We start from the raw sequence: 112226 nt of genomic DNA, 5'->3' as shown, positions 1-112226 counted from the left end.
GCGTACAAGGCGTCGAACAACGCGAAGACGTGGGCGATCGTGTCCGCGGTGCTGGGCGTGATCGTCGGCGTCATCTACTTCTTCGTCACTGTGGCGGCCCAGAACAGCACCTGATCATGACCTTCGAACGGCGGCCTGCCCGGCGAGTGCCGGGCAGGCCGATCTCTGAGCAGTCGGACGGCACCCGCGCCCGGACACCGGTCGCGACCGCCGTCCGGCTGCTCCAGCCCGGCGGCGTGCTGCTTCTCGCCGTCGCCGCCGTCTCCCTTGTCGCGGTCGTCGATCCGAACGAAGAAGGGCACTACCCGACCTGCCCATTCCTCTCGCTGACCGGGTTCCAGTGCCCGGGGTGCGGATCGATGCGTACTGTCCACGCGCTGGCGCACGGCCGGATCCAAGAGGCATTCGCCTTGAACGTCCTGACCGTGGTGATGCTGCCGCTCCTCGCGTACTTCTGGCTCAGGTGGACGCGGGCCCGCACCCTTGATCGGCCCGCACGCACGAAGGCGGGTCACCCGGCTCTGATCTGGCTCCTGTTCGGGGTGATCGTCGCCTTCTGGGTAGTCAGAAACCTCCCGTTCGGCGCGTTCCTGGCCGCATAACACGTGCGCCGAGGCCCCCACACGTCACGAACGCCCACCACCGGTGGCCTCTGAAAGCCACCCGGGGGGGTTGATCGTCTTCGCCGAGCAACAGACCCACGACAACCCGGGTGCCCCTCGGAGACCGCTGGAGATCTGCCGAAGCTCGGCGTCCCATGCCTGGCCACCCCCGCCCGAATGGGCCCCCCGCACGCCGCACTCATCGGCCAGCACAGCCCGCGCCGCCCTCCCACCGATGACCACCGTCGGCACCCAACACACACTCGGGGACGCCCCCTCACCACGCGAAACCATCCGCAGCCCATCGGACCCACGGCCTGCGCGCCACTGATCGAGGCGCATTGGGCGGGCAGGGCAGCATGACCGCGCCGCCGCACCACGTCAGGAGCGGAGCGCCACCAGGAGATCAACCACGTAGGTCTCTTCCACCTCTTGGTGAGGGAAGATCCTGCGCAGCCGCTCACGCTCATCGACGAAGAACGCATGGCGAGCGGCATCGTCAAGGACGAGGAATGCCGAGCGGCTGCCGATGTTGGCGAGATGCACGTCCAACGAGACGGTTCGGCTCCAGCGCATCTGACGGCGCGCTACGTGCAGACCCGTCAGACCCGCCAACCGGATGGCATCGCTGTCCGAAGAGCGCACCGCAGACCTCGGCTTTCGGCGCAACTCACCGGCCATCGCCTCACCCGGCTCCACCGCGATCACATCGGCACCCCGCTCCCGCAGAAGCACGCTGGCGATTCCGGTACCCGCGCCGACATCGGCGACCCGGGCCCCCGCCAGACGACAGCCTGCGAACTCCTCGATGGAGTCAAAGAGCGCGGCTGGATAAGAGGGCCGACTCGCCGCGTATTCAACCGCGGCTATATCAAACGACTGGGCACGAGGTCCGGACACCCCTCATCACCGCCTCCGTGCGCCAAACATACGACCACCCCGCTGATCGTCTGTTCACAGCAGGGACAGCGGGTCAGGTGGGTGGGCGCTTCCCGACGTGGGCGTGGAAGGCCTCTACGTGGTCGGGGGTGCCGCGTAGGGCGGTGTGGGTGGGTTGTGCAGCGCCGGTGAGAGTGCCCAGGCCGGTGGTCGGATGCCACGAACGGTTATCGCTGGATTGATCAGATACAGGCGATGGACCAGGTCCCGAAAGTCTTCGCTGACGCTCCCAGAAGCGGGGTTACGGTGCCTGCGACGTGGATCGGGAAGGTAGGTCATCGCCTGCCACATCCGGAGCCCTCCGCCATCCCAGCGGACCCGCGCGAAGCCGAATCCCCCGCGGGCGGCCGCGGAAACTCTGATCTCATAGATGCGCCGCACATCAACAACGGTGCGCCGCCCCAGGCTGGTGATGGTCAGCCCACCATCGCCCGTCAGCACCACCTTCTGCGTGAGGAGAATGTTCGAGATGAGGACTGTCACAACGGTGACGACGGGGAGGGCCACGTAGGACGGGATCCCTGCCTGCACACCCCACCAATACAGCGGAGACAGGGCCGACACCACCAAAAGCGCGGTGATCAAACGGATTCCCATCGGCAGATGTGACCGATAGTGCAGAGAAGTCCTGTGCGCGTCGTCGCTCTGCGCCATCGGCTCCGGCTCCACCGTGTTCGTTTATCACCCCGACCTTCAGTGTCACATTTCAGAATCCCTTCGCCAACAGGCATGGTGATCGGAGGCGACCCGGCGGGACGTCCAAGCTGATCTGCGACGCAGCCCGCTGGTCACTTCTTGAGGTGGGTCAGGTGGGGTCGGTGAAGGTGGGTGGGCGCTTTTCGAAGTAGGCGTGGACGGCCTCCACCTGGTTGGGGGTGCCGCGTAGGGCGCCCAGTGTGCGGGACTCTTCGAGGTACTGGCCCGCCAGGTCCACGTCGGCGGCGCGGTTGAGGAGGCGTTTGGCGCCGCGGACGGCGTCGGGGTTGTTTCCGGCGATCTCGCGGGCTAGCTCGGTCGCGGCGGTGTGCGGGTCGTCGGCGGCGCGGGTGGCCAGGCCGATCCGCGCGGCCTCCTCGCCGGAGATCATCCGGCCGGTGAAGGTGAGCTCCTTCGCGACGTCCTCGCCGACGAGGCGGATCAGCGCGGCGGTGCCGGTCATGTCGGGCACCAGGCCCCAGCGGATCTCCAGGACCGACAGCTTCGCGTCCGGGGCGACGATCCGGATGTCGGCGCCGAGCGCGATCTGCAGGCCGCCGCCGAGGGCGTGCCCGTGGACGGCGGCGATGACGGGCTGCGGCAGCTCCCGCCAGACGTGGGCGGCCTGCTGGCCGAGGTTCGTGATGCGGCCCGGTTCGCGTGCCGTGATGTCCTGCGCCAGCCGTCTGAACCGTTCGCTGCCGCCGTCGGCGGCGCCGTCGCCGGCCATGGCGGCGAAGTTGGCGAAGTCCAGCCCCGCGCTGAAGGCGCGGCCTTCGCCCGAGAGGACGACGGCGCGCACGGACGGGTCGGCGGCGAGGGCGTCGCCGGTCTGGGCGAGCGCGTCGAACGTGGCCATGTCGAGGGCGTTGAGCTTGTCGGGCCGGTTGAGCCGCACGTCGGCGACTCCCTCATGGACGTTCACGGTGACGCGGTCTGTCATGCGGGACTCCTCATCCTCGGACTCTCTCCGGGGACGATTCCATGTTGGCGCCCCGCCAGTCGAGGGCGGGGTCAGGTCACGGGCACGATCCGGGCGCCGGTGAGCCGGCCGTCATGGACGTCGAGGAGGCCGAGGGTGCCGTGCGGCTGGCGGCGCCGGTCGGTGGGCGACCCCGGGTTGAAGATGCGTAGGCCGTCGCCGGTCTCGTCCAGCGGGATGTGGGAGTGGCCGAAGACGACCAGGTCGGCGTCCGGGAACCAGCGCCGCATCCGGGCCGTGCGGCCGCGGGCCTGGCCGCTGTCGTGGACCATCGCGACGGCGAGGCCGTCCAGGTCGAGTTCGAGGCGTTCGGGGGCGCCCCACGCGGCGACGTCCGGGCCGTCGTTGTTGCCGAGGACGGCGTGGACGGGAGCGTACTCGGCCAGTTCGTCGAGGACGGACGCGGTGCACACGTCTCCGGCGTGCAGGATCACGTCCGCCTCCCGCAGATGCTCCGCCACCCTCGGCGGGCACGACTTCCAGCGCCGCGGTGCATGGGTGTCGGAGATGGCCACCGCTCTCACGCCTCCCATTGTCCCGCACGCAGCGATGTTCCCTGGATGCCGGCCCGCCATGACGGGTGCCGGGGGCGCCAGTCGAGGCGGCGGCGGGCGCGGCTGTTGTCGGCGCCGCGCAGCCCGTTCATGAACGCCGCGCCCCAGGAGCCGGTGGTGAGACGGGCGAGGGCGGCGGGGACGCGCCTGGGGACGGGGGCGTCCAGCAGGGCGGCGTAGGCGGGGAGGAACTCGTGCATGGTGACCGGTGTGTCGTCCACGACGTTGAGGACGCCGGTGACGTCCTTGTCGAGTGCGGCGACGACCGCTGTGGCGGCGTCGTCGGCGTGGGTGAACGAGAGGGTGGAGTGCCCGCCGCCCACGAGGGGGACCTTTCGCGCGCGGACCCGGGCGGCGAAGGACCCGTCCGGCGCGTAGGCGGATCCGGGTCCGTAGAGATGGCCGTACCGCAGGACGAGTCCGCCGGCCTCGTCGGTGAGCCGTTCGAGTTCGAGGAGGGCGTGCAGCACGGGCGCGAACCGCCTGGGCGTGCGGTGGGTCCAGAGTGGTGCGTCCTCGTCGGCCAGGCCGGTACCTGGTTGGTAGGCGTAGGCGAGGCTCTGCGTGAGGACGCGGCTTGCGCCGACCCGTTGTGCGGCCTGATAGAGGGTGTGGGCGGCCTGGGCTGGGAAGTCGCGCTCCGTGGCGGTCAAGAGGTTGACGACGGCCTCCGGCGCCGCCTCTGTCACGGCGCGGGCGGGCGGGTGCGCCGGGCAGGTCACTTCATGCCCGACGGCCTCCAGCAGCGGGACGAGCCTGCGTCCGACGACGCCGGTCGACCCTACGACGAGAACACGCATGCCGGCTCCCTGGTCCGTCCCGGCGGTGGCCGCCGGGAATCGACGGTTACGGGAACAGGACGGGCCAGGTGCTCGCGGTGTGACGTTCTAGGGGGAAGCCGGGTGATTAAGCCACGCCGGATTCCGGACACGAGTGGGAAACAACTGTAAGCGCGGTGTCATTACGCGGCACTGACCAGCGGAGTTAGTCTCGGAGTTCCTCGCGTTCGTCCAGAAGGATTCCGGCCGTACGCCCCCGGTCGTTCCGACACGGCGACCCAGCACCGCGAGGGCACAGTGAGGGCGGCCGGGCCCCGAGGTGGATGACCACTCCCTTGCACCGGCCTTGGGGACCGGCCGCCGCTCCGCGTGCGCTACGAGGTCAGGTAGAGCTTGCGGTCGAAGACGCCGGATCCGGGCGTGCTCTCACCGCGGGCGATGGCGGAGCCGGTGCCGCTGCCGTTGGACGGACACAGCGAGCTGCTTCCCGATTGCCGCACGAGCGTGATGTTGTCAGAACGGCCCTGGGCGTCGTCCTGGTCGGGCAGCGGGCGGTTCGGGTTGTCGCGGTTGTAGACGTCGAAGACGAGCCCTTCGGTGTCACCCGTGCGGAATCCGTAATAGCAGGTGACCGTGAATCCGAGGATCTGTCCCTCGATCTTGAACCGCAGGTCGCCGTTGATGGACAGCGTTCCGTCCCGGCCGCCGGCGACGGGGTCGTAGGCGACCTGGCCGCTGTTGTCGGGCAGGTCGCCGAGGTCGAGATCGGTCGGCGGGGAGCTGAGGCCGTTGGACGTCCGGCACGCGCCGATCGACGCGGCGGTCAGCTCCCCGGCGCCGCTGGGGACGACGGTGCCCTGCAGTGTCGCGCTCTCGCACGAGCCGGTCACCTTCGAGCCCAGGAAGTCGACGGAGAAGTCGAGCGTCCCGACGGTGGAGACCTGCCAGTTGCCGGTGTAGGGCGCTCCGGTGGCGTTCTCCTCACGGATCGTGGTGGTGGCGGCGGACGCGGCGGGGACGGCCAGCGCGAGCGCGGCGGACGCGGCGGCCAAGGGCGCGGCCAGCCTGACGGGAGCCTTCACGGGGGTGCCTCCTCGGGAAAGGGGATTGGATTTTTTCTACCCGAGTGGCCACGGAAATCAAGACCCGGTCAGCAGGATTATTCCAATTTATCGCGATCCGCTAAAACGCCGGGGCCGACCACTAAGCAAAGCGTGAAATCGCCTGCCGAAATTGCACGTCCCGTGCGTAGATATTGGAAGGCGCGCGGCCGGGACGGGAGGTACGGACGGAACCCGGCCGCGCGCCTGGTCGGATCAGCGGAACACGGGCGTCATCGCGTACACGCGGTTGGGCTTGTTGTAGCCGAAGAAGACGCGGGTGCCCCGCCCGGCGGGCGCGACGGCCAGGCCTTCGCTCTCCCCGGTCAGCGGGATCGTGATCGCGTCCAGGATCGTCCCGGCCCGGTCCAGCACGGTGATGGTGTTGTTGGTGTAGTAGAGGACCTTGTCCCCGGCCATCTCCAGGCCCTGCGGGACGCCCTGGTAGCCGAGGTCGAAGGTCGAGCGGACGTTGCCCTTGAGGTCGGTGAACGCGAACACGAACGGGCCCTGGTCGCCCGGTCCGGCGTGCACGAGCAGGCCGTCCCGCCGGTTGTCGACCGCGGCGAGGCCGGAGTTGCCGAGGGAGGCGAAGTCGATGGTGCGGACGATCTTCGGCTCGCCGCGCCAGTCCACGACGTTGACCTTCGTCGGGTTCGTGCCGCCGCCGGTGGCGACGTAGAGGAGGCCGTCCCGGTCGCGGACGCTGATCTCGGCGGCGTGCCCGACGGCGAGCGGCGCGCTCTCCTTGATCGTGTTGCCGTCGCGGTCGTACTCGCGGATGACGCCGTTGCCGCCGCCCACGTCGAAGCCGACGTAGAAGCTGCCGCGGGCGTAGGCAAGGCCCTGCATGTTGTCGGTGTGGGGGACGTTGAAGAGCAGGTCGAAGGTGTAGGACGGGCCGGCGGCCGCGGCGGGGCGGGCCCCGGCCAGCAGGGCGGCTCCGGCGAGCGTGGCGGCGCCCGCGTAGCCGAGGACTCCGCGGCGGGTGAGAGCGACCTCGCCGAGTCCGGGTGTGCGCATTCGTGCCTCCTCGTGGGTGGGGGTTTCGCGGGGCTCTAGGGGCGGGCGGACCGGGCGGCCTGCCGTACCTCGGGGTTGGCGCAGTGCAGGAGGGGCTCGCCGCGCAGGTGGCGGCCGACGTCCTCGGCGATGATGCGGGCCGCGTTGGCGGCGGTCTGCTTGCTGGCCCCGGCCAGGTGCGGCGTCACGATGATGTTCGGGGTGGTCAGCAGCCGCGACCCGGCCGGGATGGGCTCCTCGGGGAAGACGTCGAAGGCGGCGGCGAACAGGTGCCCGGACTCGGCGGCGTCGCACACCGCCTCGTAGTCCAGCAGCGATCCGCGGGCGCAGTTGACGATGATCGAGCCGGGCGGCATCGCCGCGATCTGCGCGGCGCCGATCATCCCGGTGGTCTGCGGGGTGGCGCGGGCGTGCAGCGAGACGATCTGCGCCCGCGCCAGCAGCTCGTCCAGCGTCACCTGCTCGGCGATGCCGGACAGGTCGCCGAGGTCGTCCAGATACGGGTCGTGGACGAGGACGCGGGCGCCGAGCGCGGCGAGCATCCGGGCGACGCGGCGGCCGACGGCGCCGCAGCCGACGAGGCCGGCCGTGCTGCCGCGGATCTCGACGCCGACGTCGTCGTAGCGGTAGTAGTCGCCGCGCCACTGCCCGGCCAGCAGGTCGGCGTGCGTCTGGGGGATGCGGCGCACCGCGGCGAGGATCAGGCCGAGGGTGTGCTCGGCGGTGGCGTCGGCGTTGCGTCCGGGCGCGAAGCAGACGGCGACGCCGTGCTCGGTGGCGGCCTCCAGGTTGGCGTTGACGGGCCCGCCGCGGCTGATGCCGAACAGCCGCAGGCCGGGCGAGGCCTCCAGGATGCGGCGGGTCAGCGGCGCCATCTGGGTGACGCAGACCTCGACGCCGCGCAGGGCCTCGATGAGCTGCTCCTCGGTCCCGGACGCCTCGTCCACCTCGGCGACGCGTCCGAACGGCTCGACCGGCCACGGCAGCGTGACCTCCGAGAACTCCAGGCCGCCGGGCGCCTCGGCGCGCAGCGCCTCGATGAGCAGCTCGTTGCGGACGAAAAGGTCACCGGCCGCGAGCACGCGGGTACTCATTCATCGCTCCAGTGGGGTGTTGAACTCCAGGAGGGCGGCCTCGCCGTCCCGGAGCCGTATCTCGGTCAGTGCGCAGTTGCCCAGCGACGGGAACCGCCGCCGGTAGTCCTTGAGCGGCACCCCCAGCAGCCGGCAGAGCGCCAGCCGGATCGCCGTGGAATGCGCGACGACGAGGACGCGTCCGCCGGGCGTCCGGCCGGCGATGTCGTCCAGGCAGCCGGTGAAGCGGCGCGCGGCGGCGTCGGGGTCCTCGCCGCCGGGCAGGTGGGCGGCGACGGGGTCGTCCAGGAACGCGCGCAGCTCGGCGGGGAACTTGCGCTCCATCTCGGCGCGGGTGAGGCCCTCGCCCTGGCCGAAGTCCAGCTCGCGCAGCCGTTCGTCGACGTGGAGCCGCGCGCCGACCGCCTCGGCGGACCGTGCGGCCGTGCGCCGGGCGCGGGTCAGGTCCGAGCACCACACCGCATCTGGCCGCGCGCCCGCCGCCCACGCGGCGAGCCGTCTGGCCTGCTCCAGGCCGCGCGGGGTCAGCGCGACGTCGCTGGTCCCGGCGTACCGGTTCTCGGCGTGCCATTCGGTCTCCCCGTGCCGGACGAGGACGAGGCGCGTCATCGGGATGTCCTCTCGCGTGCGTGCCCGGCGGTCTCGGCGGGCAGCCAGCCGCGCCGTTCGAGCTCGTCCACCAGCCGCAGGTAGGGGGCGTCGAACACGCCGGCCCTGTCCGGGCGCGGGTCGATGACGGTCCGGACGGCGACCATCCGCCCGGCCGCCTCCGCGATGTCGCGGCCGGGCGCGGCGGCGAGGACGGCGGCGCCGAGCGCGGGCTCGGCCTGCCGGGGCAGCACGACCGGGCGCCCGAGGATGTCGGCGCGCAGCTGGCACCAGTAGTCGCTGCGCGCCGCGCCGCCCGTCAGCGTCAGGTCGCCGCCGGTGGGGGCGCCGAGCAGGTCGAGGTGGTCGAAGCAGAGCCGCTCCAGGTAGCCGACGCCCTGCAGGACGGCGGCGAAGTCGTCGGCCTCGTCGCCCGTCCCGCCGAGCCGGAACCCGCGGGCGTCGGGGGCGAGGAACGGGAACCGCTCCCCCACCGGGACGAGCGGGTAGGCGAGCGCCGTCGCCGGCTCGTGGGCGGCGGCGCGGCGGTCCAGGTCGGCCAGGTCGCGGCCGGGGAACTCGCGGGCGATCGCGCCGGCGCCGGTGCTGGACGCGCCGCCGGGCAGCCACCGCCCGTCCGGTGCCTTGTGGGAGTAGACCACGCCGAACGGGTCGTGGACGAGGTCGTCGGTGACGCCCTTGAGGACGAGCGTCGTCCCGAGGACCGAGTTCCAGGACCCGGCGGTGAGCCGTCCCGTGCCGAGCTGCGCGGCGCACCCGTCGGTGGCCCCCGCGATGACCGGGGTGCCCTCCGGGAGGCTGGTGGCCTCGGCGGCGGGGCCGCAGACCGTCCCGAGAGGCGTTCCGGAGCGTTCCAGCGGCGGGAGCAGGTCGGCGGGGACGCCCAGGGCGTCGAACACGTCCCCCGGCCACGCCTCGGCGATGAGGTCGGCGCCCGTCTTCAGCGCGCTGCTGAGGTCCGCGGCCACCGGGTGGCCGGTCAGCCGCCGGTTGACGAAGTCGGTCTGGTGGGCGAGCCGGGCTCCGCCGCGCGGGTGATCGTCCAGGAGCCAGAGCAGCTTCGGCAAAGCCCAGGCGGGCTGCATGCGCTGGTAGCCGAGCCTCCGCCACACCTCGCCGCCGGCGTCGTCGACCCGCGGCACGTATCCGGCGGCGCGCGTGTCGTCGTACATCAGCGCCGGGGTGAGGGGGCGTCCGCCGGTGTCGGTGAGGAGGATCGTCCCGGACGTGCCGTCGACGGCGACGCCCTGGACCGCCGCGGGCGGGACGTCCCGCAGGGCCTGCCGGCACGCGGCGGCCACGGCGGTCCACCAGTCCTCGGGGTCCTGCTCGTGACGGGGGCCGTCGCGGCGCCCGGTCAGCGGGCGGCTCCCGGAGCCGGCCACCGTCCCGGACTCGGTGACGGCCAGCGCACGCACCCCCTGCGTCCCCAGGTCGACGCCGACCCACACGGCCTCCGCGCCGGGCACGGTGCTCACAGGCCCGCGTCCTCCGGTCGGGCGACCTCTTTCTCCGGGCCGGTGCGCGCGCGGGCGGCGGCGAGGGTGGGCCAGGCGGGGGCCGTCGCGGTGCGGACGGCCAGGAAGTCCTCGTACGCCTGCGCGTAGTGGGCGGCGCGGGCGGCGTCCGGCGTGTAGGTGTCGCCGGGGCGGATGTGGGCGTCGGCAGCCTCGCGGGCGTCGCGGGCCCGGCCGGTCGCGAGGAGCCCGACGATGAAGGCGCCGCGGGCACCGCACTCCTCGTCGGCGGACCGGACGACCGGGACGCCCGTGACGTCGGCCAGCATCTCCAGCCAGATCGGGCTCGCCGAGCCGCCGCCGCTCACCCGCAGCTCGGTCGGCAGGGTCTCGGCCGCGGTCAGGCAGTCGCGGACGACCAGGCTCAGCCCCTCCAGGACGGCGCGGGCCATGTGCTCCCGCCCGTGGAGCACGGTGAGGCCGTGGAAGGCGCCGCGGGCCTGCGGGTCGAGGAACGGTGCGCGCTCCCCGGCGGGCGACAGGTACGGCAGGAAGACCAGGCCGTCCGCGCCCGGCGGGACCCGCGCCGCCAGCTCGGCGAGGTCGGACGGGGCTCCGAGGCCGAGGATCCGGCAGGCCCAGTCGACGACCTGCCCGCCGGCAAGCGTCGGGAAGGCCCGCAGGTAGCGGCCGGGCAGGCCCATCGCGACGGTGAGCCCGGACGGTTCGCCGGCGAGCCGGGGCCCGTCCACGACCATCTCCGTGCACAGCGTCGTGCCGAGGATCGTGCAGGCCTGGCCGGTGTCGACGGCGCCGGCGCCGATCGCGGTGGACGCGATGTCGTAGGGGGCGAGGACGACGGGGACGCCGGCCGGCAGCCCGAGCTCGGCCGCGGCGTCCGGCGCGAGCGGGGCGGTGCGCCGGTCGTCGCCGCGCAGGCCGGGCAGCAGGCGCCGGGCCCATTCCATCCCGTACAGGCGCAGCAGGTCGTCGCTGTAGCGGAGCGCCGCGATGTCGATGAACGGCGCGGACGCGTCCGAGCCGTCCACCGCGATCTCCCCGGTGAGGCGGGAGAAGATCCAGCCGCCGCAGGTCAGCGACGCCGCCGAGCGGGCGAGCCGGTCGGGGTCGTGCTCGCTCAACCAGGTCAGGATCGCGTTCGGCAGGCCGGCGAAGTGCAGCGAGCCGTTCACCCGGAACGCCTCCTCCAGCACCCCGGAGGCCGCCCAGCGCTCGACGGTCGCGGCGGCGCGGCCGTCGTTCCACAGGATCGCCGGGCCGGTGGGGGCGCCGTCGCCGTCCACCAGCCAGCTCCCGTCGCCCTGCGCGGTGAGCGCGAGCAGGTCGGCGCCGGTGCCGGTCCGGGCGAGGACCTCGCGGACCGCGTCCGCGACGGCCCGCCAGACCTCCGCCATGTCCTGCTCGGCATACCCCGGCGCGGGACCGGTCACCGCGGTGGGCCGCCTCGCGACGGCGAGCTCGGCGCCGTCCTCGGCGTACCCCACCGCCTTGATCATCGTGGTCCCGGCGTCGACGCAGACGACCGTCATCGGCTCCCCCGTCCGTTGCGTAGTGATCCCATCGTGCGGTCAGGCGCGCCCGTGCGTGGCGCGCGACCTGCGGGCCACCGAGTCCAGCGCCACGGCCAGCAGCAGGACGGCGCCGGTGACCATGAAGCGGTAGGACGAGTCGAGGTTCAGCAGCGTCAGCCCGCTGGAGATCGACTGGATGACCAGGATGCCGAGCAGCGCCGCGAACGCGTTGCCGCGCCCGCCGAACAGGCTCGTCCCGCCGATGACCGCCGCCGCGATCGCGTTCAGGTTGACGTCCCCGCCGCCGCTGCTCTGGTTGGCCGCCGCCAGCCGCGCCGCCGCGAGGATGCCGCCGATCGCGGCGAGCACGGTGCACATGACGAACGCCGAGGTGTAGATCGTCTTCACGTTGATGCCCGCGCGGCGGGCCGCCTCGACGTTGCCGCCGACCGCGTACATCGACTTGCCGTACCTCGTCCTGGACAGGGCGTAGTGCGTCACCAGCACCAGCGCCAGGAACAGGACGAACATCCACCCGACCCCGCGGTCCCGGTTCAGGTACCAGACCGCCACGCCGAGTCCGGCCAGCAGCACCGCCGCGCGGAGGATCAGCGTCCGCTCGGACGTCGCCGGCAGTCCCGCCCTGCGCCGCTGCGCGGCCCGGTTGTGGCCGGTCAGGTAGAGCGCGGCCGCCGCCACGACGACCAGCGTGTAGGCCAGCCACGGCGGGAGGAAGTCGAGCTGCGCGAACGTCACCATCCGCGAGTCGAACGGCAGGTTGATCGACCCCTTGGGGCCGAGGATCCACAGCTGCAGGCCGAGCCAGCCGAGCAGCCCGGCCAGGGTGATCACGAAGCTGGGGACGCCGAGCCGGTTGAACACCTGCGCGTAGAACCAGCCGAGCGCGACGGCCAGCGCCACCGCGGCGAGGATCGCCAGCCAGGACGGCCAGCCGTGGTCGACGAACAGCACCGCGACCACCGCGGCGCTGAGCCCGCTGATCGACCCTACGGACAGGTCGATCTGCCCGACCAGCAGCATGAACACCACGCCGAGCGCGATCACGCCGACCGGCACGCACTCCAGCGCCAGGTTGACGAGGTTGGCGCTGGACAGGAAGACCGGGTTGAGGATCTGCATCACGGTCCAGATCACGACCAGCCCCGCGACGACCGGCGCCACACCGAGGTCGCCGCCGCGCACCCGGTCGGCCATCGCCGCCACCGCGCCCCGCACGCCCCGGTCCCCGGACACGTCCGGCGGGCCGCTCTTCGTCTCCGGCGGCGCCAGGAGGTCACTCATCACCGGCTCCCTTCCTCACCCTGCCCGGCAAAGCCCGCTCCCGCTCCTCCGGACCGACGTCCCCGGTCTCCGCGTCCGCCCCCTCGCTCTCCCCCTGGACGGCTGCGCCTGCTTGCGGCGTCGTGTCTCCTTCGGGCGACGTGTCTTCCAGGGGTGCCGGGTCGTCGTCGCTCGCGTCGCCGGCTCTCGTGTCAGAGTCGGCCTTGCCGGCGCGGCGGCTGACCACGTTGTCCGTGGCGCCGGTGATGGCGGCGACCAGCTCCTCGGCCGACGTCGTCCGGGCGTCGAACACGCCGTTGTTGCGGCCGAGGCGGAGCACGGCGACGGTGTCGGCGACGGCCGTCACGTCCGCCATGTTGTGGCTGATCATGATGACGCCGTGCCCGCGCTCCCTGAGCCGCTCGATCAGGTTGAGCACCTCGGCGGTCTGCGCGACGCCGAGGGCGGCGGTCGGCTCGTCCAGGATGATGACCTTCGGGTCGCCGAGCAGCGAGCGGGCGATCGCCACCGTCTGGCGCTGGCCGCCGGACAGCGCCGCGACCGGTACCTCCACCGAGGGGATCTTCGCCGAGAGCTGGGTCAGCAGCTCCCGGGAGCGGACCTCCATCGCGACGTCGTCCAGGCGCAGCGCCCGCAGCTCGCGGCCGAGGAACAGGTTCTCGATCACATTGAGGTTCTCGCAGAGCGCGAGGTCCTGGAAGACGGTCGCGATCCCGAGCTGCTGGGCGGCGGCCGGGGTCGGGATGGCCACCTCCCTGGACTCGAAGGTGATCGTCCCCGCGTCCGGTGGGTGGACGCCGGACAGGACCTTCACGAGGGTGGACTTCCCGGCCCCGTTGTCGCCGACGAGGGCGACGACCTCGCCGGCGGCGACGTCGAGGTCGACGCCGGTGAGCGCGGCGACCGCACCGAACGACTTGCTCACGCCGCGCAGCGACAGCAGGGTGCCCGCCGCGCCGGCCGGTGGAGTGGGCGATGGTGACATGACGAACCTTCGGGAGATCGCTACTGGAGGCCGAGCTTCGCGCAGGCCGCCGCGTACTCGGCGGTGCAGACCTTGTCGGTCTTGAGGGCGCCGTCCGGGCCGAGCAGGACCTTGCCGACGTTGTCCTTGGTGACGACCGTCGGGGTGAACAGCTCCGACGGGGTGCCGAACAGCGTCGTGTTGCCCTTCGGCGTCTGGCCCTGGACGAACGCGTGGGCGGCGTTGGCCGCGGCCTCCGCGACGATCCTGATCGGCTTGGAGATGGTGTTGTACTGGTCGCCGGCGATGATCCGCTGCGCGGCGGCCAGCTCGGCGTCGTTGCCGGTGACCGGCGGGACGTCCACGCCGGCGGCCTTGAACGCGGCGATCGCGCCGCCGCCCGTGCCGTCGTTCGCCGCGACGACGCCGGCGATCTGCCCGCGGTACTTGCTGATCTGGCCGCTGACCCACGCCTGGGCCTTCGCGGGCTCCCAGCCGGGGGTGTCGTACTCGGCGAGCAGCTTGAACCCGCTCGGGTCGACGGCGCTGTGGATGCCCTTCTTGATGAGGTTGGCGGCGGCGTCCGTCGGGGAGCCGTTGACCTCCAGGAGCCCGCCCTCGGCCTTCTCCTTCTTCAGGTGGTCGACGAGCGACCGGCCGATCAGCGCGCCGATCTTCTCGTTGTCGAACGAGACGTAGTAGTCGGCCTTGGCCGCCGGGATGGGGCGGTCGTAGGCGATCACCTTGACGTCGCGGGACTGCGCCATCCGGACGATCGACGCCGCCGCGGCGGAGTCGACCGGGTCGATGACGATCACCTTGGCGCCCTGGGCGAGCACCGAGCTCGCCTGCTGCTGCTGCTTGGACGCGTCGGCGCCGGCGTTCTGGTACAGCACCGTGCAGCCGCCGCACAGCTCCTTGGTCTTCGCCTTGAACAGGGGGGCGTCGTACAGCTCGTAGCGGGTCGAGGCGATGTCCGGCATGAGGAACGCGATCTTGGCGTTCTTCGCGTCGCCGCCGCCGGATCCCGGGCTCTTGGACGAGCATGCCGCCATCGGTGCGAGCACGGCGAGCGCCGCGGCCGTCGCGGCCGCCGTCCTGAGCGAGTGCTTCTTCACTGAGTTCTCCTCGGTGTACGCCCGTGAAGAAGGGCGGGGGAGCCGATACGGCGGCCGTGTGACCGGGGCCACCGGCCGTCGCGGTGAGAACGTAACACTAGAAACGTTAGAACTGTCAACACTCGGGCGTTAAGTAACTTGGTCTGGTGTGTTAGTTCTAACGCCCGGTCAGCGGCGCGAGCGGGCGGCGACCGCGTACTCCACCTGGCGGTTCGCGAGGTCCCCGAGCGCGGCGGGCGAGGCGCCGTCGTCCACGATCACGCGGTCGAAGGCGGAGAGCGGAGCCACCCTGTGCAGCGCGGTGCGGCCCAGTTTCGTGTGGTCCACCAGCAGGACGCTGCGCACGGCGCTGCGCAGCATGGCCCGCTTCACCCCGACGACCCGCTGCTCCCGGTGGCAGACGTCGCCGCCCGACACCGCCGACGCCGACACGAAGCACAGGTCGGCCCGCAGGGACTCGATCATCTCCACGCAGGAGACGCCCATGAACGAGTTGTGCAGGGGGTCGTGGTCGCCGCCGAGCGCGATCAGCTTGATGCCCTCCGCCGCGGACAGCAGGTTGAGCCCGTCGAGGAAGTTCGTGACGATCGTCAGCGGGGCGAGGTCGCGCAGCCGCCGGCCGACGGCCAGGGCCGTCGTGGAGTCGTCGAGCATGACCGCCATGCCGGGCTCGACCAGCTCCACCGCCGCGGCGGCGATGGCCTCCTTCTCCTCGCGCATCGACCGGGCCCGGTAGGCGACGCCGCTCTCGAAGACCCCCGACCGCAGGGCGGTGACCCCGCCGCGGTACTTGCGGACGACGCCCTGCCGTTCCAGCTCGTCCAGGTCACGGTGGATCGTCATGAGGCTGACGCCGAAGCGCTCGGCGAACTCCGCCGCCGTCCCCGAGCCCCGGGCGAGCACCGCCTCGGCGATCGCGTCCCGCCGCTCGGCGGGCGCCGGCCGATGCCGGTCGCTCATGCCCCGCTCCTCCGTCCGGACGGCGCTCGCGCAACGCCGGGACAGAAAGTTAACATCACGAATGTTAAGACCTCAACTCCCCGGGTCATCCCGGGCCGGTCACCGGTAAAGGTGGTCGCGGTCGTGCGGGGCGTCCCAGTCCGCCCGGTACGGCTCCACCTCGATGCGCCGCGGGCCGTCGTTGAGGAAGGGCGGCTTGTCCGCGTGGAAGGCCGAGAAGTCGGTCGTGTCGCGGAAGGCGGGCCGCTGGTAGAGGTCGCGGGCGTAGCCCCACAGGTTCGGGAAGTCGGTCAGCCCACGCTCGCTGATCCGGCCGAGAGGGTTGTAGAGCAGGTCGAAGCGCGCCAGCGTCACCCACAGGCGGACGTCCGATTCGGTGATCGTGCCCCCGTGCAGGAAGCGGCGGGAGTCGAGCCGCTCCTCCAGCAGTTCCAGCGCCGCGATGAGCCCTTCGCGGGCGTCCTCGTAGGCGGCCTGGGTCGTGGCCCCGGCGACCTTGTAGGTCCCGTCGTTGACGTACTCGTAGATGTAGGCGTTCAGGTAGTCGATCTCGGGGCGGAGGTCGGGCGGGTAGGGCCGTACCGACGGGTCGGCCCACTCGGCGAACGCCGTGCCGAGGTCGATCGTGATGTCGGGGAAGTTGTTGCTGACGATCCGGCCCGTCTCGCGGTCCCACAGGACGGGCACCGACAGGTGGCCCGGGTAGCCGGGGGCGGTCGCCTCGTACGCCTGCTGCAGGAACGCGAAGCCGTTGACCGGGTCGGCGCCGCGCCGCTCGCGGAACGCCCAGCCGCGTGCGTCCCGTTCGTCGTCGACGTAGGAGAGGGAGACGACGTCGTCCAGTCCCGTGAGGGTTCGGACGATGGCGGTGCGCTGCGCCCAGGGGCAGACCCAAGCCACGTACAGGTGGTAGCGGCCGGGTTCGGCGCGGAACCCGCTCGACCCGTCGGCCGTGATGCGGCCCTGGAAGGGGTAGCGCGGCCGCTTCCAGCCGTTCTTCACGTCCACCCGCCCCGGCCCGTAGGGACCGTAGGCGCCGATGTCGGCGGGGCTCGCGTAGGCGGGCCCGGTCTTCGGCGTGGTCATGCCGTCCCCCCTCGGATTGTTCACCTTCAAAGTAGGAAAACTAACTTTTGACGTCAACCTGGTGGCGGGACGGGGAGTGCGCGTGATCCAGTCGGCCTGGTCACGCGTGCCGAGCCGAGGGACGACGACCGCCCGCTGCTCTACCAGCGCGGGCTCTTCGGCCGCTTCCTCCCCCACTCCTGAGACGTCACGACGCCGAGGCCCGCGCCCGGGAGCCGGGCCGGGCTCGGCGGGCGGGCCGTCAGCGGGCGGCGAGGAAGCCGGTGACCTGCGGGGCGATCCGGGCGATCCAGGCGCCGACCACCGCGCCGGCGTCCGGGATCTGCGACTCAAGCAGGGCCAGGCCCGGGGTCGGGACGTGCGCGCCCAACTCGACCAGGAGCGGACGCAGATGTGTCTCCACCGCGAGGGAGTGCTTGGCGTCACCCATGACCAGCAGCGGCAGGGCGGACGTGGACGCGAGCGAGCCCGCGCCGAACCGGTCGAGGAACACCTTGAGCAGCCCGGTGTAGGTGGCCTTGTAGGTCGGGCTCGCCACGACCAGCACGTCCGCGCCGCCGACGGTGTCCACCGCGTCCCGCACCTCGGGCGGCGGGTCGGCGCTGAGCAGGCCGGGCGCCAGGGCCGACAGGTCGACGGTCTGCGCCTCGCCCGCCTTCTCGATCCGCTCCTGCACGGCCCGCACGGCCGTGTGCGCCACGCCGAGCGTCCGGGACCCGGGCCGCGGGTTGCCCACCAGCGCGACGACGCTCAACGGCCCGCGCCCCCGGTGGTCGGGAGGCCCGCCGCGCGCCACGCCTTGTACCCGCCGACGACGTCGGTCGCGCGGGTCAGGCCGAGGTCGTGCAGGGACGCGGCGGCGAGGCTGGAGGTGTAGCCCTCCGAGCAGAGCACGATGACGCGCAGGTCGTGGCCGGTGGCCTCCGGCAGCCTGGCGTTCGAGGACGGGTCGAACCGCCACTCCAGGACGTTGCGCTCGACGATCAGCGCGCCGGGCACCTCGCCCTCGTCGGCGCGCTGGGCCGCCGGGCGGATGTCGACGAGGACCGCCCCGTCGCGCGCCTCGGCGTGGGCCTGGTCGGGGTGGATGCGCTCCAGCCTGCCGCGGGCTTCGGCAAGGATCTCATCGATGGTGCGAGCCATGGGATCCAGGATGGCAGGCCATTTCATATGAAGCCAATCGGGAATCTGCGCTAACCCGCCAGCTGGGCCTCGGCCGCGGCGAGGACCTCCTGGATCCGCAGGCCGTGCGCGGCGTCCAGCAGCGGCTTCGGGCCGCCGCGGACCGCCGCCGCGAACTCCGACACCATCGTCGCGAACGCGTCGTCGCCGAGCTGCGACCAGTCGAGCTGCGCGTGCCCGTTGCGTCCGTACACCTCCACGCGGGCGGGCGGCAGCTCCCCGTGCCCCGCCATCGACACCGACGCCTGGCTGACCGCGCCGCCCTCGTGCTCCAGCGTCAGCCCGAGCCAGCCGAGGGGGTCGCCGTGCGCGCGGACGCCGGCGACCCGGCCGAGCGAGGCGTCCAGCAGGTCGACGATGTGCGGGCCGAGGTCGAGCAGCGCGCCCTTCTCCAGCCGCCACGGGGTGGCGAAGGGCCCGCCGCTCAGCACGGAGGAGACGAACGACCCGTAGCCGCCGAACGGCTCCAGCTCCGCGGCGCGGGCGAGGAAGGCGCGGGCGGCGCGCGAGTAGCGCAGCGTGAAGACCATCTGGGAGACGACGCCCGCCTCGGCGATCGCGCCGGCGACGCGGCGGGCGCCGTCCAGGTCCATGGCGAGGGGCTTCTCCAGCAGGACGGCCTTGCCCGCCTGGGCCGCCCGGGCGGCGAGGCCGGCCTGGACGTCCGGCGGGACGGAGAACGCGACGGCCTCGCAGGCGTCGAACAGGTCCTCGATCCGCGCGAACGAGGGCGCGCCGTGCTTTCCGGCCAGCTCGGCCGACGCCTCCGGCCGCCGCGCCCACACGCCCGCGAGGCGGGTGGACGGCCCCGCCGCCAGCGCGGGTGCGTGCACCATCCCGGCCCAGGGCCCCGCCCCGACCAGCCCCACCGCCACAGAATCGCTCATGGGCCCAAACCTAGACGATCTACCCGGCGGCCAGTTCCCGGAAGAAGGCCCGGACGTCGGACACGAGCAGGTCCGGCTGCTCCAGCGCGGCGAAGTGGCCGCCGCGCTCGAACTCCGTCCAGCGGACGATCTTGTCGGTCCGCTCGGCCAGCGCACGGACGGGCAGCGCGGCCTCGTGTGGGAAGACGGCCACCGCGGTCGGGACGGGCGAGGCCCCCTTGCCGCCCCAGGTGCGGGACGCCTCGTAGTAGAGCTGCGCCGAGGAGCCCGCCGTGTTGGTCAGCCAGTAGAGGGTGACGTTGGTCAGCAGCGCGTCGCGATCGACGCCGTCCTCGGTCCATTCGGCGAACTTCTCGGCGATCCACGCGAGCTGCCCGGCCGGGGAGTCGGCGAGGCCGTAGGCGAGGGTCTGCGGGCGGGTCGACTGGATCGCCATGTATCCGCCCATGTCGGACGTGAAGCGCTCCAGCCCCGCGAGCCGCTCCCGGTCCGCCTCGTCCAGCCCCTCCGGCGAGCCGAACGTGAGCAGGAAGTTGACGTGCACGCCGATCAGCCGCTCGGGCGCCACGTGGCCGAGCTCGCGGGAGATCCCCGACCCGTAGTCGCCGCCCTGGGCGCCGTAGCGGTCGTAGCCGAGGCGCTCCATCAGCACCGCCCACGCCTCGGCGATGCGGTGCAGGTCCCAGCCGGTGGCGGCGAGCGGCGAGGAGAACCCGAAGCCCGGGATCGAGGGGATGACGAGGTGGAACGCGTCCGCGGGGTCGCCGCCGTGGGCGCGCGGGTCGGTCAGCGGGCCGATGACGTCGAGGAACTCCACGACCGAGCCCGGCCAGCCGTGCGTGAGGATCAGCGGCGTCGCGTCCGGCTCGGGCGAGCGGACGTGCAGGAAGTGGATCCGCTGGCCGTCGATCTCGGTGACGAACTGGGGGTGCTCGTTGAGCCGCGCCTCGTGGACGCGCCAGTCGTAGCCGCCGGCCCAGTGGTCGGCCAGCTCGCGGAGCCGGTCCTCGGGGACGCCGCGCTCGGCGCCGGTGCCGGGCAACTGGCCGGGCAGCCGGGTCCGGGCCAGCCGGTCGCGCAGGTCGTCCAGGTCGGACTGCGGGATGTCGATGCGGAAGGGGCGGATGTCTTCGCTCATGACCCCAGCCTTCCGCCCATTGCGGCAAGATCCTTGCAGCGATTGGGGAGAGAATCGGGACATGCTCGAAGCATCCGCCCGCTTGCTCCGCCTGCTGTCGCTGCTGCAGACCCGCGCGGACTGGACGGGCGCCGAACTCGCCGAGCGGCTGCAGGTCAGCGTCCGGACCGTCCGCTACGACATCGGCAAGCTGCGCGACCTCGGATATCCGGTGCACGCGGTGCCCGGGGCGGCCGGCGGCTACCGGCTCGGCGCGGGCGCCGCGCTGCCGCCGCTGCTGCTGGACGACGAGGAGGCCGTGGCCGTGGCGGTCAGCCTGCGCACCGCCGCCGGCGGCACCGTCACCGGGATCGAGGAGACGAGCGTGCGGGCGCTCGCCAAGCTGGAGCAGGTCCTGCCGTCCCGGCTGCGGCGCCGCGTCGGCGCGCTGCACGACTACACGACGCGGCTGACGCCGGGCGGTCCGACCGTCTCGGCCGACGTCCTCGCCGCGGTCGCCGCGGCCTGCCGCGACCACCGGCGGCTGCGGTTCGGCTACCGGAAGCACGACGGGAGCGAGACCGTCCGCGACGTCGAGCCGTACCGGCTCGTCCACACCGGCCGCCGCTGGTACCTGACCGCGTGGGACGTCGCCCGGGACGGCTGGCGGACGTTCCGCGTCGACCGGCTCGTTCCCCGGACCCCCGAGGGCCCGCGGTTCACCCCGCGCGAGCCGCCTCCCGAGGACCTGGTGCCGCGCGGGGTGGACGCCGCGCTGGCGCACCACCAGGCCCGCGTCACCGTGCACGCGCCGGCCGCGGAGATCTCGGCCCGGGTGCCGGCCTCCGTCCTCGTCGAGCCGCTGGACGGCGGGCGCTGCGTGGTCCACGCGAGCGGCGACACCCCGCACCGGCTCGCGCTCAACGTCCTGATGCTCGACGCCGGGTTCGAGGTGGACGGCCCGCCCGAGCTGCTGGACGCGCTGGAACTGCTCGCCGGACGCTGCCGGGAGGGCGTCAGCAGCCGCCGTGCGTGATCATCCAGTCGTCCAGGAAGGTCTGGACGTGGTGCTCGTACAGCCCGCCGTCCGTCAGGTACTCGCGGGCGTCCTCGTAGTCTTCGCCGCAGGTCGCGTTGCCCGCCTCGATCGCCCAGTCGTCCGGCGCCGTGATCCCGTCCGCGGCGATCATGGCCAGGAAGGCCTCGTCCGCGCCGGCGGTCGCGGGCGGTTCCGCGGGCGGCTGCGGCCGCAGGGTCCTGTCCTCGGTGATCGTGACGGTCGGGCGCGGAGCGGTCGGCCTCTGCTCCTGCGTGGGCGTGTTCGCCGGCGCCGAGGTGCCGGGATCGGCGACCCGGCCGGCGTCGCGGGAGTCGTCCGGGTTCAGCCTGAAGTACGCGACGGTACCGGCGACCACCAGGATCGCCGCCGTCAGCGCCGCTGCCGCCACGAGCATGATCTGCCTCATGTCGTCCCCCTGAAGGGCGGCCGCGAGGGAGGTTCAGGAACGGGTCTCACCCGTCCCTCGCGCCAGGCGGGGCCCACCTTCCAGCGTGGGCGTGACGGCGCCGTCACGGAAAGGGACGATGGTCCTGACCTGGGGCGTTCCGGTGTCCCGGGAGTGCGGGACACCTCCGGTGATCAGCCGAGCTGGACGCCGAAGAACAGCGCGGCGAGGGCGCCCAGCGCCCCGAGCGCCCCCCACACGGCCAGCCCCGCCTTGGACGTGGCGCGGGTGTGCAGGAAGGCGGCCACCCCGGACAGCAGCACGAACACCAGCTTCACCTCCAGGGTCCGCTGCGCGGGGCCCCCGATGTCGCCCGAGGTGATGTTCCAGACGCCGGTGAGGACGAGCACCGCGAACGCGGGCCAGGCGACCGCGTTGAAGCGGCGGGCCGCGACCTTGGTGACGCCCTCGTAGCCGCGCAGCGCGGGCACGAGGGCGCCCAGCGTGATCTGCCCGCCGACCCAGATCGTCGCGGCGAGCACATGCAGGAAGATCCGTACGTCGGCGGTGGTGACGGCGAGCACGAGGGGCCTCCGAGGGCGTACCGGGCGGTGATCGGTGTCGGTCGCTCCGGACGTTACCGCGCTCCCCCGCGCCCTCCTGCAGAACCCCCCGGGTCCGGTGGCGGGCTCCTGCCTGGCGTCGCAGGCCGATGACCTACCGTTGTCACCGTGACCGACCATCGTGAGCAGGGGGAGCTGGCGGGCGCGCTCCGGCGGGCCGGGGTGAGCGGGGTGGACGATTCCGCGCTCGCGCGCTCGATGTACGCGTCGGACGCCTCGCTGTACCGCGTGCCGCCGCAGGTCGTGGTGACGCCCCGGGAGGCGGGCGAGCTGCCGGCCGTGCTGGAGGTGTGCCGGGACGCCGGGGTGCCGCTGACCATGCGGGGCGGCGGGACGTCCATCGCGGGCAACGCGGTCGGTCCCGGCGTCGTCGTCGACGTGAGCCGGCACCTGAACCGGGTGCTGGAGATCGACCCGGAGGCGGGGACGGCGCTGGTCGAGCCCGGGATCGTGCAGGCGCGGCTGCACGAGGTGGCGGCGGGGCACGGGCTGCGGTTCGGGCCCGACCCGTCCACCCGGACGCGGGCCACCCTCGGCGGGATGATCGGCAACAACGCGTGCGGGTCGCGGGCGCTCGGGTACGGGCGGACGAGCGACAACGTGCTCGGGCTCGACGTGGTCACAGGTTCCGGGGAGCGGCTGCGCCTCGGGGACGTGCCGGGCGCGACGACCGGCGGCGCGCTCCTCGACCGGCTGCGGGAACTGGCCGGTGAGAACCTCGCGCTGATCCGGACGGAGTTCGGGCGGTTGGGCCGCCAGGTCTCCGGCTACTCGCTGGAGCACCTCCTGCCGGAGAAGGGGTTCGACGTCGCGCGGGCCCTGGTCGGCACCGAGGGGACGCTGGCGCTGACCATGGCGGCGCGGCTGCGGATGGTGCGCGAGCCCGCGTGCCGGCTGCTGGTGGTGCTGGGGTACGGGTCGATGGCCGAGGCCGCCGACGCCGTCCCGGCGATCCTCCCGCACGGGCCGGTGGCGTGCGAGGGGCTGGACTCGCGGATCACGATCGTGGTCCGCGAGCGGCGCGGCCCGGACGCGGTGCCGCCGCTGCCGGCCGGCTCCGGGTGGCTGCTCGTCGAGCTGGCCGGGCCCGAGCCGGGGGCGCTGCGCGCCACCGCGGGCAAGGTCGTCGCCGAGTCCGGCTGCACCGGTTCGATGCTGGTCGAGGACATGGCGCTGGCCGACGCGCTGTGGCGCATCCGCGAGGACGGCTCCGGGCTCGTCGCGCGCACGCCCGAGGGCGAGCAGGCGCACGCCGGGTGGGAGGACGCGGCCGTCCCGCCCGAGCGGCTCGGCGCCTACCTGCGGGAGTTCGAGACGCTGCTCGGCGAGCACGACCTGTTCGGCGTCCCGTACGGGCACTTCGGCGACGGCTGCATCCATGTCCGGATCGACTTCCCGTTCGGGCGCGCGGACGGGAGGCGGGTGTTCCGCGACTTCCTGAACGAGGCGGCCGCGCTGGCGGCCCGGCACGGCGGCACCATGTCCGGCGAGCACGGCGACGGGCGGGCGCGCAGCGAGCTGCTGCCGCACATGTACTCGCCGGAGGCGCTCGCGCTGTGCGCCGAGGTCAAGGACATCTTCGACCCCGGAGGGGTGCTGAACCCGGGCATCGTGGTGCGACCGGCTCCCGTGGACGCCGACGTGCGCGCCGTCCAGCTCATCCCGCTCGACCGAGGCCTCGGTCTCGCCTACCGGGACGACCGCGGCGACCTGTCCCGGGCCGTGCACCGGTGCACGGGCGTGGGCAAGTGCCGCGCCGACAACACCGGTGCGGGCGGGGTGATGTGCCCGTCCTACCTCGCGACCCGGGAGGAGAAGGACTCCACGCGCGGCCGGGCCAGGGTCCTGCAGGAGGTCGTCAGCGGAAAGCTCGGCCCGGACGGCTGGAGGTCCGAGGCCCTGCACGACGTCCTGGACCTGTGCCTGTCGTGCAAGGGCTGCGCGTCCGACTGCCCGACCGGGATCGACATGGCGTCCTACAAGGCCGAGGCGCTGCACCAGCGCTACAAGGGCAGGATCCGGCCGCGCGCCCACTACGCCCTCGGGTGGCTTCCGCGCTGGACGCGGCTCGCGGCCAAGGCGCCCGCGGCGATCCGGGCGATGAACGCGGCGATGCGGTCGCGAGCCCTGAGACCGCTGGTCGCGTGGGGCGCCGGGATCGACCGGCGGCGGACGCTGCCGGCGTTCGCGCCGGTGACCTTCCGGCGTTGGTTCGCGTCCCACCGCAGCCCGGAGGGCCGCAACGGCGACGTCGTGCTGTTCGTGGACAGCTTCACCGACGCGTTCTCCCCCGACGTGGGGCGGGCGACCGTGCGGGTCCTGGAGCACGCCGGCTACCGCGTCAAAGTGACGGAGCGGCCCGTCTGCTGCGGGATCACGTGGATCTCGACCGGCCAGCTCGACGGGGCGCGGGCGCAGGCCCGCCGCACGGTCCGGGCGCTGCTCCCCCATGTGCGGCGGGGCGCGAAGGTCGTCGGGATGGAGCCGTCCTGCACCGGCGTGCTGCGGTCCGACGCCGAGGAGCTGCTGCACGGCGTGGACGCCGCGGCGGCGCGCGAGGTGGCCGCCGCGACCCGCACCCTGGCCGAGCTGCTCGCCGAGACCCCCGGCTGGACCCCGCCCGACCTGTCCGGCGTCACCGGGATCGCGCAGCCGCACTGCCACCACCACGCCGTCATGGGCTGGACGAAGGACGCCGCGCTGCTGAGGGAGGCGGGCGCGGACGTCGCCCGGCTCGGCGACTGCTGCGGCCTCGCCGGGAACTTCGGCGTCGAGAAGGGCCACCACGACGTGTCGGTCGCGATCGCCGAGCACCGGCTGCTCCCGGCCGTCCGCAAGACCGGGACGGGCGAGGTGGTGCTCGCCGACGGGTTCAGCTGCCGGACGCAGCTGAGCGAGCTCGCGGACCGCGGCGGGGAGCACCTGGCGCAGCTGCTGGCCCGGCACCTGCCGGACTAGCCGCCGAGGGTGCGCGACAGGGTGAGCGCGGCGGTGTGGACGGCCGGCGCGACCGCCGCGAGCCGCATCGTGGCCGACCAGCCGGACACCGACAGGGCGCCGAGGGCGAGGCCGTCGGCGCCGAGGACGGGGCTCGCCGCGCACACGATCCCCGCGCCGGACTCCTCCCGGTCGTAGGCGACGCGCTCGCGCCGGATCCGCTCCAGCTCCCTGGCGAGCAGGCCCGGCGCGGTGACGCTGCGCTCGCTGGTCTTGACCAGCCCGGACTCCAGCACGCCCTGCACCGCCTCCGGCGGGGAGAACGCCAGGATCGCCTTGCCGACCCCGGTGACGTGCGCGGGCAGCCTGCCGCCGATCTGGGACGGGAGCCGCGGCCCGCCGGAGGAGCCGAGGATCTCCACGTACACCACCTCGCCGCCCTCCAGCACCGCCAGGTGGACGGTCTGCCGCGTCGCCTCCCGCAGGTCCGACATGTAGGGGAGGGCGGCGTCCCGCAGCACCCGCTGGCGCGGCACCCGCTGCCCGATCTCGAACAGCTTCAGCCCGAGCCGCACCCGCGTGCCCTGCCGCTCCAGCAGCCCGGCCTCGACCAGGTCGACGGCGATGCGGTGCGCTGTCGACCGCGGCAGGCCGCTGCGGCGGGCGAGCTCGGCGGAACCGAGCGCGTCGTCGTCCGGGCGGAACGCGGTGAGAACCGCGACGGCACGGCGCAGGAAGCTCCCGTCCGGCGGCATGGAAGAAGTGTCTCACCACACGGGACGGACGCGTTGCCCGCGGTGCCGCGGCCGGGAGAGGCTCGCCATGCCCAGACGACACCTGCCCGCGCAAGGAAAGGACCGCCCATGGACCCGGGTTCCGTGGAGAAGGCCGCGGCCGCGCTGCTCGACGCGTACGCCACCGGCACTCCCATCGCGCCGCTGACGAAGGACCATCCGGACATGTCGGTGGCCGACGCCTACGCGGTCCAGCTCGCCCAGGTCGACGCGTGGACCGCCCGCGGCGCCCGGATCAAGGGCCACAAGGTCGGGCTGACCTCGGCCGCGATGCAGCGCCAGATGGGCGTCGACCAGCCGGACTTCGGCGTGCTGCTGGACACGATGTTCCTGCCGGAGAGCGGCCCGATCGACACCGGCCGGTTCCTGCAGCCGCGGATCGAGCCGGAGGTCGCGTTCGTGCTCGGCCGCCCGCTTTCCGGGCCCGGCGCGACCGCGGCGGACGCCGTCGCGGCCGTCGAGTACGTGCTCCCGGCGCTGGAGGTCATCGACTCCCGCATCGCGGACTGGAAGATCACCCTGCCGGACACGATCGCGGACAACGCCTCCAGCGGCGGCGTCGTGCTCGGCACCCGCCCGGTCCGGCTGGACGACCAGGACCTGTCGCTCATGGGCTGCCTGCTGCGCCGCGACGGCGACCTGATCGACACCGGCGCGGGCGGCGCGGTGCTGGGCTCGCCGATCAACGCGCTGGTGTGGCTGGCGAACGTCCTCGGCGAGCGCGGCGCGTCGCTGGAGGCGGGCCACGTCGTGCTGCCCGGCTCGATCACCGCCGCCGTCCCGGTCGCCCCCGGCGAGACGCTGACGGCCACGTTCGCCGGGCTCGGGTCCGTGACCGCTCAATTTGGAGGGGAGGAAGCATGAGCAAGTTGACCGCGGCGATCGTCGGGCCCGGGAACATCGGCACCGACCTGCTGGTCAAGCTGGAGCGCAGCGAGCTGATCGACGTCCACTCGATGGTCGGGGTGATCCCCGAGTCGGACGGGCTCGAACGGGCCCGCAAGATGGGCGTCCCGGCGTCGGCGGAGGGGGTGGACTGGCTGCTGAAGCAGCCGGAGCTCCCCGACATCGTCTTCGAGGCGACCTCGGCGAAGGCGCACCTGGCGAACGCCCCGCGCTACGAGGAGGCGGGGATCACGGCGATCGACCTGACGCCGGCCGCGGCGGGCCCGCTGGTGTGCCCGCCGGTGAACCTGGACTCGCTGTCGGACGCCCCCAACCTCAACATGATCACGTGCGGGGGGCAGGCGACGATCCCGATCGTGCACGCGGTGTCGTCGGTCGTCCCGGTGTCGTACGCGGAGATCGTCGCGTCCATCGCGTCCCGCTCGGCCGGGCCCGGCACGCGCGCGAACATCGACGAGTTCACCGAGACCACGGCCCGCGCGATCGAGCAGATCGGCGGCGCCGGGCGGGGCAAGGCGATCATCATCCTGAACCCGGTCGACCCGCCGATGATCATGCGGGACACGGTGTTCTGCGCGATCCCGCCGGACGCCGACACCGGGGCGGTCGCGGAGTCGATCGAGAAGATGGTCGCGGAGGTCGCGACCTACGTCCCCGGCTACACGCTGCGGGCCGAGCCGCAGTTCGACGAGCCCCGCGAGATCTGGAACGGGATGGCCCGCGTCGCGGTGTTCCTGGAGGTGCGCGGCAACGGCGACTACCTGCCGCCCTGGGCCGGGAACCTCGACATCATGACCGCGGCGGCGGCCCGGGTCGGCGAGCAGCTTGCGCGCAGAAAGGCCACCTCATGAGTGCAGAGAAGATCAGGATCACCGACTCGACGCTGCGGGACGGCAGCCACGCGATGGCGCACCGCTTCACCGAGGCGCAGGTCCGCGGCGTCGTGCACGCCCTCGACTCCGCCGGGGTGGAGGTCATCGAGGTCACCCACGGCGACGGCCTCGGCGGCTCGTCGTTCAACTACGGCTTCTCGCTGGAGGACGACGTCAAGCTCGTCGCCGCGGCCGTGGACGAGGCGACCCGCGCGAAGATCGCCGTCCTGCTGCTGCCGGGCTGCGGCACCGTGAACGACCTGCGGATGGCGCACGACGCGGGCGCGTCCGTCGCCCGGATCGCGACGCACTGCACCGAGGCGGACGTGTCGCTGCAGCACTTCGCCGCCGCCCGCGACCTCGGCATGGAGACCGTCGGGTTCCTCATGCTGTCGCACCGGATCGGCCCCGAGGAGCTGGCGAAGCAGGCGCGGATCATGGTGGACGGCGGCGCGCAGTGCGTCTACGTCGTCGACTCCGCCGGCGCCCTGGTCCTCGGCGAGGCGCAGGAGCGGATCAGCGCGCTGGTCAAGGAGATCGGGCCCGAGGCGCAGGTGGGGTTCCACGGCCACCAGAACCTGTCGCTCGGCGTCGCGAACTCCGTCCTGGCGCAGCAGAACGGCGCCCGGCAGATCGACGGGGCGCTGTGCGCGCTCGGCGCGGGGGCGGGCAACTCCCCCACCGAGGTGCTGGTCGCGACGTTCGAGCGGCTCGGCGTCCCGACCGGCGTGGACGTGCAGGGCGCGATGGCGGCGGCCGACGACGTGGTGAAGCCGTTCCTGGACCGGCTGCCGTTCGCCGACCGCGGCGCGATCACCCAGGGGTACGCGGGCGTGTACTCCAGCTTCCTGCTGCACGCCGAGCGCGCCGCCGAGCGGTACGGCGTCCCGGCGCACGAGATCCTGCAGAAGGTCGGCGAGGCCGGGTACGTGGGCGGCCAGGAGGACATGATCATCGACGTGGCCCTCCAGCTCGCCGCCGAGCGGGAGCGGGCGTCCTGACGGCCGGGGGCCCGCCCGGGCGGGCCCCCGGGAGGCCGCGGCCTTGGTGATCTTTGCAGCATGCAAGCGTTGGGATAGCTTGAACGGTATGACCCCCGAGGACCATCGCGCGTCGACTCCTCGCGGGCGGGCGCGCCGCGACCAGCTCGTGCGGATCGGCCTCGATCTGCTCGCCGAGGGCGGATGGCCCGCGATCACGGCCCGGGCCGTCGCGGACCGGGCCCGCATCCGGCCGGGCCTGCTGCACCACTACTTCAACGGGCTGCCGGGCCTGCACGTCGCGGTCGCGCAGCGGGCCAGCGAGATGATCATCGATCCGGTGGTGGACGCGCTGGTCGACGCGCCGGACACCGAGGCGGCGCTGAAGGCCCTGCGCGACCTGGTCCCGCGCATGATCGCCGGGGAGCGCAACCTCCGGCTCGCCGCCGAGCTGCTCGTCCGGGCGCTGCGCGACCCGCGGATGGGCGCCGAGCGGCGGGACTGGTCGCGGGCCGTCCGCGGCCGGATCGCGGCCCGCCTGGAGCACCTGTGCCCGGCCTGGCCCGCCGAGCGCCGCGAGGGCACCGCGATGCTCTTCACCGCCATGCTGGACGGCCTGATGCTGCAGCTGATCCTCGACCCGGACCTGCCCGCCGGTCCCGCCCTGCACGCGACCGAGGCCCTCGTCGCCGGCCCCTGACCCGTCAGCGCGGGCAGGACGGCACGATCGCCACGGCGCAGCGGGCGTCCCTGAGCATCCGCGAGCTGGTCGATCCCAGCCCGCCGGTGGCGGTGGCCCGGTCGCCCAGCACGAGCAGCCCGGCGTCCTCGGCCGCGCTCCGCAGCGCCTCGCCGGGCCGCTCCAGCAGCAGCGAGACCTCGATGTCGAGCTTCGGGTACCGCTCCCGCCACGGCTTAACGGCCTCCTCCAGCTCGGCCGCGCGGGTCTTCTCCAGCAGTTCCCTGTCGGTGAACAGCGACAGCTCGTACTCGTCGACCGCCGCGGGCTCCCAGCAGCCGTAGACGACGTGCACGTCCCAGTCGCGCATGGCCGCCTCGCCCATGGCGAACCCCAGCGCCGCGTCGCACCAGGCCGAGCCGTCGGCGCCCGCGACCACGCGGCGCGGGCCCGTCCCGTCCCGGACGACGATCACCGGCCGGTCGGCGTGCGCGGGCAGCTCCAGCGCCGTCGCGCCCTCGTCCAGCCGCTCGTGCGCCCCGATCACCACCACGTCGGCCCTGCCGGACGCCTGCAGCAGCGCCCGGTGCACCGGGCCCCGCATGAGGAGCGTGTGCACCGTCCCGGGCGCGCCCAGGTCCTTCGCCTTCCGCACGCCCTGCTCCAGCAGGTTCTGCCCCGCCCGCTTCATGACCGCCTCGACCTGCGGGTCCTCGTGCCCTTCGGGATAGGGCCAGTGCCAGGAGTGGCACAGGACCAGCTCCAGGCCTCGCAGCCGCGCCTCCTCGACCGCCCAGCGCAGCGCCCCGTCGTTCTCCGCCGTCCCGTCATAACCGAAAAGGACGTGCGTCCCCCGGATCCTCGCTAAGCGCTCCATATGACTGCCCTCCTCCGGCCAGTCTGCGCGCACTTCGCGCGGACCAGAAGAGGCGTTGGTCCCTGGCCGCGTTCCTGACCGCTTTCCCGAGCGATTACTGTCACGGGGAAGGAGGAGGCGATGAGAAGGTTGGGACGGATCCGGCGCCGGCTCGGCTTCGACCGCAACGATCTGCGGCGCACCGTGGACCGCCGCCAGCGGGCGGCCGGCGCGGCGTCGGCGGCGCTGTTCGTCGTCCTGGCCCCGCCCACGTCGGCAAGCCTGGCGGCCGACGCCTACCAGAGCGGGGTCCGGGCCGAGCACCACCATCTCCGCCGCGTCACCGCGCAGATCATCCACACTGCGCCCGGCGGCGGGGCGGGCGTGCGCCACACCTACGCCGAGCTGGCGTGGACGGCTCCGGACGGCGTCCCGCGCACCACCGTCGTCCCGGCCGACAAGTCCGTCCGGCCCGGCATGGGGCACCGCATCTGGGTGGACGCCGACGGCAACCCGATCCGCCGCCCCCAGACCCACGCCACCACGGTCACCACCACGGCCGTCGCCGGTGCCATGGCGGCCGTCGCGGTCGGTCTCCCGCTGCTCTCCCTGTACCTGCTGGTCAGGCGCGGATGCGACCGCCGCCGCTACGTCCTCTGGGACGAGAGCTGGAGCGCCCTGCACCGCCGGAAAACCACCTGAACCCCGCGTTACGACGCGTAGGTTCAGGTTGGGGCCGCGTGCCCGGCGGTCAGTCGGTGCCGAACTCCATGGCGGCGCGGTCGAGGACCTCGGCGTCGCCGGAGTCCTGGCCGCGGGAGGCGATCGCCTGGGCGCCGCCCGCGTCCATGGCGCCGATGAGGCCGGTGGACGCGGCCTGCGCGGCGCCGATCAGGGCCGGGTGCGAGCTGCCGACCATGCCGAGCCCGGCGTACTGCTCCAGCTTGGCGCGGGAGTCGGCGATGTCGAGGTTGCGCATGGTCAGCTGGCCGATCCTGTCGACGGGGCCGAACGCGGAGTCCTCGGTCCGCTCCATGGAGAGCTTGTCCGGGTGGTAGCTGAACGCGGGCCCGGACGTGTCGAGGATGGAGTAGTCCTCGCCCCGGCGCAGCCGCAGCGTCACCTCGCCGGTGACGGCCGTCCCGACCCAGCGCTGCAGCGACTCGCGGAGCATGAGGGCCTGCGGGTCGAGCCAGCGGCCCTCGTACATGAGCCGGCCCAGCCGCCGCCCCTCGGCGTGGTAGGTGGCGAGGGTGTCCTCGTTGTGGATCGCGTTCACGAGCCGCTCGTAGGCCGCGTGCAGCAGCGCCATGCCGGGCGCCTCGTAGATGCCGCGGCTCTTGGCCTCGATGACGCGGTTCTCGATCTGGTCGGACATGCCCATGCCGTGCCGGCCGCCGATGGCGTTGGCCTCCAGCACCAGGTCGACCGCGGTCCCGAACTCCTTGCCGTTGATCGTGACCGGCCGGCCCTGCTCGAAGCCGATGGTGACGTCCTCGGCGGCGATCTCCACGGCCGGGTCCCAGAACCGCACGCCCATGATCGGCTCGACGATCTCGATGCCGGCGTCGAGGTGCTCCAGCGCCTTCGCCTCGTGGGTCGCGCCCCAGATGTTCGCGTCGGTGGAGTAGGCCTTCTCCGTGCTGTCGCGGTAGGGCAGGCCGTGGGCCTGCAGCCACTCCGACATCTCCGTCCGGCCGCCGAGCTCGCTGACGAAGTCGGCGTCCAGCCACGGCTTGTAGATCTGCAGGGCCGGGTTGGCCAGCAGCCCGTAGCGGTAGAACCGCTCGATGTCGTTGCCCTTGAAGGTGGACCCGTCGCCCCAGATCTGGACGTCGTCCTCCAGCATCGCGCGGACCAGCAGCGTGCCGGTGACCGCCCGCCCGAGCGGCGTGGTGTTGAAGTAGCTGCGCCCGGCGGACCGGATGTGGAACGCGCCGCACGCCAGCGCCGCGAGCCCCTCCTCGACGAGGGCGGCCCGGCAGTCGACCAGGCGCGCGACCTCCGCGCCGTAGGTGGCGGCGCGTCCGGGCACCGAGGCGATGTCGGGCTCGTCGTACTGCCCGATGTCGGCGGTGTAGGCGCACGGCACGGCGCCCTTGTCGCGCATCCACGCGACCGCCACCGACGTGTCGAGGCCGCCGGAGAAGGCGATCCCGACGCGCTCGCCGACGGGCAGGGAGGTCAGCACTTTCGACATGAGTAGAAGTATGCACCCTCCTGCATGAACATGCAAAGCCCTTCGGGCGTGACGACGGCCACGCTGGTCACCGCCGGGAGGCCGGTACGGTTCCGGGCATGACGATCGTCCGGTCCCTGGTCCTGTTCGTGCTCGCGGCAGTAGCCGAGATCGGCGGGGCGTGGATGGTCTGGCAGGGCGTCCGCGAGCACCGGGGCGGCTGGTGGATCGGCGCGGGCCTCGTCGCCCTCGGCCTCTACGGGTTCGCCGCCACGTTCCAGCCGGACGCCCACTTCGGCCGGGTGCTGGCCGCGTACGGCGGCGTGTTCGTGGCGGGCTCCCTCATCTGGGCCGTGGTCATGGACGGTTTCCGCCCCGACCGCTGGGACATCGCCGGGGCCGCCATCTGCCTTCTCGGCGTCGTGACCATCATGTACGCGCCCCGCTCGTGACTCCTGCCGTCGGCGCGCGGCCGGCGTCCTCGAACAGGGACGCCGCGCGCTCGGCGCTGGCCAGGGCCCGGCGGCCGGTGCTGAGGAGCGCCAGGAGCAGGATGCCGGCGCCGACGGCGAGCACCAGCCACCACACGGCGTGCTCCGCGTCGGTGAAGGACGTCCCGCCGCGGGCCGGGGACGAGGCGACGAGCGTCCCGGCGAGGGCGACGCCCAGGGTGGTGCCGGTCTGGCGGCCGGCGGAGGCCAGCGACGCCGCGACCCCGGCCATGGAGCGCGGCATCCCGGACACGGCCGTGTTGGTGATCGGCGGGTTGACGGTGCCCAGGAAGACGCCGAACAGCAGATAGATCGCGAGGACGGCCGGGAGCGGGGTGTCCGGGCCGAGCCAGAAGGACGCGCCGCCGCCCAGCGCCAGGGCCGTTCCGGCGATCATCAGCGGCAGGCGGGGGCCGCGGGCGCCGATCATCCGGCCGGTGGCCGGGGACAGCACCACGACCAGTGCCCCCACGGGCAGCAGGCACAGCCCGGCCGCGAGCGCCGACATGCCGCGCACGTCCTGCAGGTACTGGGTGGTCACGAAGAGGAACGCGCTGAAACCGCAGAGGGCACCGAGCGCCATCAGGATCGCCGAATTGAACGGCACGCTGCGGAACAGGCGCGGTTCCAGCAACGGGTCGGCGCGGCGGGGCTCGTACGCGAGGAGCCCCAGCAGCCCGGCCGCGGCGACGACGAGCAGGCCGAGGATGATCGGGGACGTCCAGCCCAGCGTGCGGGACTCGATGATCGCGTAAACGCCGCTTCCCAGGACCAGGACCACCAGGGTCTGCCCCACCGGGTCGAACCGGCGCGCTCTCGCGGCGCGGGACTCCGGCACGAACAGCGCGGTGCACGCGAGCGCGGCGGCCACGACCGGCACGTTGATCCAGAAGATGGCGCGCCAGCCGAGGCCGTCGACGAGGCCGCCGCCGAGGATCGGGCCCAGCGCCAGCGACAGGCCGGTCACCGACCCGAAGACGCCGATCGCCCTCGCCCGCTCCCCCGGTTCCGGGAAGGTGTTCGCGACGATCGCCATCGCCACCGGGTTGAGCATCGTCCCGCCGACGGCCTGGAGGGCGCGCGCGCCGATCAGCCAGCCGATGTTCGGCGCCAGCCCGCACAGCAGCGAGCCGAGACCGAACGCGGCCAGGCCGATCTGGAAGACGCGCCGGCGTCCGGCCCGGTCGGCGGTGGATCCGGCCAGGACGAGGAAGCCGGACAGCACCAGGGTGTACGCGTCGACCGTCCATTGCAGGCCGGACACGGAGGTGTGCAGGTCATGGCGGATCGCCGGCAGCGCGACGTTGACGATGGAGATGTCCATGACGACGACGAACACGCTGGCGCAGCAGATGGCGAGCACCAGGCCGCGCCGCGCCGCGGGCACCGGGAGCGTTGGGTCACTCATGGCACCGGACGCTAGGATTTAGAGTGTGCTCGAAGTCAACACGCCGGTGGGCGAGGCGGGCGTGACGATCGCGGAGGCGGCGCGGCGCACCGGCGTCAGCGTCCACACCCTGCGCTACTACGAGCGCGCGGGGCTGGTCGTCACCCCGGTCGACCGCACGGCCACCGGACGGCGCCGCTACCACCAGCTCGACCTCGACTGGATCAAGATCTGCGCCAGGCTGCGCGCCACCGGGATGCCCATCAAGAGCATCCGCCGCTACGCCGAGCTCGTCTCCGCCGGACGCGGCAACGAGGAGGAGCGGCTCGCCCTGCTGGAGTCCCACCGCGCGGACGTGACCGCGAAGCTCGCCGAGATCGAGGAGAACCTCGAGCTCATCGACCACAAGATCGACGTCTACCGGGGCCGGCTCGAGGCCGGGGACGCCGACCGCCTGTGGGCCCCCACCCGCGAGACCGGCGCCGGCGCGTAACTCCGCCCGCGTTCACCAGCGACTTCACCGCCGGTACGGGAGACGACGGTTCCACCCGGGGTCGAGGGTCCCGCCGGCTGGTGGCACAGGGCTTGAGGCAAGATCCACCCCTGGTGCGCACCGGCGGGCTCACTGCCTATACGGTCAGCCATTGAGGCGGCTCGTACTCGTCCCCGCCGGGACGTTCGGAGAAGAGAGAAGGCTGAACCGTCCGCGCCCCGATCATGCCCCCCGAGGGGCGACGCACCGGTCGTGACAGCGACGTCCGCCGACCGCGCCGCAAGCGGCCATGGCTGGTGGGCGAGTTGGCGATCGTCTACGTGCTGCTCGAGGTCTACGGCCAAGTCCGGAAGCTGGCCCACACAAGATATGACGCGGCGCTCGCCCACGGTCGCGGCATCCTTCACCTGGAAGACCACCTCGGCCTGGACTTCGAACTTCGTGCCAATCTGTGGGTGACGCGGCATCATGATCTGTCGCAGGTGAGCGTCTGGATCTACCAGCACATGCACACCGGCCTCACCATGTGGGTCCTGCTGCTCTGCTACCTCACCGGACCGGGTGTCTACAGGCCCGCGCGCAACGCCCTCGTCCTGATCAACCTGGTCGGGCTGGCGGTGTTCTTCGCCTTGCCGGTGATGCCGCCGCGCCTGCTTCCGGGCGAGGGGTTCGTCGACTCGGTGGCCCATGCCGGGTTCGGCACCACCCACAGCCCCCCGCTGCCCGCCGACCAGTACGCGGCCATGCCCTCCCTGCACCTGGCGTGGGCCGTGTGGGTCGCGGTGGTGATCCTGGCGCTGCTGCGGCCTTTCCGCGTGCGATGGGTCGCCGTCCTGCATCCGATCACCACGGCCGTCGTCGTGGTCCTGACCGCCAACCACTATGTCCTGGACGTCGTGGCCGGGGTGGCGGTGGCCATGGCGGCGCTGTCGGCGACCGGACTGGTCTGGGCGGGCCACGGGACTCTGTACGCCGGTGGCCAGCTGATCCGCCGCACGCGGCCCCTCCCAGACTCGGACGCCGGCTCCGCCGGAGACGGAGCTTCGCACGTACCGGACGTCGAGGACTTCACCGAGGCCGAAGCGGCGGGAAGCGGCGGCCAGAGTTCCCCGTGAACGGCTGCCGGTCACGTCGGCCCCCCGCGTAGGGCGGCAGACAGTTCCGACTCCCTCTGCAATGTCCGGAAAACCACCGGGTTTCGCCCTAGAATCGGGCGATCATCCGCGCAGGGAGGTCCGTCTGTGAGCGGTGAACACCATCCGGAATGGGTGATCGACCCCGAAACACCCAGCGTTGCCCGGATGTACGACTACTACCTCGGCGGGAAGGACAACTTCGCCGCCGACCGCAAGGCCGCGGACCAGGTCGTGGCGGCCATGCCGAACGTCCTGGAGTTCACCCGCGCCAACCGCAGGCTGCTGTCGCGGGCCGTCACGATGATGGCCGCGGAGGGCATCCGGCAGTTCATCGACATCGGCTCGGGGCTGCCGACGCAGGAGAACGTGCACGAGGTGGCCCAGCGCGCCGCCCCCGACTCCCGCGTCGTCTACGTCGACAACGACCCGATCGTCCTCACGCACGCCCGCGCGCTGCTGGCCGACAATCCGCTCACCACGGTCATCCAGGCCGACCTGCGCGAACCCGAGGACATCCTCGACCATCCCGTGGTCAAGGAACGGATCGACTTCGGCCGGCCGGTGGGCCTGCTGATGCTGGCCATCCTGCATTTCGTCCGGGACGAGGAGCGTCCGGCCGGCATCGTGGCGAGGCTCCGCGCGCCGCTGGCCCCCGGCAGCTACCTGGCCATCTCCCACGGCCACCGGGGCGCGATCACCCGGGACGTCGAGGACCAGGTCCGGTCCGCCTACGGCAGGACGGGGGCGGGGGACATCGTCCCGCGCACCATCGACGAGGTCGCGGCGTTCTTCGAGGGCACCGAGCTGGTCGGGCCCGGGCTGGTCCAGGTGGCCGACTGGCGGCCGGACGCCGCTCCGCTCACGTCCGACCTCTCCAAGCCCGGCTTCCTCGCCGGCGTCGGCCGCGTGGCCTGACCCACCACACCCGCAGAGACACCTCCTTCCCGAACAGAGGACGCGTCGAGCAGGGCATCGGCATGCGCTCATTTTAGTCTCGTATGATACTGTCTCAATTGAGACTATTACACGGTGGGCGGCCGTGCGAGACGATCAGGAGAGCTGTTCATGCCCGAGCCGACCCCGCGGCGCGCGCCCGAGATCCCCGCGCCGCACACGCACCGCCGCACCGCGACCGCTCCCCCGGCGACCGGGCCCTGGTCCGGCGAGCCGGTCATGGCCGCGGCCGGCGTGGTCAAGACCTACGGCGCCGGCGACGGCGCGGTGACCGCGCTGCGCGGGGTGTCGGCGGCGTTCACCCGGGGGCGGTTCACCGCGATCATGGGGCCGTCCGGGTCCGGGAAGTCGACGTTCCTGCACTGCCTCGCCGGCCTGGACACGGTGACCTCCGGCACCGTCGCCCTCGGCGAGGTCGACCTCACCGCCCTGTCGCGGACCCGGCTCACCGAGCTGCGCCGCGAGCGGCTCGGGTTCGTGTTCCAGTCGTTCAACCTGCTGCCGATGCTGACGGCGGAGGAGAACATCCGGCTCACCGGCCGGCTCGGGAACCGCCGCGCCGACCGGGCCTGGTTCGACACCATCGTGGACGCCCTCGGGCTGCGCGAGCGGCTGTCGCACCGCCCCAGCGAGCTGTCGGGCGGCCAGCAGCAGCGGGTCGCCGTCGCACGCGCACTGCTGACCCGCCCCGAAGTGCTGTTCGCCGACGAGCCCACCGGCAACCTCGACTCCCGCTCCGGCGCCGAGGTGCTCGGATTCCTGCGCCGCGCCGTCGACGCCTACCGGCAGACGGTGATCATGGTGACGCACGACCCCGGCGCCGCCGCCCACGCCGACCGGGTGCTGTTCCTCGCCGACGGGACGATCGTCGACGAGCTGACGGCGCCCACCATCGACGCCGTCCATGCCCGCATGCGCCGGATGGAGGGCTGACGCCATGGGGAACCCCTTGTGGCTCATCGCGCGCCGCTCCTTCGCCGAGGGCTGGACCCGCCTCACCGCCACCCTTCTCGCGGCGCTGGGCTCCGTCGCGCTCATCGCGGGCTCGCTCCAGTTCGCGCTCCGCGCCCAGGACGCGGTGGCGGGCAGTGACGCGAGCGAGTACTCCCGCGCGGACGTGCTCGTCCAAGGCGGGACGGTGGACCCCGGCGACCCGGCCGCGGTGCCCGACGGCCGGATCCGCCTGGACCGGGTCGCGTCCCGGCCCGGGGTCGCGGCGGCCGCAGGGGACGCCGCGGTGGAGGTGACGGCCGCACGCGCCGACGGCCGGACGGTCACGGCGTCGGCCGAGGGCCGGACGCTGCTGCGCCCCTGGGTGCACGACTCCCGGCTGAACCCCTACCGGCTGGAGGCCGGGCGGGCGCCCGCGGCGGACGGTGAGGTGGCGGTCGTCCAGTACATGTCACGCGCCGGGAAGGTGCGCGTCGGCGACTCGCTGACGCTGACACTCCCGCGCCAGACGCGCCGGGTGCGGGTCTCCGGGGTGGTCAGCGTGCAGGGCCGCGAGGCCGTGGCCGCCGGGAACCTGGTACTCGCGCCGTCCGAGACCGTGCGCCGTGCCGCCCTGCTGCCCGCGGGCACCTGGCAGAGCGTCTGGGTGAAGGCCGCCCCGGGCGTGCCCGCCGACCGGCTGCGCGACGAGCTGGCCCGGGACCTGGGCGGCGCGGCCACCGTCCGGACCGCGGCGTCGGTGCGGGACGCGCAGACCTCTGCGGCGGCGGGCGAGGGCGCCTCGGTCGCCGGCGTCATCGGCATGCTCTCCTCAGTGGCGATGTTCGTCGGCCTGTTCGTGGTGGCCAACACGTTCGGCACGCTCGTCCGGCAGCGGACCTGGCGGCTCGCGCTCCTCGGGGCGATCGGCGCGACCCCGCGGCAGATCAAGCGGCTCATCCGCCTGGAGGCGCTGGTGCTGGGAGCGATCGCCGCGGTGGGCGGGACGGCCGCGGGCGGGCCGCTGTCCGGGCTCATCACCCGGCTGTTCGCGCGGGACGGCTTCGACGTCTCCGCCGCCGCCCCCCGGGTCGACTGGGTCTCGCTGGGCGTCCCGGCGGCGGCCGGGATCCTGGTCACCCAGCTCGCCGCCTGGCGGGCGGCACGGCGCGCCGCGGGCATCTCACCCGTGCAGGCGCTGCGCAGCACCGTCACCGAATCCCGGGAGCGCCGCTGGCCGCGCGTCCTGGGCGCCCTCGTGATCTTCCTCGGGGCGGGATTCTGGTACATGGTCGGGATCGCGGTCCGGGCGAGCGATCCCCCGGGCCAGGACCGCACCTTCGGGATCTCACTCATGATCGTCTTCGGCACGTTGCTGACCGTGACCGGGCTGGCCGTCCTCACCCCGTTCTTCGTCGGCCCTCTGGGCGGCCTCGTGGGCCGCGTCGGGACGCTGGTCGGCGGGGAGACCGGACGGCTGGCGCACACCACCATCACCCGCAGCCCGCGCCGGGTGTCCTCGGCGGCCTCGTCGCTGATGCTGGGCGTCGCGCTGGTCGCCTCGGTGGCGCTGGTGACGCTGTCGGTGAACGACCGGTTCCGGGAGGCGGGACGTCAGGTCATGGCGGCCGACCACGCGATCACCGCGACGGCCCGGACCGCCGAGGGCGGACCCGCCCCGGTGGCCCGGGACGTGGCTGACCTGGTGGCGGGCACGCCCGGGGTGTCGCGGTCGGTCGCCATCACCCAGACCGAGGTCACGCTGGTGTCGCCTGCGGACCGTCCCGATCCGGAGGACGAGTTCGAGCCGTTCCGATTCCTTGTCACCGGCGCCGAGCAGGCCGGGCTGCGGGACGTCCTGCGGCTCGGCGGCCGGCCGCCCGCCCTGCGTACCGGCGAGATCGCGCTGTCGTCGACCGTCCTGAAAGAGCAAGGCCTGCGGCGCGGACAGCGGATCGTCGTGCGGGGCGCCCAGGGCCGGGTCGCGCTCACGGTGGCGGACGCGTACCACGACCCGTCCCACCTGTTCGCCGAGCAGGCGCTCGTGGCGCCCGCCACGATGGACCGGCTCGACGTCAACGCCGCGACCCAGGCGGTCCTGGTGCGAGGCGGCGCCCAGCAGGAATTGACCCGGGCCGTGGCCGGGGCTCCCGGCGTACAGGTCCTCGACCGCGACGCCTACGTGGACGCGGCGTCGGACTCGCTCACCCGGCCGCTGCGGGCCACGTACACCTTCATCGGCATGGCGCTGCTGCTGGCGCTGTTCGGCATGGCGACCACGGTGTCGATGAGCGTCACCGAACGCACCCGCGAGTTCGGGCTGCTCGGCGCCGTGGGCGCCACCGCGAGGCAGATCCGCTCGATCGTCCGCTGGGAGGCGGCCACGGTGGTCGTCCTCGGCACGATCCTCGGCCTCGGCATCGCGATGGGAACGCTGGCGCTGCTGCACGTGGCGACCGGCAGCTCGTACCTGCGCCCGGACCCGCCATGGTGGCTGTTCCCGGCAGTAGCGGCGGGCGCCGCAGTAGCGGCCTTGCTGACCTCGTCACTACCCGCCCGCCGAGCCGCAGCCGTCCCCGTGCTGGAGGCCGCCAAGGCGGAGTGAACCCCTGACACACGAAACCCCCGGCCCGTGGACGTCGATCGGGCCGGGGGTCTGCCCCACCGGGTTCAGGCCGGGTCGAGGGAGCCGCTCTTCACCCGCGCCGCGAACGCCTCCCACGCAGACGGCCCGAACACCAACTTCGGCCCGTCCGGGTCCTTAGAGTCCCGCACCGCCACGGCAGCCTTCCAGTCCGCCACCTCAACGCACTGCCCACCGGTGTTGTCGCTCTTGCTGCTCTTCCGCCAGTCCGTCCCGGGCACAGGCACTATCGGCGCGACCTCCACACATTGGGCTCCGGTGTCATCGCTATGACTGCTCTTACGCCAGCGTGCGGGCACCCAGGCAATCTCGATCCACTGCCCACCAGTGCCGCCAGTGTGGCGGCTCTTGTGCCACTCCATCGCGGACACGCCTTGCGTGTTCACAGGCCCTCCAAGATCGTATGGAGCACATTCAGGGAGTCATCTGCGGACATCGCCGCACCCCTGATCAAATCGAAACGTACCCCATACTTCCGGACAGCATCGGGGTGATCGACGAGTTGTACACCCACATGGCTCCCCACGCTCACGATATCCGCATCGTCCTGGAAACTCATGATCGTGAATGGGCCTGGCAGCCCGGCGTAGGCCCCCTTGGAGGCAGGGACGATCTGCAGGGTGACGTGATGCTCGTCCGCCAGAGCGATCAAATGCTCAATCTGCCCTCTCATGACCTGAGGGCTTCCGATGGGTCGACGGACAGCACCCTCGTCGAAGATCGCAACGATGTTCGGTGGAACCTTCTGTTCCAGGATTAACTGACGCTCGATCCGAGTCTCAACGAGCCGCTCCACCGTTTCGGACGCTTTGTCTGATTTGATCACTTCGTATGCGTACTCCGGGGTCTGAAACAGTCCAGTGACGACCATGTTCTCGAAGACATGCATCCCTACGGCCTCTCGCTCCCGTGCGATGAAGTCAGGGAAGCCCGGAGGCAAGACGGCGAGCCGACCAAAGTCCCGGATCCACTCCCAGATGCGGCAGAAAGTCCCATTCGTCTCGAAGTAGGTGTCGCACGCCCTGGCGAAGTCGTCAGACGGCGCCGAATTGCCCGATTCGACCTGCCCGATCCATTGAGGCGTGAAGCCAAGCCTCTCGGCGAACTGGGGCCGGGACAAGTTGGACGCTTCACGATAAGCCCGAAGTTCCGTGCCGAAGTACTCGGCAGGCGAGGACGGGACGCCGGGGTCAGCGGGGCGACGGGGCATGGGGGGCCTCCATTCGAAAGTGATGCGGATTTCGAACCGCACGCGGGGCGGTTTCTTTCTCCGGGCTTCTCGCTCTTCCAGAAGATAACGCGATCACAGGAAGATGTGGGGCGGCAACAGAGAGAAGTCGCACTGAAAGTCGAACGATCATGGACACGTCCCGCAACGCTCCCGACCAGGCATTGGCTCGACTCCGGGAGGACTTCTGGGGTCACCGGATCTGGCGAGCGACACGCCACGACGGCCGACTTGGAGACTGGGTCGCCACTCTGCATGACCCAGAGGCCGGTATAGATCCGACCGTTGTACGCAACACCGCAGAGGAACTACGTAGGGCACTCACCATCGAACGCAGTCGCGCAACCAATCGCTCCACGCCCGAACCCAGTAAGTGGGTGCGCTGGTAATGGAATGGGTCCAACCGAAGAAACTGAACGCCGCCCCAACTTCCTGTACTACGGTCCACCTTGACCGACTTGCACAGGAAGTCATCCGGCAAGGCTGGAAGGCCGTCCCGCGCTACGACGCCCCCCACCCCCTGCTCCGCGTCTTCGATCCGGCCGTGCCGGATTTCGGGGAGAGCATCACCCTCGTCCTCGGCACGACACCCGACATGTGGTGGTACCGATCGAGCACGGGCGAGAACCTGGCCCCGCACACCAAGCCCGCCCAGGCGGCCGAGCGGATAACGCGGATCCTCATCCCCTTCGTGACGGCCGCACTCGCCGCCCGCACCCACCACCGGGCACCGTCCAGCACCACAGCGCCCACTCCTCCATCAGATCCGGACCCGTCCCGCGCCCGAACGACCGCCGACCTCCACACACGCTTCGGCGTCATCTCCTGGTGGGGCACCCACACCAAGGAATGGTGGGCGCTCCTCCCCGGCGGGACGCAATGGAGACTCCTCAACGCCCCCACCCCGGAGGCCCTCACCCAAGCCATCCTCCACACCCACCCACCCCGCTAACACCCCAAGCCGCCGCGCAGCGGAAGGTTCCTCCCGTCCCTCCCGCCGCGCGGTTTCGCCTGGTAAGCGCGGACGCCCAGCCGGAACGACTCATCCTGGACGGGCAGCAGCGGTTGACGTCCCTCTTCCAGGCGCTGATGCTGGGCCGCCCTGTGAAGACCCAGGACGTGCGGAAACGTCCGATATCCGGGTGGTTCTACATCGACATACCGGCGGCGTGGATCCCAACACGGACCGGGAGGAAACCATCCGCTTCCTTCCGGCGGACAGGATGGTCCGCAATTTCCGGGGCGAGATTCTCGAAGACTACTCCGCCGTGGAGCTGGAGTACCGTGCGCAGCTGTTCCCACTGGCCAAGGTCTTCGATCCCGACGACTGGTCCATGGGCTTCCAGGAACACTGGGATTACGACCGGAACAAGGTCAAGCTATGGCACGCCTTCCGGAAGGAGGTCGTCCGCAAGTTCGACACCTACCAGCTCCCCGTGATCGAGCTCGGAAAGGAGACTCCGCGGCAGGCCGTCTGTCAAGTTTTCGAGAAGGTCAACACGGGCGGCGTCACGCTCACCGTCTTCGAACTGCTGACGGCCACGTTCGCAGCCGACGAGTTCGACCTGCGTAAGGACTGGGAAGAGTGCCGGGCGGCCTGGGCCGGACCCGAATACCGGATCCTGCCCGTTGGGCGCACCACGGGTTGCGGCGGGCGCGGCGGCGGCGCCCGGCGGCGTCGTCCCCCTCCGCTCCCACACGGTCGCGCCGTCGGAGGCTCGCATCACCCTGACGTCCGGCCACTCACGGCCGTCGTCGCGCTCGGAGGGAAGGCCTGGACGAGGGCGCGTTCGGCATTAGGGGTCGGGCGAGCGGTGCCCTCGTCCGCCAGGGCGAAGTCTTCCAGGCATCGGTCCGGCTGGGCGGCCGTATCAGCCATGGCATGAGCGCCAGCGCGGCCCAGATCCGCGCGGGCCGGCCCATGCTGATCACGCAGCCGAGGCTAGGGACGGCCGCCACTCCTCGCAAGCCGCCGGAACCGGCTCACGAGTCGAGGGGCGATCCGTCACGCGTTGGGAGGCAGGTCGGTTCCGGCGCCGCGGTGGCGCATCGCCACCAGGTCGGCGCGGGCACGTTCGCGGTGTTCGGGGAGCGTGGTCGTGTCCGTTCCCTCCACCTCGAAGCCGGCGTCCGCGATCATGTCCAGGTCGGCCTTGCCCGCTTGGCCTTCGCTCGTCAAATAGTCGCCGAGGAAGATCGAGTTGACGACGTGCAGGGCGAGCGGTTGCAGCGTCCGCAGATGGATCTCCCGCCCTCCGGCGAGACGGACCTCCACGTCCGGGCAGACGAACCGCACCATCGCCAGGATGCGCAGGCACCGCTGCGGGGTCAGGGCCCACTCCCTGGCCATCGGCGTCCCCTCGAACGGGATCAGGAAGTTCACCGGCACCGAGTCCACGTCCAGCTCGCGCAGCGCGGACACTACGTCCACCAGGTCCGCGTCGCTTTCGCCCATTCCCGCGATCAGGCCGGAGCAGGCCGACATGTCTGCCTCCTTGGACTTTTGGACGGTCGCGACGCGGTCGGTGAACTCGTGCGTCGTGCAGATGTCCCCGTACACGGCCTCGGCGGTGTTGAGGTTGTGGTTGTAGGCGTGGGCGCCGGCCTCCCGCAGCCGCGCCGCCTGCCCGTCGGACAGCAGCCCGAGACAGGCGCAGATCTCCACGTTCGCGTTCTGCTCCTTGATCGCCGCGATCGTCTCGGCGACCCGTTCCACGTCCCGGCCGGTCGGGCCACGCCCGCTCGCCACCAGGCACACCCGTTTGGCGCCGCCCGCCACACCCGCCTCGGCGGCCGCGGCCGCCTCATCCGGCTTCAGCCAGGTATAGGTCAGAACGTCTGCCTTCGACCCCAACCGCTGCGAGCAGTACGAGCAATCCTCGGGACACAGCCCCGACTTCAGATTGACCAGATAGTTCAGCTTGACCCGGCGCCCGAACCAGTGCCGGCGTACCTTCCCGGCGGCGGCCACCACGTCGAGCAGGTCGTCATCGCGGGTCGCGAGTACCGCGAGCGCCTCGTCCCGAGTCGGCGGCTCACGCCGCAGCCCCTTGTCGACCAGAGTGTCCAGCAGATCCATGGCGTCGATCCTCGCCCGGTGCGGAGGCCCGAGCCAAGGCACGTACCCCACAAGGCGAACCGGTCAAGATATGTCCATAACGACAGGGCGTCCGTCAGAAGTCGTGGGTGGGAAGCACGCCCTTCAGAGGCTCCGGGATGGAGAGGTCTTCGCCGAGGACGACCGAAGCGATGTGGGTGTAGTCGTCACCGCGCGGCTCGGAGAAGATCGTGGCCTTCCCGTCCAGCCGGTCGATCAGCAGATAGAGCGGGATGTCGGCGGCGGCGTAACCGCGACGTTTGGGGCCGCGATCGCGCTCAGCGCCCTTGCGGTCACCAGCACGGCCGGACGTCACCTCCAGGACCATCGCTACCCCGTCTGGTTTGCTGTGCCACTCGCGTCCCGCGAAGGCGCCCTTGGGAGCGGCGACGCCATCGGGGACGTACTCCCCTTCCGGGCTGATCAACGTCAGGTTCCGGTGCAGCCGCAGCCCATGGGCCTCTCGAACCCAGTCGTCAACGGCTACGACGATGGTCTCGTGCTGTCCGTCTGGGGTCGGAGACACGATGATTTCTCCATCTATGAGCTCAGCGCGGAAGCCCGGCATCACGTCGAGTGCAGCAAACGCTTCGCGCAAGTCGTCACGGACATGTGACGGCTCTTCGGGCATTGCCGTCATCGAAATGCTCCTGCTAGTTCCATCGGCAGTCCCGCTTGCTCTGGAAGGTGGCGATACTCAGAAACCTAACACCAGCTGGGTTCATCTGCGCCGCTCGTGCTGGTCGGCGCCACATGGAGTCGCTCGCGTGCGGCGCTCTGGGGGGTTTGTCGGGGTGGGTCAGGGTTTGAGGGCTACGCCGCCGTAGGCGCCGGCCTGGGAGGGGGCCAGCGCGGCGTCCTTCGGGTTGCCGTCGGGGCGCCATTCGGTGACGGGGACGACGCCCGGGTCGACCAGGTTCCAGCCGGTGAAGAACTCCTCGACCCGGTCGCGGGAGCGGACGGTCAGGTTCACGCCGGACGCGGTGTAGGTGCTCACCACGGCGCGGGACTCCTCCGGGTTCTCCACCAGGTCGGCGGTCGCGTGGGAGAAGATCATCACGCTGCCGGGCGGCAGGACCCCCTTGTAGCGCTCCAGGATCTCGCCCGGCCCGTCCTCGTCGGGGACGAAGTGCAGCAGCGCGACCGTGAGCAGCGCGACGGGTCGCGTGAAGTCGATGAGCTCGACCGTCTCGGGCGCGGACAGGATGCGCTCGTGGTCGCGGAAGTCGGCGTCCAGGTAGGCGGTGCGGCCCTCGGGGGTGCCGGCGAGCAGCGCGCGGGCGTGCGTCAGGACGATCGGGTCGTTGTCGACGTAGACGACGCGCGAGTCGGGGGCGACCGCCTGGGCGACCTCGTGGGTGTTGTCGGAGGCCGGGATCCCGGTGCCGATGTCCAGGTACTGGCGGATGCCGAGGTCGGCGGCGAAGCGCACGGCGCGGCCGAGGAAACGGCGGTTGGCCTGAGCGGCCACGGCGATATCGGGGAAGATTTCGAGCGCCTTCGCGGCCGCTTCCCGGTCGGCCGCGAAATTGTCCTTGCCGCCCAGGTAGAAGTCGTACATGCGCGCCGAATGGGGGACGTCGGTCCGCAGGTCCGAGGACGGTGCGTGATCGCCCTGCCACTCCGACGAAACCATTGGTGACTCCCCAGGGTCCGGCATTTTCTCGTTACGGCTCTCCCGTCGGTAACTTTGATCCTATCCGGGCCCGGGGGTCGTCACGGCTGTTTCAGGAGTCGCGTTCCTTCAGCAGGGCCTTGTGAATTTTGCCGACGGGGGTGAGGGGAACCTCCGCGGTGATGACGAACTGGCGGGGGACCTTGTAGTCGGCCAGCCGGTCCCGGCAGTAGGCGGTCAGTTCGTCCTCGGTGGGCGGACCGTTTTCGGGGCTGGGGACGATGTAGAAGCGCCCCACCTCGCCGAGCACGTCGTCGGGGACGCCGATGCCCGCGGCCATCGCCACCTTGGGATGGGTGGTCAGGACGTTCTCGATCTCGACCGGGTAGACGTTGAAGCCGCCCTGGATGTACATCTCCTTCTTGCGGCCGCGCAGGACCAGGTGGCCGTCCGGTTCCATCTCGACCATGTCGCCGGTGGCCAGCCAGCCGTCCGGGGAGAAGACCTCGGCGGTCTCGGACGGCATGTCCCAGTAGCCCGCGGCGACGCACCCGCCACGGACTTGGAGCTCGCCCGTCCGGCCGGGCGGCAGGACGTCGCCGCCGGGGCCGACGACCCGGGCCTCGAAGTCGCCGATGATCGCGCCGAGGGTCCGGGAGACCGTCTCGGGGTCGTCGTCCATCGGCGACAGCACGCACGCGCCGGAGGACTCCGAGAGGCCGTACAGACCGTAGAGCGGTGCCCCCGGGAAGGCCTGGCGGATGGCGTCGGACAGCGCGGGCTCCACGTTGGAGCCGCCCGCCACGCACATGCGCACGGACGAGACGTCGTGGTCGGCGAAGTCGGGACGGCCGAGCATCAGCACGTACATGGTCGGGACGGCGCCGAGGTACGTCACCCGGTGCCGCTCGATGGCGCGCAGCGCCGCGTCCGGGGAGAACGCCGGGAGCAGGGCGACCGAGCCGCCGCTGACCAGGGCGGTCATGACGGTGCAGGTGATGCCGCCGACATGGTTGAGCGGAAGGTGCCCCAGCAGGACGTCGTCCTCGGTCATCCCGGAGTGGTCGGCCTGCGCGTGCGCGGACGCCAGGATGCTGCGGTGGGTGATGACCGCGCCCTTGGGCCGGCCCGTCGTCCCCGAGGTGTAGAGGATCATGAGCGGGTCGTCGGGACGCACCGCGCCGGCGGCCGAGGCGAGCGCCGCCGGGTCGCCGGAGGACGCCGTCAGCTCGTCGAAGCCGGCGCCGAAGTGCACGGCCGGGATCTTCGCCGACTCGTAGAAGGCGGCGAAGTCGAAGTCGGGCACCGAGTCGAGGCTGATGACCAGCCGGGCACCGCTCTGCCCCAGCATGTAGGACAGCTCCCGCTCGCGGTAGCGGACGTTGAGCGGGACGACGATCGCGCCGATGCGGGCCGCGCCGAAGAAGGCCGCGAGCCACTGCGGGGTGTTCGGGCCCAGCAGTCCGATCCTGTCGCCGCGCGAGATGCCGCGGGCGAGCAGCCCCGCCGCGACCCGTCCGGCCATCGCATCGAACTCGGCGAACGTGATGGTGCCGTCCCCGTCGCGCAGGAACGCCCTGTCCCGTGCCGCGGCGTGCTCAAGCGTCGCTCCGACCGTCTCTGCCCGCATGTCTCCCTCTCTCGTCACGATCGCTGGTCATGGGAGCGGGGTGCACACACCTCAGGGCTTGCGGCCGACGCCGGCGTAGAACCAGATCGGCAGGGCCTCTTCCAGAGTGACCTTGCGGTCGGGACGCCACAGCGGCGCCCACACCAGTCCGGGGTCGACGAGCTCGAAGTCGCCGAACAGGGCCGTCACCTGGTCGCGGTCACGGGGCGTCCCCGGCGCGTTGGTCTTCCTGTACACCTCGACCACCTTGGCGACGATGTCCGGGACCCCGTCGGCGGAGGCGTGGGTGATGGCCATGTGGCTGCCCGGGGCGAGCGCGTCGCGCAGCGCGGCCATGATGCCGGGCGGGTCGTCCTCGTCGCCGATGAAGTGGAGCGTCGCGATCGTCAGCAGCCCGACCGGCTTGGAGAAGTCGAGCAGCCGCGTGATCTCCGGATTCTCCAGGATCTCGCGCGGGCGGCGGATGTCGGCCTGGACCATCCGCGTTCCCGGCGAGTCGGCGAGGATCGCCCGGCCGTGCGCGACGACCTGGCCGTCGTAGTCGGCGTAGGCCACGCGGGCGGCGGGGTTCACCGACTGGGCGATCTGGTGGACGTTCTGCTGGGTGGGCAGCCCGGTGCCGATGTCGAGGAACTGGTCGATGCCCTGCTCGGCCATGTACCGGACGGCGCGGCCCATGAACGCCCGGTTCTCCTTGATCAGGGTGATCAGGGTGGGGTCGGCGGCCTTCGCCTCCTCGGCGCGGAGGCGGTCGGCCTCGTAGTGGTCCTTGCCGCCGAGGTAATAGTCGTACATCCGGGCGATGTTCGGGACGGTCGGGTTGAATCCGCCTGGCCGGAACCCTTCGCCTGCCACCGTGTCTCCTCACCGGCCGCTCATGATCTTCGATCCCACTTTACGGTGCCCGGACCGTCCCTCGAACCGTTCCAAGCGGCCGGGCCGATCACGATCCGGTTCGCGGCGGCCGGCTCGTCCCGGTTGCCCGGCCCGGGTTGGCGGGCAGCCCGTCGAACCGCGCCGGGCGGAGGCGCCGGTAGGCGTCCAGCACGGGGGCGAGTTCGGCCGGCGTTGCTCCGTGCAGGATCACGCTGTCGGCGCCCGCGTCGAACTGGCCGAGCACGCGGGCGGCGCACTTCTCGGGCGTGCCCGTGGCGGACGCGGCGAGCCACTCTCCGGGTAGGAGCTCCGCGACATGCCGCAGCTGCTCGGTGGTGCCGATCGCGTCGAAGGCGCCCGGGTAGCCGGAGACGAGGTCGTCGGCGCGGAACCGGGCCAGCACCGCCGGGTCCCACCCGTTGACCCTGACCAGCAGGTCGCCGTAGCCCTGGAGGTAGGTGGCGAGGCGGCCGACGAGCTTGCGCAGCCGCAGATCCTCGTCCAGGTGGTCGCCGACCGTGGCGAGCACCGACCAGATCCGGACCGACGCCGGGTCTCGCCCGGCCTCGTCCGCGCCGCGCCGGACCGCGGCGACGGCCTTGGCGAGCGTCGCGTCGGTGAAGAAGGTGTGCAGGACGACGCCGTCGGCGACACGCCCGGCGAACTCCAGCGTCCGCTCCCCCATCGCGGTCAGGATGACCGGGACGTCCTCGTCGAACGCAGGATCCTGGCTGAGGTAGGGGAAGGTCCCGGCGGGCCCGTCGTGGCCGGCGACCGCTTCGCCGTGCCACAGGCGGCGCAGGATCCCGATGACGTCCTCGAGCTGCGCGGAGGTCACCCGGGGCAGTCCCATGACGTCGAAGAGGGCGTCGAAACCGCGGCCGAGGCCGAGTGCGAACCGTCCCCCGGACATCCGGTGCATGGTGGTCCCGAAGGTCGCCGTCAGCAGCGGGTGGCGGGTGTTCGGGTTCGTCGCCGCGGTCGCGATCCCGATCCGCTCGCTGACGGCCGCGGCGGCCCCCGACAGCGCGGCCGCCTCCTTGGTGGTGAAGCGCTCGGACAGGAAGACCGCCCCGAGCCCCAGCCGCTCGCCCTCGGCGACCTCGGCGAGGAGGTCACGGGGACTGTCCGCGTGCCCGGCGAGCCCGTAGAAGCCGAGCTCGGGAAGATCGCTCATGAGGCGGACCTTAGTCTGGACAGGTGTCCACATCAAGGGAGGGGGTCGGGGACGGCGTTCGCGCCGGCGCCGTGCCGCCCGCGCGGGCGCAGCTCAGGGCGACGACGGGCAGCAGCGTGACGAGCCCGAAGGTGACGAGCCGGATGCCGTAGTCGTTGACGACGGCGCCGATCACGCATGTGGTCAGCACCGCCGCGAGGGTGGGGCGCAGCGCCGGCCATTCGCGCAGGGCGGCGTGCGACCAGGCGGGGGCGAACCGCTCGGGCCGCGCCACCGCCATGACCAGGAGCGCGAGAACGAGCGCGGTCCCCCACGCCACCGGGCCGCCCGCCAGCGAGCCCAGCGCGTAACCGGCCTTGCGCTCGACGAGCTGCCAGGCCTGCCCGTCGAGCACCTCCTGGACGAAGCGCCCGGCGTGCGTCCGCGACGCCGGCGGGCGCAGCCAGTCGGCCACGCCCACGGCCGCGACCACGGCGACCGCCGCCGACCCGACGGCCGCCAGCCGCACCGGTGTCAGCCGCACCCCGGCGATCGTGAACGCCAGCACCGCGACCCCCGGGATCAGGGCCAGGCCCCCTCCCACGTCGGCGCCCCAGGCGGGCCAGGTGTCGACGGCGACCGCGACGGTTCCGATGGCCGCCACCGCCGCGGTCGCCGCCGGCCGCCGCCCGCGGGCGGTCAGCTCGGCCGCGGCCGCCCCGGCCAGCACCAGCGCGGCGACGGAGAAGACGGCGAAGGTGGAGTTGCCGAACCCGTAGTACCGGCCGCCGTACAGCGCGGACGGGCCGAACGGGCTCGCGCGGTGCAGCAGGGTGCCGGTGGCCGCGTCCACGACCAGCACGCTGAAGGTCAGCAGGCTGACCGCCAGTGGCGCGTGCCAGAGCGGGCGCGCGGGCAGCAGCGCGACCGGCACGACCGCCACCGCGACGGTGACGGCCAAGGCGCCCCACAGCGTGACGTCCGGGAACGGGCTGTGCCACCACCGCGTCAGCGACACCAGGTACATCGAGACCGGGATCACCGAGAGGACGAGGGTCGCGCCGGCGAAGGCCCGCCTTCCTCTCCCCGACGATCGGCGCCGCACGATCGCGGCGGCGAACAGCACGAGCTGCGATCCCGCCACGATGACCAGGAGCAGCCCCGCCCAGCGGCGCAGCGTCTGGTCGGTCGTGGTCACGGCGCCCAGCTCGTGCACGGTCTTCGTCGCGTTGGTGGGACGCGTCCGGCCGAGGGAGATCGGCGCTCCGCTGAACTCCGCGGGCTCGGGCGCGCCCGCCGCGTCCACCAGGGTGCTCGGGACGTCCAGCAGCCGCACCACCCCGCCCCAGCGGGTCGAGGTGACCGTCAGCAGCGCGGGATCGGGCCGGGACGTCGTCACCGGGCCGCGGACCATGCTCACCGCGAGGTGGGGCGTCCCGCCCGGCGGCTCGGTGACGCCCTGGACCAGCACCGTGACCTCGCCGCCGAGGCGCCGCAGGACCTCGCCCGCGAACGCGTCGATCCTCGCCAGCGAGGCGAGCCGCCCGGATCCCGACTCCACGACCTGGCCGCCGTCGATCACCGTGACCGGGCAGCGGAGCGCGGCGTCGTCGACGGTGGCGCGGTAGCGCGCGACCGTTCCGTCCGGGCGCGCGAGGGCGATCGCGGCACCGGGGCCGACGGCGGTCTCGCACCCCTCGTGCTCCGCCAGCGCCCGGCCGAGCACCCCGGGGAGCGGTGAGAACTCCGACCGGCGCTGGGCGTCGACGAGCCGGTCCCACCGCGTCACCCGCGCCCCGCGGCCGGTGTCCCGCACCGCCGGGAGCGGGACGCACTCCCCCGCGCCGGTGCGCGGGCCCACGGCGGCCTGCCCCGCCGACAGCGAGAGCCAGCCGTCGGACGCGCACGCGGACCCGCCGGTGGTGCGCACGGTCGCCGCGCCTGCCGCCGTGCCGCCGGTGAGCAGCCGCCACAGGTGCGGCGTCTGGTCGGCGCGGATGTCCCCCCACGCCAGCCCGGCGACACCGATGACCACCACCGGCGCGCGGACCGGCCGGGCGTCCGCCCCCGAGCGGCCCATGATCTGCACCGCCGCCGATCCGATGACCAGGCAGACGAGCACGGCCGCCCACCCCACCGGGATCGCGCCGCGCCTCCCCGCCCCATCGATCATGTAAGCCAGGGTCCAGCGATACGCCCCGGCAGGCAACCGGATGCCCCGGACCGGGACCGGCTCAGGCGTCCAGCCCGGCCCCGGCGCGGGTACCCCCTAGCCCCACAGGTAGGTCTGTTGCGCCAGGTAGTCGAGATGTTCGCGGTCGGCATCCCTGCGGAGCAGGGCGAGCGGAACGCTGAGGGGCACCTGCCCCTGCCGGTAGCGTTCGATGGCGTTCAGGACGTCATGCCGGCGCGTGTCGTCGAGCCGGCCGCTCAGCAGCCCGAAGGCGTGCTGGAGGGCGTTGGTGTGACGGCCCCGGGTCGGGCGGACGGCCAGCGCCGCGTCGAACGTGCGGCGGTAGGCGGCCTCCACCTCGCCGCGGGGCCGGGTGCCCGCCTGCGCGACGATCCGCCCCAGCTCCCGGTAGGCGGACGGCTCGTGGGCGAGCACCTGCAGCTTGTGGCGGCTGTGGAAGTCGACGAGGTCGCGCGGGCGCCAGCCGGACTCGAAGAACGCGCGGAGCCGGGCGGTGGCGGCGGTCTCCGGGGTCACAGCAGCTCCCTCATCCGGTGGAGCCCGCGGGCCGTGCGGGCCTTGACGGTCCCGAGCGGGACGGACAGCCGGTCGGCGATCTCGCGCTGCGTGAGCTGCCCGAAGTGGGCCAGCACAATCGCCTGCCGCTGCAGGGCGGGCAGGGCGGCCAGCGCCTTCCGGACGTCGCACGCGGCGTCCACCGCGGCGGTGGCGTCGGGCTCGCCCACGTCCTCCAGCGGCACCCACCGGCGGTGGTGGCGCGCCTCGGCGCGCAGCTGGTCGATGGCACGCTTGCGGGCGATGGCCAGCACCCAGGGCTCCAGCTCGCGAGCGGGGTCGAACCGGCGGCGCGATCTCCAGAGCTCCAGGAAGACGAGCTGGACCACGTCGTCGACGGCATGTCCCGGAACCAGCCGCAGGACGTGCCGCCGGACCAGCGGAGCGAGCGTGGTGTAGCACTCGTCCAGGGCCGTCTCGTCGCCCTGCGCGAGTCGCGTTCCCAGTGTCATGCCCTCGCCCCTGCCCGGGGAAATCGCGTCAAAACTTATTCATAGTTGATATTCCGGACAGAAGCCACCTCGGTACCGCAAAGAGGGCGGAAACGTTCGCGCAGGTCAGGACGGGTCGAACGCGGACCTGATCTCGGCCACGGCCGCGGGAAGGCGCGTCACCGGGCGGACACCGGGCGGGAGGCGGTCCCGCGCCCAGCCCGGGCCGCCCGCCAGCAGGCGGGCCGCGGGGCGGGAGCCGGGCAGCCCGTCCAGCCAGCCGGGATCGCCGGTCGCGGCCGTCTGCGACCACACGAGTACCGCACCCGGCCCGGTGCGCCGGATCGCGGCGGCCAGCGCGCGCTCCGGCACCCGCGCCCCCAGCAGGCGCACGCCGACGCCCTCCTGGGCGAGCGCGGCGGCCAGCGCGTGCACCGGCAGGCTGTGCTGCTCCTCCGGGGCGCACGCCAGCACCACGGGACGGACGTTGAGCGGCTCCGCGGGCGCAGGCACCTCCGCCAGGCAGGTGAGCAACACGGTCGAGAGCAGGTGCTCGACCTCGACGCAGTCGCCGGTGGCCTCGTGCTTGCGCCCGATCCCGGTCAGCACCGGGACGATCAGGCCGTCCCAGGCCCCCGCGACCGCGTCCCGGGCGATCGCCGCCCGGACGAGCCGGGTCATCGCCGGGACGTCCAGCGCCATCGCCGCCCGCGCGAGGCCCCGGGCCTCGGCGGTGTCCGCGCCGGCGGGCACCTCGCCGAGCGGCACCCGGCGGCCGCCGGCGCCGTGCGCATGCGGCCGGAGCGGCGCGCCGGGCGGGCCGTCCAGCGCGGCCCGCGCCGCCTCCCCCGGCGGCGCGCCCGCGAGGATGAGCCGCTGCATCGCCTCCAGCCGCGCCAGATCGGCGACCGTGTAGCGGCGGTGGCCTCCCGCGCTGCGCCCGCTCGGGCCGATCCCGTACCTGCGGTCCCAGGTGCGCAGGGTGGCGGCGGCCACGCCCAGGCGCCGCGCCACCGCGCCCACGCCGAGTCCCGCCGCCGGTTCCATCGAGCCACCCCGCGTTCCGGTCTCCCGTGTCGCTCCGACCGCACAGCGTACGGTCCACCAGGCCTTCGCCGGAACCGCTCCCGCCGGTTGCACCGCGGCGCCGGGCGCGCAACCGGTCCGGGGCGTCCGTCCGAAGACCCTGTGATGGACACCTCGATCATGCTGTTCACCCGGGACCTCAGGGTCCGCGACAACCCCGCCCTGGCCGCGGCGTGCCGGGCCCGCCGGGTCGTTCCGCTCTTCGTCTTCGACGACGGGATCCTCGGCGGGAGGTTCGCCCCGCCCAACCGCGTCCGGTTCTTCCTGGAGAGCCTCGCCGACCTGCGGGAATCGCTCCGGGAACTGGGCGGCGACCTGGTGCTGCGGCGCGGCGACCCGGTGGCGGAGGTCGCGCGCCTGGCCAGGGACGCCGGAGCGGACGCGCTGTTCCTGGCCGACGAGCGGTCCGCATACGCGGAGCGGCGCCTCGCCCGCCTCCGCGAACTCGGCCTGGAGGTCTCCGCGTGCCCCGGCATCACGGTCGTCCCGCCCGGGGACCTCACCCCCGCGAGCGGCGATCACTACCGGGTGTTCACGCCGTACTGGCGTGCCTGGGAGGCGGCCCGCACGCGTCCGCTCGCCGACGCGCCCGAGGCGATCGACCTGCCGCCCGGCCTGGATCCCGGCCCGCTGCCCGATCCGGCCGACCTGGCCGCCGGCTCACCGTCGCCCTGCCTGGCGCCCGGCGGTGAGCGGGCGGGGCGCGCCCGCATGGAGGCATGGCTGCGCGAGGACGCCGGTTCCTACGGGCACGTCCACGACGACCTCGCCGCCGACCGCACGTCCCGGCTCAGCCCGTACATCAAGTTCGGCTGCGTCTCGCCGCGGGAACTGGCGCGGGCCGGCCCCGACGGGTTCCGGCGCCAGCTCGCCTGGCGCGACTTCCACCACCAGGTCGCCGCCGCGTTCCCCGCGCTCGCCAGGGACGACTACCGGCCGCGTGAAGGCCGCTGGAACCGGGACGAGGACGCCCTGGCCGCCTGGCGCGACGGCAGGACCGGCGTCCCGATCGTCGACGCGGGCATGCGGCAGCTCGCCCGCGAGGGCTACATGCACAACCGCGCCCGCCTCATCACGGCGTCGTTCCTGACCCGCGACCTCGGCATCGACTGGCGGCAGGGCCTGCGCCACTTCAACGACCTGCTCCTCGACGGCGACATCGCCGACAACGCCGGGAACTGGCAGTGGGTGGCGGGAACCGGCAACAGCACCAGGCCCGACCGCGTCATGGACCCGCTCCGGCAGGCGTCCCGCTTCGACCCGGGCGGCGACTACGTCCGCCGTTACGTGCCGGAGCTCGCCGGCGTCGAGGGCCCCCGCGTCCACCGCCCCTGGAGGCTGGCGGACGACCGGAGGCGCGCTCTGGACTACCCGTCCCCCGTCATCGCCCTGAAGTGATCGTCCGACCGGAGGAGGCTCATGGACACCAGCGGCACGCACGGGCGGCTGTGCCTGGTCACCGGGGCCAGCGGCTACATCGGAGGCCGGCTGGTGCCCGAACTGCTGGACGCCGGCCACAGGGTGCGGTGCATGGCCCGCTCCGCCCGGCGGCTGCGCGACCACCCCTGGGCGGACCGGGTGGAGATCGCGGAGGCCGACGCCACCGATCCCGCCGCGACCCGCCGCGCTTTGGAGGGCGTGGACGTCGCCTACTACCTCATCCACGCCATCGGCGGGCAAGGGGGCTTCGCCGAGAACGACCGCCGCGCGGCCCGCACGTTCGCCGGCGCCGCGCGGGAGGCCGGCGTCGGCCGGCTCGTCTACCTCGGCGGCATGGATCCCGAGGAGGAGCTGTCGCCGCACCTGCGGTCCCGCGCCGAGGTCGGCGAGATCATGCTCGCCTCCGGGGTGCCCGCGGCATGGCTGCGCGCGGCCGTGATCATCGGTTCGGGGTCGGCCTCGTTCGAGATGCTGCGCTACCTGACCGAGCGTTTGCCGGTGATGGTCACTCCGCGGTGGGTGCACACGCACATCCAGCCGATCGCGATCCGGGACGTCCTGCATTACCTGGTGGGGGCCGCGAACCTGCCCGCGGAGGTGAACCGCGGCTTCGACATCGGCGGCCCGGACGTCCTCACCTACACCGACATGATGCGCCGCTACGCCGCCGTGGCAGGGCTCAGGCGCCGGATCATCCTGCCGGTCCCCGTGCTGAGCCCGCGGCTGTCGAGCCTGTGGGTGGGGGCGATCACCCCCGTCCCCGGCGTGCTGGCGCGCCCGCTGGTGGAGTCGCTGCGCAACGAGGTGGTCTGCCGCGAGAACGACATCGCCGAGTACATCCCCTCGCCGCCCGGCGGGCCGGTCGGCTTCGACCGGTCGGTGGCCCTGGCGCTGCGCCGCATCCGGGAGGCCGGCGTCGCCACCCGCTGGTCGTCGGCCGCCACCCCGGGCACCCCAAGCGACCCGCTGCCCACCGACCCGAACTGGGCCGGCGGCAGCCTCTACACCGATGAGCGGACGTGCCTCACGCACGCCCCGCCGGACCGCCTGTGGGAGGTCGTGGAGGGCATCGGCGGCGACCGCGGCTGGTACTCCTTCCCGCTCGCCTGGCGCGTCCGGGGCCTCATCGACCGGCTCATCGGCGGCGTCGGCCTGCGCCGCGGCCGCCGGGACCCGCGGCGGCTGCGCGTCGGCGAGACGGTGGACTTCTGGCGCGTCGAGGAGATCGAGCCGGGCGGACTGCTGCGCCTGCGCGCCGAGATGCGGCTTCCGGGGCTGGCCTGGCTGGAACTGGCCGTCCGCCGCAGCGGCGGGCGCACCGTCCTCGGCCAGCGGGCCCTGTTCCACCCGCGGGGGCTGGCCGGGCACGCCTACTGGTGGGCGTCCCGCCCCTTCCACCACCGCGTGTTCAAGGGCATGTGCCAGGGCATCGTCCGCGCCGCCGAGCAGGGCGCCGCATCGGACGCGGACCGCTCCGCGCCCGCCGGGCAGCGCCGCTAGGCGGAGCGGGAGACGATCGCGACGCCGGCGAAGTGCGGCACCTCCGGCACCGGCCACGGGGACGGGTCGGGACGCCACCGCGAGCACGACACGACGCCGGGCTCCAGCAGGCGCGCCCGGTCGAACAGCTCCGCGATCTGCTCGGGCGACCGGGCCCGGATGGGCGTGCCGCCGCGGTCCATCACCTCGCGCACGGCGCGGCGCATCGCCTCGCCGTCCAGCTCGTCGGTGGTGGCGTCGCAGGTGTGGGAGATGACGAGGTAGCTGCCGTCCGCGAGCTCCTTCAGCAGGTCGGCGACCAGGCGCCTGGCCTCCTCGTCGTCCACCACGTGGTTGAGCACGCCCAGCATCATCAGCGCGACCGGGCGGTCGAAGTCCAGGGTGCGGGCGGCCCCGGCGAGGACCGCCGCCGTGTCGCGGATGTCGGCCTGGATGTAGTCGCAGACCCCCTCCGGAGTGCTGGTCAGCAGGGCGCGGGCGTGGCTGAGCACCAGGGGGTCGTTGTCGACGTACACGATCCGGGATTCCGGCGCGGCGCGCTGCGCGACCTCGTGGGTGTTGTCGACGGTCGGCAGCCCGGTCCCGAGGTCCAGGAACTGCCGGATGCCCTGGGAGGACACGAACCGGACCGCGCGGCCGAGGAACGCCCGGTCGTTCTGCGCCGACTTCGCGATCACCGGCAGGACCCGCAGCACGGCCTCGCCGGCCTCGCGGTCCACCGGGTAGTTGTCCTTGCCGCCGAGCCAGAAGTCCCAGACGCGCGCCGAGTGCGGCACGGTGGTGTCGATCGCCGGCTCCGGTCCGGACTCGCCGGGCATGAACTCCTCGGACATGGCCCCCACCTCCTTGTCTCGATGATTACAGAAGAACCGCGGGTAGCGCGGTCAAACCCGCACGGGAAGCGAGACCAGGCCGCGGACGATCGAGCCGGTGCGGTGGTGGCGGAGATCGGCGGGCGGTACGGCGAGCGCGAGCCCGGGGAAGCGGTCCAGCAGCCCGCCGATGGCGATCCGGCCCTCCAGGCGGGCCAGCGGGGCGCCGAGGCAGAAGTGGATGCCGTGACCGAACGCGACATGGCGCTTGGGGGCGCGGGTGACGTCCAGCCGGTCGGGCGACTCGAACACCGCGGGGTCGCGGTCGGCGGCGCCGAGGGAGACGTGCACCCAGGCGCCCTTGGGGATCGGGGTCCCGGCGATCTCCATGTCCTCCAGGGCGATGCGCTGGCTCCCCCACTCCAGCGGCCCGTCGAACCGGAGCAGCTCCTCGACCGCGGACGGCAGCAGCTCGGGCCGCCTCCGCAGCAGGTCGAGCTGGTCGGGCGCCTGGAGCAGGGCCAGCACGCCGTTGCCGATGAGGTTGACCGTGGTCTCGTGGCCGGCGATGAGCAGCAGCCCGATGCTGTTGATCATCTCGGGCTCGGTGAGGGCGGCGTCCCCGTCGCGCGCCGCGATCAGGGCGCTGACCAGGTCGTCCTCGGGGCGGGACCGCCGCTCGGCGATCACCTCGCGGAGATGGCCGGTGAACGCCCGGGCCGCCTCGCGCCGGCGCGCGCGGGCCTCGTCGGTCAGCGCCGGCACCGTCAGCACGGCCGTCCACTCGCGGAACCGGGCCCGTTCGGACGCCGGCACGCCGAGCATCTCGCAGATGACCTGGATCGGCAGCGGGACCGCGAGATCCTCGATCAGATCCGCCTCGCCGCGCGCCGCGATGCCGTCCAGCAGCTCGCCCGCGATCTCCTCGACGCGCGGGCGCAGCCGCTCGACGCGCCGCGCGGTGAACGCCTTGGCGACCAGCCCGCGCATCCGGGTGTGGTCGGGCGGGTCCATGGCGAGCATCGTCCCGCCGAAGAACATCTCGCCGTTCACGGGAACGGCACTGCGGGCACTGTCCTTGGAAAGGCGCGGGTCGTTCAGGGCCGCGCGGCCATGCTCGTGGTCGACCACCAGGAACGCGGTGGCCCCGGGAGGGAAGTCGATCGGATGGACCGGGCCCGACTCCCTCAACTCGGCGTAGACCGCGTACGGGTCCTCACTGAACGTCCGGCTGAACAGCAGTCGCTGCGGGAGCATCGGACCACCCTACCCACGGCGATGAAAGGATGATCCGTATGGCACAAGTCGTGGTCACCACAGAGCGAACGCTGAACGTCGGCCCGGACCAGATGCTCGCCGCACTCGGCGACTACACCGGCGTCCGATCCCGGATCCTGACCGAGCACTTCAGCGAGTACGAGGTACGCGAGGGCGGTCAGGGCGAGGGCACGGTGGTGCACTGGAAGCTGGCCGCCACGAGCAAGCGGGTGCGCGACTGCCTCTTCACCGTGAGCGCGCCCGGCAAGGATCAGCTGGTCGAGCGCGACGCCAACTCCTCCATGGTCACCACATGGACGGTCTTCCCCTCCGGCGACACCTCCCGCGTCCAGGTCACGACCACCTGGGACGGAGCGGGCGGCATCGGAGGGTTCTTCGAGAGGACCTTCGCCCCCAAGGGCCTGCGGCGCATCTACGACGCGCAACTGGAGAAGCTGGAGGCAGAACTGGGCACCTGACCGGCGCTCGGCCGCCTCACCCGGCCGGAGTGCCGTAGACGCTGACCTCGGTGAGGTGGAAGGTGAGGTTGGCGGTGTTGCCCAGGCCGACCACCCGGATGTAGCGGGCTCTGGCCTCGGTGTTCACGGTGTCGCCCGCGTCGGCGGCCGGACGGGGCCCGTTGCGGCCGCCGATGGTGAACCACCGGGTACCGTCGAGGCTGCCTTCCAGCCGGTAGGTGTAGTAGCGGGTGCCGTCGACGTAGTTGCGGACGTTGACGCGCGACACGTCGTTGACGGCGCCGAGGTCGACCCGCCACCAGTTCTCGCCGTAGGTCATCCGGCCGCCCCAGTACGGCGAGTTGGCGCGGTTGCCGTCGTTGGCGGCCTCCGGCGGCCGTCCGGGCTCGGAGGAGAGCGCCGTCACCGGCTTGCGGAGGCTCTGCAGCGGATCGCCGGACCCGTCGCGCGACGTGTCGGGCGCCGCGGCGATGCCGCCGCCGAAGAGGGCGATCGCCTCCTGGCCGGTGTCGCGGTCGACCGCGCTGGTGAACAGGCCGACGTCCTGCGCTCCGGCCGCGCCCGGGACCGTCCCCGAACCGACCACGGCCCAGTTCTCGCCGTCGGAACTGCACGATCCGGTCATCCGTCCGCCGTCCCTGCGCAGCCGCACGTGGACGGCGCCCGCGGTGAACCCGCCGACCTCGGTGACGTGATCGAGCCGGCCGTCACCGTCGCCGTCGTAGGTGAAGACGCACCCGTGCTCCGGCGTGACGGCGATGGTGGCGTACCCGGCCGAGCCGGTCCTGGCCAGGTCGTCGCTCGCCACCAGCCCGGCCCGGGTCCAAGGGGACGAGCCGTCCAGCCTGGTCACCTTCGTGGACACCGCGGCCCCCGGGGCCAGCCCGCCGTCCTTGTAGACCGTCGCGAACTCGTTGGTGCCGCCCCACATGTCCCTGCCGCCCGCGGCGATGCCGATCGTGTCGCCCGCCCGCGCGAACTCCGCCTCGGTGGACGCGGCGGTCCTGTAGGGCTCATCGAACGTGCTCCCGCCGACCATGAGGAGGGAGTGCGCGCTCGCCTGGCCGGACGCGCCCACATCGGTGCGCCAGGAGGCCGCGGCGCGAAGGTCCGGCAGCGTGCCCGCCTTGGCGCTGGACGGCGCCGTGACGGTCCAGGTCGCGGTTCCCGTCTTCCCCGGGCCGACGTCGCCGCCTCCGGTCGACTGCGGCACGACCTCGTATCCGCGCGGCGCGTCCAGCCGGAAGCGCACCCCGCGGGCCGCGCTGAGCGCCGACTCGTTGGTGAAGGTCGCGGTCACCCGGACGGTGCCGCCCGGTTTGATCCCCTTCCTGTCGGTGGCGAGGGCCAGCGCCCCCGCCGGCTCCTCCGCCACCCGCTCCCCCAGCCGGTGCGCGTCGCCGCGCGGCTCGGCCGCGTAGCGGGTGCCCGCGTGCGCCCACTTCTCGGCGACGGCGCGCCAGTCGATCCGCCGCGGCTCCTCGCCCGTCTTCAGCGACCGTCCCAGCTCGTCGAAGAACATCCGCCATCGCTCGGCGTAGTAGCCCCCGACCAGGCCGTTGAACTCGCGGCGCGCGTAGTCCTGGAGCCCGGGGCTGTCGCTCTCCCACAGCGTGACCAGCGACTTGAGGTTGTAGTCCAGCGTCGCGGCCTCCGTGCGGTTCGCCGCCTGCCGGGCCGCCTCCCGCTGCCACGTGCCGAGGAGGAAATGGGGGTCGGTGCCGAGGACCTCGTCCATGAGGCGGATCTCGTCCATCCACCGGCGGGTGAGCTGGGCGAAGGCGTCGCGGTCGCCGTCCCGGTAGGCGGCGCGGATCTTCGGCAGGAGCAGCCTGCTCCGGTTCGCCAGCACCTGGCGGGAGACGTCGACCAGGTCGTAGCGGTACGCGCCGGAGCGCCGCAGCCGCCGGTCGACCTGGAGCAGCTCGCCCAGGGCCTTCTCGAATACGGCGGGGTCGTACTGGAGGGGCGTGCCGGTGTTGGCGAGGTTCGGCTCATCGTCGAACAGGCCCGTCACGTGCCGGGTGTCCTTGCCCGCCGGCCAGGCGTAGGCCGTCCTGCCGATGATGCGCCAGGCCGCCAGGGCGTGCGGGTCGGCGGCGCCGTAGCGGGCGGTGGCGTACCGGTCGAACCACGCGTCCATGTCGGCCGGCCCGTCCCGCCACGGCATGTCGGCGAAGAACGCCACCGCCGCCGGGTTGTTGTCGATGGCCTCGGGCATCAGCGCGATGCCGTCCATCGCGGTGCCCGGGTTGGCACGCCACGCGTGGAACTTCTCGTTCCAGACGGTGAGGCCCGCGCCGAAGTTCTGGTGGCCGCCGAAGTTCCAGATGGTGCCGAAGGCGTACGGCGTGCCGAGGAAGTCCTTCTCCCGGTCGGTGATGTTCGGCTGCTCGGTGATGCCGTCCACGATGAACATCCGCGAGCGGTCCACCGCCTGGAGCGTCTCCTTGCGGGGGTTGTTCTGCCAGCCGAGGATCACCCAGGTCGCGCCCGGGTGCGCGGCGTCGAGGGCGTCCTGCACGGCCCTGGACGCCTCGGGCACCGGCACGGACCCGGCACGGCCGCCCTCGTGCAGCAGGTCCATCTTGTACATCGTGCTCGGCCCGTACAGCTCGGTCTGCGCCTCGTAGAAGGCGGCCGCGACCTTGCCGAACTCCGGCCCGGTCGGGTCGAGCCAGTCCGGACGCTCCAGACCGTTCCAGGTGCCCTGCGGGACGGTGTTGGCCCCGGGGTTGCGGGTCTCGAAATCGGTCGGGACGGTGCCGTAGTAGCCGGGCAGCACCGGCGTCATGCCCAGCTCGCGCAGCCGGTCGACCATGCGCCGGGCCAGCGCGGCGCGCCGGTCGATCAGCTGCTGGGAGATCGGCCCGTCGGTGCAGCACATGTTCTGCAGCAGCCACCACGCCTGGTGGCCCGGCTGCGGGATCCACGCGCGCATCTCCGCCGCGCTGTAGCCGAACTGCTGGAAGGTCCGCTGGTAGACGGCGTCCTGCCCCTCGTACACCAGCACCTCGTTGATGCCGAGGAGCGCGAGCGCGTCGATGCGGCGCTCCCACTCCTCCCAGCTCAGGTAGGCGCCCGCGTACCCCTCGTTGGTGTCGTTGAGCGCGAACCGGTGGGCGACCGACGCGTCCGCCTCGATCGGCGCGGCGGGAAGCGGCAGCCGCGCGGGCAGGTCGAGCTGCGTCCCGCCGATCGCGACGTCGGCGTGCGCGACCTCGCGCAGGTACCGCCCGAACCCGGTGAGCTGGACGGCCGGCGAGGTACCCGCGATCACCAGCCGCCCGCCCTCGGCGGAGACCCGGAAGCGGTCGCCGCCGGCGCCCTTGCCGATCGTGCGGAGCGTGACCTGGGCGGCCTTGCGCTTGCCGAGGATCCGCTGGAGCGCGCGGGCGGCAGGCCCGCTCCCCTTCTCAGGAGCGGCCACCGGGGCGGCGGGGGGCCTTTCGGCCGCCGCCGGCACGGCCGCGGCGAGCGGCGCCGCCAGCAGCACCGCGATCGCGATGATGACCGGCCGGAAGCGGCCGCCCTGTCCCCGTCGTCCGCCCACCGGCATGCCGGACACCTCCACCGAGGTTCGTTAGGCCCGTTAAGAAGAAGGCGGCCTTCATCATGATCACGCCGAGCCCCCAGGTCAAGGCATGCCGGTGATCTTGTGGAGATTTGTCAGGTCTGGCGTTCGAAGACGGCGGCGAGGCCCTGGCCGCCGCCGATGCACATGGTCTCCAGGCCGTAGCGTGCTTCGCGGCGGTCCATCTCGCGCAGCAGCGTGGCCAGGATCCGCGCCCCGGTGGCGCCGACCGGGTGGCCGAGCGAGATCCCGGAGCCGTTGACGTTGAGCCGGTCGAAGTCGGGCTCGGCGAACTTCCACTCGCGGGTGCAGGCGAGCACCTGGGCGGCGAAGGCCTCGTTCAGCTCGATCAGGTCGATGTCCGCGAGGCGCAGCCCTGCCCGGTGCAGCGCGAGATCGGTTGCGGGCACCGGGCCGATGCCCATCGTGCGGGGCGGCACCCCGGCCACGGCCCACGACACCAGCCGCGCCAGCGGCCGCAGGCCGAGCTCCTCGGCGCGTTCCCGGGTCGTGACCAGGCACGCCGCCGCGCCGTCGTTCTGGCCGCTGGCGTTGCCGGCCGTCACCGTGGCCTCGGCGTCGGTGCCCCCCATGACCGGCCGGAGCGCGGCGAGCCGGTCCAGGGTCGTGTCCGCGCGGGGGTGCTCGTCGCGGTCCACGACGACATCGCCCTTCCTGCAGCGGACGGTCACCGGGACCATCTCGTCGTCGAACCGTCCCGCGTCGGCGGCGGCGACGGCGCGCTGGTGCGACCGGAGGGCCAGCCGGTCCTGCTCCTCGCGCGGGATCGTGTACTCGCGGCGGAGGTTCTCGGCGGTCTCCACCATCCCGCCCGGGACGGGGTGGTTCGCTCCCCCGGCCGTCACCCGCGCGCGGGCGAGCCGGTCGTGGAGCCGCACGTCCGGGCCCTTGGCGCCCCAGCGGACGTCGGTCGCGTAGAACTCGGTCTGGCTCATGCTCTCGACCCCGCCCGCCACGACGACGTCGGCGGCGCCCGTCTGGACCAGCAGGGCGGCGTTGATCACCGCCTGCAGCCCGGATCCGCACCGGCGGTCCACCTGGACGCCCGGCACGCTGACCGGCAGGCCGGCGTCCAGCCCGGCGACACGGCCGATGGCCGGCGCCTCGCCGCTCGGGTTGCAGTTCCCGAGCACCACGTCGTCGACGTCATCGCCCGGCACGCCGGTGCGGTCCAGCAGCGCGCGGATCACCGTGGCGGCCAGCTCGGCCGCCGGGACCGAGCGGAGCGCTCCCCCGAACCGGCCGACCGGGGTCCGCAGCGGCTCGCAGATCACCGTTTCACGCACAATGTTCTCCTTCACGGGCGAGTGGCACGTCGAGGCGGCGGGCGAGGTCGTCCGCGCCGATGCCGAAGGTCTCCACCAGCCGGACCTCCGGCGGGTCGATGTGGAAGACGGCGTGGCGCGTGTAGACGCGGCTCACGCAGGAGCGTCCGGTCAGCGGATAGGTGCAGGTCGGGACGAGTTTCGGGCTGCCGTCCCGGGCGAAGAGGTCCATCATCACATAGACGGATTTCGCGCCGATGGCCAGGTCCATCGCGCCGCCCACGGCCGGGATCGCGTCGGGGGCGCCGGTGTGCCAGTTGGCCAGGCCGCCGTCGGCGGCCACCTGGAAGGCGCCCAGGATGCACACGTCGAGGTGCCCGCCGCGCATCATCGCGAAGGAGTCGGCATGGTGGAAGTACGCGGCGCCGGGCAGCTCGGTGACCGGGATCTTGCCCGCGTTGGTCAGGTCGAGGTCGACGGCGTCGCCGTCGGCCTCGGGCCCCATGCCGAGCATGCCGTTCTCGGTGTGCAGCACGATCCCGGCGCCGGGGTCGAGGAACTTCGCGACCGTCGTCGGGAGGCCGATCCCGAGGTTGACGTAGGCGCCGTCCGGGAGATCGCGGGCGACGAGGGCCGCAAGTTCCGCCCGGTCCAGGGGGCCGCGGTCCAGGTGCTCGGCGGCCGTCATGCCGGCACCTCGGCGGCCCGCCGCGCGACCACGACGCGGTCCACGTGGATCGAAGGGGTCGCGACCGCCTCCGGGTCCAGATCCCCTATGGGGACGACCTCCTCGACCTCGACCACGGTGAGCGCGGCGGCGGTGGCCATGACCGGCCCGAAGTTGCGCGCGGTCTCGCGGTAGACGAGGTTGCCCATCCGGTCCGCCCGGTGGGCGCGGATCAGCGCGACGTCGCCGCGGATGGGGTGTTCGAGGACGTGCTCGCGGCCGTCGATCATCCGGGTCTCCTTCCCCTCCGCCAGGAGGGTGCCGGCGCCGGTCGGCGTGTAGAACGCGCCGATCAGCACGGTGGAGCCGTCGGCCACCCCGCGGACGGCCGCGTCCGGGTCGGCGGCGATGTCCAGCCGGTCGTTCACCGTCGTCCTTCCTCCCGCCGCGTGCTCTACTTGATCGCCATGGCGTTGGGCGGCGAGCCGACGCCGCCGACGACGTTCAGCGGCTTGGCGGTGAGCATGAACTCGTAGGTCCGGTCGGCGCGGCAGTCCTCGGCCAGCGCCTCCAGGTTCCACAGCTCGCCGAGGAAGAGGCCGAGCAGCGCGAGGAGCGGGCGGTGCATCATCCCGTTGTGGACGACGCCGCGCTCGGGCGGAGGCTCGTCCGGGTCGACCAGGCCCGAGTCCGGATCGACCGGATGGGCCTCCACGCCCAGGTCGTCCGAGGCGACCATCGCGAGGCGGTGGTCCCAGAGCCACTCGATCATCTCCTTCGACTGGACGAGCCCGGGGTGCCGGATCTTCTTCTTGAACGCCTGCCGGTCCTCCGCGCCGACCTCGTTCAGCCAGTACGCGGCCCAGCCGACCCGCAGCAGGAGCACGTCGCCCGGCCGGAACTCCACGCCCTGGGCCGCGGCCGTCTCGTCCAGGTCGGCCGGGGTGATCATGTAGTTTCCGGCCAGGTCGAGCGGGGTGCCGCGGCCGGCGAAGTGCCGGGCCACGTCGAGCAGGACGCCCCGCGCGACGATCCCGCGCTCCGCGACCGTCTGGATGCCGAGCGCCGGCGTCTCCTCCCCGATCTCCTCGTCGGGCACGCCCCCGTAGAACCCGTGGCGCGGGTGCCGGATGTGCCGCAGCCCGTCGATCTGGGACGTCGACTGCAGGTAGAACGAGTCCAGCCAGTCGTCCCGGTGGTTGGGGTTGTTGGCGAAGATGTGGTGCGCGGTCGCCGGCCTGGTCCCGGCCGGTGCCGGAACGAAGGTGTTCAGCGGGTAGTCGAGGTTGAACACCTGACCGCGCCGGACGAGCCCGACCGCGTCCTTCACCTGCTGCGGGCCGAGGAAGTTGAGCGTGCCGAGCTGGTCGCCCTCGCCGAAGATCCCCCAGGACGAGCCGGGCGGCGCGTCCTGCCGTTCGAGCAGTTCCTTGTACGTGGGGATGCCGTCCTCTGGACTCATCCGAGCGTGCTCCTCTCCGTCCCCGGTGTCGTTGCGCCGCCCAGCTCGGGCAGCACGGCCGTTCCGACCAGCCGCAGCGTCCGCCTGGCCACCTCCGGCGGCGTCCCGTGCGGCGCGACCCTCAGCTGGACGGACGTGACGCCCGCCGACGCGTACCGCCGGAGGGCCGCCGCGACGTCGGCCGGGGACCCGACCAGCGGGAACTCGGGCGTCACCGGCCCGTCCGGCCCCGACCATGCGCGCCGGGCCGTGTAGTAGTTCAGGACGGACGCGAAATGCCGCTCCGCCGACTCCCGCGCCTGATCGGCGTCCTCCGCCACCAGGCACAGGCGGGTGACCGCCACCTCGCCGCCGGCTCCACCGCGGGCGTCCCAGTACTCGGCGGCCCGCGCCGCCAGGAGCTCGTCGCCGTAGTTGGTGGCGGCGTAGTAGCCGTCGCCGAGGGTCGCGGCCCGGGTCGCCGCCGCGCGGGTGCGCCCGCCGAGGAACATCGGCGGGCCTCCCGGCCGTGCGGGCGGCGGGGCGACCGGCACGGCGCCCGTCCCGCCGGTCCCGGTCGAGGCCGACCAGGTCTCGCGCAGCTCCGCGACGAGGGAGGCGAGCCACTCACCCGGGCTCCGGCCGTCCGTGCCGCCGCCGACCCGCTCCGCCAGGTCGGCGTTGCCGAGCGCGAGGCCGAGGGTGAACCGGCCGCTGCAGAGCTGGTCGAGCAGTGCGGCCTCGTAGGCGAGCCGCCGCGGCTCGTACGCGCGGGCCAGCAGCACCGCCGTGCCGAGCGGCAGGTCCGTGCGCCCGGCGAGATGCCCGAGCACGATCAGCGCGGCCGGCAGGTGGAACGGCTCGGGCCGGACGTGGTAGCTCTCGCCCAGCCAGGCCGACGACAGCCCGCTCGCCTCGGCCGTCTCCAGCAGCCGCGCGGCGAGATCGGCCTGGGGGCGCGTCGCCGCGGCCGACCCCAGGTCGATCGCCACCCCGAGCCTCATGCGCCCTCCATGTCAGGCCGCCTTCTTCGCGGCGGCGCGGATCTCGTCGTAGGAGAACGCGTTGATCTTCGGGATCAGGTCGTTGGTGTAGATGTCGGTGGCCGGGAACTCCTTGTCGATCAGCCCGGCGGTGGTCATGAACTTGACGGTGCCGGTGACGGCGGCCGGGTCCATCCGGCCCCAGGGACCCTTCTCCCCCTCGGCGACGTTCATGCCGTCCAGGCGGACCTTCAGGACCTTGACCTCGTTGGCCAGCCGCTGCTCCTCCGGAACCGAGGTCGCGCCCTTCGTCTCGGGGTGCAGCTTCCAGAGGTCGCCCACCGCGGCCTCCGGATCGGCCTGGGCGAACACCACGCCCTTGGCGAACGCCCTGCCCAGCCGGACGAGAACGTCCTCCTTCTTCTTCAGGTTCTCCTTCTTCACCGCGAAGCCGCCGCCGAACAGGTTCTCGGTGCCGGGCACCGGCAGCGGCTTCAGCTTCACGCCCGCGTTCTCGACGATCTGGTACTGGGTGTCCCAGAGCGCCAGCGCGTCGACCTTGCCGCTCTTGATCGCGTTGAGCTGCTCGGCGCCGGCACCGATCGGGACCAGCTTGACCGACTCCGGATCGAGGCCCTGCATCTTCATCGCCGTGCGGACGAACGTCCCGCCGGAGCTGGCCACGGCGGTGACGCCGACGCGCTTGCCCTTGAGGTCGGCCACGGAGGCGATCGGGGAGTTCTGCGGGATCTTGAGGGTGTAGATCCAGCGCGTCCAGTACTGCGCGAAGTACGTCAGATCGGTGTTCCTGGCCTGCCCGATCCCGACGGGTTCCGGCGTCACCAGCCCGACGTCGATCTGGCCGGCGACCACCTGCTGGGCGGCCTGGGTGCCGGACGGGAACAGCTGCACGTCGACGTCCAGGTTCTCCTGGGCGAAGTAGTCCCTGGCCTCGGAGACGGCGAGGGTGGCGAATCCGGAATTCCAGCTCGGCGTGGCGATGGCGAGCCGGACCCGGTCACGGCCGTCGGCCGATTTCCCGCCGGACGAGCCGCCGCATCCGGCGAGCGCGAGCGCGGCCGCGACCAGCGCCGCGATCGGCGCCAGGCGGGCATATCCGTTGATCTTCACGAGGTCCCCCTAGCTGTGGACTACTCGGATGGGGTGGAGGGTGGCGGGGGAACTGCACACCGTTCAGTGGGCGCGACCGTTCACTTCGCGGCCTTCGCCGCCGTGCGGATCTCGGCGAAGGAGAACTTGTTGATCTCGGGGATGAGGTCGTTGGTGAAGATGTCCGTCGCCGGGAAGGTCTTCTTGATCAGCCCGGCCTGCTGCATGAACGACACCGTGGCGGCGACGTTCTTCTCGTCCATCTCGCCCCAGCGGTCGTGGCCCGGCTCGACGCCCTGGCCGTCCAGGCGGACCTTGAGCACCTTGACCTGCCCGTCCAGAGCGGCGTCCTCGGACATGGACGCCGGCTTGGCCTCGGGATGCAGTTTCCACAGGTCGCGGACCGCGGCGCTCGGATTGGCCTGGGCGAACGCCATGGCCTTGGCCATGGCCCTGCCGAAGCGGACCAGGTCGTCGCGCCGCTTCTTGACGACGTCGTCCTCGACCGCGAAGCCGCCGCCGAACAGGCCCTCGGTCGAGGCGACCGGCAGCGGGGTGAGGTCGACGCCGGCGCTGCGCACGATCTGGTACTGGGTGTCCCAGAGGCCGAGCGCGTCGACCTTGCCGGTCTGAATCGCGTTGATCTGCTCGGATCCGCCGCCGATCGGGATGAACTTGACCGTGCCGGCGTCCAGCCCCTCCATCTTCATGGCGGTCCGGACGAACGTGGTGCCCGAGCTCGCCACGGCGGTGACGCCCACGCGCTTGCCGGGCAGGTCCCGGATGCTGCGGACGCCCGACCCGGCGGGGACCTGGATGTTGGAGATCCACTTGGGGTAGTAGCCGGCGAAGTAGACGAGCCTGGTGCCCTTCTCCCGCCCGATGCCGACCGGTTCGGCGGTCATCAGGCCGATGTCGGTCTGGCCCGCGATGACCTGCTGGGCGACCTGGGTACCGGAGGCGAACGTCGAGATCCGGACGTCCACCTTCTCCGCGGCGAAGTACTTGCGGGCCTCGGCGACGGCCAGCGTGGCGAAGCCGGAATTCCAGGTCGGGGTCGCGATCGCCAGCTTGAGCACGGTCCGGCCGTCGGCCGTGGTCTCCGGCTCGGACGACCCGCACGAGACGGCGGTGGTCGCCGCCAGGACGACCGCGGCAATCCCGGCCAGGGGCTTGAGTCTCATGTCCCGTCCTTCCGTCAGGAGGGGGTGGGGTGGTCGTCGGCGTGCACTGGAGGCTCCTGTTCTCGGCTCGTCCGCGGGTTCACTCGTCCAGGCCCAGCAGGTGGGCGGGGTTGACGCAGGTGATCTGCCGCAGGGCCTCCTCGCCGAGCCCGAGGTCGAGCAGCGCCGAGCCGACCCGGATGAAGGCGTCGACGGGCAGCGGCCGGTTCGCCTGGCCGAGGTCGGAGGCGAGGACGGTGTGCTCGGGCCCGATCGTCTCGATCCAGGTGAGCAGGTTCTTCGGGTCCCACTTGCGGTAGCCCTCGGGGTCGTACATGCCGACCTCGTGCTCGACGTAGGCCCCGCCGCGCACGAGTTCCAGGCACTGCTCGGGCTCCGCGCCGATGACGAAGTTCGGGTGGTTGATGACCATGCGGGTGACCCCGCGCTTCCTGCCCTCCTCGAAGAGCTGGGCGATGGTCTCCGGCGGGAGGTGGCCGCCGCTGAGCATCGTGTCGGTCTCGGCGATGAGGTCGAGGACCTCGTGGACCTCGGGGATCAGGCCGCCGGCGTCGTCGAGGACGTCCACCCGCGCGGACGGGACGTCGACGGTCGCGGTCGGGAACCCGCCCCCCTCGGGATGGCACTCGATGTGCCGTCCGGACGAGAAGGTCGGGAACCAGACGGCCTTCCCGCCCATGCGCAGGCACATCGCCACGGCGAACGGGTTGATGCCGCCGACCTGGCTGTTGAGCGCGATGCCCCCGAACACCTGCGTCGAGCTCCGGGCGAGCCTGTCGCCCATCGCGAGCAGGTCCATCACCGTGTTGTGGTGGTGCGACTTGACCAGGATCGCCCGCATCTCCAGCCGTTCGCCGTCGGCCGCGGCGTCCGCGTGGTCGAAGCGCCTGGGGAACGGGTTCGGCCCCGAATGGCAGTGCAGGTCGATCGCTCCGCGCAACACGGTGGTGATCGCGCTGGGTCCGGGCATCGGCAACCTCCTCGATGTTCGCGATGCACACTAACTGCCCACTTTGTGAACGTCAACGGTCGACCTGCGAATTCGCATCCACCCCCGGCCGCCCGCCACCTCTTCTCATCCGAGGACTGCTGAAGTCTCGGTTTCAGCACGCCCGTCCGCATAGAACGCGAGCGATCCAGCGACAGGAAGGACGACCTCGCCGCACTCTTGCGTGAGGCAGGTCACTTTGCTACTCTCACGGCCGATACATAATGTGAACATCGAGTGCGGATATTGACCGGAGCGCCGGGCGCGTGGCCGAGGGGGAAGTGCATGGCGGAGCAGGGCCAGTCCGACATCCAGGCCGTGAGCCGGATGGCCCAGATACTCGCCCTGTTCGGGCCCGAGTCACTGGAGCTGTCGGTGTCGGAGGCGACCGAGCGGCTGCGGCTCAACCGCACGACGGTGCATCGGTACCTGACGTCGATGACCGCCGCCGGGCTGCTCGACCGCGGCAGCCGGCCGGCGAGCTACATCCCGGGCCGGCTGATCGTCCAGCTCGGCGCGTTCGCCATCGGGCAGCGGCGCATCATCCAGCTCGCCCCCGACTACCTGCGGGAGCTGACCGACCAGACGGGCGTCACGTCCGTGCTGTCGCTGTGGGGGCCGTCCGGCCCGGTGGTGTCGCTCGTCGAGGAGGACGTCGTGCACGGGACGATCGTCACGGTGCGCGTCGGCTCGCAGCTGCCCCTCGTCACCGCGCAGGCCATCGCGTTCCTCGCCTACCTGCCCGACCAGCTCCAGGTCGACCGGCTGCTGGCGTCCCTCCCGGTGGCCCAGCGCGCCGGGCTGATCGACCGGATCGCCACCACCCGCGAGATCGGGCTGAGCATCTATCCGGCCAACCGCCGCGGCATCAGCGTCATCGCGGCGCCGGTGTTCGCCGACTCGGGGGTGTGCGCCACGATCGCGGCGATCGGCACGGACCGGATGCTGCCCTCGGCCCCCGACGCCCGGGCGGCCCTCGCCGTCCGGGAGGCCGCCGTGACCCTGACCAAGGAGATGGGCGGCACGTGGCCCGTCTCCGACAGCGAACCGTGCGACTAGCCCGAGCGATTAGGACGACAGCATGCCCACCCCATCGCACCCGCCGACCGTCACCGACGTCGCCGTCGAACTGCACAACGTCTCCATGCGGTACCGCGCCAAGCGCGGCCGGACCGTCCTGGCGCTGGACGATGTGAGCCTGTCCGTCCCCGAGGGGCAGTTCGTCTCGATCGTCGGCCCGAGCGGCTGCGGCAAGAGCACCCTGCTCAAGATCATCATGGGCCTCACCCGGCAGACCGAGGGCGAGGTGTCCTTCGGGTCCGCCCGCAGCCATGAGAACCTGCTGGGGATGGTCTTCCAGCAGCCGCTGCTGCTGCCGTGGCGCACCGTCGCGAAGAACATGATGATCTCCCACGACGTCGGGCCGAAGCGGCCCCGCGCCGACCTCGACGAGCGCGTGGCCGAGCAGCTGGACATGCTGGGCCTGCGCGACTTCGCCGACCAGTACCCGACCGAGCTGTCCGGCGGGATGCAGCAGCGGGTCGGGATCGGCCGGGCCCTCCTGCACGACCCCCGGATCCTGCTGATGGACGAGCCGTTCGGCGCCCTGGACGCGATGACCCGCGACCAGATGGGCCTCGACCTCCTCGACATCTGGGAGCGGGACCGCAAGACGGTCCTGTTCGTCACCCACAGCATCCCGGAGGCGGTGCTCCTGTCCGACCGGGTCGTCGTCATGACCCCGCGGCCCGGCCGCATCGCCGAGGTCATCGACGTCGACCTGCCCCGGCCCCGGCGCCTGGAGGACATCAACACACCGGAGTTCGGCGACATCGCCTCCCGCATCCGCATCCTGCTCAACTCCGAGCACAGCGCTCACTAGGGGTGATCATGAAACTCGGCAACACGCGGGCGGCCGAACGCGTCCCGTCCGGCACCACGACGGCGGACGACCGCGCGAACCGCGCACCCCTGCGCCGCACGGCGGCCGGGCAGGCGCCCCGGCGCCAGATCCCCGGCTTCGTGCTCAGCTGGGGGCTGTTCCTCATCCTCATCGGCCTCTGGCAGTTCGTCGTCCGGGCCTTCGACGTGTCGATCGTGCTCGTGCCGGCCCCGTCCGACGTCGTGCGCTCGCTCTACGACGGCCTGGAGAGCGGCTTCCTGCTGGAGCACATGTGGGTCACGCTGAAGGAGATCCTGATCGGCTTCGGCCTCGCGATCGGCCTGGCGCTGGTGTCGGCGGCGCTGATCACCCAGTTCCGGATCGTCGACAAGGCGTTCCTGCCGATCCTCGTGCTCATCCAGACCATCCCCAAGGTGGCCATGGCGCCGCTGCTGCTGATGTGGTTCGGCATCGGGATGACGTCCAAGGTCCTGACGATCGCGCTGATCGCCTACTTCCCCCTGCTCGTCAACTCCATCCTGGGGCTGCGCTCGGCCGAGCCCGAGCAGATCGAGATGCTGCGGTCGTTCGGCGCCGGCGAGTTCCAGATCCTGCGGCGGCTGCGGCTGCCGTCGGCGCTGCCGCACATCTTCGCGGGGCTCGACGTCGCGGTGATCCTCTCGGTCACCGGCGCGATCGTCGCCGAGTTCGTCGGCGCCACCGCGGGACTCGGCTACACGATCCAGGCCACCAACTTCAACATGGACGTGGCCAGGACGTTCGCCGTGGTGGTGATGCTGTCGGTCATCGGCATGAGCCTGCACGCGGTCGTCGTCACGGCCAACCGCTGGCTGGTGTTCTGGGCGCCGTCCAGGAAGGAACACGCCCGCGACCTCTGACCTCCCGGACGTGCGGGACGGGACCTCGGAGCAGCCGCGGCCCGTCCCCCGCCGAGGCCCCTGGCCGGGATCGATGCGAGCATTGCTCCGACGGAGCGGCGCGTCGGGCATCGGAGGGGGCAGCGATGCGGGTGATCTCGGAGGAGCGCCTCGGCGCCGTCCTGGCGGATCTGCCGGGACGGCCCCGGGTGGTGGCCGGCGGCAACTTCGCCACCCCGCGGCGCCTCCTGTCGGTCCTGGACGGGGCGCTCCCCGAGTACCGCCTCTTCATGCTGAACGCCCAGGGCGACCTGCCGGACCGCGACGGGGTGGTGCTGGAGACCCCGTTCGTCGGGGCCGGGATGCGCGGCCGGAGCAACCTGCGCTACTTCCCGTCGCGGCTGTCCCTGGTCCCCAATCTCCTGCGCGACTCGCTGCCGCCGGACGTGGTGCTGGTGCAGACGTCCGTCCCCGCGGACGGCACGGTCTCGCTCGGCATCGAGGTGAACATCCTTCCCGCCGCCATCGAGGCCGTGCGGGCCCGCGGCGGGCTCGTGGTCGCCCAGCTGAATCCGCGGATGCCCTACACCTACGGGGACGCCGTCCTCACCACCGACGAGATCGACTACGCGGTGGAGAGCGACGAGCCGCTCGCCGTCCCCGCGGCCCGCCCGCCCGGTGAGGTCGCGACCGAGATCGGACGGCGGGTCGCGCGGCTGGTGCCCGAGCGCGCGACGCTGCAACTCGGCATCGGCGGCATCCCCGACGCCGTGCTGGCCTCCCTCCTGGACCGGCGCGGCCTCGGAGTGTGGTCGGAGATGTTCAGCGACGGCGTCCTGTCCCTGGAGAAGGCAGGGGCACTCGACACCGCGACCCCGATCACCGCGTCGTTCGCCTTCGGCAGCCGCGAGCTCTACGACTGGGCCGACCGGAACGAGCGCGTCCGGATGCTGCGCACTGAGAAGACCAACGACCCCAGCCTGATCGCTCGGCGGCCCCGGCTGGTCTCGGTGAACTCCGCACTCCAGGTCGACCTGTACGCCCAGGCCAACGCCAGCCGGGTCCGCGGCATCATCTACTCGGGCTTCGGCGGCCAGACCGACTTCGTCGTCGGCGCCCTGCACTCCCCCGGCGGGCACGCGATCATCGCGCTCCCGTCCTGGCATCCCCGCGCCGACGTCTCCACCGTCATCCCGAGGCTGGCCGGGCCGGTCACCTCCTTCCAGCACAGCTACATCGTCAGCGAGCAGGGCACCGCCGCCATCTGGGGACGGGACGCCGCGTCCCAGGCCCAGCAGATCGTGGACGAGGTCGCCCACCCGTCCGCCCGCGACGGCCTCCGCGAGGAAGGCCGCCGGCTCGGCTTCCCGCTCCGGTGACCTCGGGCCCGGGCCTGCTCAGCCGCCGCCGGAACCACCGCGGCGCAGGCGGGCGCGCAGCGCCTCGATGACGAGCTCCAGGGTGAACTCGAAGGCGGCGTCCGCGCGCGTGACGCCCGGCGGAGCGCTCCGCACGACGCGTGCGAGCGTCGTCGCCTCCGCGAGGACCTCGGCCGGATAGAGGTCCTCCGGCGAGACGAGGTCCAGGCTCGCCCCGATCGTCACGATGTCGATCATCGCGATCGCGAGCATGACGTCCCGGTCGGCGAACCCCGCGCGGGACAGGACGGTCGCCACGTTCTCCAGCGTGGTGATCGTGTCGTCCAGACCGGCGGGGGACGTCGCGAGCAGCGGGATGACCCACGGATGCCGGGCCATCGAGGCGCGCTGCGCGGAGGCGACGTGCCGGATCACCTCCGCCCAGTCGCCGGCCACGTCGACGCGGACCGCCATCGCCTCGTGCAGCCGCCGCCGGATCAGCTCGACGATCTCGGCACGGCCGCTCACATGGTTGTACAGCGACGACGGGCGGACGCCGAGCCGTCGCGCCAGATCGGGCACGGTGAACCCGCCGGTCTCGCTGGTCATCTCCAGCGCGGCGGCCGCGATGCTCTCCCGCGAGAGCAGCGGCTTGCTCGGGCGCGGCATCTCTGACCCCTTCCGGATCGCTTCCCGATGCGGCCGTCGACGCGGTTAACGAACGTCATTCGTTGAGCACATTGACAGCCGCAAATCCTGATGGCCACCATACCGACGAAACGAATCCCAATTCGTTTGGCGTGCCGGCCGCGATTTCGCGGCACCGGGCGCCCCCGGAAAGGAGTCCAGGTGGACCGATCCCCTTGGTGGCACGGTGCCGCCGTTTACCACGTCTACGTCCGCTCGTTCCAGGACGCCGACGGGGACGGCCACGGGGACCTCCGGGGCCTCATCGGGCGGCTCGACTACCTCCGGTGGCTCGGGGTCGACGCGCTCTGGCTCTCGCCGACCATGCCGTCCCCGAACCGCGACTGGGGCTACGACGTCTCCGACTACCGCGGCGTCCACCCGGAGCTCGGCACGCTGGACGACCTGGACCTTCTCGTCTCCCGGGCGCGGGAGAACGGCATGCGCGTCCTGCTCGACCTCGTCCCGAACCACACCAGCAGCGAGCACCCGTGGTTCGTCGCGGCCCGTTCCGCGCCGGACTCGCCGTACCGCGACTACTACGTGTGGGCGCCGCCCAAGAGCGACGGCTCCCCGCCGAACAACTGGCTCGACGACACCGGCGAACCGGCGTGGACGTGGGACGAGAAAAGCGGCGAGTACTACCTGCACAATTTCCTTCCCGAACAGCCGGACCTCAATTGGTGGAACCCGGCGGTGCACGCCGAATTCGACGCCATCATGGACTTCTGGTTCGACCGCGGGATCGCCGGATTCCGGATCGACGTGGCGAACGGCCTCTACAAGGACGCGCGGCTCCGGGACAATCCGCGGCACGACGGCGCCTACATCTACGGCACCGAAGTCCAGGGCCGGTACGGGCTCCAGCACGTGCACAACTTCAACCAGCCCGAGGTGCACGACGTCTACCGGCACTGGCGCCGCCGCGCGGAGAGCCGGCCGGAGCCGCCGCTGCTCCTCGGCGAGACGTGGGTGGCGCGCGTCGACGAGCTCGCCCCGTATTTCGGGGACGGCGACGAGCTCCAGCTCGGGTTCAATTTCCCCTTCATCTTCGCGCCCTTCGAGGCACCGGCCCTTTCCCGGGTGGTGGCCGAGTCACTGGCCTCATTCCCCCAGGGCACATGTCCGATCTGGGCGGGCTCGAACCACGACCTGCCCCGGCTGGCGACGCGATGGGCGGGAGGGGATCAGCGCAGGACCCGCCTGGCGCACACCCTCATGGCGACACTCCCCGGGACCTACGCCCTCTACTACGGCGACGAACTCGGAATGTCGGACAGCGACATCCCGGCCGCGCTGCACCGCGACCCGCTCACGGCCGGCGGCAAGAACGGGCAGTGGCCGCGCGACAACGCCCGCGCGCCGATGCGCTGGGACCGCACGCCCGGCGCGGGATTCACGACCGGCACCCCCTGGCTGCCCCTGCCGGACGACGAGACCGTCAACGTGGCCGACCAGCGCGCCGATCGGACCTCGACCCTCGCCCTCGTCCGCGCGCTCCTGCACCTGCGGCGCGAGGTCTTCGCCGGCACCGTCGCCGAGTACCGCGAGGCCGAGGTGACCGAGTCCCGCTGGATCTACACCTGCGGCCCGCTGACCGTGGCCGCCTCCTTCTCCGACGAGCCGCAGCGGCTCGACCTCGGCGGCGAACCGCTGCTGTCGAGCGCCACGGTCCGCGAGGACCTGCCCGAGACCGGCTCCTCCTGGGTGCTCCGCCCCTGGGAGGCCGTCGTCCTGGGGTCCGCGTGAAGGCCTGGCGCGGGCCGGCCGCCGCGACGGCCGCGCTCGTCCTCGCCGCCGGCTGCGCCGCGCCCGACAGCGGGCTCGCCGCGGCGCGACGGCACCTGGCCGGCCGCGGGCCGATCACGTTCGTGCAGGCGTCGGACGAGGCCGGGGTCGCGACCAGGCAGGTCATCGAGGCGTGGAACAGGCTCCATCCGGACCAGCGGGTGACGCTCAGGCAGTTCGGCGACGTCGACGAGCTGCACGACAACCTCGTGCACCACTTCAAGGCGGAGGACGCGGACTACGACGTGCTCGGGGCCGACGTCGTCACGATCGCGGAGTACGCGGCGCACCGGTGGCTGCAGCCGTTCAAGGGCGGGTACTCGCTGGACACGTCGCCGTTGCTGGAGCAGACGGTCGCGACCGCGCGCTACCAGGGCACGCTCTACGCCGCACCGTTCATGACGGACGCGGGCCTTCTCTACTACCGCAAGGACCTGGTGCCGCGACCGCCGCGGACCTGGCGGGAACTGCGGGGGTACTGCGAGATCGCCCGCAAGCGGCGCATGGGCTGCTACGCCGGGCAGTTCGCCAAGTACGAGGGACTCACCGTCAACGTGACCGAGGCCGTCGCCGCGGCCGGCGGGAGTTTCGTGAAGTCCGACGGGACCACGCCGTCGGCCGACACCCCGGCGGCCCGCGAAGGGCTGTCCCTTCTCGTCGACGCCTATCGCTCCGGCGACATCCCAGCGGAGGCGATCACCTACCAGGAGGAGGAAGGCCGCCACGCCTTCGAGGCGGGGAAGCTGCTGTTCCTGCGCAACTGGTCCTACGTGTACCCGCTGGCGAACAGCGACGGCGCCTCCGTCGTGAAGGGCAGGTTCGGGGTGACCACGCTCCCCGGCGTCGACGGGCCGGGCCGGACCGCCCTCGGCGGACAGGACAACGCGGTGAACGTCTACTCGAAGCACAAGGCGACCGCGCGGGACTTCGTGATCTATCTGCAGTCCCCGGACGTGCAGCGGAAGCTGCTCGTCGAGCAGGGCCAGCCTCCCGTGGTCAAGAGCCTCTACCACGACAGGTCCCTGCTGGACGATCCCGCGCTCGGCTACCTCGGCGCGCTCGAACGGAGCATCGCCACCGCGACCGAACGGCCGGTCACACCGTTCTATCCCGCCGTGACCCAGGCCATCAGCGACAACGCCTACGCGGCCATCAAGGGCGGCAAGCCCGCCGGCGAGGCCCTCGACGACATCCAGGCGGCGATCCGCGCCGCGACGAGCGAGCAGTGATGCACGGGAGACGGGAACGACCCATGACCCAGCCGTCCGCGACGACCGGGCAGGGCCGCAGCCGGCTCGGCGCGGTCCTGGTCTCACCGGCGCTCATCCTGCTCGCCGCCGTCATCGGCTACCCGGTCGTCAGCGCGCTGATGACCTCGTTCCGCGCCGACCCGACCCTCCAGAACGGCTTCTTCACCACCGGCGGGGAGTTCGCCGGGTTCTCCAACTACCTGCACTGGCTGGCACAGCGCTGCGGCGACACGTCCTGCCCTCCCGGCACGCTCGGTGACCAGTTCTGGACCTCGGTCCTCGTCACCCTGTTCTTCACGGTGGTGACGGTGTCCCTTGAGGTCGTCATCGGCCTGCTCATGGCCATCGTCATGAACCAGGCGTTCGCCGGACGCGGCTTCCTGCGCGCCGTCGTGCTGGTGCCCTGGGCGATCCCGACGGCCGTCACCGCGAAGCTCTGGTTCTTCATGTTCGCCTACGACGGCATCGTCAACCGCGCCCTCGGCACCCACGTCCTGTGGACCGACGGGGCGTGGTCCGCGCGGACCGCCGTGATCATCAGCGACGTGTGGAAGACGACGCCGTTCGTGGCGCTGCTGCTCCTCGCCGGCATGTCGGGCATCCCCGGCGGGCTCTACGAGGCCGCCCGCATCGACGGCGCCTCCCCGTTCCAGTGCTTCGTCCGGATCACCCTGCCGCTGGTGCGGCCGGCGCTGCTGGTCGCCGTCGTCTTCCGCGCCCTGGACGTGCTGCGCATCTACGACCTGCCGGCGATCCTCACCCACGGCGGCGGCGGTGACGGGCACGCGACCACGACGCTGTCGATCCTGACCGTCCGGCAGATCCAGCAGGGGTACGGCGGAGCTTCGGCGATCTCGACGCTGACCTTCGTGCTCATCTTCGGTGTCGCGCTGGCGCTCGTCCGGGCGTTCCGGGTCAACCTCGTCCAGTCCGAACAGCATGGGATGTCCTAGTGATGACGACCGTCGGATACTCGCACGCCACCCGCAAGACACTCCGCCGGCGGACATGGCGGCGGCTGTGGCCGTACGCCGGCGCGGCCGTCATCGTGCTCTGGTGCCTCGGCCCCTTCTACTGGATGGTGGTCACCGCGTTCCGCGACGTCGGCCACACCTTCGACGCCACGCCCTGGCCGGCGCATCCGACGCTGGACAACTTCCGCGCGGCGTTCGACACGAGCGGCGGCGACCATTTCGGGCGGGCACTGCTCAACAGCGTGGTCATCGCCTGCGCGACGACCGCGCTCGCGCTCCTCATCGGCGGCCCGGCGGCGTACGCGCTGGTCCGGCTGCCGATGCGCGGCAAGCCGAAGGTCCTGGCGGCCGTGCTGTGCGCGTCGATGTTCCCCGGCGTCGCCATCCTGACGCCGCTGTTCCGGATGTTCACCGAGATCCGATGGCTCGGGACCTACCAGGCGCTCATCGTCCCCAACATCTCCTTCGCCCTGCCGCTGGCCATCTGGATCCTCACGAGCTTCTTCGCCGCCATGCCCTGGGAGCTGGAGAAGGCGGCGCTGGCGGACGGCGCCACCCCGGCGCAGGCGTTCCGCAAGGTCCTGCTCCCGCTCGCGGCGCCCGGCCTGTTCACCACCGCGATCATCGTCTTCTTCGCCGCCTGGGACGAGTACCTGCTGTCCAGCCTGCTGTCCAACGGCAACCCCGACGTCGCGCCGGTGACGGTGGCGATCGCGAACTTCGCCGGTTCCCAGCCGCACCAGATCCCGTACACCGCCACCATGGCGGCCGGAGCCGTGGTGGCCCTCCCCCTCATCGCCGCCGTCCTGGTGTTCCAGCGGCGCATCGTCACCGGGCTCACGGCGGGCGCGTTCAAGTAGGGCGGCGGCGGATCGGGCCGGCCGGCACTGCGCGATCATGGGGGCGGACGGATCCCGCGTGCGGTCCAGGGGGAGGCTTCCCGGTGAACGGCTCGGCCCTCTCGCTCGTCCTCGTCGCGGCCGTGGTGCACGCGGTCTGGAACTTCTCCGCGAAGCGGGTCGGGCGCGGCGGAGCGGAGTTCGTCTTCCTCTACTACACCGTCTCGGCCCTCGTGTTCGCGCCGCTGGCGGTGGCCTTCCTGATGGCCGAGCCGCAGCGTCCTCACTGGACCTGGCTGCTCGCCGCGCTGGTCACCTCGGCCCTGCACGTGGCGTACGGGGTCGTGCTGCAGCGCGGGTACGCCACCGGTGACCTGTCGGTGGTGTACCCCCTGGCCAGGGGCACCGGGCCGCTGCTGTCCGTGCTGGTCGCAGTCCTTTTCCTCGGCGAGCACCCCGGCCGGCCCGGCCTGGTCGGCGCGCTGCTGGTGATCGCCGGTGTGCTGGTGGTCAGCACCGGCACGCCCGCGGCGGACGACGCCTCACCCGCCCGGCGCCGCGCGGGCGTCTTCTACGGCGTGCTGACCGGGTTCATGATCGCGGGCTACACGCTCTGGGACGCGCACTCCGTCACGACCCTGGCGGTCCCGCCGCTGGTCTACTTCGGCTCCGGGGCGCTCGCGCAGAGCCTGCTCCTCGCGCCGTACGCGCTGCGCAACAGGGCGCGGACCGCCGGGCTGTGGCGGGACCACCGCCGCCAGGTGCTGACCATCGGCCTGCTGTCGCCGGTGGCCTACCTGCTCGTGCTCTTCGCGCTCCAGATCGCGCCGGTCAGCCTGGTCGCGCCCGCACGGGAGCTGAGCATCGTGCTCGGCGGGCTGGCCGCGTGGCGCGTGCTGGGCGAGACCAACGCCGTCCGGCGCCTCGCGGGCTCCCTGGTCGTGCTCGCCGGGATCGCCGCCATCGCGATGGCCTGACCGGAAGGACTGATGCACACCCGGCTCATGTTCGAGGCGGGTGATACCTTCGCGGCATTATGTTCTCCTTCGAGCAACTCCGTGGCTTCGTCGCCGTGGCCGAAGAGCTCCACTTCGGCCGTGCCGCCGAGCGGCTCAACATGACCCAGCCGCCGCTGAGCCGGCAGATCCAGAAGCTGGAGCGGACGATCGGCGTCCAGCTGTTCGAGCGCGACAACCGCAGCGTCGAGCTGACCGCGGCGGGCGCGGCGTTCCTGGCGGAGGCCAGGCGGCTGCTCGCGCTCGCCGACCACGCCCCCGACCTGGCGCGCCGGATCTCGGCCGGGTCGGCCGGCACGGTGCGGATCGGTTTCACGGCGGCGTCGACGTTCGCGGCCCTGCCGGCCGTCCTGCGCCGCATCGACGAGACGCTGCCCGACATCGACGTCGACCTGTACGAGATGGTCACCCGGGAGCAGACCGAGGCGCTGCTCGGGCACGAGCTCGACCTCGGGCTCGCCAGGCCGCCGTTCGACCGGGAGGTCTACGACTCGCGCCCGCTCAGCCGGGAGATGCTCATGATCGCCGCGCCGGCCGGCCACCGGCTGGCCGGGCTCGGCCGCCCCGTCCGCCCGGCCGACCTGGCCGGCGAGCCGCTGATCATGCACGCGCCGGACAAGGCGGCCTATTTCTACGATCTGATCGTCAGCCTCGTCCCGATCATGCGCGAGAACGTGGTGCACAGCGTCAGCCAGGTCCTCACCATGGTCTGGCTTGTCGCCGCGGGCCGGGGGCTCGCGTTCGTGCCCGAGGCCGCCACCCGCCTGGGCGTCGAGGGCGTGACGTACCTCCCGTTCGCCAGGCAGGCCGGCAAGCCGGTGGAACTGCATCTGCTCTGGCTGAAGGAGTCGAAGAACACGGCCCTGTGGCAGGTTCTCGACCGCCTCGACGGGCTCAGCCTGTGACGCCGCGGGCACGGCGCCCGTAGCGTCCTACCCGCCTGAGCCGAGGGGGACCCGCCAGGTGAGCACCGTCCCGCCGCCCGGACGCGGCTCGGTGGTGCACGTGCCGCCCAGCCTCCCGGCCCGCTCGCCGAGGTTGCGGAGCCCGCTGCGGCGGCCTCCCTCGGGGATGCCGATGCCGTTGTCCTCGACGCAGACCGTGACGTCGTCCCCGACGCCGATGTTCACCACGGCCTCGGTCGCCTTGGCGTGCCGGGCCACGTTCGACAGCGCCTCCCGCACCACGGCGAGCAGGTGCTCGGCGACGTCGTCGTCCACCGCCGTGTCCAGCAGGCCGTCCAACCGCACCGAGGGCGCGAACCCCAGATGCTCCGACGCGGCGTCGACCAGGACGTGCACCCGGCTGCGCAGCGACTCGGTGTCGGTCGGCCCCTGCAGCGCGAAGATCGTCGAGCGGATCTGCCGCATGGTGTCGTCCAGGTCGTCCACCGCCCGCTGCACCCGGACCGCCACCTCCCGCTTCTGCGTGATCTTGAGCGCGGCCATCAGCCCCATCGCCGTCGCGAACAGCCGCTGGATCACCGTGTCGTGCAGGTCCTTGGCGATGCGGTCGCGGTCCTCCAGCAGCGCGAGGCGCTCGGTGTCGCGGCGCCGGTCGGCCAGTTCCAGCGCGACGGCCGCCTGCCCGGCGAACGCCTCCAGGAGCCGCTGCGTCCCGTCCGAGAACACCGGCCCGCCCGGCACGCTGGCCACCGAGATGATGCCGCGCGCCGCCGAGCCGAGGCCCAGCGGGACGATCAGCAGCGGACCGATCGGCACCTGCGTCGGCACGTTCGCCTCGCGCGCCGCCTCGCCGCCGTCGGCCAGCCGCAGCGCCGCCCCGCCGGCGAAGACCGGCCCGGCCACCGAGTGGTCCAGCGGCACCCGCAGCCCTCGCAGCCGCTCGGCGCCCTCCCCTTCGGCGGCCTCGACCGTGAAGTCCGTGCCGCTCTCCCCGATCAGCGCCACGGTCGCGAGGTCCGCACCGGCGATCTCCCTGGCGCGCCGTGCCAGCAGGGAGGTCACCTCGCGCGGGTCGGTGCCCGACAGCAGCGCCGTGGAGATCTCCCCCGACGCCTCCAGCCAGCGCTCGCGCCGCCGCGTCTCCTCGTACAGCCGGGCGTTCTCGATCGCGACGCCCGCGGCGGTGGCCAGCGCCGTCACCACGACCTCGTCCTCGTCCTCGAACCGGCCGCCGCCCACCTTCTCGGTCAGGTAGAGATTGCCGAACACCTCGTCGCGCACCCGGATCGGGACCCCGAGGAACGTGCGCATCGGCGGATGATGCGGCGGGAAGCCGCTGGAGGCGGGATGCTCGCCCAGGTTCGGCAGGCGGATCGGGTGCGGCTCGCGGATCAGCAGCCCCAGGATCCCGTGGCCGTGCGGCCAGTGCCCGATGGCGTCGATCTCCTCGTCGCTCACCCCGACCGTGACGAACTGGACCAGCCGCTCCCCCTCCTCGCCGATCACGCCGAGGGCGCCGTACCGGGCGTCCACCAAGGTCGTCGCGGCCTCGGTGATGCGGCGGAGCACCGACTCCAGGTCGAGCTCGCCGCCGATCGAGACCACGGCCTCCAGCAGCGCGTGCACGCGGTCCCGCGTCGAGCGGGCGGCCTCCAAGCGCGCCTGCAGCTCCGCCAGCAGATCGTCCAGCTGCAGCTGCGGGAGGATCAGCCGCGCCCGGTCCGGACCGGTACCTGACTCCTCAGCCACACCGCCAGTATCGCGCAGCATCCGGCGAGTGGGCAGGTCGGGGCTCGTGATTTCCGGGACCTTGGTCCCTAACGGTCCCCGCCGTGCCCGCGCCACCCTGGAGCCATGCAGCGCGACCAGAGCGGCCTGGAGATGCTGGACGAGGACGAGTGCCGCGCCCTTCTGGCAGGCGCCGGGATCGGCCGGATCGTCTTCACCCACCAGGCGCTGCCCGCCGTCCAGCCCGTCAACTTCCTCCTCGACGGCGACCACATCGTGATCAAGACGTCGCGGACGTCGAGGCTGGCCACCGCCGCCGCGAACACCGTCGTCGCGTTCGAGATCGACGAGTTCGACGTCGCGGCCCGGACGGGCTGGTCCGTGGTCGTCGTCGGCCGCGCCCGGCGCGTCACCGACCCGCGGGAGACCGCCGCGCTGGCGGCCCTTCCGCTGCAGAGCTGGGCCCCCGGGGAGCGTGACGCCTTCATCCTCGTCCAGTGCGAGTTCGTGACCGGCCGGCGGATCGCCGAGCAGGTCGTCACGCGCTGAGCGCTCCGTTCCCCCGGGCCGTCCCGGAGAGCTCCATCAGCCGCGCCTGGGTGGCCTCGAGGCGGTCCACGACGAGCCCGGCGAAGCGGCGGGTCAGCTCGTAGCCCATGGACGGGTCGACCGCGCCGAGCGTCCGGACCAGGCGGCCGTCGAACTCGATCGCCCGGACCGGCGTGCCGGCGACGCCTCCGAACCGCCACCGGTGCGGCCCGAACAGCCAGGACCAGCCCAGCACCGATCCCGGGCCGAAGGTCTCCACGATGACGGGGCCGCGGCCGGGCATGTGCAGGTCGACGGCCACGGTCCCCTCCTGGATGAGCCAGAACCGCTCGGCGGGCTCGGACTCGCGGAAGATCCGCCGTCCCGCCGGTATCTCGGTGAAGCGGGCCGCCTTCGCGAGCCTCTCCAGGCCGGCCGCGCGCATACCGCTCAGGAACGGTTCACGGGCGAGATCCGCTCCGGTCACGATGCCCACCTGCCTCACCCCCTTCGTTCTCATCCGCTGAATTCCTCTCCATCCCACCCTCCGGCGGAGCCGGTCCACAGGGCCGAAGGGCCTTCATGGCCGGGACCTCCGCCGCGCCCCTGATCACCTGGCCCCGTGACCACGGGCAAGGACGCCCACCGAGGTGGGCGTCCTCCGCGGTCTTCGCCGGCTACTTGAGGACGGGGAGGCGCTTCGCCAGGCGGGTGTTGCTCCACCAGCGGCCCAGGCCCAGCGTGTCACCGGCGCTGACCAGGGCCAGCCCGACCAGGACGATCGCGTAGATCAGGTGGTCGTCCATGAACACGTTGTTCTCCGGGGGCAGCACCGCCGTCCACATCATCACCAGCATCCCCGCACCGGCCGCGGCCGCGATCCGCATCCCGATGCCCAGGATCAGCGCGGCGCCGATCCCGGCCAGACCGATCATGAACAGCCAGTCCGCCCAGGCGGCCCCGGCGATGTCGTGGTAGAACCCGGCGAACGGGCCCGCCGGCGAGTTCTTCAGGAACCCCTCGGTGGGGCTGCCGCCCTCGATCCACGCCCTGGCGGCGGGGGTCTCGTGGCCGAGCCCGAACGTCTTGTCCAGGAACGCCCACAGGAACACCCAGCCGAGCGACAGCCGGGCCAGCGCCCACACGTAGCGAGCGGCGGGCGACTCGGTCAGCGGCCTGGGGACCACCACCCGCACCAGGGTCCCCCTCCGCACGTGCGTCTTGTGCTCGGAGAGTGCCATCGCCACTCACCTTCCATCGCATCGATGATCTCTTCACCCCTTACTCAACGCCACCGCGCGGCCCGGCCCCAGATCCGTTCGGTCCACGATCATCGGGACGGAGGTCCCCCCGTCACGGCGCCTTCTGGGGGCCTTCCGGCCCAGGAGAAAGGACTTTCGGCTCTGCAACGCCCCATTCCGGGGCTTCTAGCGTCGTTTGCGGCGGCAATGGAAGGAACGGCGCATGAAACCGATCACGATGCGCGCACGTGCGGACCGCTGGCGCCGCAGGTTCGGCTTCGACGACAACGACTTGCGCCGGCACGTGGACCGCCTCCAGTGGAAGGTGGGCCTCTTCCTCCTCGTGCTCTTCCTCGGCGTCTCTCCGCCTCTCTGTGCCCACGTCGTCCAGGCCGTCCACGAGTCGGGCACGCGCACCGAGAAGGAGGCGGCCGCCACGCGGCACCGGGTCAGCGCGACCGTCGTGAAGGTCGAGGAGCTGCGGAACCGGCACCGGGTGACCGTCGCCTGGACCGAGCCGGACGGGACGCGGCGGACCGGCGGTTACACCGCCTGGGGCGCGCCCGCCGCGGGCGACCGGCTCACGGTCTGGGTCGGCCCAGGCGCCGTCTCGACCTCGCCTCCCCCGGGGCGCGGGTGGACGATCACCCGCACCGTGACGGCGGGCGCGGGAACGCTGCTCGCGGCCGGCCTGCCGCCGCTGGGCGTCTACCTGCTGGTCCGGCGGCGGTGCGACCGGCTCCGCTACCGGCTCTGGGACGCCGCGTGGACCCGCTTCGACAACCACCACATCGGCCCGTGACCTGGCGATCCGGGCGCCGTGCCCCTTTCGGGACGTTGGTCCCGCGATCTTCGGACGTCCGGTCCCGGGACGCGGCGGGGCTTCGCGGGTACCGTCCAGGGCATCATCTGCGAACAGAGGACGTGCGATGACGAGCGGTAAGGAAGAAGGCGCCACGGCGATCCGGGTGTTCCTCCTCGACGACCACGAGGTGGTCCGGCGGGGGGTGGCCGCGCTGCTGTCCGCCGAGGGCGGCATCGAGGTCGTCGGCGAGGCCGGCACCGCCGCAGACGCGCTGGCGCGCATCCCCGCCGCCAGGCCGGACGTGGCGGTCCTGGACGTCCGTCTCCCCGACGGGGACGGCGTCGCCGTCTGCCGCGAGATCCGCTCCCGGCTGCCCGAGCTGGCCTGCCTGATGCTGACCTCGTTCGACGACGAGGACGCCCTGTTCGAAGCCGTGATGGCGGGGGCCGCCGGCTACGTCCTCAAGCAGATCCACGGCTCGGACCTGGTCGGCGCCGTCCGCACCGTCGCCACCGGCCAGTCCCTGCTCGACCCCCGCAGCACCGCCCGCATGCTCGAACGCCTCCGCAGCCGCCAGGAGAAGAAGGACCCTCTCCAGGGCCTCACCGACCAGGAACGCCACATCCTCGAACTCATCGGCGAGGGTCTGACCAACCGGCAGATCGGCGAACGCCTCTTCCTCGCCGAGAAGACGGTCAAGAACTACATCTCCAGCCTCTTCGCCAAACTCGGCATGAGCCGCCGCACCCAGGCCGCCGCCCTCGCGGCCCAACTCAAGGCCGACTCCGCCGCCCCCGGGAAGCGGCGCGATTGACGCGCTCCCCGGCCTGAAGGCCGGGGATTCAGCCCGTGCCGCGTGTGCGGCACGTCTGTGGCTTCCTGTTTCACCGGGTCCTGCCTTCCGCTAGGCGGTAGGGCTTACGGTCCCTCCGCAGGCGTTTAGCCTGTCCGCCCGTCCGGCGGCCAGGATGTTCTTCGCGGCGTTGACGTCCCGGTCGTGGACCGCGCCGCACGCACACGCCCACTCGCGGACGTCCAGCGGCATCGCTTCGGCGACCGTTCCGCATGCTCCGCAGAGCTTCGAGGACGGGAACCAGCGGTCCACCTTCGCGAAGGTGCGCCCGTACCGTTCGGCCTTGTACTCCAGCATCGCCAGGAACTGGGACCAGCCCGCCTCGTGCACCGACTTGGCCAGCTTCGTGCGGGCGAGACCGGACACGCACAGGTCTTCCACGTAGACCGCTTGGTTGTCGCGGACCAGTTGTGTGGAGAGCTTGTGGTGGTGGTCCCGCCGCGCATCGGCGACGCGGGCATGCATCCGTGCCACGCGGGCGACCGCCTTGCGGCGGTTCGCTGAGCCCTTCTGCTTGCGGGACAGCGCCTGCTGCGCCTTCCGCAACCGGCGTTCGGCCCGGCGCAGGAACTTCGGGCTGGTGATCTTCCGGCCGTCCGAGGTCACCGCGAAGTGCGTCAGGCCCAGGTCGATCCCGATCTCCGCCGCCACCACCGGCAACGGCTCGTCCGCCGTGTCGACCACAAACGATGCGAAGTAGCGGCCCGCCGCGTCCTTGACCACCGTGACCGACGAAGGGACGGACGGCAGGTCCCGCGACCACCGCACCCGCACGTCCCCGATCTTCGGCAGGCGCAGCTTCCCGCCCGCCGTGACCGTGAAGCGGGCGTTGCGGGTGAACCGGATCGCCTGCCGCCGGTCCTTGCGGGACCGGAACCGGGGCAGGGAGACCTTCCGGCCCTTCCGCTTCCCCGAGACCGACGCGAAGAAGTTGCGGTACGCGGTGTTCAGATCGGCCAGGGCCTGCTGGAGCACGACGGCCGAGACCTCGCCCAGCCACGCCCGCCCGCTGATCTTCTTCGCCTCGGTGATGACCTGCTTGGACAGGTCCCCGTCCGATAGGTAGGGCAGCCCGGCCGCATGCGCCTGCTCCCGGGCGCGGAGGGCGTCGTTGAACACCACCCGCGCGCACCCGAACGCCCGCGCCAGCGACTGCTGCTGGCCGGGGGTCGGGTAGAGCCGGAACTGGTACCTGAGCTGCACCCCTCGATCCTACTATTGGCCTATGGCTGATCATGGCGACATCAGGACCGGTAGGCACTGCGTTTTCGTACTCCACGCACATTTGGTTTTCGTGACCAAGTTCCGGCATGAGGTCTTCACCGGCCCGCACCTGAAACGCCTGGAGGAGATCATGCGGGCGGTGTGCGGTGACTTCGAGGTCGAACTCGCCGAGTTCAACGGCGAGCCCGACCATGTGCACCTGCTGGTGCACTTCCCGCCCAAGGTCGCTCTGTCCAAGCTGGTCAACAGCCTCAAAGGGGTGTCGTCCCGCCGAATGCGGCAGGAGTTCCCCGAGCTGGCCCGCCACTACTGGCGGGCGAACAAGCTGTGGTCGGGCTCCTACTTCGCCGGGAGCGTGGGCGGCGCACCGCTCAGCGTCCTGCGCAAGTACATCGAGCAGCAGAACCGCCCGGCCTGAGCCGGGTAGACGCCCGATCGCCCTGGGGGCGATCCGGCTTTCCCTGCCCTGCCCCGCAGGACGGTCCACTTCACCCCCGGCCTGCAGGCCGGAGCACTGCGGACAAACCTGGTAGCACTGCTCCGGTCCGCCGGCGTCCGGGTCAGATCCAGCCCATGTTGGAGGGCTGAGGGAATCCCCGGTACCAGATGCCGTAGGCGACGAGCATGACGACGGCGGGCGCGAAGGCGGGGATCAGGACCCGGCCGAGACCGAAGCGGGTTCGCCAGCCGTACACGGTGAAGGCGGCGGCCACGGCGATGCCCATGAAGGCCGTGGTGCCTTCGATGGAGTTGGTGGTCCAGGTGATGGCGACGCCGAGGCTGAGCGGGAGATGGAGCCAGGTACGCGGCGCGGGCGTCCGGGCGAACGCGACGGCGAGAGCGGCGAAGACGAGCGTGGTCCCGGCGTACCAGAGGTAATGGCCGACGGTTTCGTCCCAGAGGTGAGCGGTGGGCCCCGGTTGGAAGTTGTAGACCGAGTTGGCGGCGAGATGGATCCCGTGGCCCTCGGTATAGGTAATGGCGCCGACGAGGTAGAGGACCCAGACGCGGGGGCGCGTTCGGGACGCGTGGAGCGCGGCCGCAGCGGTGAGCAGGACGGCATACGGCGTGAGGATGTCGATCCAGTCGGCCCAGCTGGTGTGGCCGACGTCGCCGAGCGGGGCGAGGGCGAACCCGAGATGGTGGGTGACGATATAGAGGGCGACGGTGGCGGCGAGCCATCGCCGTGCGTGCGGGCGGCCGGGAAGGATGGTCACCCCAGCAACGTAGACGTCCCGCCCGCGACCGTCACCGCAGCGCGCGACGGGCGCGGGCGGCGGTGACGGTCGGCGGCGGCGAGCCGGTCAGGAGGCCGACATGCGCGTGAGCGTGCGACGGCTCTTCCGGTGGGGGTGCTCCTCGACCGCCCGCTCGGGGACGCCCTTCGGCGGGACGCGCACCTCGATGCGGCCGTCCTGGACGCGCGTCTCGTAGCAGGGCTGCGGGGCGCTGGCCGGGCCGCGCACGATGCCGCCGTCGGAGAACCGGAACGTGCTGCCGTGCCACGGACACACCACGCAGCCTTCCTCGAACGTGCCCTCGTCCAGCGGGCCACCCATGTGGCTGCAGGTCGCGGCCAGGGCGTACACCTCCCCGGACCTCCGGTGGAGCAGCACCTGCACGCCGCCCACGTCCACCGTCTGGTGCTCGCCCTCGGGCAGCTCGGCCTCCGCCAGCGTCGGCGTCCACTCCTCAGGCCCGTGCAGCCATGCGGTGCGGTTGACGTTGACGCCCCTGACGAACGACAGGTAGCCGCCGAGGTAGGCGCTCGCCGCCAGGACGCCGAATCCCACGAACCCCAGCACCTTGCCCTGCCGGCGCTTCCCGCGGGCACGCGCGACCGCCGATGCCACGTACAGGCCCAGCGCCGCGGAGTTCGACGCGGCGTGGACCAGCCCCACGCGCCGTTCCGGCCCGATGGTGTCGGACCAGTCGTTCAGCCCGGTGAGCGCGGTGGGCAGGGCGGCGACCACGCCGGTCCGAACCAGCAGGTCGGCCGCCGGCTCGGATCTGCGTCCCCCTGCGATGTCCAGCAGCGCGGCCATGCTCCACGCGCCGATCGGCACATCGGTGAGGGTCGGGTGCAGCGGGTGCCCGAGGTTGGTCCCGCTGAGCAGGTTGCGGACGATGCGCGGCCGTACCGCCCGCTGCACCGCCTTGCTGACCGGCTTGGCGGCCCCGTCGAGCGCCTCCGCCCTCTCCAGCCGGCGCATCATCTTCTGCGGCATGCTCATCTTGGCCTCCCCCAAGGCACGACATCACTAATCCCGCTCCTATCCCCCGCGCACCTCCGAAAACCCCCACCCCCTCAACCCGCCTTGTGGAGCGCTCTCAGGTGAGCAGTTCCAGCAGGTGGTCCAGCGTTTCCTCGGGCGCCTCCTCCGGCAGGAAGTGGCCGCCCTGGACGGGGCCGCCACGCACGTCGGCGGCCCAGACCCTCCAGACGTCGAGCGGCTCGTACCACTGCCCGACCGGGCCGGTGGCGCTCCACAGCACCAACGTCGGGCACTCGATGCGCCGGCGCCCGCGGTCGGCCCGGTCGTCGGCCACGTCCAGCGTGGCGGCGGCGCGGTACTGCTCGCATATGGCGTGGACGGCCTCCGGATCGGCGAACGTCGCCCGGTAGGCGTCGCGCACGCGGTCGGGGAACACGCCGGGCACCTGGGACCAGGTGTCGAGCATGTGGTCCACCAGCACCCGCGGCGCCGCCGCGATCAGCTCCTCCGGCACCGGGCTCGGCGCCGCCAGGAACGACCAGACCCAGTACCCGAGGCTGAAGTCGGCGTCGGCGCGGGCGTAGGCGTCGCCGGTGGGCACGACGTCCAGTACCGCCAGGTGGCCGACCGCGGCCGGGTGGTCCAGTGCCATCCGGTAGGCGCATCGGGCGCCCCGGTCGTGGCCGACCACCGCGAAGCGGTCGAATCCGAGCGCCGCCATGACCTCGACCTGGTCGGCGGCGAGCGCCCGCATCCGGTAGGGCCCGTGGTCCGGCGCGCTGGGCGGCCGGCCGCTCGCGCCGTACCCCCGCAGGTCGGTCGCGACCACGGTGAACCGTTCGGCCAGCGCCGGCGCGATGCGGTGCCACATCAGGTGCGTCTCGGGGATTCCGTGAAGCAGCAGTACCGGTGGCCCCGCCCCACCCCGAACACCATGGATGGTCGTCTGCGACGTGGAAATGTCGAATTCCTCGAAGCCCTCGAACACCACGGCAACGCTACTCCCGTGGGCCCCGGCTACTGTGCGCATGTGACGGAACTCGAAGGCTGGTTCGCGCCGTACCGCAAGGACGTCCGTCTACCTCCAGCTAGCGGAAGCGGAAGGCGCGCCACCGTACGAGGAGAGGCTCCGCGCCCTCCGCGAAAACCGCCTACGAGCACCAGATCCGAGTCGCCTACCCGCCCGGATCCGACACGCAGGTACGCACCGCCCTGCTCGTCGCGGTCGAAGCCATGGCCTGCCGCGTCAAAAGCACTGGCCCGAACTGGACTGAACAGCTTCGCAGACCGGCACCACTCGGGCCCGGAGCGGTCAGTTCTGGCGGGTCGGGCGGATGGTCAGGTCTCCGATCTCGACGTCTTCGGGCTGGTCGATCGCGAAGGCGATCGCGCGGGCCACCGCCTCGGGGGCGATGCCCAGGGCGGCCATGTTCTGCCTGGCCTGCTCGCGCACGGCCGGGTCGTCGACGGCGTTGTCGACGAGTTCGGTGCGGACGTAGCCCGGGGAGATCGACGTCGTCCGCAGAACCCCGTCGGTGCTCTCCTGCCGCAGGCCCTCCAGGAGGGTGCGTACCGCGTTCTTCGTCCCGGCGTACACCGCCTGTGTGGGGACGATCTTCAGGCCTGACGTCGACACGACGGTGACGAGGTGGCCGCTGCCCTGCTCGCGGAACACCGGCAGGGCGGCTGCGATCCCATGCAGGATCCCCTTGAGGTTCACATCGACCATGGCCGACCAGCCCTCGACGTCCAGGTCGGCGAGCGGGCCGATCCGGCTGACCCCGGCGTTGCCCACCAGGACGTCCAGGCGGCCGAAGCGTTCGAGGGCGGTGTTCACCAGAGTCCGGAGGTCTTCGGGCCGGGTGACGTCCACGCGCAGGGCAGCGGTCTCGCCGCCGGCGGCCTCGATCTCGGCGGCCAGGCGGTCCAGCCGGTCGGTGCGGCGGGCGCCGAGGACGACGGCCGCGCCGAGTGAGGACAGGTGGCGGGCCGTCGCCTCGCCGATTCCGCTGCTGGCGCCGGTGACGGCGACGACCTTGCCGTGGATGGTCACGGGATCCCCCAACTAGAGTGGACACATGTCCGGTTATATCGAGGACAGTAGCGGACACGTGTCCGCTTCCGTCAAGAGCGGTGGGGCGCGGCGCGCGGACGCGCAGCGCAACCGCGAGCGGATCCTGCGAGCGGCGCGCGAGCTCGTGCGCGAGCCGGGAGAGCTGAGGCTCAACGCGGTCGCGAAGGCCTGCGGCATCGGGCAGGGCACGCTGTACCGGCACTTCCCGGCGCGTGAGGACCTCCTCGCCGAGGTCTACCGCCGCGAGGTGGACGAGCTGGTCGCCGCGGCCCCGCGACTGCGGGCGACCCACCCGCCGCTCGACGCCCTGGCGGCGTGGTTCGACCGGGTGGCAGCCTACGCCCGCGTGAAGCGCGACGTCTTCGCCGCCGTCGAGGCGGCGACCGGGCATGACCTCGCCGCCCACAGCCTCGGCCCGATCGGCGAGGCCGTGGAGCTCCTGCTGGCCGCGGGCCGCTCGGCCGGCAGCGTCCGCCCCGATGCCGAGGCACGCGACGTCATCGTGCTCATCAGCTGGTTGTCACGGCTCGACGACGCCGAATTCGACGCGCGGGGCTCCCGGTTGCTGTCGATACTCGTCGACGGACTCCGTGCGCAGCACCCATCCGCTGCGGGCGAGGCCGATTCTCGCGAGGGACGATGATGGAACGGCCGGGCCGCCGGACACTCGCGCACCACATCGCCGCCGACGTCGACCGGGCGTCGCCGCTCTTCGCGCGGATACTGCTCGTCCGCGCGATCTGGAACCTCCGCCACCGTCGCGGCGACCATTCTCTCTGGGTGGCCAAGGATGTGGCCTCCGACTGCCCGGAAGCGCTCAGGACAGTGGGATGGACCGCACGGGAATCGACCCGCGTTCTCGTCCCCGGGCATGATGCCGACCATGATCTGACCACCGCGGTCACCGGCGCCGATCGGCTGAGTTCGGCCGTCCGGCGTGAAGGCGACGCGTACGCGAGATACCAGCTGGCCACCGATCCCGACATCTCCATCGACAAGAAGCGTGCCGGTGAGCTGGGCGACGAGTGGCAGGACCAGAGGGGCCACGTCCGCGATGCCCTGCATGAACTGCCCAGCGACCTGGGCAGCGGCAGGACCGGATCATTGCTCCTCGACCGCGCCCTCGACCGCGTCTTCAAGCGCGGTCTGTACTACCAGACCCGCCACTACCTGTTCAGCCGCGAGCCGGAGCGCGCATGGCGCGGCCGGGTCGCCGGCGTTCTGCAGGACGCCGCACGCGTCCGCGGTGGCCCGGCGCCCGCCGGCGACCTGGCCGACAGCGTCCGTGAGGGGCGCCGGGCCTTCGACGGCGCCGCACCGGACACGTGGGCGCGGCATGCCGCCGTCCGTCTCGAAGAGGTCGCGATGCCGGTGATCGACGGGCGGGAACCGCTCACGGCCGGCAAGGTCACGGCGATCCGGTTGGCGGCGCTGTGCCTGTCCTGCGAAGTGGACGGCGCCCGAACCCGCGCTGCCGACCCCTTCCGCGGCATCATCACCGGGATCACCCTGATGGAGCGGGCCGCCGTCGGCCAGGGCCATGGAGGACCGCCATGATCAACTCTCTGTGCGCGGACGGGTCCCCTGGACGAAGGTGACCCGGCCGAACCTGTGGTCGGCGTGCGCGACCTCCCGGGCGTCCTCGAATCCGGCCTCGGTGAGCAGCGTGACGATGCCGTCGGCCTGGTTGCGGGCCACGGCCGGGCTGTCCGCGACCCTGGCGCGAAGGGGCCGGGGCAGGTGCCGGAGGGCATGGACCGGCCCGTGGCCGTGGGGGGCGTGACCGGAGTCGGACGCGGGGCCGCCGAAGTCGACGATGGTGACCTTGCCGCTCGGGCGGAGGGTGCGCATCGATTCGCGTGCGAACGCCTTGCGGTCGTCGTCATCGAGGTGGTGCAGGGCCAGCGAGGAGACCACGTGGTCGAGCGACGCGTCCTCCGCGGGAAATCGGTCGGCGTATCCCTGCACCAGCGTGAGGGGGACGCCGCGGCGGCGCGCCTTCCGGGCCGCCCTGCGCAGGGCCTGCCGGTCGGGGTCCAGGCCGGTGACCCGCGCGTCCGGCCGGGCGGCGAGGATGGCGAGCGACAGGTTGCCGGTCCCGCAGCCGATGTCGGCCACCGCCTGGCCGGGCTCGATGCCGGCGAGCCCGACCGCTCGCTCGTGGAGTGCGCGAACGCCGCCCAGCCGGGTGAAGGCGTCATAGAACGGCAGAAGCCAGGTCTTGCCCGCGCCCGGTAGGAAGGTCCTGTCCCGCTCCTGCGGGGTGCGCTGGTCCAGGATGCGTACCTGAGTGGAAGCTCCCATGAGTGCTCTTTTCGCCGTTGCCGGTGGCGGGTCCGCCACGCGGCGAACCCGTGGTCATCACCTCTCCAGTCTTGGACATTCCACGGTCGCCCAGCAGCACATAACGTGGACGCCATGGGACATCCTTTAGGCGATGGGACGCCGTTGTACCGCTACCGGCAGCGTCCCGGACTGCCTGCCGTGTCGGTGATGCGCTTCACCGCCGAACCCGCCCACGCCGACCTGCCGCCCGGCCACCGGCACGCCCATGACTTCCTCGTCCTGGTGTACGTCGAGGAGGGTGCGGGCTCGGTCACCGTCGACGGCGCCGAGCGGCCGCTGAGCGCCGGCCAGGTCCACGCCGTGGCACCCGGGCAGGTCATCGGCATCACGACCGTGGCCGACCTCTCCCGCGGCAGCGCCTGGGCGGTCGCGTTCACGGCGGACGCCGTCCCCGCCCTGGCCTCGGTCTCCCCGCTGACCTGGCCCCATCACCCCCTCCTCGCCCTGTTCGCTCCCGGCGCCGGGCACGCCCGCGTCCCCGAAGCCGACCGCGCGGCCTGGTCGGCGTGGCTGGCCGACCTCGCCGGGGAACTGGCCGACCCGGGGCGCCTCGGGGCCCGCGAGGCCATCGCCGCCGGGCTCACCCGGATCCTGGTCGCCGCCGCCCGGCTGGCACCCGCCGCTCCCGGCTCCCCCGACCCGCTCGTCGAGCGGGTCTTCACCGAGATCGAGGCGAGGTTCCGCGAACCGGTCTCCGCCGGCGACATCGCCCGGGCCCTCGGCTACACCCCCGGATACCTCACCACCGTGCTGCGCAGGCGCACCGGCCGCCCGCTGCTCGACTGGATCACCGAACGGCGCATGATCGAGGTCCGGCGGCTGCTGCGCCGCACCGACCTCCCGCTCGACGCCGTCGCCGCGCGGACCGGGCTGGGCGACGCCACCTACCTCGTCCGCCGCTTCCGCAACCGCTACGGCGTCACCCCGCAGCGGTGGCGCCACGCCGAACGCCGAGGGCCCTGACCGCGGCCGCAGGGCCCGACCGCCCGTCCGGCCGGAGCCGAGGCCCCGCCGGCCAATGTCCGGCCAGTGGCCGGAGGCTTGCCTGGTGCCGTCCTGGCCTGTGCTGAAGGCTCGGAGCCCAGCCAGCAGTGATCGCCGAGGGGGCCGGGCATGCCGCCTGTGACGTCGGAGACCGTCCGGGACGAAACGGATCGCGCCGAGCGCGTGGTCGTCGTCTCGATCATGAAGTCCGGGACACATCTCATCCAGGAGCTGATGGTCGCCCTCGGGTACGGCATCTACGGCCAGTCGCGGGTCACGCCGGACATCCGGCCGGTCCTGGACGACGACACCCGCCGGCGGCTGATCCGGGCCGTCCACGAGCCGGAGGACGCCGAGAGGCTGGCGTCTGCGGGCGGGCAGGCGTTCCGCGAGGCGTCGGACGAGGCCTGGAGCGCGCTGGCGTGGTCGTGGCAGGCGAAGTTCGGGATGCCGCTGGAGAACCGCTATGGCCGCGAGGTCGTCAACGGCCCCCTGGTCGAGCAGGCCCTCCGCCGCACCGCCGGCTCCGACTTCGCTGAGACTCCGGCGAACATGGCCTGGATCCTCACCGAGTTCGACGTCCCGAAGATCGACGGCCATTTCCTGCGCGAATGGTCGGAGACCGGGAGCCCGCGCATCATCTTCAACTACCGCGATCCGCGCGACGTGCTGCTCTCGGCGGTCAACTTCCTCGCCGGACGCACGAAGAACGGGTACGGCAACTTCGCGGAGTTCAAGGTCTTCAACAGGATCCTCCGGGCCCTTCCGACACTCGGCGACCGCCTCATGTACGCGATGACCGATCCGTCGTTCCCCGGCCATGACGCCTACGAGAAGGCGCTCTGGCTGCTCCACCATCCCGACGTCTGCAAGGTCTCGTTCGAAGAGCTGGTCGGCCCGCAGGGCGGCGGTTCGGCGGAGGCGCAGCGGGAGGCTGTCGGCCGGGTGCTGCGGTTCCTCGGCGTGGAGGACGAGCCCGAGAACATCGCGCCGCACCTGTTCAAACGCGACGCCTTCTCCTTCTTCAAGGGACAGATCGGATCGTGGCGGGACGCGTTCACGCCCGAGCACGAGAAGCTCTTCACCGACCGCTACGGCGAGATGCTCTCCGCCTACGGCTACCTGGACGCCGTGTGATGGAGGTCGTCGATTCGGAACGCGTCCGCGCCTGCTTCGACGGCGGGCGGCCGGACATCGCCGCGCTGTGGGAGCTGTGCGTCCATTTCGAGTGGCCCGACCGGGCCGCGGTGGTGGACGGGATCGCCTCCTGGCTGGGCCCGCCGGACGGGCTGAGCGTCCTCGACCTGGCCTGCGGCACCGGATTCCCCGCCATCGAGCTCGCCGCCCGCGGCTACGACATGACCTGCTCCGACGGCAGCGACCTCATGCTGGGGCACTTCCGCGCCAACGCCGCACGAGCCGGCTCCGCTCTGGACGCCGCCCAGGTCCTGTGGCACGACCTGGGCGAGTTCTACGGGCGGACGTTCGACGTCGTCATGTGCCGCGGCGGCGGTTCGTACCTGTACGCGGGCACCTGGGACAAGGACGCCGAGCCCGACCCCGCCGCGCTGGGTGAGGCGATCGGGCGGTTCGCGGCGATGGTGCGCCCCGGCGGGCGGCTCTACCTCGACATCATGCACGCCGACGACCTGGCCCGGCGGGAGCCCGCGCGCACCGAGCACCCGCCGGTGTCGATCGGCGGACGGGTCGTGCGGCTCAGCGAGACCACCGTCAACCACATCGAGAGCCGGACACGGACCTGGCGGAGCACCCTCGTGGTCGACGGCACGGCGTACGAGTTCGAACGCCGCTCCCACCACATGGACCACGCGGCCCTGGTCGAGATGCTCACCGGCGCGAGCCTCACCGACGTCCGGCCCGAGGCGATCCCGGGCGAGCACTACCAGGTGTTCACCGCGAGGCGCCCCGAGCTGTGAACGGCGTGCGGCAGAAGGTGCCCCGGCCCGCGGTGTTCCTGTCGGGCGGCATCTTCGCGCTGAGCATCTGCTCGTTCGCGATCGTCCCGCTGCTGGCGCTGTACCTGTCGAAGGAGCTGCACACTCCCGCGGGCCGGATCGGCATCGTGCTGTCGGTCCTGGCGGTCTCCAACCAGGGACTGCAGGTGTTCGTGGGCCTCGCGGCCGACCGGTTCGGCACCCGGGCGATCCTCGGCGCGGGGATCGTCTGCGCGTCCGCCGGGTACCTCGGGTTCGCCTCCCGGCCGGTCTTCTGGGCCCAGCTGGCGTGCGCGTTCGCGCTGGGCATCGGCAGGGCGACGCTGTCGCTCGGCGGGAAGGTGCTGCTGACCGAGGAGGCCGGGGACGCGCAGGCGTCCGCGCTGACCCTGCGCAGCGTCGCGGTCAACGCGGGCGCGGCGCTCGGGCCGCTCGTCGGCGGGCTGCTGCTGGCGCGCTTCACCGTGGCGCTGGTCGGCGCCGTGGCGGTGCACGCCCTGTTCTGGCTGGCCCTGGTCCGCCTGGTGCCGCCCCGCCCCCGGGGCTCCGCGCCCCCGGACCGGCCGCCGCTGCGCGCCCGGTTCGCCGTCCTGCTCACCAACCGCCCGCTCATCGGGCTGACCGCGGCGAGCGTCGGCTTCTGGTTCCTGTACGCGCAGCTCACCTTCACCTTCCCGCTCTACGCCGACGACCGGTTCCACCTCGGCGGACGGGTCGGCCTGCTGTTCGCGGTCAACGCGGGCCTGGCGGTCGCGCTCCAGTACGCCGTGGTCGGCATGCTGACCCGGCGCACCGACGGATGGTCGGCGACCTGCCTCGGCTGCGCCGTCGGCGGGCTCGCGTTCGCCGTGCTCGCGGCGGTGCCGGCGGGCTGGTCCCTGCTCGCCTTCGTCGTGCTGTTCAGCCTGGCCGAGCTGATGGTCGTGCCGATCCTCGACATCGTCACCGCGAAGATCACGCCGGACGGAGCGGCGGGCGGCACGTTCGGGTTCGCCTCCCTCGGCTGGGCGGCCGGGGGCCTGCTCGGCGGCGCGCTCGGCGGCATCGCCTACCAGGCGGCGCGGGACGCCGGCCGGTTCGAGGTGTTCTGGGCGTTCAACGGGCTCGTCGGGTTCTGCGCGGCGGCGGGCTTCCTCGGTCTGCGCATGAGATTCGGACGGGCGGTGGCACGAGCGTGAAACCCGTGTTGATCGTGGTCGGCGGCGGCCGCGGTGAGTACCGCGGCTACATCCTGGAGCGGATCTCCCGGAAGTACGCGCTGGTGCTGCTCTCGCCGCAGACGCCGACGTGGGAACGGCCGTACGTCATCGACCATCTGCCCGTCGGCGCGGGCGAGGACGAGAAGATCCTGGCGGCCGCGGCCGAGGCCGCCCGGCGGCATCCGGTGGCGGGCGTCGTCACCTACCACGAGGCGTGCGTGGAACTGGTGGCGAGGATCGGCGCCGCGCTCGACCTCCCGCAGTGCCCGCCCGAGGCCGCGGCCCGCTGCCGGGACAAGTACGCGGCGCGGGAGGCGATGCGGGCCGCCGGGGTCCCGGTCGCCCGCGGCGTCCTCGCCGCGTCGCCGGACGAGGCGAAGCGGGCCGCGGCCGAGATCGGCTACCCGGTCGTCGTCAAGCCCCGGGCGCTCACCGCCGGGTTCGGCGTCTCCCTCGTCACCGGCCCGGCCGAGCTGGAGGACGCGGTGCGCACCGCGGAGGCGAACGCCTTCCCCGAACCGTGGCGCTTCCGCCCCGGCATCCTCGTCGAGGAGTACCTCGACGGACCGGAGATCAGCGTCGACTGCGCCGTGCGCGAGGACCGTCCCGAACCGGTGATCTTCGCCCGGAAGCTGCTCGGGCACGCGCCCTACTTCGAGGAGATCGGCCACATCACGGCGCCGGCCGAGGCGGTGGCCCCGGATCCAGCGCGCGTCCGCGACATCGTCGTCGCGGCGCACCGGGCGCTCGGCATCCGCTCGACCGTCACCCACACCGAGGTGCGGCTCACCGCCTCCGGCCCGAAGGTCGTCGAGGTGAACGGCCGGCTCGGCGGCGACGTCATCCCGCTGGTCGCGCAGGTCGCCTCCGGCCTGGACCTGCCGACGGCCTCGGCGGACATCGCGGCCGGCGCCGAACCCGACCTGTCCGCGCCGCGGGACGGCGTCGCGGGGATCCGGTTCTTCTATTCCGACTCCGCCGGGCGGGTGACCGGGCGCGGTATGACCGCCCGCCCGGCGGGCCTGCACCAGGTGACGTGGCTCGTCGGCGCGGGCGACGAGCTGCGGCCCGAGGCAGGTCGGCTGCACTTCGCGCGGGCCGGTTACGCGATCGTCACCGCGGACGACGTCGACCAGTGCGCGGCCCGGCTGGAGGCCGCCGACCGCGCGCACCACCTGCACGTGGAAGGGGCAGCCGAGTGAACCGGTGGGACGTCGAGGTGCTGGGGATCGGCGCGGGACCGTCCAACCTGGCCCTCGCCGTCGCGCTGGAAGAACTCGCACCGGATCTGGCGGCGCGGACGCTCCTCGTCGAGCAGCACGACTCGGTGGCGTGGCAGCGCGGGATGCTGCTGCCCTGGGCCCGCAGCCAAGTGTCGTTCCTCAAGGACCTGGTGACCCTGCGCAACCCGCGCAGCGAGTTCACCTTCCTCAATTACCTGCACGCGGTCGGCCGCCTGGACCAGTTCGTCAACCTCGGCACGTTCCAGCCGTACCGGACGGAGGTGTCCGACTACCTGCGCTGGGTCGCCGGTTCCCTGGCGGCGGTGCGCATCGGGTACGGCCGCCGCGTCGTCGCCGTCGAGCCGGTGTGGGACGACGGCTCGCTCGACGGCTGGCGCGCCGGGTTCGCGGACGGGACGGCCGTCACGTGCCGGCACCTGGTCGTCGGCGTGGGCCGCGAGCCCCGCGTCCCGGACGTGTTCCGTTCGCTGCCCGCCGGACGCGTCGTCCACAGCAGCCGCTTCCAGGAGCACGTCGACCGTCTCGACCCGGACGCGGCGCACCGTTTCGTCGTGGTCGGCGGCGCGCAGAGCGCCGCGGAGATGCTCTGGGATACCTACCGGCGCTTCCCGCGGGCGGAGTGCGTGATGGCGACCAGGTCGATCGGCCTGAAATCCTACGAGCACAGCAGGTTCGCGAACGAGCTGTACTACCCGTCCTTCACCGGCGACTTCCACGCCGGCGCCCCCGGCTTCCGCGCGCGGACGCTCGCCGAGATGCGCGGCACCAACTACGGCGCGCTCGACCCGGACCTGCTGGACGCGCTCTACGAGGAGCTCTACCGGTTGCGCCTCACCGGTTCGAACCGGATGCGGATCCTGCCGATGACCGACGTCGTCCGGGCCGGGACGGACGGCACCGGCGTGCTGCTGACCCTCGCGGACCGGCGCACGGGCGGCGAGAGCGGCCTGCCCTGCGACCTGGTACTGCTGGGCACCGGTTTCCGCGGTGACATGCCGCCGCTCGTCCGCCGGATGGCCGAGGCCGTGTCGGGCGGTCCGGTCGCCGTGGACCGGTACTACCGGATGGCGCTGCCCCCGTCCGCGACGGCGACCTGCCACCTTCAGGGAGTCAACGAGGCCACCCACGGCATCGCCGACTCCCTGCTCAGCGTTCTCGGCGTCCGGGGCGAGGAGATCGTCAACGATCTCCTCAAGGCGCGCTGAGACCCTGGGCGGTCCGGCGGGCGTGCTCGCGCACCAGGGTGTGGAAGCGGAAGCGGTCGGGTGTGGGCTCCTGGAGGAGATGGGCGTCCAGCAGCCGGTCCAGCAGCCATCGCGTCCGCGCCACCGGCGCCTCCAGCAGGGCGGCGGCGGCGTGCACACCGAAGTCGGTGGTGAGCTGCGCGCCCAGCACCTGGTAGGCGGACCGCTGGTCGGCCGGAAGCCGCCGGCAGGACAGGTCGAGGGCGGCGGCGACACTGTGCGACCCGGCCCGCAACTCCCCCGCCCGGTCGTCGTTCAGCCGGTCCAGCAGGTCACGCGCGGTCCAGGCGGGGTGCGTGCGGAGCCGGACGGCGGCGATGCGGACGGCGAGCGGGAGCAGCCCGCACCGTTCGACGATGTCGCCGAGCACCGCTGCCGGGACGTCCTTCACGCGCGACGGCCCGGCGGTGCGGGTGAACAGGGCGACCGCCTCGTCCGCCGCGAGCACGTCGAGCGGGACGGTCCGGACGCCGTCCAGGCCGACCAGGCGGCGCCGGCTGGTGATGATCAGCCGGCAGCCCGCACCCGCCGGAAGCAGCGGGCGGACCTGCTCCTCCCCGGCGGCGTCGTCCAGGAGGATCAGCACCCTGCGGCCGGCCAGGACGCTGCGGTACAGGGCGGCGCGGTCGTCGAGATGCTCCGGGACGCGGCCGGCGGGGACGCCGAGGGCGCCGAGCAGGCGGGTGAGGACGGCGCCCGGTTCGACCGGCGCGGTCTCCCGGCGGTGGCCGTGCAGGTCCAGGTACAGCTGGCCGTCCGGGAACCGGGGCGTGAGCCGGTGGGCCGCGTGGACGGCGAGCGCCGACTTGCCCACTCCGGGCATCCCCTCGATCGAGACCATGAACGGCACGCCGGGATCGCCGCCCCGTTCCAGAGCGAGCAGCTCGTGCGAGCGCCCCTCGCAGACGTCCACCCTGGCGGGGAGTTGCCGCGGAACCACCGTTTCACCGCCCGCCGGGAAGTCGACCGGGCCTCGAACACCGGCGACCAGAATGGCCCGCTCTTCGCTGTTCAGGCCCAGCGCCTCCGCCAAAAGCATGATCGACGTGGGCCGGGGTTTCTGCAGTTCCCGGCTTTCCAGCCTGCGGATCGTCCGGACGTTCAGGCCGGTGCGTTCGGCCAGCTGCTCCTGCGTCAGCAGCGCCCTCTCCCGCCACCAGCGCACGAGCACGCCCACAGACGGTTCGTCGCCGGGGTTCGGGAGAAAGGCGATCGACGCTCGTTCGGCCATGCTCAACGACTCGCACCCCTCAGCCTCGCCTTGGGCCCGTGCCCGGTCGCCGCCCGCTCCGCGCCCGGTCCCCGCCGGTAATCATCACGACCATCGAACATGTGTCCGGGCTGTTCAGACCACGGTCGGACGGAATCAGACGGAATGGGACGGTCTTCGGTCTTGTCCTGTGCCTCGTCCGACCGCCGCGCTGGTCAGCGGCGATTTCAACAAATTTCCCCGGAGAGCGATGAGTATCGGGCGGGCCCGCGGTCTCAATTGTCGACTCACTTAGCCGAAGGAGAGCGACCATGACCGTCCAGCAGAGCACCGTTCCCGCCACCTCCCAGCTCCGCGCCGCGACTCAGGCAGCGCACGGCACCACCACTCGCAACGCCCCGCTGTGGCGCACCGGAGTGCTCGCCTGCATCGCCGCCGCCGTGGCCACCACGACCATCGCCGCCGTCGCGAGATCGGCGGGCGTCCCCGTGGAAATCGAGGGAGAACCGATCCCGGTGCTGGGCTTCACCCAGCTGACGCTGCTGTTCAGCGCGATCGGCGTGGGGCTGGCCTACCTGCTGCGCCGCCGGGCCGCCTCGCCCAAGCGCGCCTTCCTGACCGTCACCGGTGTCCTCACCGCCCTGTCGATCGTGCCCGACCTGCTCGTCTCGGCGACGATCGACACCCGCTTCACCCTCATCGCCACCCACCTCGTGGCCGCGGCGATCGTCGTTCCGCTGGTCGCCGGCCGCCTGCCCGCCCGCTCCCGCCGCGCGTCCTGAACGGATACCGCCGCACCCCGGACCCGAGCTCACACGACCGAGCTCACACCGACGCCGGCACCCGGACTCACGGGTGCCGGCGTCCGCTTCGGCGCCACCACGGCCGGCATATCGCGGACGTATCGAAAACCGCATACGGCGCCGCAACGGCCTCCCGCCTTCAGTTGAGGCATGGACCACAGCGGATCACCCTCGGCGCCGGCCCGCCGCATGCGCGGGCTCGTGCCCGCCGGCCCGGCGTTGCTGGCGACCGTGACCAGGCTCATCGGGGTGCTGCTGGTGCCGATCGCCTTCTGCCGCGCACCCGGCCGCGCCCGCTTCCTGGCCTGCCAGTGGGCGCTCGGCCTGCGCTTCCCCGCCGAGGATCTCCGCGGGCTGGCACCGGAGGCGCTGGCGGCGTTCACGCACGCGCGGGCCGAGGCGTTCTGGCGCGACGGGCAGCTGATCGGGCTCACCTCGGGCCATCGCGACGCGGCGGAGCAGCGCCGGATCTTCGCCGCGGAGGTGCGGCGCACCGGGTCGGTGTCCGCGGCCCGGCGCCGGGTGCTGCCACCGGAGGAGTCCAGCCACGTGCGGGGGCTCGCGGTCGACGTCCGGCCGACCGAGGGCGCGCAATGGCTGGAGCGGCACGGCGCGCGCTACGGGCTCTACCGCGTCTACGACAACGAGTGGTGGCACTTCGAGTACCGCACCGCCGAACCCGTCCGGCTGCCGCATCCGGGCGGCGTGGCGCCGCTGTTCCCTCGCGGCGCCGCGCACGGGCCGCCGGTACGGCCCTGAACCGAGCGCGCGAGGGCGCCGTGCCCCGTTTGCATATGCCGGCGATATGCCGGGTTGCCTAGGCTTTTGGCATGCGTGTGCTGATCGTGGAGGACGAACCGTACCTGGCCGAGGCCGTCCGGGACGGCCTGCGGCTGGAGGCGATCGCCGCGGACATCGCGGGCGACGGGGACTGCGCCCTCGAAATGCTCCGCGTCAACTCCTACGACCTGGCGGTCCTGGACCGGGACGTCCCCGGCCCGTCCGGCGACGAGATCGCCCGGCGGATCGTCGCCTCCGGCAGCGGCATGCCGATCCTCATGCTCACCGCCGCCGACCGGATCGACGACAAGGCCTCGGGGTTCGAGCTGGGCGCCGACGACTACCTCACCAAGCCGTTCGAGCTCCGGGAGCTGGTGCTGCGGCTGCGGGCGCTGGACCGCAGGCGGGGCCACGCCCGGCCCCCGGTCAGGGAGATCGCGGGCCTGCGGGTGGACCCCTTCCGGCGCGAGGTCTTCCGCGACGGCCGCTACGTCGCCCTCACCCGCAAGCAGTTCGCCGTGCTCGACGTCCTCGTCGCCGCCGACGGCGGCGTCGTCAGCGCCGAGGAGCTGCTGGAACGGGCCTGGGACGCGAACGCCGACCCCTTCACCAACGCCGTCCGCATCACCGTCTCCGCCCTGCGCAAACGGCTCGGCCGGCCTTGGCTGATCGCCACGGTGCCCGGCGTCGGCTACCGCATCGACACCGGACCCGCCGACCCCGACGATGATCATGGATAGGCGCCCGGGCCTCAGCACCCGCCTCAAACTCACCCTCAGCTACGCCGGATTCCTCATGCTCGCCGGCGCCCTGCTCCTCGCCGTGGTCTGGGTGTTCCTCCTGCGCTACGTGCCCCCCGACACCACGTTCCCGACCGGTCCGCAGGACGAATGGTCCAGCGGGCCGCCCCCGCCGTTCATCCCCAACCGCACCGACCTCCAGCGGGCCTTCCTCCCCCGCGCGACCATGGCCATGGCGTTCCTGCTGGTGTTCGGCCTGGTGGGAGGGTGGCTCCTCGCCGGGCGGATGCTCGCGCCGCTCACCCGGATCACCGAGGCGGCGCGGATGGCCGCCGGCGGATCGCTGTCCCACCGGATCCGCCTGGAAGGCCCCCGGGACGAGTTCCGCGAACTCGCCGACGTGTTCGACACCATGCTCCAGCAGCTCGAATCCCACGTCTCCGAGCAGCGGAGGTTCGCCGCCAACGCCTCCCACGAACTGCGCACCCCGCTGGCCATCTCGCAGACGCTCCTGGAGGTCGCGCGCGACGATTCCACGCGAGACCACGGGGAACTCATCGAACGCCTCCGCGCCGTCAACACGCGGGCGATCGACCTCACCGAGGCGCTCCTGCTGCTGAGCCGCGCCGACCGCGGCGGCTTCGCCCGCGCGCCCGTCGACCTGTCCCTCATCGCCGAGGAGGCCGCCGAGACGCTGCTCCCCCTCGCCGAACGGCGCACGATCGCCCTGGAGGTCACCGGCGAGCCGGCGCGGACCGTCGGCTCGGCGGCGCTCCTCTCGCGGATGGTGACCAACCTCGTCCAGAACGCCATCGTCCACAACCTCCCCGCCGGCGGCACCGTCGAGGTCCGCACCGAGACGCGACCCGACGCGAACGTGCTGCGGGTCGAGAACACCGGCCACCCCGTCCCGGCGGAACTGCTGCCGACCCTCACCGAGCCCTTCCAGCGCGGGACGCAACGAGTGCGCACCGGCGAGCACGCCGGTGTCGGCCTGGGGCTGGCCATCGTGAACAGCATCGTCCAGGCACACGCCGGAACGCTCGAACTCACGCCCCGCCCGGCCGGCGGCCTCCGCGTCACGATCCGGCTCCCCCTCGGGACCCACCAGCAGGTCCCGACTCACCGCGGTCAAGGAACCGTCACATGGTCTCCAGGGCGGCCATCATGATGAGGACCGAGAACGTGCACCCGCCGAACAGGAGGATTCCCGAGGTCGCGAGCGCGAGCCGGGCCGAGGTCAGCCGCCGCAATATCAGATAGGCCGCGACGGTGCCCAGGAATGCGAGGACGGGGAGATAGGGCACGAAGAGGCAGCTGGCGCCGACGAGAAGTGCGCTGCCCAGCGGAACCCCGACCCTGCTCACCCCTTTCAGGTCACGGCGGGTGACCACGGCGGCGATGCCCCCGGCGAACACGGCACATGCCGCGATCATCAGGATGATGAAGTAGTCCACGAACGGCCTCCGTCTCGGGCGGAATCCTCGAAAGCGTTGATCAACACCTACGATCCCGCCCGGAGCCGAGAAGTTCGATCGAGGACGGCGCGGGCCGAGGCGACCGCCCGCGGCGACATACGAGTCAAGGATGCCGAGGCGGGACGCCGGGATGCGGCACGTTCTCCGGAAGGCTCGGCGTCGTCCCCGACCGAGCCTGCTTCCGCAGTTTCCGCTCGTGCCGAACGCCGAAGACGCCGATGCCGGCGAACAATAGTGTGCCCGTCCCGAGAAATGGACCCAGGAAGAATATCGTCATCCAGTCGTTCTGGCGTTCTCCGGCGACGTACGCGTTTTCGTTGCTCAGGCGGGCTTTGGCGGTCTTCCCGCGCTTGCAGGCTCCGTCCGACAGCACCTCGACATCAACAGCCCGGCCACCCGCATCCGGGCGGAAGGAGCCGTAGCAGGTCACCTTTCCCTTGGAACCGCTCACCCTATCCGTGATCGTGACGGTGCCCGGCGTTCCGGCCGCACCCCGAGTCACCAGGTATTCCTCGCGGGCCATGAAGCCCACGGCGACGGTGGCATAACCAAGCAGGATCCCAAAGCCGCCGAAGACCAGGGAGATGATCAACCATTTCGTGCTCGGAGCCCGCTTTGCCGGCGCCGGAATCCGCCCCACAACAGGGAGCCGATAGTGGGGCAATTTTGGATCTGTCACGTCCGAGACTTTAAGGCCCGGCCCGCAGTTTTGGCAAGGCACGGAAATCGGTCGCGCCGATCGTGACAGGGGGCCGGACATTTACCGGACACTTCGCGGGCGACCTGTTCGACCGTCCGACCCGATGTTTGCGCTGGGGCGGCGTCGCCGGGGACTCCTTTGCCGAAGCTCGCCTCTGCCGAGTCCAGATGCCGGTTGCCCGGCGGGGAGCCGGGTTGTGAGGATCGAGGCGCAGGCCGGTTCCGGCATTCTCGATGGGGGGAGGCGCTCGGTGACCTCGCAGCTCAATCCGTACATCAGTTTCGACGGCGACGCCCGGGAGGCGATGGAGTTCTACCAGGACGTCCTCGGCGGCGAACTGACGATGCACACCTTCGGCGAGTACGGCGACCCGAACGCGCCCGAGGCCGAGAAGATCATGCACGGCATGCTGCAGTCCGACCTGGGCTTCACCCTCATGGGGGCGGACACCCCGCCCGGCATGCCGTACAACCCCGGCGACAACATCGCCATCAGCCTGAGCGGCGACGACGCCGACACGCTGCGCGGGTACTGGGCGAAGCTGTCCGACGGAGGCAACGTGGCGGTCCCGCTGGAGATGCAGATGTGGGGGGACGAGTTCGGCCAGTGCACCGACCGCTTCGGCATCTCCTGGCTGGTCAACATCAGCGGCTCGTCCGCCTGACCGCCTCTCGCGGCGTGAGCCGCCACTGGTCGGCTGGCCGGCCCGCTCAGCCGAGCCCGTGTGGTCACGCGGTGAGCGGCGCCAGGGCCGGAACGGCGTCGAGCAGCTCCCGCGTGTACGGATGGCTCGGACCATCGAAGATCTCGTCCGTACCGGCCAGCTCGACGAACCGGCCGTCGCGCATCACCGCGACGCGGTCGCACACCTGCCGCACGACGGCGAGGTCGAGGGTCGTCGCGCAGCCCGGCGAGCAGGTCGAGCACCTGGGCCTACGTGGACACGTCCAGGGAGGTGACCGGTTCGTCGCACACCAGCAGCCGCGCGGCCGAGCGCAAGGGCGCGGGCGATACCGACGCGCTGGCGCTGGCCGCCGGACAGCTCGTGCGGGTAGGCGTCGCGGCGCCCGGGATCGAGGCCGAGCGCCGGATGGTGGTCGAGGATTGTCACCCCCGACCTGTGCCCGCGGCGCCGCATGCGCTTCATACCGCTCGTCGCCCGCGCGCGCCCGCGCCGCCTCACCGCCGCCCGGACCGTCCGGCGGCACGTACCAGAGGTTGTTGCCACCCGACGCGGTCGGCCCGCCGGTGCCGCAGTGGCCCTTGTCCGCGAGGACGACCCGGCCCCCGGCGTGGGCCGCGGCGAGCGCCGCCCACGCCCCGGCGGGCCCGCCGCCGAGGACGAGGACGTCGGTGTCGAGCCCGGTCATGTCCGGGCCCCGGGCGCGAGCCAGGAATCGAGCGTGTAGTCCTTCTTGATGAGCCCCTGCTGGACGAGGAAGCCCTTGGTCCCTTCGAGCAGCTTCAGCCCCTCAGCCGAGAAGGGCTCGTCCGGCAGCTGCTCCTTCAGCGTCGTCTTGATCGAGATGTCCGGGGCGTACCCGCCGGTCTTGCCCACGTACGCGGTGTAGTTCGTCCAGTCGGCCTTGGAGACCTGCGCGGCCTTGGCCTCGGCCTTCTGCCACACCCTGACGATGTCCTTGTGCCCGGCCAGGTACTTCTCCGTCACGACCGTGACGGACGTGCCGAGCAGGTCCGGGTGGTCGCGGGACGCGACGTCGATCGACCGGTAGCCCTTCTGCTCCTGCGCGACCTGGTCGGCGGAGACCAGGCCGCCGGCGTCGATCGAGTTCTTCTCCAGCGCCGCGATGATCGCGGGCGTGTACATGTGGATGATCTCCTTGGGCTTCACCCCGGCCTGCTCCAGCGCGCCGAGCAGGTAACGGTGGATGTAGGAGCCGGTCTGGACGCCGATCCGCTTGCCCCGCAGGTCCTGGAGGGACGCCGGCCCGCCGTCCTTCCTGGCGACGACCGCGGCGTCCAGGCGGATCGAGTTGAGCGACAGCAGCCGGATCGGCAGGCCCTGGACGCGGCCGATGAGCGCCGGGGTGTCCCCGTACATGCCGATGTCGAGCGAGCCGCCCGCGAGGGCCTGGTTCAGGTCGGGGCCGTTCGGGAACGTCGCCACCTTGATCTCGGTGATCCCGGCGGCCTTCAGCTCCGGGAGCAGCTCGCCGCGCTGCTCCAGGAATCCGACGGCGCGGGTCAGCTTGTTGCCGACGCCCGAGCCGATCACTCCGATGCGCAGCGTCCCGGAGCCGGTGTCGGCCTCGGACGAGGCGCACGCCGTCGCGGTGAGGACGAGCAGCCCGGCGGCCAGTAGTCGGGGGAGTTTCACGTTGGTGCCTTTCACAGGGAGGTGCTCAGGGGTTCTTCACGGGTGGGTTCAGGAGGTGAGGCGCGGGCCCGCCCGGTCCAGCGACGGCCCGATCGCGAGCTTGGCGCCGGGGGTGCGCCCCCGCCCCCAGCCGATCTGCGCGCGGTAGGCGCCGAGCGTCCCGTCCGCGGCGAGCGCCGCCTCGTCCGGGGGCTCGGGCAGCGGATGCGCGTGCGGGTCGACGAACAGCGCGTCGACCGGGCAGTACGCCTCGCACATGAAGCAGGTCTGGCAGTCGCTCTGCCGGGCGATGACCGGGAAGCCGTCCGCGCCGCGGTCGAAGACGTTCGTCGGGCACACGGCGATGCACTTGTCGCAGGCGATGCACCGCTCCCGCGAGACGATCTCGATCATGACGCCACCGCCGGCGCCGCGGTCTCTGGGCGGGTCCAGACCTCGTCCAGGCCGCCGGTGACGAGCCTGCGGTGCTGGGCCGGGTCCTGGTCGGGCAGGTCCTGGCGCTTGTGCATGCCCCGCGTCTCGGTGCGGGCGAGCGCGGCGCTGTACATCCAGCGCGCGTGCGCCGTCATCGCGGCGGCCGACCGCGCCCGGACGGCTCCAGCGCCCTCCTCGCGGAGCGTGCCGCGCAGCTCGCGCCACGTCCGGTCCAGGGCGTCCAGTGCCGGTGTGAGCCGGTCGCCGTGCCGCAGCAGGTTCTTCTCGTAGGGCAGCACCTCGGCCTGGACGGCGGCGACGTAGTCGGCGTGGCCGCCGGTCGCCGGGCCGGCCGGCCGGAGGCCCGCCTCGCCGAGCGCGCGCACGCCCCGCGCCGCGGCCCGCCCGCCCAGCCGGGCGGCATACCGGGCGGCGCCCTGCCCGGCCCAGGTGCCCGACGACATCGCCCAGGCGGCGTTGTGGCTGCCTCCGCCGGTGAAGCCGCCGCAGATCAGCTCGCGGGTGGCGGCGTCCCCCGCCGCGTACAGGCCGGGCACCGAGGTGGCGCAGTCGGGCCCGGTGAGCCGGATGCCGCCGGTGCCGCGCACGGTCCCCTCGGCGAGCAGCGTGACGGGGAACAGGTCCGTGAACGGATCGATGCCCTGCCGGTCGAACGGGAGGAAGAAGTTCGCCTGCGCGAGGCGCATCGTCCGCTGGTCCTCGGGAGTGGCTCGGTCGATGCGGCACAGGACGGGCTCGCTGAGCAGCGTCCGGGCGATCACGGATCGGCCCTTGCGGCTGCCCGCCCCCTCCAGCACGGTCCTGTCCGCGCGGTAGAAGGTGGCGAACGAGTAGAACGCCGTCTTGGTCACGGAGGTGAAGGCAGGGGCGATCGCGTAGGCGTTGGAGAACTCCATGCCCGACAGCTCCGCCCCGGCCTCCGCCGCGAACAGCGCACCGTCCCCGGTGTTGACGTCGCAGCCCAGCGCCTTGCTGAGGAAGGCGCACCCGCCGGTCGCGAGCACGACCGCGCCCGCTCGCACCCGGAAGGGCCAGTCGTCGCGCAGGTGGTGGCCGGCGGCCCCGGCGACGGCCCCGCCGCCGTCCGCGAGCAGCTCGGTGACCGGGCTGTGGTCGAGGACCCGCACGCCCGCACGGCGGACCCGCACCCGCATCCGCCGCATGTACTCCGGCCCCTGCAGGCCGCGCCTGATCTGCCGGCCGTTCTCGTCCACCGGGAACGGGTACCGGGAGATCTCGGCGAGCTCGTTCATGTTCGCGTACGTCTGGTCGAGGACGCGCGCCATCCACTCGCGGTCGGCGAGGTACCCGCCGAGGCCCTCCCGGCCGGCCATGGCCGCCTCCCGGGCCTCCGGATCCGGCTCGACGTACCAGACCCCGGTGCCCGCGGACGCCGTCGCGCCGCTCGTCCCGAGGTACCCCTTGTCGGCGAGGACGACGTCCGCGCCCGCCTCCGCCGCCTTGATCGCGGCCCACGCCCCGGCGGGGCCGCCGCCCGCGACGAGCACGTCGGCGGTCAGGTCGGTCACTAGGGCACCCTCTTTCTTGCGGGCACCGATACGGTGCGCGTTGTTGGGACTCGGCGGGAGCCGGGGTGACGGTCTTGGTCGGTCGCCACGAGATGGCCTTCATGACACCACCGCCCC

112 protein-coding genes and 2 pseudogenes (1 of these 114 running past the window's edge) are annotated in these 112226 nt (G+C 72.4%); 47 read left to right on the top strand and 67 right to left on the bottom strand.

The annotated features are described in order from the left end of the window. Together ABGB11_RS36190 and ABGB11_RS36185 are read left to right on the top strand one after the other, a co-directional pair. Positions 1-114, top strand: the 3' end of a protein-coding gene (locus ABGB11_RS36190) for a CD225/dispanin family protein (protein ID WP_347639999.1). It extends 174 nt beyond the left edge of the window; only the last 114 of its 288 coding nucleotides appear in the window; its start codon lies off the left edge, out of view; the stop codon is at positions 112-114. A gap of 2 nt (positions 115-116) precedes the next feature. Further along, positions 117-602, top strand: coding sequence for a DUF2752 domain-containing protein (locus ABGB11_RS36185; RefSeq protein WP_347639998.1), 486 nt, complete (start codon positions 117-119; stop codon positions 600-602). A gap of 381 nt (positions 603-983) precedes the next feature. On the opposite strand, the gene ABGB11_RS36180 is transcribed toward ABGB11_RS36185, so the two are convergent. From ABGB11_RS36180 to ABGB11_RS36085, 20 genes and pseudogenes are all read right to left on the bottom strand, one after another. Continuing rightward, a complete protein-coding gene (locus ABGB11_RS36180; protein WP_347639997.1) occupies positions 984-1502 on the bottom strand; it encodes a methyltransferase domain-containing protein in 519 nt (172 codons plus the stop codon). 114 nt (positions 1503-1616) lie between these two features. Beyond that, positions 1617-2195, bottom strand: coding sequence for a hypothetical protein (locus ABGB11_RS36175; RefSeq protein WP_347639996.1), 579 nt, complete (start codon positions 2193-2195; stop codon positions 1617-1619). A gap of 151 nt (positions 2196-2346) precedes the next feature. Beyond that, positions 2347-3180, bottom strand: a complete 834-nt coding sequence (locus tag ABGB11_RS36170) for a crotonase/enoyl-CoA hydratase family protein (protein WP_347639995.1) — start codon at positions 3178-3180, stop codon at positions 2347-2349. A gap of 71 nt (positions 3181-3251) precedes the next feature. After that, positions 3252-3752 carry a metallophosphoesterase family protein gene (locus ABGB11_RS36165; RefSeq protein WP_347639994.1) on the bottom strand — a complete coding sequence of 167 codons (501 nt, stop codon included), beginning with the start codon at positions 3750-3752 and terminating at the stop codon, positions 3252-3254. Then, positions 3740-4573, bottom strand: a complete 834-nt coding sequence (locus tag ABGB11_RS36160) for an NAD(P)-dependent oxidoreductase (protein WP_347639993.1) — start codon at positions 4571-4573, stop codon at positions 3740-3742. Before ABGB11_RS36160 ends, ABGB11_RS36165 begins: the two co-directional genes overlap by 13 nt. 353 nt (positions 4574-4926) lie before the next feature. Further along, positions 4927-5634, bottom strand: coding sequence for a hypothetical protein (locus ABGB11_RS36155; RefSeq protein ID WP_347639992.1), 708 nt, complete (start codon positions 5632-5634; stop codon positions 4927-4929). A 234-nt stretch (positions 5635-5868) separates the two neighbouring features. Then, positions 5869-6675 (bottom strand): hypothetical protein, encoded by an 807-nt coding sequence (locus ABGB11_RS36150; protein ID WP_347639991.1) that lies wholly within the window; start codon positions 6673-6675, stop codon positions 5869-5871. A gap of 35 nt (positions 6676-6710) precedes the next feature. After that, the gene (locus ABGB11_RS36145) at positions 6711-7769 is read right to left on the bottom strand and encodes a 2-hydroxyacid dehydrogenase (protein WP_347639990.1); all 1059 of its coding nucleotides are present in this window, start codon (positions 7767-7769) and stop codon (positions 6711-6713) included. Continuing rightward, positions 7770-8378 carry a histidine phosphatase family protein gene (locus tag ABGB11_RS36140; protein WP_347639989.1) on the bottom strand — a complete coding sequence of 203 codons (609 nt, stop codon included), beginning with the start codon at positions 8376-8378 and terminating at the stop codon, positions 7770-7772. It abuts the gene before it with no gap. Next, positions 8375-9856, bottom strand: coding sequence for an FGGY family carbohydrate kinase (locus ABGB11_RS36135; RefSeq protein ID WP_347639988.1), 1482 nt, complete (start codon positions 9854-9856; stop codon positions 8375-8377). Before ABGB11_RS36135 ends, ABGB11_RS36140 begins: the two co-directional genes overlap by 4 nt. Further along, positions 9853-11385: an FGGY-family carbohydrate kinase gene (locus tag ABGB11_RS36130; RefSeq protein ID WP_347639987.1), complete on the bottom strand. Its 1533-nt coding sequence runs from the start codon at positions 11383-11385 to the stop codon at positions 9853-9855. Before ABGB11_RS36130 ends, ABGB11_RS36135 begins: the two co-directional genes overlap by 4 nt. Positions 11386-11424: 39 nt before the next feature. Then, positions 11425-12669, bottom strand: a complete 1245-nt coding sequence (locus ABGB11_RS36125) for a sugar ABC transporter permease (RefSeq protein ID WP_347639986.1) — start codon at positions 12667-12669, stop codon at positions 11425-11427. Between the two features lie 202 nt (positions 12670-12871). Beyond that, positions 12872-13654, bottom strand: a pseudogene (locus ABGB11_RS36120) (ATP-binding cassette domain-containing protein); the annotation flags it as partial. A gap of 20 nt (positions 13655-13674) precedes the next feature. Continuing rightward, positions 13675-14751, bottom strand: coding sequence for a sugar ABC transporter substrate-binding protein (locus tag ABGB11_RS36115; RefSeq protein ID WP_347639985.1), 1077 nt, complete (start codon positions 14749-14751; stop codon positions 13675-13677). A gap of 168 nt (positions 14752-14919) precedes the next feature. Next, positions 14920-15711 carry a DeoR/GlpR family DNA-binding transcription regulator gene (locus ABGB11_RS36110; protein ID WP_347639984.1) on the bottom strand — a complete coding sequence of 264 codons (792 nt, stop codon included), beginning with the start codon at positions 15709-15711 and terminating at the stop codon, positions 14920-14922. Between the two features lie 99 nt (positions 15712-15810). Continuing rightward, entirely contained in the window at positions 15811-16797 is a 987-nt protein-coding gene (locus tag ABGB11_RS36105; RefSeq protein ID WP_347639983.1) for a glutathione S-transferase C-terminal domain-containing protein, read from the bottom strand. A gap of 241 nt (positions 16798-17038) precedes the next feature. Beyond that, entirely contained in the window at positions 17039-17551 is a 513-nt protein-coding gene (locus ABGB11_RS36100) for an NAD(P)H-dependent oxidoreductase (RefSeq protein WP_347639982.1), read from the bottom strand. After that, positions 17548-17940 (bottom strand): rhodanese-like domain-containing protein, encoded by a 393-nt coding sequence (locus ABGB11_RS36095; protein ID WP_347639981.1) that lies wholly within the window; start codon positions 17938-17940, stop codon positions 17548-17550. Before ABGB11_RS36095 ends, ABGB11_RS36100 begins: the two co-directional genes overlap by 4 nt. 50 nt (positions 17941-17990) lie before the next feature. After that, on the bottom strand, positions 17991-18866 hold the full coding sequence (locus ABGB11_RS36090) for a Gfo/Idh/MocA family oxidoreductase (RefSeq protein WP_347639980.1): 876 nt from the start codon (positions 18864-18866) through the stop codon (positions 17991-17993). A gap of 19 nt (positions 18867-18885) precedes the next feature. Beyond that, positions 18886-20004, bottom strand: a complete 1119-nt coding sequence (locus ABGB11_RS36085) for an epoxide hydrolase family protein (RefSeq protein WP_347639979.1) — start codon at positions 20002-20004, stop codon at positions 18886-18888. Positions 20005-20065: 61 nt separating this feature from the next. Between ABGB11_RS36085 and ABGB11_RS36080 the strand changes: the two genes are divergently transcribed. After that, the gene (locus ABGB11_RS36080; RefSeq protein ID WP_347639978.1) at positions 20066-21019 is read left to right on the top strand and encodes a WYL domain-containing protein; all 954 of its coding nucleotides are present in this window, start codon (positions 20066-20068) and stop codon (positions 21017-21019) included. Here ABGB11_RS36080 and ABGB11_RS36075 read toward each other — a convergent pair. Next, positions 21000-21449, bottom strand: coding sequence for a DUF732 domain-containing protein (locus ABGB11_RS36075; protein ID WP_347639977.1), 450 nt, complete (start codon positions 21447-21449; stop codon positions 21000-21002). The genes ABGB11_RS36080 and ABGB11_RS36075 overlap by 20 nt on opposite strands. Positions 21450-21622: 173 nt before the next feature. Then, positions 21623-22012, bottom strand: a complete 390-nt coding sequence (locus tag ABGB11_RS36070; protein ID WP_347639976.1) for a hypothetical protein — start codon at positions 22010-22012, stop codon at positions 21623-21625. A 147-nt stretch (positions 22013-22159) separates the two neighbouring features. On the opposite strand from ABGB11_RS36070, the gene ABGB11_RS36065 reads away from it, so the two are divergent. After that, positions 22160-25009, top strand: coding sequence for an FAD-linked oxidase C-terminal domain-containing protein (locus tag ABGB11_RS36065; RefSeq protein ID WP_347639975.1), 2850 nt, complete (start codon positions 22160-22162; stop codon positions 25007-25009). Here ABGB11_RS36065 and ABGB11_RS36060 read toward each other — a convergent pair. Beyond that, positions 25006-25743, bottom strand: a complete 738-nt coding sequence (locus ABGB11_RS36060; RefSeq protein WP_347639974.1) for an IclR family transcriptional regulator — start codon at positions 25741-25743, stop codon at positions 25006-25008. The two genes, ABGB11_RS36065 and ABGB11_RS36060, sit on opposite strands and share 4 nt — an antisense overlap. 108 nt (positions 25744-25851) lie before the next feature. Between ABGB11_RS36060 and ABGB11_RS36055 the strand changes: the two genes are divergently transcribed. The 4 genes from ABGB11_RS36055 (at position 25852) to ABGB11_RS36040 (ending at position 29240) form a co-directional block, all read left to right on the top strand. Then, complete coding sequence (locus ABGB11_RS36055; RefSeq protein WP_347639973.1) at positions 25852-26646, top strand: 2-keto-4-pentenoate hydratase; 795 nt, start codon at positions 25852-25854, stop codon at positions 26644-26646. Beyond that, complete coding sequence (locus tag ABGB11_RS36050) at positions 26643-27539, top strand: acetaldehyde dehydrogenase (acetylating) (protein WP_347639972.1); 897 nt, start codon at positions 26643-26645, stop codon at positions 27537-27539. Before ABGB11_RS36055 ends, ABGB11_RS36050 begins: the two co-directional genes overlap by 4 nt. Next, a complete protein-coding gene (gene dmpG, locus ABGB11_RS36045) occupies positions 27536-28561 on the top strand; it encodes a 4-hydroxy-2-oxovalerate aldolase (RefSeq protein ID WP_347639971.1) in 1026 nt (341 codons plus the stop codon). The genes ABGB11_RS36050 and dmpG overlap by 4 nt, the downstream gene beginning before the upstream one ends. An 88-nt stretch (positions 28562-28649) precedes the next feature. Beyond that, a complete protein-coding gene (locus ABGB11_RS36040) occupies positions 28650-29240 on the top strand; it encodes a TetR family transcriptional regulator C-terminal domain-containing protein (RefSeq protein WP_347639970.1) in 591 nt (196 codons plus the stop codon). A 4-nt stretch (positions 29241-29244) separates the two neighbouring features. Here ABGB11_RS36040 and ABGB11_RS36035 read toward each other — a convergent pair whose 3' ends face one another. Further along, complete coding sequence (locus ABGB11_RS36035; protein WP_347639969.1) at positions 29245-30096, bottom strand: universal stress protein; 852 nt, start codon at positions 30094-30096, stop codon at positions 29245-29247. 120 nt (positions 30097-30216) lie between these two features. Here ABGB11_RS36035 and ABGB11_RS36030 point away from each other — a divergent pair, with 120 nt between their 5' ends. Further along, positions 30217-30777, top strand: coding sequence for a hypothetical protein (locus ABGB11_RS36030; RefSeq protein ID WP_347639968.1), 561 nt, complete (start codon positions 30217-30219; stop codon positions 30775-30777). Between the two features lie 49 nt (positions 30778-30826). Here the strand turns inward: ABGB11_RS36030 and argG are convergent, their stop codons facing one another. Beyond that, positions 30827-32275, bottom strand: coding sequence for an argininosuccinate synthase (gene argG / locus ABGB11_RS36025; protein ID WP_347639967.1), 1449 nt, complete (start codon positions 32273-32275; stop codon positions 30827-30829). 98 nt (positions 32276-32373) lie between these two features. Between argG and ABGB11_RS36020 the strand changes: the two genes are divergently transcribed. Next, positions 32374-32706, top strand: coding sequence for a YnfA family protein (locus tag ABGB11_RS36020; protein WP_347639966.1), 333 nt, complete (start codon positions 32374-32376; stop codon positions 32704-32706). Here ABGB11_RS36020 and ABGB11_RS36015 read toward each other — a convergent pair. Next, the gene (locus ABGB11_RS36015) at positions 32684-34153 is read right to left on the bottom strand and encodes an MFS transporter (protein WP_347639965.1); all 1470 of its coding nucleotides are present in this window, start codon (positions 34151-34153) and stop codon (positions 32684-32686) included. The genes ABGB11_RS36020 and ABGB11_RS36015 overlap by 23 nt on opposite strands. 25 nt (positions 34154-34178) lie before the next feature. Between ABGB11_RS36015 and ABGB11_RS36010 the strand changes: the two genes are divergently transcribed. The 5 genes from ABGB11_RS36010 (at position 34179) to ABGB11_RS35990 (ending at position 40250) form a co-directional block, all read left to right on the top strand. Then, a complete protein-coding gene (locus ABGB11_RS36010) occupies positions 34179-34625 on the top strand; it encodes a MerR family transcriptional regulator (RefSeq protein WP_347639964.1) in 447 nt (148 codons plus the stop codon). Positions 34626-34849: 224 nt separating this feature from the next. Next, entirely contained in the window at positions 34850-35740 is an 891-nt protein-coding gene (locus tag ABGB11_RS36005; protein ID WP_347639963.1) for a phosphatase PAP2 family protein, read from the top strand. A 126-nt stretch (positions 35741-35866) separates the two neighbouring features. Next, positions 35867-36676: an SAM-dependent methyltransferase gene (locus ABGB11_RS36000; protein ID WP_347639962.1), complete on the top strand. Its 810-nt coding sequence runs from the start codon at positions 35867-35869 to the stop codon at positions 36674-36676. 258 nt (positions 36677-36934) lie between these two features. Continuing rightward, a complete protein-coding gene (locus tag ABGB11_RS35995; RefSeq protein ID WP_347640003.1) occupies positions 36935-37648 on the top strand; it encodes an ABC transporter ATP-binding protein in 714 nt (237 codons plus the stop codon). Positions 37649-37652: 4 nt separating this feature from the next. After that, complete coding sequence (locus ABGB11_RS35990) at positions 37653-40250, top strand: FtsX-like permease family protein (protein WP_347639961.1); 2598 nt, start codon at positions 37653-37655, stop codon at positions 40248-40250. A 65-nt stretch (positions 40251-40315) separates the two neighbouring features. On the opposite strand, the gene ABGB11_RS35985 is transcribed toward ABGB11_RS35990, so the two are convergent. Together ABGB11_RS35985 and ABGB11_RS35980 are read right to left on the bottom strand one after the other, a co-directional pair. Then, positions 40316-40651, bottom strand: coding sequence for a DUF397 domain-containing protein (locus tag ABGB11_RS35985; protein WP_347640002.1), 336 nt, complete (start codon positions 40649-40651; stop codon positions 40316-40318). A gap of 20 nt (positions 40652-40671) precedes the next feature. Then, positions 40672-41499 carry a helix-turn-helix transcriptional regulator gene (locus ABGB11_RS35980; RefSeq protein WP_347639960.1) on the bottom strand — a complete coding sequence of 276 codons (828 nt, stop codon included), beginning with the start codon at positions 41497-41499 and terminating at the stop codon, positions 40672-40674. Between the two features lie 562 nt (positions 41500-42061). Here ABGB11_RS35980 and ABGB11_RS35975 point away from each other — a divergent pair. Then, a complete protein-coding gene (locus ABGB11_RS35975) occupies positions 42062-42469 on the top strand; it encodes a hypothetical protein (RefSeq protein WP_347639959.1) in 408 nt (135 codons plus the stop codon). Between the two features lie 217 nt (positions 42470-42686). Then, positions 42687-43403 carry a hypothetical protein gene (locus ABGB11_RS35970; RefSeq protein ID WP_347639958.1) on the top strand — a complete coding sequence of 239 codons (717 nt, stop codon included), beginning with the start codon at positions 42687-42689 and terminating at the stop codon, positions 43401-43403. A gap of 119 nt (positions 43404-43522) precedes the next feature. On the opposite strand, the gene bioB is transcribed toward ABGB11_RS35970, so the two are convergent. The 10 genes from bioB to ABGB11_RS35920 form a co-directional block, all read right to left on the bottom strand. Continuing rightward, positions 43523-44596, bottom strand: a complete 1074-nt coding sequence (gene bioB, locus ABGB11_RS35965) for a biotin synthase BioB (RefSeq protein ID WP_347639957.1) — start codon at positions 44594-44596, stop codon at positions 43523-43525. A 94-nt stretch (positions 44597-44690) separates the two neighbouring features. Then, entirely contained in the window at positions 44691-45254 is a 564-nt protein-coding gene (locus ABGB11_RS35960; protein WP_347639956.1) for a Uma2 family endonuclease, read from the bottom strand. A gap of 159 nt (positions 45255-45413) precedes the next feature. Continuing rightward, the gene (locus tag ABGB11_RS35955) at positions 45414-46250 is read right to left on the bottom strand and encodes an SAM-dependent methyltransferase (RefSeq protein ID WP_347639955.1); all 837 of its coding nucleotides are present in this window, start codon (positions 46248-46250) and stop codon (positions 45414-45416) included. Positions 46251-46341: 91 nt separating this feature from the next. Further along, complete coding sequence (locus ABGB11_RS35950; RefSeq protein WP_347639954.1) at positions 46342-47859, bottom strand: AMP-binding protein; 1518 nt, start codon at positions 47857-47859, stop codon at positions 46342-46344. A 51-nt stretch (positions 47860-47910) separates the two neighbouring features. Further along, positions 47911-48714 carry an SAM-dependent methyltransferase gene (locus ABGB11_RS35945; RefSeq protein WP_347639953.1) on the bottom strand — a complete coding sequence of 268 codons (804 nt, stop codon included), beginning with the start codon at positions 48712-48714 and terminating at the stop codon, positions 47911-47913. Positions 48715-48802: 88 nt separating this feature from the next. Further along, complete coding sequence (locus tag ABGB11_RS35940; RefSeq protein ID WP_347639952.1) at positions 48803-49912, bottom strand: TIGR03857 family LLM class F420-dependent oxidoreductase; 1110 nt, start codon at positions 49910-49912, stop codon at positions 48803-48805. A 10-nt stretch (positions 49913-49922) separates the two neighbouring features. Further along, a complete protein-coding gene (locus ABGB11_RS35935; protein WP_347639951.1) occupies positions 49923-52064 on the bottom strand; it encodes a hypothetical protein in 2142 nt (713 codons plus the stop codon). Between the two features lie 96 nt (positions 52065-52160). Then, entirely contained in the window at positions 52161-52601 is a 441-nt protein-coding gene (locus ABGB11_RS35930; protein WP_347639950.1) for a YbgA family protein, read from the bottom strand. After that, entirely contained in the window at positions 52598-53092 is a 495-nt protein-coding gene (locus ABGB11_RS35925) for an RNA polymerase sigma factor (RefSeq protein WP_347639949.1), read from the bottom strand. The genes ABGB11_RS35930 and ABGB11_RS35925 overlap by 4 nt, the downstream gene beginning before the upstream one ends. Before the next feature lie 105 nt (positions 53093-53197). Continuing rightward, positions 53198-54118: a MerR family transcriptional regulator gene (locus ABGB11_RS35920; RefSeq protein ID WP_347639948.1), complete on the bottom strand. Its 921-nt coding sequence runs from the start codon at positions 54116-54118 to the stop codon at positions 53198-53200. Positions 54119-54262: 144 nt separating this feature from the next. Between ABGB11_RS35920 and ABGB11_RS35915 the strand changes: the two genes are divergently transcribed. Both ABGB11_RS35915 and ABGB11_RS35910 read left to right on the top strand, forming a co-directional pair. Then, the gene (locus ABGB11_RS35915; RefSeq protein WP_347639947.1) at positions 54263-55555 is read left to right on the top strand and encodes a deoxyribodipyrimidine photo-lyase; all 1293 of its coding nucleotides are present in this window, start codon (positions 54263-54265) and stop codon (positions 55553-55555) included. A gap of 21 nt (positions 55556-55576) precedes the next feature. Beyond that, positions 55577-57097 (top strand): SDR family oxidoreductase, encoded by a 1521-nt coding sequence (locus tag ABGB11_RS35910; RefSeq protein ID WP_347639946.1) that lies wholly within the window; start codon positions 55577-55579, stop codon positions 57095-57097. On the opposite strand, the gene ABGB11_RS35905 is transcribed toward ABGB11_RS35910, so the two are convergent. Together ABGB11_RS35905 and ABGB11_RS35900 are read right to left on the bottom strand one after the other, a co-directional pair. Then, a complete protein-coding gene (locus ABGB11_RS35905; protein WP_347639945.1) occupies positions 57094-57930 on the bottom strand; it encodes an SAM-dependent methyltransferase in 837 nt (278 codons plus the stop codon). The two genes, ABGB11_RS35910 and ABGB11_RS35905, sit on opposite strands and share 4 nt — an antisense overlap. Positions 57931-57981: 51 nt before the next feature. Next, positions 57982-59166, bottom strand: coding sequence for a cytochrome P450 (locus ABGB11_RS35900; RefSeq protein WP_347639944.1), 1185 nt, complete (start codon positions 59164-59166; stop codon positions 57982-57984). 38 nt (positions 59167-59204) lie between these two features. Between ABGB11_RS35900 and ABGB11_RS35895 the strand changes: the two genes are divergently transcribed. Continuing rightward, entirely contained in the window at positions 59205-59645 is a 441-nt protein-coding gene (locus tag ABGB11_RS35895; protein ID WP_347639943.1) for an SRPBCC family protein, read from the top strand. Between the two features lie 16 nt (positions 59646-59661). On the opposite strand, the gene ABGB11_RS35890 is transcribed toward ABGB11_RS35895, so the two are convergent. From ABGB11_RS35890 to ABGB11_RS35850, 9 genes are all read right to left on the bottom strand, one after another. Further along, on the bottom strand, positions 59662-63204 hold the full coding sequence (locus ABGB11_RS35890) for an alpha-N-acetylglucosaminidase TIM-barrel domain-containing protein (RefSeq protein ID WP_347639942.1): 3543 nt from the start codon (positions 63202-63204) through the stop codon (positions 59662-59664). A gap of 110 nt (positions 63205-63314) precedes the next feature. Further along, positions 63315-64526 carry an acetyl-CoA C-acetyltransferase gene (locus ABGB11_RS35885; RefSeq protein WP_347639941.1) on the bottom strand — a complete coding sequence of 404 codons (1212 nt, stop codon included), beginning with the start codon at positions 64524-64526 and terminating at the stop codon, positions 63315-63317. Continuing rightward, positions 64519-65193 carry a 3-oxoacid CoA-transferase subunit B gene (locus ABGB11_RS35880; protein ID WP_347639940.1) on the bottom strand — a complete coding sequence of 225 codons (675 nt, stop codon included), beginning with the start codon at positions 65191-65193 and terminating at the stop codon, positions 64519-64521. Before ABGB11_RS35880 ends, ABGB11_RS35885 begins: the two co-directional genes overlap by 8 nt. After that, complete coding sequence (locus tag ABGB11_RS35875) at positions 65190-65600, bottom strand: 3-oxoacid CoA-transferase subunit A (protein WP_347639939.1); 411 nt, start codon at positions 65598-65600, stop codon at positions 65190-65192. The genes ABGB11_RS35880 and ABGB11_RS35875 overlap by 4 nt, the downstream gene beginning before the upstream one ends. A gap of 26 nt (positions 65601-65626) precedes the next feature. Beyond that, positions 65627-66634, bottom strand: coding sequence for a cyclase family protein (locus tag ABGB11_RS35870; protein WP_347639938.1), 1008 nt, complete (start codon positions 66632-66634; stop codon positions 65627-65629). Beyond that, complete coding sequence (locus ABGB11_RS35865; RefSeq protein ID WP_347639937.1) at positions 66631-67617, bottom strand: LLM class flavin-dependent oxidoreductase; 987 nt, start codon at positions 67615-67617, stop codon at positions 66631-66633. The genes ABGB11_RS35870 and ABGB11_RS35865 overlap by 4 nt, the downstream gene beginning before the upstream one ends. 12 nt (positions 67618-67629) lie before the next feature. Next, positions 67630-68727: an ABC transporter substrate-binding protein gene (locus ABGB11_RS35860; RefSeq protein WP_347639936.1), complete on the bottom strand. Its 1098-nt coding sequence runs from the start codon at positions 68725-68727 to the stop codon at positions 67630-67632. Between the two features lie 80 nt (positions 68728-68807). After that, positions 68808-69890, bottom strand: a complete 1083-nt coding sequence (locus ABGB11_RS35855; RefSeq protein WP_347639935.1) for an ABC transporter substrate-binding protein — start codon at positions 69888-69890, stop codon at positions 68808-68810. A gap of 79 nt (positions 69891-69969) precedes the next feature. Continuing rightward, positions 69970-70860, bottom strand: a complete 891-nt coding sequence (locus ABGB11_RS35850) for a DUF6282 family protein (protein WP_347639934.1) — start codon at positions 70858-70860, stop codon at positions 69970-69972. A gap of 303 nt (positions 70861-71163) precedes the next feature. Here ABGB11_RS35850 and ABGB11_RS35845 point away from each other — a divergent pair, with 303 nt between their 5' ends. The 4 genes from ABGB11_RS35845 (at position 71164) to ABGB11_RS35830 (ending at position 75017) form a co-directional block, all read left to right on the top strand. Next, the gene (locus ABGB11_RS35845) at positions 71164-71937 is read left to right on the top strand and encodes a helix-turn-helix domain-containing protein (protein ID WP_347639933.1); all 774 of its coding nucleotides are present in this window, start codon (positions 71164-71166) and stop codon (positions 71935-71937) included. A gap of 22 nt (positions 71938-71959) precedes the next feature. Further along, on the top strand, positions 71960-72760 hold the full coding sequence (locus ABGB11_RS35840) for an ABC transporter ATP-binding protein (RefSeq protein ID WP_347639932.1): 801 nt from the start codon (positions 71960-71962) through the stop codon (positions 72758-72760). Between the two features lie 8 nt (positions 72761-72768). Continuing rightward, positions 72769-73659 (top strand): ABC transporter permease, encoded by an 891-nt coding sequence (locus tag ABGB11_RS35835; protein ID WP_347639931.1) that lies wholly within the window; start codon positions 72769-72771, stop codon positions 73657-73659. Positions 73660-73784: 125 nt separating this feature from the next. Beyond that, the gene (locus tag ABGB11_RS35830; protein WP_347639930.1) at positions 73785-75017 is read left to right on the top strand and encodes an acetyl-CoA hydrolase/transferase C-terminal domain-containing protein; all 1233 of its coding nucleotides are present in this window, start codon (positions 73785-73787) and stop codon (positions 75015-75017) included. An 18-nt stretch (positions 75018-75035) separates the two neighbouring features. On the opposite strand, the gene ABGB11_RS35825 is transcribed toward ABGB11_RS35830, so the two are convergent. Then, on the bottom strand, positions 75036-75665 hold the full coding sequence (locus ABGB11_RS35825; protein WP_347639929.1) for a TetR/AcrR family transcriptional regulator C-terminal domain-containing protein: 630 nt from the start codon (positions 75663-75665) through the stop codon (positions 75036-75038). 180 nt (positions 75666-75845) lie between these two features. Here ABGB11_RS35825 and ABGB11_RS35820 point away from each other — a divergent pair, with 180 nt between their 5' ends. The 6 genes from ABGB11_RS35820 (at position 75846) to ABGB11_RS35795 (ending at position 82455) form a co-directional block, all read left to right on the top strand. Then, the gene (locus ABGB11_RS35820) at positions 75846-77432 is read left to right on the top strand and encodes an alpha-amylase family glycosyl hydrolase (protein ID WP_347639928.1); all 1587 of its coding nucleotides are present in this window, start codon (positions 75846-75848) and stop codon (positions 77430-77432) included. Beyond that, positions 77429-78700, top strand: coding sequence for an ABC transporter substrate-binding protein (locus ABGB11_RS35815; protein WP_347639927.1), 1272 nt, complete (start codon positions 77429-77431; stop codon positions 78698-78700). The genes ABGB11_RS35820 and ABGB11_RS35815 overlap by 4 nt, the downstream gene beginning before the upstream one ends. A 23-nt stretch (positions 78701-78723) precedes the next feature. Beyond that, entirely contained in the window at positions 78724-79674 is a 951-nt protein-coding gene (locus ABGB11_RS35810; RefSeq protein ID WP_347639926.1) for a sugar ABC transporter permease, read from the top strand. 2 nt (positions 79675-79676) lie between these two features. Further along, positions 79677-80555: a carbohydrate ABC transporter permease gene (locus ABGB11_RS35805; protein ID WP_347639925.1), complete on the top strand. Its 879-nt coding sequence runs from the start codon at positions 79677-79679 to the stop codon at positions 80553-80555. A gap of 83 nt (positions 80556-80638) precedes the next feature. Further along, positions 80639-81511, top strand: a complete 873-nt coding sequence (locus ABGB11_RS35800) for a DMT family transporter (protein WP_347639924.1) — start codon at positions 80639-80641, stop codon at positions 81509-81511. 59 nt (positions 81512-81570) lie between these two features. Beyond that, a complete protein-coding gene (locus ABGB11_RS35795; RefSeq protein ID WP_347639923.1) occupies positions 81571-82455 on the top strand; it encodes a LysR family transcriptional regulator in 885 nt (294 codons plus the stop codon). A gap of 27 nt (positions 82456-82482) precedes the next feature. On the opposite strand, the gene ABGB11_RS35790 is transcribed toward ABGB11_RS35795, so the two are convergent. Next, positions 82483-84204 carry a GAF domain-containing sensor histidine kinase gene (locus tag ABGB11_RS35790; protein ID WP_347639922.1) on the bottom strand — a complete coding sequence of 574 codons (1722 nt, stop codon included), beginning with the start codon at positions 84202-84204 and terminating at the stop codon, positions 82483-82485. 105 nt (positions 84205-84309) lie between these two features. Between ABGB11_RS35790 and ABGB11_RS35785 the strand changes: the two genes are divergently transcribed. Continuing rightward, positions 84310-84732: a pyridoxamine 5'-phosphate oxidase family protein gene (locus ABGB11_RS35785; RefSeq protein WP_347639921.1), complete on the top strand. Its 423-nt coding sequence runs from the start codon at positions 84310-84312 to the stop codon at positions 84730-84732. Here ABGB11_RS35785 and ABGB11_RS35780 read toward each other — a convergent pair. Both ABGB11_RS35780 and ABGB11_RS35775 read right to left on the bottom strand, forming a co-directional pair. Further along, complete coding sequence (locus ABGB11_RS35780; protein WP_347639920.1) at positions 84722-85198, bottom strand: Crp/Fnr family transcriptional regulator; 477 nt, start codon at positions 85196-85198, stop codon at positions 84722-84724. The genes ABGB11_RS35785 and ABGB11_RS35780 overlap by 11 nt on opposite strands. Positions 85199-85388: 190 nt before the next feature. Then, entirely contained in the window at positions 85389-85952 is a 564-nt protein-coding gene (locus tag ABGB11_RS35775; RefSeq protein ID WP_347639919.1) for a hypothetical protein, read from the bottom strand. Between the two features lie 223 nt (positions 85953-86175). On the opposite strand from ABGB11_RS35775, the gene ABGB11_RS35770 reads away from it, so the two are divergent. Further along, on the top strand, positions 86176-86754 hold the full coding sequence (locus ABGB11_RS35770; protein ID WP_347639918.1) for a hypothetical protein: 579 nt from the start codon (positions 86176-86178) through the stop codon (positions 86752-86754). A 127-nt stretch (positions 86755-86881) separates the two neighbouring features. Then, positions 86882-87571: a response regulator transcription factor gene (locus tag ABGB11_RS35765; protein ID WP_347639917.1), complete on the top strand. Its 690-nt coding sequence runs from the start codon at positions 86882-86884 to the stop codon at positions 87569-87571. A 90-nt stretch (positions 87572-87661) separates the two neighbouring features. Here ABGB11_RS35765 and ABGB11_RS35760 read toward each other — a convergent pair whose 3' ends face one another. Further along, a complete protein-coding gene (locus ABGB11_RS35760; RefSeq protein ID WP_347639916.1) occupies positions 87662-88813 on the bottom strand; it encodes a transposase in 1152 nt (383 codons plus the stop codon). Between the two features lie 22 nt (positions 88814-88835). On the opposite strand from ABGB11_RS35760, the gene tnpA reads away from it, so the two are divergent. Next, a complete protein-coding gene (gene tnpA / locus ABGB11_RS35755) occupies positions 88836-89252 on the top strand; it encodes an IS200/IS605 family transposase (RefSeq protein WP_347639915.1) in 417 nt (138 codons plus the stop codon). A 142-nt stretch (positions 89253-89394) separates the two neighbouring features. Here the strand turns inward: tnpA and ABGB11_RS35750 are convergent, their stop codons facing one another. The 4 genes from ABGB11_RS35750 to ABGB11_RS35735 all read right to left on the bottom strand — a co-directional run bounded on the left by ABGB11_RS35750 (position 89395) and on the right by ABGB11_RS35735 (position 93103). Continuing rightward, the gene (locus tag ABGB11_RS35750) at positions 89395-90051 is read right to left on the bottom strand and encodes a hypothetical protein (RefSeq protein ID WP_347639914.1); all 657 of its coding nucleotides are present in this window, start codon (positions 90049-90051) and stop codon (positions 89395-89397) included. An 87-nt stretch (positions 90052-90138) separates the two neighbouring features. Beyond that, positions 90139-91068, bottom strand: a complete 930-nt coding sequence (locus ABGB11_RS35745) for a Rieske 2Fe-2S domain-containing protein (RefSeq protein ID WP_347639913.1) — start codon at positions 91066-91068, stop codon at positions 90139-90141. A 97-nt stretch (positions 91069-91165) separates the two neighbouring features. Then, positions 91166-92080 carry an alpha/beta hydrolase gene (locus ABGB11_RS35740; RefSeq protein ID WP_347639912.1) on the bottom strand — a complete coding sequence of 305 codons (915 nt, stop codon included), beginning with the start codon at positions 92078-92080 and terminating at the stop codon, positions 91166-91168. Positions 92081-92362: 282 nt separating this feature from the next. Continuing rightward, positions 92363-93103, bottom strand: a complete 741-nt coding sequence (locus ABGB11_RS35735) for an SDR family oxidoreductase (RefSeq protein ID WP_347639911.1) — start codon at positions 93101-93103, stop codon at positions 92363-92365. Positions 93104-93161: 58 nt separating this feature from the next. Here ABGB11_RS35735 and ABGB11_RS35730 point away from each other — a divergent pair, with 58 nt between their 5' ends. Further along, positions 93162-93767 carry a TetR/AcrR family transcriptional regulator gene (locus tag ABGB11_RS35730; RefSeq protein WP_347639910.1) on the top strand — a complete coding sequence of 202 codons (606 nt, stop codon included), beginning with the start codon at positions 93162-93164 and terminating at the stop codon, positions 93765-93767. Then, positions 93764-94681, top strand: coding sequence for a hypothetical protein (locus tag ABGB11_RS35725; protein WP_347639909.1), 918 nt, complete (start codon positions 93764-93766; stop codon positions 94679-94681). Before ABGB11_RS35730 ends, ABGB11_RS35725 begins: the two co-directional genes overlap by 4 nt. On the opposite strand, the gene ABGB11_RS35720 is transcribed toward ABGB11_RS35725, so the two are convergent. Further along, the gene (locus tag ABGB11_RS35720) at positions 94682-95428 is read right to left on the bottom strand and encodes a class I SAM-dependent methyltransferase (protein WP_347639908.1); all 747 of its coding nucleotides are present in this window, start codon (positions 95426-95428) and stop codon (positions 94682-94684) included. A gap of 114 nt (positions 95429-95542) precedes the next feature. Here ABGB11_RS35720 and ABGB11_RS35715 point away from each other — a divergent pair, with 114 nt between their 5' ends. The 6 genes from ABGB11_RS35715 to ABGB11_RS35690 all read left to right on the top strand — a co-directional run bounded on the left by ABGB11_RS35715 (position 95543) and on the right by ABGB11_RS35690 (position 102057). Next, positions 95543-96433, top strand: a complete 891-nt coding sequence (locus ABGB11_RS35715) for an AraC family transcriptional regulator (RefSeq protein ID WP_347639907.1) — start codon at positions 95543-95545, stop codon at positions 96431-96433. Positions 96434-96583: 150 nt separating this feature from the next. Further along, a complete protein-coding gene (locus tag ABGB11_RS35710) occupies positions 96584-97591 on the top strand; it encodes a hypothetical protein (RefSeq protein WP_347639906.1) in 1008 nt (335 codons plus the stop codon). Continuing rightward, positions 97591-98391 carry a class I SAM-dependent methyltransferase gene (locus ABGB11_RS35705; RefSeq protein WP_347639905.1) on the top strand — a complete coding sequence of 267 codons (801 nt, stop codon included), beginning with the start codon at positions 97591-97593 and terminating at the stop codon, positions 98389-98391. The genes ABGB11_RS35710 and ABGB11_RS35705 overlap by 1 nt, the downstream gene beginning before the upstream one ends. Then, entirely contained in the window at positions 98388-99587 is a 1200-nt protein-coding gene (locus ABGB11_RS35700) for an MFS transporter (RefSeq protein ID WP_347639904.1), read from the top strand. Before ABGB11_RS35705 ends, ABGB11_RS35700 begins: the two co-directional genes overlap by 4 nt. Before the next feature lie 5 nt (positions 99588-99592). Continuing rightward, positions 99593-100810 carry an ATP-grasp domain-containing protein gene (locus ABGB11_RS35695; RefSeq protein ID WP_347639903.1) on the top strand — a complete coding sequence of 406 codons (1218 nt, stop codon included), beginning with the start codon at positions 99593-99595 and terminating at the stop codon, positions 100808-100810. Further along, a complete protein-coding gene (locus ABGB11_RS35690; RefSeq protein ID WP_347639902.1) occupies positions 100807-102057 on the top strand; it encodes a SidA/IucD/PvdA family monooxygenase in 1251 nt (416 codons plus the stop codon). The genes ABGB11_RS35695 and ABGB11_RS35690 overlap by 4 nt, the downstream gene beginning before the upstream one ends. Here ABGB11_RS35690 and ABGB11_RS35685 read toward each other — a convergent pair. Continuing rightward, entirely contained in the window at positions 102044-103327 is a 1284-nt protein-coding gene (locus ABGB11_RS35685; protein WP_347639901.1) for an NB-ARC domain-containing protein, read from the bottom strand. The two genes, ABGB11_RS35690 and ABGB11_RS35685, sit on opposite strands and share 14 nt — an antisense overlap. Positions 103328-103617: 290 nt before the next feature. Here ABGB11_RS35685 and ABGB11_RS35680 point away from each other — a divergent pair, with 290 nt between their 5' ends. The 4 genes from ABGB11_RS35680 to ABGB11_RS35665 all read left to right on the top strand — a co-directional run bounded on the left by ABGB11_RS35680 (position 103618) and on the right by ABGB11_RS35665 (position 106800). Next, positions 103618-104088 (top strand): DUF6069 family protein, encoded by a 471-nt coding sequence (locus ABGB11_RS35680; RefSeq protein WP_347639900.1) that lies wholly within the window; start codon positions 103618-103620, stop codon positions 104086-104088. Between the two features lie 171 nt (positions 104089-104259). Next, positions 104260-104868, top strand: a complete 609-nt coding sequence (locus ABGB11_RS35675; protein ID WP_347639899.1) for a M15 family metallopeptidase — start codon at positions 104260-104262, stop codon at positions 104866-104868. A 71-nt stretch (positions 104869-104939) separates the two neighbouring features. Next, the gene (locus ABGB11_RS35670; RefSeq protein ID WP_347639898.1) at positions 104940-105629 is read left to right on the top strand and encodes a response regulator transcription factor; all 690 of its coding nucleotides are present in this window, start codon (positions 104940-104942) and stop codon (positions 105627-105629) included. Then, positions 105622-106800 carry a HAMP domain-containing sensor histidine kinase gene (locus ABGB11_RS35665; RefSeq protein WP_347639897.1) on the top strand — a complete coding sequence of 393 codons (1179 nt, stop codon included), beginning with the start codon at positions 105622-105624 and terminating at the stop codon, positions 106798-106800. The genes ABGB11_RS35670 and ABGB11_RS35665 overlap by 8 nt, the downstream gene beginning before the upstream one ends. Here ABGB11_RS35665 and ABGB11_RS35660 read toward each other — a convergent pair. Both ABGB11_RS35660 and ABGB11_RS35655 read right to left on the bottom strand, forming a co-directional pair. Continuing rightward, positions 106772-107086 carry a hypothetical protein gene (locus tag ABGB11_RS35660; protein ID WP_347639896.1) on the bottom strand — a complete coding sequence of 105 codons (315 nt, stop codon included), beginning with the start codon at positions 107084-107086 and terminating at the stop codon, positions 106772-106774. The genes ABGB11_RS35665 and ABGB11_RS35660 overlap by 29 nt on opposite strands. A gap of 124 nt (positions 107087-107210) precedes the next feature. Continuing rightward, entirely contained in the window at positions 107211-107699 is a 489-nt protein-coding gene (locus tag ABGB11_RS35655) for a hypothetical protein (protein WP_347639895.1), read from the bottom strand. 358 nt (positions 107700-108057) lie between these two features. Between ABGB11_RS35655 and ABGB11_RS35650 the strand changes: the two genes are divergently transcribed. Beyond that, positions 108058-108471, top strand: coding sequence for a VOC family protein (locus tag ABGB11_RS35650; protein ID WP_347639894.1), 414 nt, complete (start codon positions 108058-108060; stop codon positions 108469-108471). Between the two features lie 64 nt (positions 108472-108535). On the opposite strand, the gene ABGB11_RS35645 is transcribed toward ABGB11_RS35650, so the two are convergent. From ABGB11_RS35645 to ABGB11_RS35625, 5 genes and pseudogenes are all read right to left on the bottom strand, one after another. After that, the gene (locus ABGB11_RS35645; RefSeq protein WP_347640001.1) at positions 108536-108685 is read right to left on the bottom strand and encodes a hypothetical protein; all 150 of its coding nucleotides are present in this window, start codon (positions 108683-108685) and stop codon (positions 108536-108538) included. A 357-nt stretch (positions 108686-109042) separates the two neighbouring features. Beyond that, positions 109043-109177, bottom strand: a pseudogene (locus ABGB11_RS35640) (FAD-dependent oxidoreductase); the annotation flags it as partial. Then, positions 109174-110145: an ABC transporter substrate-binding protein gene (locus tag ABGB11_RS35635; RefSeq protein WP_347639893.1), complete on the bottom strand. Its 972-nt coding sequence runs from the start codon at positions 110143-110145 to the stop codon at positions 109174-109176. The pseudogene ABGB11_RS35640 and the gene ABGB11_RS35635, both read right to left, overlap by 4 nt. Before the next feature lie 48 nt (positions 110146-110193). Further along, complete coding sequence (locus ABGB11_RS35630) at positions 110194-110538, bottom strand: ferredoxin family protein (RefSeq protein WP_347639892.1); 345 nt, start codon at positions 110536-110538, stop codon at positions 110194-110196. After that, on the bottom strand, positions 110535-112109 hold the full coding sequence (locus tag ABGB11_RS35625) for an FAD-binding protein (protein ID WP_347639891.1): 1575 nt from the start codon (positions 112107-112109) through the stop codon (positions 110535-110537). The genes ABGB11_RS35630 and ABGB11_RS35625 overlap by 4 nt, the downstream gene beginning before the upstream one ends. Between the last annotated feature and the right edge of the window lie 117 nt (positions 112110-112226).

The organism is Actinomadura sp. B10D3, assembly GCF_039871695.1.
Lineage (GTDB): Bacteria > Actinomycetota > Actinomycetes > Streptosporangiales > Streptosporangiaceae > Spirillospora > Spirillospora madurae.
Note: the sequence above shows the minus strand (reverse complement) of the source record. Positions and strands in the feature narration are given on the sequence as shown.

Excerpts from the sequence above, each read along its gene's own strand:
- ABGB11_RS35955 (WP_347639955.1), bottom strand. The coding sequence starts at position 46,250 with ATGGTTTCGTCGGAGTGGCAGGGCGATCACGCACCGTCCTCGGACCTG.
- ABGB11_RS35715 (WP_347639907.1), top strand. The coding sequence starts at position 95,543 with ATGGGACATCCTTTAGGCGATGGGACGCCGTTGTACCGCTACCGGCAG.
- ABGB11_RS35940 (WP_347639952.1), bottom strand. The coding sequence starts at position 49,912 with ATGAGCGATCTTCCCGAGCTCGGCTTCTACGGGCTCGCCGGGCACGCG.
- ABGB11_RS36015 (WP_347639965.1), bottom strand. The coding sequence starts at position 34,153 with ATGAGTGACCCAACGCTCCCGGTGCCCGCGGCGCGGCGCGGCCTGGTG.
- ABGB11_RS35665 (WP_347639897.1), top strand. The coding sequence starts at position 105,622 with ATGGATAGGCGCCCGGGCCTCAGCACCCGCCTCAAACTCACCCTCAGC.
- ABGB11_RS35770 (WP_347639918.1), top strand. The coding sequence starts at position 86,176 with ATGAAACCGATCACGATGCGCGCACGTGCGGACCGCTGGCGCCGCAGG.
- ABGB11_RS35670 (WP_347639898.1), top strand. The coding sequence starts at position 104,940 with ATGCGTGTGCTGATCGTGGAGGACGAACCGTACCTGGCCGAGGCCGTC.
- ABGB11_RS36075 (WP_347639977.1), bottom strand. The coding sequence starts at position 21,449 with ATGAGGCAGATCATGCTCGTGGCGGCAGCGGCGCTGACGGCGGCGATC.
- ABGB11_RS35680 (WP_347639900.1), top strand. The coding sequence starts at position 103,618 with ATGACCGTCCAGCAGAGCACCGTTCCCGCCACCTCCCAGCTCCGCGCC.
- ABGB11_RS35810 (WP_347639926.1), top strand. The coding sequence starts at position 78,724 with ATGACCCAGCCGTCCGCGACGACCGGGCAGGGCCGCAGCCGGCTCGGC.
- ABGB11_RS35865 (WP_347639937.1), bottom strand. The coding sequence starts at position 67,617 with ATGAGGCTCGGGGTGGCGATCGACCTGGGGTCGGCCGCGGCGACGCGC.
- ABGB11_RS35925 (WP_347639949.1), bottom strand. The coding sequence starts at position 53,092 with ATGACACTGGGAACGCGACTCGCGCAGGGCGACGAGACGGCCCTGGAC.
- ABGB11_RS35685 (WP_347639901.1), bottom strand. The coding sequence starts at position 103,327 with ATGGCCGAACGAGCGTCGATCGCCTTTCTCCCGAACCCCGGCGACGAA.
- ABGB11_RS36095 (WP_347639981.1), bottom strand. The coding sequence starts at position 17,940 with ATGGCTCGCACCATCGATGAGATCCTTGCCGAAGCCCGCGGCAGGCTG.
- ABGB11_RS35990 (WP_347639961.1), top strand. The coding sequence starts at position 37,653 with ATGGGGAACCCCTTGTGGCTCATCGCGCGCCGCTCCTTCGCCGAGGGC.
- ABGB11_RS35765 (WP_347639917.1), top strand. The coding sequence starts at position 86,882 with ATGACGAGCGGTAAGGAAGAAGGCGCCACGGCGATCCGGGTGTTCCTC.
- ABGB11_RS35795 (WP_347639923.1), top strand. The coding sequence starts at position 81,571 with ATGTTCTCCTTCGAGCAACTCCGTGGCTTCGTCGCCGTGGCCGAAGAG.
- ABGB11_RS35985 (WP_347640002.1), bottom strand. The coding sequence starts at position 40,651 with ATGGAGTGGCACAAGAGCCGCCACACTGGCGGCACTGGTGGGCAGTGG.
- ABGB11_RS35960 (WP_347639956.1), bottom strand. The coding sequence starts at position 45,254 with ATGACGGCAATGCCCGAAGAGCCGTCACATGTCCGTGACGACTTGCGC.
- ABGB11_RS36140 (WP_347639989.1), bottom strand. The coding sequence starts at position 8,378 with ATGACGCGCCTCGTCCTCGTCCGGCACGGGGAGACCGAATGGCACGCC.
- ABGB11_RS35905 (WP_347639945.1), bottom strand. The coding sequence starts at position 57,930 with ATGTCCGAGGAGTTCATGCCCGGCGAGTCCGGACCGGAGCCGGCGATC.
- ABGB11_RS36130 (WP_347639987.1), bottom strand. The coding sequence starts at position 11,385 with ATGACGGTCGTCTGCGTCGACGCCGGGACCACGATGATCAAGGCGGTG.
- ABGB11_RS35915 (WP_347639947.1), top strand. The coding sequence starts at position 54,263 with ATGGACACCTCGATCATGCTGTTCACCCGGGACCTCAGGGTCCGCGAC.
- ABGB11_RS35630 (WP_347639892.1), bottom strand. The coding sequence starts at position 110,538 with ATGATCGAGATCGTCTCGCGGGAGCGGTGCATCGCCTGCGACAAGTGC.
- ABGB11_RS35705 (WP_347639905.1), top strand. The coding sequence starts at position 97,591 with ATGGAGGTCGTCGATTCGGAACGCGTCCGCGCCTGCTTCGACGGCGGG.
- ABGB11_RS36020 (WP_347639966.1), top strand. The coding sequence starts at position 32,374 with ATGACGATCGTCCGGTCCCTGGTCCTGTTCGTGCTCGCGGCAGTAGCC.
- ABGB11_RS36160 (WP_347639993.1), bottom strand. The coding sequence starts at position 4,573 with ATGCGTGTTCTCGTCGTAGGGTCGACCGGCGTCGTCGGACGCAGGCTC.
- ABGB11_RS36080 (WP_347639978.1), top strand. The coding sequence starts at position 20,066 with ATGCTCGAAGCATCCGCCCGCTTGCTCCGCCTGCTGTCGCTGCTGCAG.
- ABGB11_RS35890 (WP_347639942.1), bottom strand. The coding sequence starts at position 63,204 with ATGCCGGTGGGCGGACGACGGGGACAGGGCGGCCGCTTCCGGCCGGTC.
- ABGB11_RS35720 (WP_347639908.1), bottom strand. The coding sequence starts at position 95,428 with ATGGGAGCTTCCACTCAGGTACGCATCCTGGACCAGCGCACCCCGCAG.
- ABGB11_RS36040 (WP_347639970.1), top strand. The coding sequence starts at position 28,650 with ATGACCCCCGAGGACCATCGCGCGTCGACTCCTCGCGGGCGGGCGCGC.
- ABGB11_RS36030 (WP_347639968.1), top strand. The coding sequence starts at position 30,217 with ATGAGAAGGTTGGGACGGATCCGGCGCCGGCTCGGCTTCGACCGCAAC.
- ABGB11_RS36085 (WP_347639979.1), bottom strand. The coding sequence starts at position 20,004 with ATGAGCGAAGACATCCGCCCCTTCCGCATCGACATCCCGCAGTCCGAC.
- ABGB11_RS35825 (WP_347639929.1), bottom strand. The coding sequence starts at position 75,665 with ATGCCGCGCCCGAGCAAGCCGCTGCTCTCGCGGGAGAGCATCGCGGCC.
- ABGB11_RS35785 (WP_347639921.1), top strand. The coding sequence starts at position 84,310 with ATGCAGCGCGACCAGAGCGGCCTGGAGATGCTGGACGAGGACGAGTGC.
- ABGB11_RS36150 (WP_347639991.1), bottom strand. The coding sequence starts at position 6,675 with ATGCGCACACCCGGACTCGGCGAGGTCGCTCTCACCCGCCGCGGAGTC.
- ABGB11_RS36050 (WP_347639972.1), top strand. The coding sequence starts at position 26,643 with ATGAGCAAGTTGACCGCGGCGATCGTCGGGCCCGGGAACATCGGCACC.
- dmpG (WP_347639971.1), top strand. The coding sequence starts at position 27,536 with ATGAGTGCAGAGAAGATCAGGATCACCGACTCGACGCTGCGGGACGGC.
- ABGB11_RS35880 (WP_347639940.1), bottom strand. The coding sequence starts at position 65,193 with ATGACGGCCGCCGAGCACCTGGACCGCGGCCCCCTGGACCGGGCGGAA.
- ABGB11_RS35895 (WP_347639943.1), top strand. The coding sequence starts at position 59,205 with ATGGCACAAGTCGTGGTCACCACAGAGCGAACGCTGAACGTCGGCCCG.
- ABGB11_RS35710 (WP_347639906.1), top strand. The coding sequence starts at position 96,584 with ATGCCGCCTGTGACGTCGGAGACCGTCCGGGACGAAACGGATCGCGCC.
- ABGB11_RS35675 (WP_347639899.1), top strand. The coding sequence starts at position 104,260 with ATGGACCACAGCGGATCACCCTCGGCGCCGGCCCGCCGCATGCGCGGG.
- ABGB11_RS36105 (WP_347639983.1), bottom strand. The coding sequence starts at position 16,797 with ATGACCACGCCGAAGACCGGGCCCGCCTACGCGAGCCCCGCCGACATC.
- bioB (WP_347639957.1), bottom strand. The coding sequence starts at position 44,596 with ATGGATCTGCTGGACACTCTGGTCGACAAGGGGCTGCGGCGTGAGCCG.
- ABGB11_RS36145 (WP_347639990.1), bottom strand. The coding sequence starts at position 7,769 with ATGAGTACCCGCGTGCTCGCGGCCGGTGACCTTTTCGTCCGCAACGAG.
- ABGB11_RS35775 (WP_347639919.1), bottom strand. The coding sequence starts at position 85,952 with ATGGCACTCTCCGAGCACAAGACGCACGTGCGGAGGGGGACCCTGGTG.
- ABGB11_RS35870 (WP_347639938.1), bottom strand. The coding sequence starts at position 66,634 with ATGAGTCCAGAGGACGGCATCCCCACGTACAAGGAACTGCTCGAACGG.
- ABGB11_RS36125 (WP_347639986.1), bottom strand. The coding sequence starts at position 12,669 with ATGAGTGACCTCCTGGCGCCGCCGGAGACGAAGAGCGGCCCGCCGGAC.
- ABGB11_RS35980 (WP_347639960.1), bottom strand. The coding sequence starts at position 41,499 with ATGCCCCGTCGCCCCGCTGACCCCGGCGTCCCGTCCTCGCCTGCCGAG.
- ABGB11_RS35995 (WP_347640003.1), top strand. The coding sequence starts at position 36,935 with ATGGCCGCGGCCGGCGTGGTCAAGACCTACGGCGCCGGCGACGGCGCG.
- ABGB11_RS35745 (WP_347639913.1), bottom strand. The coding sequence starts at position 91,068 with ATGAGCATGCCGCAGAAGATGATGCGCCGGCTGGAGAGGGCGGAGGCG.
- ABGB11_RS35845 (WP_347639933.1), top strand. The coding sequence starts at position 71,164 with ATGGCGGAGCAGGGCCAGTCCGACATCCAGGCCGTGAGCCGGATGGCC.
- ABGB11_RS36170 (WP_347639995.1), bottom strand. The coding sequence starts at position 3,180 with ATGACAGACCGCGTCACCGTGAACGTCCATGAGGGAGTCGCCGACGTG.
- ABGB11_RS35855 (WP_347639935.1), bottom strand. The coding sequence starts at position 69,890 with ATGAGACTCAAGCCCCTGGCCGGGATTGCCGCGGTCGTCCTGGCGGCG.
- ABGB11_RS35830 (WP_347639930.1), top strand. The coding sequence starts at position 73,785 with ATGCGGGTGATCTCGGAGGAGCGCCTCGGCGCCGTCCTGGCGGATCTG.
- tnpA (WP_347639915.1), top strand. The coding sequence starts at position 88,836 with ATGGCTGATCATGGCGACATCAGGACCGGTAGGCACTGCGTTTTCGTA.
- ABGB11_RS36035 (WP_347639969.1), bottom strand. The coding sequence starts at position 30,096 with ATGGAGCGCTTAGCGAGGATCCGGGGGACGCACGTCCTTTTCGGTTAT.
- ABGB11_RS36055 (WP_347639973.1), top strand. The coding sequence starts at position 25,852 with ATGGACCCGGGTTCCGTGGAGAAGGCCGCGGCCGCGCTGCTCGACGCG.
- ABGB11_RS35900 (WP_347639944.1), bottom strand. The coding sequence starts at position 59,166 with ATGCTCCCGCAGCGACTGCTGTTCAGCCGGACGTTCAGTGAGGACCCG.
- ABGB11_RS36110 (WP_347639984.1), bottom strand. The coding sequence starts at position 15,711 with ATGAGCGACCGGCATCGGCCGGCGCCCGCCGAGCGGCGGGACGCGATC.
- ABGB11_RS36165 (WP_347639994.1), bottom strand. The coding sequence starts at position 3,752 with ATGGGAGGCGTGAGAGCGGTGGCCATCTCCGACACCCATGCACCGCGG.
- ABGB11_RS36175 (WP_347639996.1), bottom strand. The coding sequence starts at position 2,195 with ATGGCGCAGAGCGACGACGCGCACAGGACTTCTCTGCACTATCGGTCA.
- ABGB11_RS35950 (WP_347639954.1), bottom strand. The coding sequence starts at position 47,859 with ATGCGGGCAGAGACGGTCGGAGCGACGCTTGAGCACGCCGCGGCACGG.
- ABGB11_RS35850 (WP_347639934.1), bottom strand. The coding sequence starts at position 70,860 with ATGCCCGGACCCAGCGCGATCACCACCGTGTTGCGCGGAGCGATCGAC.
- ABGB11_RS35740 (WP_347639912.1), bottom strand. The coding sequence starts at position 92,080 with ATGCGCACAGTAGCCGGGGCCCACGGGAGTAGCGTTGCCGTGGTGTTC.
- ABGB11_RS35840 (WP_347639932.1), top strand. The coding sequence starts at position 71,960 with ATGCCCACCCCATCGCACCCGCCGACCGTCACCGACGTCGCCGTCGAA.
- ABGB11_RS35910 (WP_347639946.1), top strand. The coding sequence starts at position 55,577 with ATGGACACCAGCGGCACGCACGGGCGGCTGTGCCTGGTCACCGGGGCC.
- ABGB11_RS36090 (WP_347639980.1), bottom strand. The coding sequence starts at position 18,866 with ATGAGCGATTCTGTGGCGGTGGGGCTGGTCGGGGCGGGGCCCTGGGCC.
- ABGB11_RS36185 (WP_347639998.1), top strand. The coding sequence starts at position 117 with ATGACCTTCGAACGGCGGCCTGCCCGGCGAGTGCCGGGCAGGCCGATC.
- ABGB11_RS35935 (WP_347639951.1), bottom strand. The coding sequence starts at position 52,064 with ATGATCGATGGGGCGGGGAGGCGCGGCGCGATCCCGGTGGGGTGGGCG.
- argG (WP_347639967.1), bottom strand. The coding sequence starts at position 32,275 with ATGTCGAAAGTGCTGACCTCCCTGCCCGTCGGCGAGCGCGTCGGGATC.
- ABGB11_RS36005 (WP_347639963.1), top strand. The coding sequence starts at position 34,850 with ATGCCCCCCGAGGGGCGACGCACCGGTCGTGACAGCGACGTCCGCCGA.
- ABGB11_RS35805 (WP_347639925.1), top strand. The coding sequence starts at position 79,677 with ATGACGACCGTCGGATACTCGCACGCCACCCGCAAGACACTCCGCCGG.
- ABGB11_RS35725 (WP_347639909.1), top strand. The coding sequence starts at position 93,764 with ATGATGGAACGGCCGGGCCGCCGGACACTCGCGCACCACATCGCCGCC.
- ABGB11_RS35920 (WP_347639948.1), bottom strand. The coding sequence starts at position 54,118 with ATGGAACCGGCGGCGGGACTCGGCGTGGGCGCGGTGGCGCGGCGCCTG.
- ABGB11_RS35835 (WP_347639931.1), top strand. The coding sequence starts at position 72,769 with ATGAAACTCGGCAACACGCGGGCGGCCGAACGCGTCCCGTCCGGCACC.
- ABGB11_RS36060 (WP_347639974.1), bottom strand. The coding sequence starts at position 25,743 with ATGCCGCCGGACGGGAGCTTCCTGCGCCGTGCCGTCGCGGTTCTCACC.